This is a genomic window from Sorangium sp. So ce406, from assembly GCF_051474675.1.
Taxonomy (GTDB): Bacteria; Myxococcota_A; Polyangia; order Polyangiales; family Polyangiaceae; genus Sorangium; species Sorangium cellulosum_G.
The window spans coordinates 3,417,501-3,532,843 of record NZ_CP150340.1 but is presented as its reverse complement, the minus strand read 5'-3'; the positions used below and the strand labels follow the sequence as shown (position 1 = coordinate 3,532,843).

The following is a 115,343-nucleotide window of genomic DNA, read 5'->3' as shown; positions in this document are numbered from 1 at the left end:
TGGGCGGCGCTCGGGTGCGCGCCGGAGCTCAGCCTGCCGGCTCCCGAGGGCGCCGGCGGCGCGGGGGGCGGCGCGCCGCCGTCGGGCGGTGAGGTGCAGTGGGCGCGCGCGCTCGGGGGCGACGGGGAGCTGGCGGGGGCGAGCGTGGCCGTGGCCGACGACCGCGCCGCGGCGCTCCTCGGCAGGCTCACGGCGGCGGAGGGCGTGGCGCTCGACGACCGGAGCGTGACCCCGATCGGCGTGGAGAACGTCTTCTGGGCGCGGCTCGCGGCCGACGACGGGGCGGGGCTCGATCTGAAGCGGTTCGGGGCGTTCGACCCGCAGATCGTGAACGCGCTGGCGACGGACGGGAACGAGGGTCTCCTCGTCGCAGGGGAGTTCTCCGGGACGCTGGAGTTCGGCGGCGCGCCGCGGACGAGCGCCGGCGGGCGGGACGGCTACGTCGCGCGGCTCGACGCCGAGGGGCGGGAGCTGTGGCTGCAGCCGCTCGGCGGCCGCGGCTTCCAGGCGGCGACGGGGGTGGCGGCGACCGCGACGGGGCGCATCGTCGTGGCGGGTCGCTTCTCGGGCGTGCTGACGATCGGCGGGGACCGGCTCGAGAGCGCCGGCGGCAGCGACGTGTTCGTGGCGAGCTTCGACGCCGACGGGGCGCCGCTCTGGAGCCGGCGCTTCGGCGACGGCTTCGATCAGCAGGCGCGCGCCGTGGCGGTGGACGAGAACGGCAACGCGGTCGTTGTCGGCGACTTCGGCGGGACGCTCGACCTCGGCGGCGAGCCGCTGGAGAGCGCCGGGGATCTCGACGTGTTCGTGGCGAGCCTCGACGCGCTCGGCGAGCACCGCTGGAGCCAGCGCTTCGGCGACGCGGGGCTGCAGCGGGCGCGGGCCGTGGCGGTGGACGGGGCGGGCGACGTGATCGTGGGCGGCGAGTTCGGCGGCACGATCGATCTCGGCGGGGGCCCCCGGACGGCCGAGGCGCGGGAGGCGGTGTTCGTGGCCAAGCTCGGTCCGCGGGGCGAGCACCGCTACAGCCGGGTCATCGGCGAGCGGGGCGCGTCGCTGGGGCAGCTCCTCGTCGACGGGACGGGCGACGTGCTCGTTGTCGGCGGGTTCCGCGGGGAGGCCGCGCTCGCGGGCGGGCCGGTGGAGAGCGCGGGCGACGACGACGTGTTCGTGGCCAAGCTCGATCCCGAGGGCGGCTACCGGTGGAGCCACCGCTTCGGCGGGTCGGGCGCGGACCGCGCGACCGGCGTGGCGGTCGACCGGGAGCGGCAGGTGTTCGTGACCGGCGCGTTCACCGGGAACGTGCGGTTCGGCGAGAAGCAGCTCGAGGGCGGCGAGGGCACGGACGTGTTCGTGACGAAGCTGTCGCCATGAAGGACGGAGGCGCGATGAAGCGTGCGGGGACATGGGGCGTGGGGTCGCGCGGTCGGCGGTGGCGGGTGGGGCTCACGGCCGGCCTGATGGCGCTGCTCGTGCCGGCGGCGGTATGGGCGGAGGACGACACCGATCTCGACGGGGTCGCCGATCCGAACGACAACTGCCCCTCTGTACAGAATCCGGATCAGGCGAACCTCGATGGCGACGCGCTCGGGGACGCCTGCGACGACGACTTCGACGGCGACGGCGTCCTCAACGATGACGACAACTGCGAGAGCCTCGTCAACCCGGACCAGACGGACTCCGATGGAGATGGCATCGGCGATCCTTGCGACGACAACGCGACCGGAGCGGACGACGACAACGACGGGCTCGCCAACGACGTCGACAACTGCCCCGCTGCGGCGAACCCGCTCCAGGAGGACGCGGACGACGACAAGCACGGTGACGCCTGCGACAACTGCCCCACGACGCGCAATCCGAACCAGGAGGACGCGGACGGCGACGGCGTCGGCGACTACTGCGAGCCGGACATCGACGCGGACGGGGACGGGCTGCTCAACGCGGAGGACAACTGCCCGGCGGATCCGAACCCGGACCAGGAGGACACGGACGGGGACGGCATCGGGACCGCCTGCGATCCGGACAGCGACGACGACGGCCTGGTCGACTGGGAAGACAACTGCGCGCTCGTGCCCAACCTGTTCCAGGAGAACACGGACGGCGACGAGCTCGGCGACGCCTGCGACGACGACGACGACGACGACGGCGTGCCGGACACGGAGGACAACTGCCAGCATGTGTCGAACCAGGACCAGGCCGACGGCGACGACGACGGCCGCGGCGACGTGTGCGACCTCGCCGCCGACGTCGACCGCGACGGCGACGGCATCGCGGACGAGGCGGACAACTGCCCGGACGCGCCGAACCCCGATCAGACGGACTCCGATGACGACCAGGTGGGGAATGCCTGCGACGACGCGGACGGCGACGGCCTGACCGACGCGGCGGACAACTGCGACGAGGAGCCCAACCCCGATCAGGCCGACAGCGACGGCGACGGTCAGGGGGACGCGTGCGACGACGACGACGACGGCGACGGCGTGCTGGACGCGTCGGACAACTGCGCCGCGGTCGCGAACCCCGATCAGGCCGACGGCGACGACGACGATCAGGGGGACGCGTGCGACGTCGATGACGAGGACGACGACGACGACGGCGTGCCGGACGGCGACGACAACTGCCCGCGCGTCGCCAACGCGGATCAGGCCGACGGCGACGCCGACGGGACGGGCGACGCCTGCGACGGGAGCGGCGCGGGCGGCGCCGATCCGACGGAGCCGGAGGTCTCATCCGGCCTCGTGTGCGCGTTCCAGCGCGGCGGCGGCGGCGGCGCGCCCGTCGGCCTCGCGGCGCTCCTCGCGGCCGCGCTGGGCCTCATCCGGCGTTCCGGGTGGGCGTCCCGACGAAGGTGAATGGAACCGCCACGACACCAGAGACGACAGGGGAGAGGGAAAGCTAGAGAGGCAGCCCTCTCGGTGGCGCCCTGAAACACAAGGTGGGTTGTCGCCCCACGGCCAGCTCCGGATGCGGGCGGGCTCTGCCGACTCACTGTCATGCATTTTCGTGAGCCGTGGCGTTGCGGCGGTGTAACTGCTCTGGCTGAACGCGCCGGAACACCGCTCCGCAGCCCGCGCTGGGGATGGGAGCGCCGGCGCCACATCCGGAGACATCATGCGCCCTGTTCTGCCGCTCTCTTTTTCACTCCTGACCACCCTGTTCGGATTCACCCTCGGCGCCGGCTGCAGCGACAGCGCCGTCGACGGCGCCGCCCCGTCCGGCGGCGCGGGCGCCGGGGACAGCGCGAGCGGCGGCGGCAGCGCGAGCGGCGGCGGCAGCGCGAGCGGCGGCGGCAGCGCGAGCGGCGGCGGCAGCGCGAGCGGCGGTGGGGGGGCTGGAGCCGGCACCGGCACGGCGGGCGGGGGCGTGATCCCGACCCCGACGACCATCGTGACGTGCCAGGGCAAGACGTACCAGTGCGGGGATCTCATCGACAACGACGACGACGGGCTCCTCGACTCGCAGGATCCGGACTGCCTCGGCCCGTGCGACAACACCGAGGACAGCTACTACGGCGGGATCCCCGGCCAGGCCGGGCCGGCGTGCACCGTCGACTGCTACTTCGATCAGGACTCCGGATCGGGCAACGACGACTGTCACTGGAACCACCAGTGCGATCCGAACGAGGTCGCGCCCGGCTATCACCCCGAGTCCATCAACGGGACGATGTGCGCCTACAACCCGGCGGCCTCGACGCCCGGCGCCCAGGGCAGGAGCTGTAGCGAGCTCAACATGGAGCAGTCGGACCTCTGCCACGACACCTGCGGCCCGCTCACGCCGAACGGCTGCGACTGCTTCGGTTGCTGCGAGCTGCCCGCCGGCAGCGGCCTCTATGTCTGGCTCGGTTCGGACGCCGACGGTACAGGCCAAGGCTCGTGCTCACGCGACGGCATCTCCGACCCGAGCCGCTGCGAGCCCTGCACCCCCGTCGACGCCTGCCTCAACCACTGCGGCCGCTGCGAGCTGTGCCTCGGCAAGGACACGCTCCCCGCCGACTGCTTCGAGACGGGCACCGGCACGGGCGGCAGCGGCGCCGGCGGCGACGGCGCCGGCGGCGGCGAAGCCGGCGGCGCGCCCGGGACCGGCGGCAGCGGGTCCGGCGGCGACTCCGGGGGCCAGTGCGCGCCGGGGGTCCAGCCGTGCGGGCTCGCTGGCCAGGATCCCTGTGCGTCGGACCACTACTGTATCACCGGCTGCTGCCAGCCCGTTGTGAACTGACGTTTCATCCGTCGTTTTCTCCCTGGATTCGGGGGCGGGGAGCGAACCACGAGGAACGCAGGATACATGAGGAGCTGTGATGGCGCTCCTCTGTGCTCGCTGTGTACCTGTGGTGTATTGCCTCCGTGCGAGTCGGGGGTGAGCCGGGGCCGCGGCGCCGATAGCCCGCGAGCCGACGAGCTGACCTGCGACGAAAGAGAGTTTGAAAGGAGACCAGTCCATGGTGATGCGCTCGATGGCTGCTGGGGTGCTTTGCGCCTTGATCGGGGTGGGGTGTGGCGGAGACGACGAGGATCAGCCGAAGAGCTGCTCGGTGTCCGAACAGACAGGGTGCGCCGCGCCTCAGGTGTGCGAGGAGGTGGAGGGGGCCGAGCCCGCGTGCTTCGCGCCGGTGACGCTGAAGGGTCGTGTCTACAACTCGCTCGACGACAAGGCGATCGCGGGCGCGCGGGTGCTGGCGCGCGACGCGAACGACGCCGTGATCTCCCGGGTGGCGGTCACGAAGGAAGACGGGACCTACGAGCTCGCCGTGCCGGCCCGGCGCGACGCGAACGGCGCTCCGGTCAAGACCGATGTCACGCTGCGCGCCGACGCGCTCGCGTACGAGACCTTCCCGAAGGCGCCGCGGGTGGCGCTGCCGATCGATCTCTCGACCGCGGCGGGGACGCCGCTCTCCGTCGCGTCGGCGGCCACCGAGATCGCGCTGTTGCCGCTCGCGGACAGCGATGGGCTCGGCTCGGTCTCCGGCGTCGTCCACGCCGACGAGCCGGGCGGGACGCTGCTCGTCGCGGGCGGCGCCACGGGCGCGGCCGATCTCGACGGCAGCTACACGATCTTCAACGTGGCCGCGGGCGAGGTCACGGTGAGGGGCTATGGCGCCGGGCTCGCGCTCGACACGGCGAGCGCGACCGTCAGCGCGGGCAAGGAGACGACGGGCGTGGACCTGCATGCGACCGGCGAGGCCACGGCGGTCGTGAGCGGCAAGGTCGCGATCGTGAATGCGACAGGGGGGAGCGCGACCTCGGTCATCCTCGTCGTGGCCGATACGTTCGACGAGGCGACCGCGCGCGGCGAGACCCCGAGGGGGCTCCGGCAAGGCAACGTCACCGGGGAGTTCTCGATCGCCGGGGTGCCGGACGGCGAGTACGTGATCCTCGCCGCGTTCGAGAACGACGCGCTCGTGCGGGATCCGGACACGTCGATCGGCGGCACCGAGATCGTGCGCATCACGGTCGCGGGCGGCGATCAGGCTGTCCAGGAGTCGTTCAAGGTGACGGGCGCGCTCGCCGTCGTCTCGCCGGGCGCGAGCAGGATGGACGAGGTCAGCGGGACACCGACGTTCGTCTTCGAGGACGACTCCAGCGAGGACATGTACGAGGTGAGCCTCTTCGACGCGCTCGGGGAGAAGATCTGGGAGGACCTGGAGGTGCCCAGGGTGTCCGGGAGCGAGAACGTCACCGTCGAGTATGGCGGTCCAGAGCTGGTCTCGGGGATGATCTATCAGTTCCGGGCCACATCGAAGAAGGACGGCACACCCATCTCGCAGACCGAGGACCTGAAGGGGGTTTTCCTCTACAAGTGATCTCGGGGGACGGCGCGCGCGGACGCGGCCGTCAGCGCTGGCGGCGGCGGGCGCGACGCGCGATGCCGAGCGCGAGGAGGAGGCCGAGCAGCGCGGGGTTGCGGGCCGCGCCCGGCGCGTGGCCGGTCGCGCCGCCCATCGCGGCGTAGCTGCAGCGGAAGCTGAGGCAGCAGCACGGCCCGGGGGGCGCGCCGCCCTCGGCGTGGCCCGCCTCCCCTTCCCCACCCGCCGCATCTCCGCCGGCGCCGCCGCTGCCGCCGGCACCGCCGCTGCCGTCGGCGCCGCCGCTGCCGTCGGCGCCGCACTCCCCGCCGGCGCCCGGGGCCGATCCTCCCGCGCCCGGGGCCGATCCTCCCGCGCCCGGGGCCGATCCTCCCGCGCCCGGGGCCGATCCTCCCGCATTGCCGCCGCTCGTGTCGCGGCCGCCCCCGGCGCCGCCGCCGCCTTCCGCCGTCCCTCCCGCGGCGCCATCCCCTGCGCCGCCGCCGCCGGCCGGATCTTCCGCGGGCCCTCCTCCGTGGGCGCTGCCCGCGCTGCCCCCGGCACCTTCATCGGGCGCGGAGGTCGGCGTGTTGCGGCAGCCGAAGAAATAATGACATTCGTCGGTGGTCGTCGGATCCCCGTCATCGCAGTCGAGAGGGGCGTCGCTCACACAAGAGCCCTCGAAGCATCGCTCGATACCATTACAGATGTCGAAGTCACCGCAGAACGCGCCGTCCGGCAGGAGCACGTTGTCCGCGCAGCGCCCTGCGCCATCGCAGTACTCCCCCGGATCGCAGAGCGAGCCCGAGGGGCGGCAGAGCACCGTCGGCGGCTCCGCGGCGCACAGCGCCGAGCAGCAATCGCCGTTCATCGCGTTCCCGTCGTCGCACTCCTCGCCCCGCCCGAGCACGCCGTCTCCGCAGATCGCAGGCAACACGGTGAACACCGTCGGATCGGCGGAGCCGGCGAACAGCGGCTCGTCCGTGGATACGCTGGATTCGTTGATGCCATCCGAGTCAGCGTCAAAGGAGAGGGTGCCTTGGTTCACCACGTCGAGCCCCTCGGTGAGCGGCCAGATCCTCGCGTCGATCGTGATGAGCACCCATTCCCCGGGCTCGACCGTCCCGTTCCATCCGACGGTGTTGGTGGCGGGGTCGGACGAGACCGCGCCCTTCTCCGCGAACGCGCCGTTCAGCCCGAGCTCCGGCGGGAGCACGTCGACGAACTCGAACCCCGCGTTGTCGGGTTGCTGCCGCCCCCCCGCGTTGTGGATGAGCACGGAATACACCGCGTTGTCCCTGGCCTCGCGGTCGGTGAGGACGGTCATGAACCCGGTCAGACGGGCCGGTATCGAGACGACGGTCTCCTCCTTGTCCTCGTTGTCCGCCGGGTCGGAATCGTGCTCGCGCGCGGTGACCTCCGCCGTGGTCTCGACCTCGGCGGCGAGCGCGGGCGCAACCACGGTGACCGCGATCGACGCGCTCGCCCCGGCGGCGAGCGACGCGCGCCGGCACACGAGCCCGTCCTCACCCAGGTTGCACGTCCAGTCGGCCCCGGAGGCGCTGACGAAGCTCGCCCCTTCCGGCAGGACGGACGTGACCTCAACGTCGGTCGCGTCGCCGGGCCCCTCGTTGGCGACGGTGATCGTCGTGGTGAGCTGCGCGCCGGGCGACACCGGATCCGGCGCGTCCGTCAGCGTGACGGCCAGATCCGCCCCGCAGGCCCCGGAAGCGACCGGCACCGCCGCGAGCACGACGTTGTCGATCGCGACACCGCAAGGGCCGCTGCGCCCGACGTCCGTGCAGATCTGGCTGTCGTCCTGCGTGTAGTCGAAGCGGAGCTGGACGGTCCGCCCGCGCATCCCCTCGCCGGGGAAGCGGATCGACACCCGCTTGCTCCCGCCGGAGCTGCCGGACCAGACCGACTGATCCGAGAGGTAGTCGGGGTCGTCCCGGGCCGGGAGGTGCTTGGGAAAGTGGTGGCGCGCGCCCGTCACGATCTGCTCGGCGAACGCCTCCGCGAGGACCGCCCGCGGCGCGGCGCCGGCCGTGAGGTCCTCGACGCGCAACGTCAGTCCGTCGAACGCCTGGACGAGCTTCTGCGGGTCGTCCTCCAGCTCGTAGGTGAGGTCGAAATCGAGCGTGACACTGGAATTTCCGGACCCCTCCGGGATCGTCACGGCGGGCGACACGAGGGCGACGTGCGCCGTGGTTGGCTCTTCGTCGTGGAAGGCCGCGTTGTTGCCGGGCGTCAGCGTCTGCGAAACGACCCAGGTTGAGGTGGAGGCCGGCCCGCCGGCGCGCTCCGACTGCCAGCCGGGGGGCAGCGCGGGCGCGCTCGCGGCGTCGAAATCCTCGCGGAGGAGGACGTCCGGGGTCCCCGGGCCGCCGGTCTCGAGCTGGATGGACAGCGCGATCGTGCCCTGATCGGAGCTCACCGTGAGCGTCAGGTCGATCGGGGCTCCGGGGGTGAAATCCCGGTCCGTGCGGAGGAGGAAGGGCGCGTCGCTCGCGGCGACGCGGAGCGGCTCGATCGCGGGGTAGGTCGCGCTCGGCCGCACGACGGTCACGGAGGGCGTTTCGGTGGCGAGGGTGGCCGCGACCCCGGAGACGGTCGTCCTGCCGGAGACCGGGTTGGCGAGGTAATTCTCCAGGTAGACGCCGACCTCGACGAGCTCCCCCGGGTCGATGCGCTCGTTCGCGAGGGCGCCGCAAGCCGGGTCCGCGATCCGGGTGCCGGCGGCGCGCAGCGGGGGGACGCGCACGAACTCGTCGAGGGTGTCGAGATAGACGTTCGGCGCAATCAGGGAGGCCGACGCCGGCTGCCCCTCATCGAACCTGGGTGCGTCGCCCGCCCTGCTGAAGACGGTGTAGAGCTCGCCGGCGAGCGCGACGCCTCCGATGCGCTCTCCCAGGTTCGGCCGGCTGGCGTCGTTGCCGTGGCCCGCGTGGAAGGGGCGGTCCGAGATCGGCGCGGGCGGGCTCCAGGTGGCGCCTTGATCGACCGACGCCGTGTGCACAACCTCGGTCAGGTCGCCGGAGGTCGCGACCCCCTGGTCGTAGAAGACGACGTGCGCGGTGCCGGTCGACCGATCGACGGCGACGAAGGGGAAGAGCTGGGCCCGATCGCGCCCTGGATCGCTGTTGAGGAGGACGGGGGGGCCGGAGGCGCACTGGCCCGTGAACGTGCGCAGGGCGATGTCCCCCGTGCCCTGGTCGCCGGACCGCTGGTAGACGACGTAGACCTGCTGCGTGGCGGCGTCGACGTCGATCGACGGGGAGCTCCTGACGTGGTCGACGCCGGGGATCAGGTCTTCGGGGGGGTAGCCGGTGTCGTCGAGGAGCACGGTCGGTCCCCAGGTGACGCCACCGTCGGTCGAGCGGCGGCAGCCGATGTTGCGGAGGGCGGTGCCGGGCTCGATGGCGCGCCAGACGGCGTAGACGATCGCGTCGTCGTCGGTCGTCCCCGGGAGGACGCGCGCGCTCGGGCCGTCGAGATCGCCGCCGGCCGGCGCCTGCGCGAGCGCCGCGGCGGCCGACCAGGTCTGGCCGAGGTCGTCGGAGTGGCTGTAGAGGATCCGGGGAGCGCCCGCGCCGCGCTGGACCCAGGTTGCGGAGAGCCGCCCGGTCGCCGCGTCGACGTCGATGGAGGCCTGCTCGGCGCTCTCCCCCGCGACGAACGCGGGCGTCACCTCGACGGGCGCGGACCAGGAGGTCCCGGCGGCGCTGCCGGTGCTGGAGGCGTGGAGGCAGAGGCCCTGCAGGCCGTCGGCGGGGCGAACGTAGGTGGACGAGCTGACGAACACGTCGCGGCGCGCATCGTGGACGACGCGGGGCGCGCCGAGCACCTGGCCGCCGGCGGCCGAGGGCAGCGCGGCCTCGCCGTTCGGGCCGAGCACCTCGGAGAAGGTCCGTCCTCCGTCGGCGGAGCGCGCGACGCCGGACAGGCTGATCGGGCTGGCGAGCGCGCCGCGCGGATCGGTGTACGCGGCGACGAGGATGCTGGCGTCGGCGTTGGCGGCGATGGCCGCGTCGTGCTGGGGTCCGAGCGCGTCGGGCGCGTGCACGGCGCGGTCCGCGCCAGCGGCGACCGCAAGGCGAGCGGCGCCGAGCACCTCCGGTTCGTCGCTGGCACACCCCGCGCCGGCGGTGAGCAGCCCCCCGCTGAGCAACCAAGCGACCCTGCGTCGCGCGCGCATAAGCACCTCCGAACAGAGATAGATGCCGCGAGCTCGCAGGACGTGCCGATTTCCCCCACATCCACGAGGCCCGTACAGCGGCTAGCCGCGATGCGCTGCGGTCGTTTTGCGGGCGATTTCGGCGCACGGCGCGCTTCAGCGGGAGATGCGCCCGGCGTGGAGGCTCCGCCTCGACAGGGTTTCCCGTTCTTCCGGGCAGCGGACCGGGCGCCGTGTTCGTCGGGCGCGGATGGGCTGGAGGAGGGGCCGACTCAGGTGCGGCGCCGTCGAGGAGGCGGCTCACGGCGACGGGCGGGGAGCACGAGATCGGCGAGGCGGCGCGCAGCGGCGAAGGCAGCTGCCTCGGCGGCGAGGGCCTCACCCGCGAGGGCCTCACCCGGGTTGGCTCCGGCGGCGGCGAGGGCCTCACCCGCGAGGGCCTCACCCGGGTTGGCGTCAACGGCGAGGATCTCCCCCGCGGGGCCCTCACCCAGGTTGCGGTCCTCGGGGACTTCACCCAGGTTGCGGTCCTCGGGGGCCTCACCCGCGGGATCCTCGCCCAGGGTGGGGTCCTCGCCCAGGTTGGCGCGTCCGCTGAGGGTGAGCATCGCGATACCGTGGAGGCCCGCGAAGAGGACGTGCGTGTCTTCCGCCGGCCGCGCGCTGCCGTAACGGCCCAACAGCCCCACGAAGCTGCTCCACAGAGGGCGCGCGAGCCGCAGGCGCCCCTGCTCCCGCAGGCCGGCCCGGTCGAAGCGGCGCTCGGCCATGAGCCAGTACAGGTCCGGATGGCGCAGCGCAAACTCGACGTAGCCGACAGCAATCGCCCGCGCATCGGCGCCAGCGCGCGCCCGCGCCTCCAGGAGCTCCGCGAGCCGCCGCCATCCGGCGCCATCGACGCGGATGAGGAACCCATCGAGCGAGCCGAAGTGGTGGTACAGCACCATCGTCGTCTGGCCCAGAAACGACGCGATCCTGCGCGCGGTCAGGTCGTCCCGCGTCAGCCGGCCCTCCCAGAGCGCCTGGAACACGCGCTCGACCGGCTCATCGGCGTCCCTCACACCCATGCCCACAATCCTGCCACATCCATCGCTCCCCTGTTGATTCCCGCAGGATAACACTGTTATCATCTGCTGGTATGAGCTTGCTTCGCGATGATTCGATGGGGCCGGCGGCCCACCGCGCAGGAGGCCGCCGGCTGGTGTGCCTGGCGCTCGCGGCGGTCGCGCTCGCGGGAGCGTGCACGTCGCGGCGGCCTGCGGCGGACGACGCCCCGCTGGGCCCTTATGAGGTGGTGGACGGATGGCCGCGCGTCCCGGAGGGCATGGTGTTCGGCCCGACGCTCGACGTCGCGGTCGACGCGCGCGGGCGGGTGCTGGTCAGCCATGCGGCGGGTCGCGCCTCAGGGAACGACGCGCTGATCACGGAGCCGACCATCCTGGTCTTCGATCCCGAGTCGGGGGAGCTGCTCGACGCATGGGGGGAAGGGCTGTTCATGTATCCGCACGGCATCGAGGTCGATCGGAACAACTTCGTGTGGGTGACGGACTCCGAGCAGAACCGTGTCTTCAAGCTGACCGCGCAGGGGGGGCTGGTCATGAGCCTCGGCGAGGCGCCATGATGCGCGCGGGCGCGTGGATCCTCGTGCCGCTCGTGGGGCTCGGGTGCGCGACGAGCCCGGAGCAGCTCGACCGGCCCACGAACGTGGCCTTCGGCCTGAACGGCGATGTCTACGTGGCGGACGGCTACAACCATGCGCGCATCGCCCGCTTCTCCGAGAGCGGCGAGTTCCTGTCGGAGTGGGGCGAGAAGGGGTTCGGTCGCGGACAGTTCGATACGCCCCACGGCATCGTCACGGACGACGAGGGAAGGGTCTACGTCGCGGACCGAGAGAACGCGCGAGTTCAGATCTTCAGCGCGGACGGCCGTTACCTTGCGCAATGGAAGAGCGCCGCGCTGGGGCGGCCTTGGGCGATCGCCTTCGGGCCAGACCGGCATATCTACGTGGTTGACGGGGGCGACCAGGACCCGGAGCGGCCTCGAGGGCATGTGCTGCGGCTCAACCTGGGTGGAGAGACCGTGGACCGGTGGGGCACGTCGGGAGACGGTCCCGGGGAGATCGACTGGGGGCACGGCATTGCAGTGGGGCAGGACGGCAGCGTCTATGTCACGAGCTTGAGGGGCCGCGGCGTGCAGAAGTTCCGGAGGATGAGGTGAGCCGGAGAGGGCGCGCGCTCGCGGTCACCGTGGTTGCCGTGGGTGGAGCCCTTGCCCCGACCCCGAGCTGGGCCCAGGGGACGGGCGACATGCCGATGCGGCCTGCCGACCGGGGCTATGTTGCGTTGTACAGTACTTTTACTGCTTCGCCGCAGAACAGCGAGCTGGCGACGGTCCATGTCGCGCCGCAGGTAGGGGCGGGCGTTCGCCTGAACCGTTGGCTGACCGCAACCACGGACGTGACCTCGGCCTGGACTACGTTCCAGGTGGAAGGCGAGGCGCGGCGCTCGTCGTTTCGCTTCGGGAATCCATTCGTGACGGTGCAGGCGACGCTGCTCGAGGAGGGAAAGCGCTCGATTCACGCCGGGCTCGGGGTTGCTCCGCTGGTGACGACGTTTCCCGGCACAATCCCGGAAAACACGGAGGCTGAGTACAACTATGCGGTCGCGGCGGCCGCGCGCGGCTTCGCGGATTACTGGATATGGGCGCCGAACGTGATCCCGATCGCGCTGTTGCTTCGCAGCAGGACGGAGCTGTCGCGGTCAGTGTTCGTCGGCGCCGAGTTGAATCCCGCGATGCTCGTTTCCGTGAATTCGAATCCGTCGCGGCTGGCGCTCGTGGCCGCCGCACATGCGGCCGTCAGGGTGGGCCCGCTGACACCCGGGCTGCGGGTGCAGATGCTCGCGCAATCAGAGACGATCGCTGGGCGAGACTTCTCGCAATGGTCGGCGATTTTCTTTGTGAACGCGGAATTCGATGCGGTGTTCGTTCGGTCCCAGGTTGCTGTCAACCTCGACGCACCGTTCGGCCTCGCGGGACAACGCGGGGCGACCGTATGGGGGGCATTGCTAGGGGGCGGAGTCCGCCTGTAGCAGCAAGCCAACCCAGGTTGCGCCTCGGCCGAGGCAGCGGCCGCGGCCGAGGCAGCTACCCAGCCACGTTTCGGTAATCACCAACCGCTGGGCATGGCGGCAATCCGACCCATGTTGCGGGATCGACGATACGGAATCGACAGCGAACGGGCAATCGCGGCCGCCCGATGACACACCCGGCCTGCGCGACCCGTCTTGGGTGGCGAAAGTGGCGGAGAGGGTGGCGGCCGCCACCCGTGCGGACGCTGTGCGGACGTCAACATCTTCGAAAATCAGCCTCTTTTCGAATCTGGCACGGCGCTTGATATCTCCCAGCCGACCATGAGCCAGCCCCGCGCAATCGTCCCCGGCGCTACCTATCTCCTCACGCGCCGCGTCCTACGAAGACACTTCCTCTTGCGTCCCGATTCAGCCATTAATCAGCTCGTCATTTACACCCTGACCATAACAGCTCGCCACTATGGGATTCTCGTACACGCGCTTTGCGTGATGTCCACACACCTTCATCTCGTTGTTACCGATACCCGTGGTGAGCTCCCCCGCTTTCTTCAACAGTTCCATCGCCTTGTTGCGCTCGGAACCAAGGTCCTGCGCGCGTGGGATGGCCCGGTATGGGACCATGGGGCGACGAGCGTGGTACACTTAGCAACACGGGATGCGCTTGTGGACAAGATAGCTTATACCCTCGCAAATCCAGTAACCGCTGGCCTCGTGCAGCACGCACACGAATGGCCAGGAGCAAAGGTGCTCGTAGGCGAGATCGGCTGCGGCATACTTCACGCGAAACGCCCCGAGGCTTATTTCAACCCGAAGAACCCACAGTGGCCCGAAGAGGCCGCACTTCCGATCACGCTTCCGCCGTCTGTACAAGCTGGCGATGTCGACCGGTTTCGCCGCGAGATCACACACAGGCTGGAGCAGCATGAGAAGCAGGCTCGTACAGCCGCGCAACGGAAGGAACTTGACTTCCTCGGCGCCGCTCGCGCGTGCGAGGTTTCACCCTACGAACGCGCGATGAGCCTCGAGCCGCTTCGAGAGCTCAATCCGACGTTTGCGGTGGGCCGGGGGCGTAAGCATGCACGAGATGCAGCTATTGCTGCGATGCGGGCATTTCGCGCCGCCTACCGCCGTTCGCTGGAGCATTGGCGAGCAGGCATACGCACCGCGGTTTTCCCTGTGGGAACATGGTGGATGCGTGTGTTTCACGGGGTTGCGGTCAACGATGGGGAGCTCGCAGCAGCGTAGGCACCTCGCGCGAGGCGGTTGCTCTCAAATCGGGGTCGACGCAACCACGGTCGGGCTCCTCCACTGCGGCCCTGTACGCGCACACGGACTTCAGGGCGGTCCTCGTGCTCGCGCAGGGGCACCTCCTGCGGACGGCTCTTCGCTTCGGCGCAACCGCGGCCAGCTCGGCATGGGCCGGGTTGCAACCACGGTAGGCTCTGGGTGGGGGGGCCGGGTGGCCGCTTGAGGGCCGGTCGCAACCGCGGTCGGGTCGGCCGGCCGGTCGGCCGGCGGCCGGGCCGGGTTGCAACCACGGTCGGGTCGGGTCGCGGTCGGGTCGGGTCGGGTCGGGGCCGCGTCCACGTCCCCCGCCCAGCACGTTCGGCTCACGCGTCACGGCTCACCCGCCCCATGCTAGACCGCGCTGCGCCGATGCCCCCCGAGCGCCCCCTCCTCGCCGCCTCGAGCTCCCCGCTGACCGCCACCATGGGCGAGCTCGCCCGCAACCTCGACGACCTCGCCTCGAATGACACCGCCGCGAGCGGCGCGCCTGCGTCCGCACCGGCCGATCACGAGCCGCTCCCGTCGTTCGACCTCCCCACGGACCGCCGCGTCGTCACGCCCCGTTACGTCGCCGCAGAGCTCGCCGCCGCACCGCCTGGCGCGCTCCATGTGACGGGCGCCGCCGGCTCGGCCGGCGCCCTCGTCGTCCGGCGCCTCATCGCCGCCGCCGGTGGCCGCCGCGTCGTCGCCCTCACCGCCGACGTCGACAGCGCCCGCGCCCTCGCAGCCGACGCCTCGTTCCTGCTCGCCGACCGGGACGCCGACGACGCCGAGGCAGCCGGCGCCACCGCCTCCGGCCGCGTGCTGCTCTACGTGCCGAACGAGGCCAGCCCCTACGCCGACGTCAACCCGGACCGCCGCGGCGCCCAGACCCGCCTCGCCACGCTCTTCCACCTCGGCATGGACCTGCCTTGGTCGGTCCTCGTCTGCCCCATCAGCGCGCTCGCCCGCAAGGTCGTGCCCAGGGACGAGGTAACCGAGCACGCCGAGCTCGTCATCGCCGAGCAGGAGATGGACCGCGACGCGCTCTCCGCCCGCCTCGGCGCCTCCGGCTACGTCCGTAGCCCCCTCGTCGAGGATCCCGGGTCGTTCGCCGTCCGCGGCGCCCTCCTCGACGTCTGGGCGCCATCCGCCGAGCTGCCAGTGCGCATCGACTTCTACGGGGACATCATCGCGTCCATCAAGACCTTCAACCCCGACGACCAGCGCACGGTCGCCGACGTCAGGGAGGTCTGGCTCCCGCCGGCGCGCGAGGCGATCCTCACCCCGGACAACGTCGAGCGGGCCCGCCAGCGCGTCCGCGCCGTCTGCGACGCCATCGACTTCCCCTCGTCGAAGGCGCGCGCGCTGGTCGACGACGTCGCCAGCGGCCGCGCCTTCTTCGGGGCCGAGGGCTACCTGCCAGCCTACGTCGACCTCGCATCCTTCACGGCGTACCTGCCCGACGACGCGCTTGTCCTCCTCGAGGACCCGGCCTCCCTCACCGCCGCCCTGCGGGACGAGCTCGGCCGCGCCGCCGCCGACCGGAACCACAAAGACCGCGAGCCGCACTTTGCGCTCGACGCCTTCTACGACGAGGAGGCGCGCGTCGCCTCGTGGCTCGGAGCCCGCACCGTGGTTGCGCTGCATCGCACCGGGGTTGAGGGCGCCGTGGAAAACCAGGACTCGCTGGAGCGCTTCGAGGTCGCCCCGGAGGGCGCTCCCTCGCTGGCCACGCGCGACCAGTCGGACCTCGAGCGCGCCATCAAGGCCGCCCGCTCCTCGCGCGGCAAGCACGGTGCCCTTGACCCGTTGGTGCGCCGCGTCGTCGCCTGGCAAGAAGCGGGCCTGCGCGTGCTCATCGCGGCGCGTGCACAGACCCAGGTTGAGCGCCTCGTCACCCTGCTCCGCCACCGCGACGTGCGGGTGAAGGCCCACCTCGGCCCGTTCGATCCTGCCTTCCTCGACGGCACGAGCCCGGCCGCCCCGCGCGACACCGCGCTCGTCGTCACCGGCTCGCTCGCGCGCGGCGTCATCGCCCCGGCCGAGGGGCTCGCGCTCGTCACCGAGGAGGAGATCTTCGGCGCCCGCGCCCACCGCCGCGCCGCCCGCGCCGCAGCCTCCTCCGCGAAGCCCTCGCAGGCGTTCCTCGAGGACCTCCGCAACCTGGGCGTCGGAGACTACGTCGTCCACGTCGACCACGGCATCGGCCGCTACCTCGGCCTCGTCCACAAACAGGTCGGGTCAACCACGGTCGATCTCATCGCCGTCGAGTACGCCGGCGGCGACAAGCTCTACCTCCCCGTCTACCGCCTCAACCAGATTCAAAAATTCAGCGGCGGTGAGGGCGCCCCCAAGCTCGACCGGCTCGGCGGGCAGACGTTCGCCAAGACGAAGGCGCGGGTCGAGAAGAGCGTCCGCAAGATGGCCGACGAGCTCCTGCGCCTCTACGCCGAGCGCCGCGCCGCCACCGCCGAGCCCGTCGAGCCGCCCGACGACGACTACCGCGCCTTCGAGGCCACCTTCCCCTTCGACGAGACGCCCGACCAGGCCCGGGCGATCGCCGAGGTCGCGGCCGACCTCGAGTCCGGCCGCCCCATGGACCGCCTCGTCTGCGGCGACGTCGGGTTCGGAAAGACCGAGGTTGCCATCCGCGCCGCCTTCCGCGCCGCCAACGCCGGTCGGCAGGTCGCCGTCCTCTGCCCAACCACGGTGCTCGCGCAGCAGCACTACCTCAGCTTCAAGACCCGCATGGCCTCCTACCCCATCGAGGTCCGCGCCATGTCCCGCTTCCAGACCAAGCAGGAGCAGGACGAGGTCTCCCGCGGCCTCCGGGACGGCAGCGTCGACGTCGTGATCGGCACCCACCGCCTCCTCTCCAAGGACATCCACTTCAAGCGCCTCGGCCTCCTCGTCGTCGACGAGGAGCAGCGCTTCGGCGTCACCCACAAGGAGCGCATCAAGGCCCTCAAGACCAACGTCGACGTCCTCACGCTCTCGGCCACCCCCATCCCCCGCACCCTCCAGATGGCGGTCTCCGGCCTGCGCGACATGTCGATCATCACCACCCCCCCGGTCGACCGCCGCGCCATCCGCACCGTGGTTACCCGCCACGACGAGGCCGTCGTCCGCGAGGCCGTCCTCCGCGAGCTCGGCCGCGGCGGCCAGGTCTTCTACGTCTACAACCGCGTCGAGGGCCTCTACGAGCGCGCCGCCCGCCTCGCCGAGCTCGTCCCGACCGCCCGCATCTGCGTCGCCCACGGCCAGATGAGCGAGCAGAACCTCGAGCAGGCCATGCTCGACTTCGTCGAGGGGCGCTACGACGTCCTCTGCGCCACCGCCATCATCGAGAGCGGCCTCGACATCCCCCGCGCCAACACGATCCTCATCGACCGCGCCGACATGTTCGGCCTCTCACAGCTCTACCAGCTCCGCGGGCGCGTCGGCCGCTCCAAGGAGCGCGCCTACTGCTACCTCATCGTCCCGCCCCCGAACGCCATGACCGACGAGGCCCGCGCCCGCATCGAGGCCCTCGAGCGGCACACCGAGCTCGGCTCCGGCTTCCAGATCGCCTCGCTCGACCTGGAGCTGCGCGGCTCCGGCGACCTCCTCGGCGCCGAGCAGAGCGGCACCGTCGCCCAGGTCGGCTTCGAGCTCTTCTGCCAGATGCTCGACGAGGCCGTCCACGAGCTCCGCGGCGAGCCCGTGGTCCACGACGTCGATCCCGAGCTCTCGTTCGACACCGACGCCCTTCTGCCAGAGGAGTACATTTCCGACGTCGGCGTACGCCTCTCCCTCTACAAGCGGCTCGCCAGCGCCGGCGGGGCCGAGGACGTCCAGGACCTCGCCGTCGAGATGGAGGACCGCTTCGGCCCGCCGCCGATCGAAGCGCGCCGGTTCGTGCACCTCATGCGGCTCAAGACCGAGCTGCGCCGGCTGAAGGCGCTCGCGTGCGAGGCGAGCGCCAAGGGGGTCACGCTGCACCTGCGCGAGGACACCCCGCTCGATCACGCCAAGGTGCTCCGGCTGGTGCAGCCGAAGGGCTCGCCGTACCGGCTCTCGCCCGACATGCGGCTCTCCCGCCGCGCCAGGGACGGCGAGGTCTTCACGAGCGGGCTGGAGGCGACCGACAAGCTCCTCAGCGAGCTCGCCGGCTGCCTCAAGGACGGCGCCTGAGCGCCGCGCCGGAGCGCTCACCCCGCCCGCGCCGCCGTCCCCTGCATCCCCCGGTTCTCGGCGCGCTCGCGCAGGTGCGCCGGCGTGAAGCGCGCGGCGCGCCCGCCCGAGCGCGGCCCCCTCAGGATCCGGCCGTGATCACGACCGATGCCGCCGAGCGCTGCGACGGCCCGTGGTGGACGGCCTCGATGTTGTTCCCGTCGGGATCGAGCACGAAGGCCCCGTAATACCCCGGGTGGTACTGCCGCTCCCCGGGAGCGCCGTTGTCGCGGCCCCCCGCGGCGAGCGCCGCCTTGTAAAAGCGGTGCACCTGCTCCCGGTCCGCCGTCTGGAAGGCGAGGTGCACGCGCGACACAGGCCCGCCGTCGCTCGGCGAGACGAACAGCTCGTCCGCGGAGAAATAGCCCGGCGCGTCCTGCACCAGGTCGCGCCCGAGCACCTGCAGCACCGCGCGGTAGAAGCGCTTGCTCCGCTCCAGGTCGGCGACGCGGAGATGCACATGGTCGATCAACCTACCCAGGTGAAATTGCATGGCGAGAGTGCCTACTACGGCGCCTCGCAGGGTGGAAGTCCGCGGGGCCGAGGCGACGCGACGCCCGGACGGTGATAACCTCTCGTGACGGGAGGGAATGAATGACCGATCGCCCGGCTCGCGAGCGGCTCGAGGCGCTCCAGCGGACCATCATGACGTGCTGGTACAGCCCGTTCCAGCTCGCCCGCTCCGCGCTCGACATGACCGTCTCCCGCCTGATGGGCGCGCGCGGCGACTTCCGTCTCCTCGAGGCGATCGCCGGGCCCCAGCCGCCGTTCGACTTCGCCGTCCGCAGCGGCGCCGCGCGCGACGAGCTCTGGCTCGACTACGTGGCGGACACCGGCGACGGCTTCAACCCGACGTACGCGATCGCGAGCGTGCTCGCCCGGCCGGCGCTCTCGCTCGGCGGGCGGGAGACGCGGCGCGGAGAGGTGCTGATCATGGGCGGGGACCAGGTGTACCCCTCGGCCACGCGGCAGGCGTACTGGACGCGCCTCGTCGAGCCCTACGCGGCCGCGCTCCCGAAGGCCGAGGTGAACGAGGCGCCGTACCTGTTCGCGATCCCGGGCAACCACGACTGGTACGACGGGCTGACGAGCTTCATGCGCCTGTTCGGCCAGAAGCGCACGCTCGGCGCGTGGAAGACGCTCCAGTCGCGGAGCTACTTCGCGCTGAAGCTCCCCCACGGCTTCTGGCTGCTCGGCGTGGACATCCACCTCGAGGCCGACATCGACCAGCCGCAGATCGAGTATTTCTGCCGGCTGACGAGGCAGGAGATGCGCGACGGCGATCGCGTGGTGATCTGCACCGCCGAGCCGGACTGGGTGAAGGGCGCCATCTACAACCCCGATCTCCAGAGCAACCTCGCGTTCTTCGAGAAGCAGCTCGCCGACGCGCGGCCCGGGGTCGAGGTCGTCGCGCGCGTCGCCGGCGATCTTCACCACTACCGGCGCCACGAGTCCGCGGACGGCCGGCAGAACATCACCGCGGGCGGCGGGGGCGCGTTCCTGCACCCGACCCACGGCGAGTCGGTCGCGGAGGTCCGCTCCGGGGCGGGCGCGGACCAGCGTCGCTACGCCCTGAAGGCGTCGTTCCCGTCGGAGTCGGAGTCGCGCCGGCTCGCCTGGCGCAACCTCCTGTTCGCCCGGTACAACCTCGGTTTCTGGCCCGTGGCCGCCTTCGTCTACATGCTCTCTTCCCTGACGTTGCCGAAGCCCGGATCGGGCGCGGTGGCGTGGGTGCTCGTCGTCCTGCTCCTGTTCATCTTCTTCACCGACACGAGCCGGGCCTGGTATCGCCGCCTCGCCGGCTCGCTCCACGCCGTCGCGCACCTCGGGGCCGCGCTCGGGCTCACCTACCTCGGCGGCGCGCTGCTCGGCGTCGACGTCCGGCACCACGCTTCGCTGTGGAGCCTCCTCGGCGTGACGCTGTTCGTCGGCGTGACCGGCGCCGTGGTCGGGTCGACGCTCATGGGCGTCTATCTCCTGCTCTCGCTCAACGCCGCGCGGCGGCACGGCAACGAGGCGTTCTCGGCGCTCCGGATCGAGGACTACAAGAACTTCCTGCGCATCCACGTCCACCCCGGGGGGCTCACCGTCTACCCCGTCGGGCTGAGAAAGGTGCCGCGCGCGTGGAAGGTGGCCGAGGATCGCAAGCCCGGCGAGCCGTGGTTCGTCCCCGCCTGCGGCGCGCTCGAGCCGGAGCTCATCGAGGAGCCGATCACGATCCCGGTCGCGCCGCAGCACCGCCGGCGCGACCAGCCCACGACCGACGCGCCGGTCGCCGGCGCGTGCGAGCGCTCGGCCAGCGAGCCGCGCGAGCCGCAGCAACTGAGCGAGCCGCACGAACCGCGCGAGCCGCAGCAACTGAGCGAGCCGCAGGAGCCGCGCGTGATGCACGAGCCGCGGAGCCGCCCCCCGGTGGCAGGCGCGACCGCGGACGCCGGCGCGCCCGACCCGTAGAGGTCGGGATCGCCGGGCGAACGCCCCTGTTGCATGAGGCAGATCGCCTCACGCCGGGACATTCTGCCTTCCTCGCGCTGGGCACATCCGAGCGCGTGAGGAAGCCACCGCAGAGGGCGGCACGACTGGCCTGCTCGCGAGGCGCTCGTGCGCGATCTGTCGCGCGCGTGTCCACGGCGCTCCCGGGGAGCCGCGCTGTCAGGGCGAGGCGGCGAAGTTGGGCATCGTCGGCGCTGGCGGGCGCGGGCAGATGGCGCGCTGCTCCCCGGGGGGCGCCAGCGGATCCTGGCCTTCGCGCGGGCACGAGCCCGGACCGTTGGCGATGGCGTCCTGCTCGCGGTCCTCCGGGGTCCAATCGCGGTTGATGCTGGGCGCGTTCGCGAGCCCCTCGGCGCACCCCGTGGAGGCGGCGACGAGGAGCAGCGCGAGGGCGGCGCGGATCGAGGAGCGAAGAGATCGTCTCATGGGCACATCCCATCTCCACCGTGGCGCCGGCGCTGCTCGCGCCGGTGCACGGAAGCCGTCAGGGTTTCCCGACGACTGTTCACGGTCCGTGCCAGGTCGAGGTTGTCGGTCCGTTCGGCCACCGGTCCGCCCGTCGCGGCCGCCGGACTCGGCCCTGCGAGGCGGTCGAGCCGAGCGCGGCGAGGGCGGCCGCTGTCGCGGCGTGATGCGTCGCGCATGGCTTGCGTCCGTGCGCAAAGGCCCAAGGTGGTCGGCGGGGGGGTCTGTGCCCAGCGCGACCCCGGAAGGAGTGTCGATATGGCGAGGGACGTCATCGAGGTCCTCAACGACCTCATCCAGCTCGATCGGGACGCGATCGCGTCGTACGACCAGGCCATCGAGGCGTGCGAGCGCGCTCCGATCAGGGGGATGCTCGCGAGGTTCAGGGACGACCACGCGCGCCACGTCGTGGATCTGAGCGCGCACGTGGCGTCGCTCGGCGGCGCGCCGGCGCAGACCCGCGACCTCAAGGGCAAGATCATCGAGGGGTTCACGGCGATCACGAGCATGGGAGACCAGAGCGCGCTCCTCGCGATGCGCGGCAACGAGGAGCTCACGAACCGGCAGTACGCGGCGGCGCTGAATGAAGGGCTCACGACCGAGGCGCGGGCGATCGTCGAGCGCAACTACGATGATGAGAAGCGGCACCTCGCGTGGATCAAGGACGCGCTGTCGAGGAAAGTCTGGGAGCAGGCCGCGTAGGCGGGCGCTCGGCCCGCGACGGTGGCGAACACGAACTCAAGCAGGTTGCATGGTGGGGGTAGTATGAAATCGAATCGGTACATCCATGTCGCGCTCACCGTGGGCGCACTCGCGGCCGCGCCGGCGCTGGCGACCGCTCAGACGGGCAGCACGGGCCAGCCGCACCAGCGTGAGTCGGGCACCCCGGGAGCGGCGCAGGGCGGCGCGCAGCAGGGCGGCAGCGCGCATCAAGGGGGCAGCGCGCAGGGCGGCAGCGCGCAGCAGGGCGGAAGCGCGAAGCCGCAGGGCGACCAGGCCGGCGCGAGCGGCGGCCAGCGCGCGCAGCAACAGGGGCAAGGCCAGAAGAAGCAGGCCATGAAGCCCATGAAGCTTCACGAGCAGATCTCGTTTCAGGTCGAGGAGGGGTGCACGTACACGGCCTCCGTGAACGGCCGGATCGAGCAGGCAGCGGCGGGCAAATCGCAGCAGCCCTCGGGCAGCCAGCCCGGCGGCGGCAGCCAGGGACGGGGCGGCACGGGCGCGCAGGGGCAGACGGGCGGCGCCGCGCAGGCGCCCGGCAGCGGCGCCCACGCCCACGCCGGCGCCGCTCAGGGGCGCGACCAGGACACCGGCGGCGTCCAGGCTCCGGCCGGCGGCGCTCAGGCGGGCGGCGCTCAGGGCGGCAGCCAGGCGCAGGCCGGAAGGGCTCAGGGTGGCAATCAAGACCAGGCCGGCAGGGCCCACGGCGGCAGCCAGGATCAGGCAGGCAGGGCGCAGGGCGGCAGCCAGGATCAGGCAGGCAGGGCGCAGGGTGAGCGCCAGGCCCAGGCCGGCGGGGCTCAGAGCGGCAGCCAGCCCGGGTCACGGGCCGGCGACCAGGAGAAGGTGAAGCCCGACCTGACGGTCTCCGCATCGATGAGCTGCCCGAACACGCCCGAGCTCCGGGTCACAGACACGCTGAAGACGGACGCCGCGGTGTCCCGCTCGGAGCTCGAGGAGATGATCTCGCGCCGGGCGAGCATCGCGACCCAGAAGAGCGGGCGCTTCTGCATGTACGTGCCGCAGTTCGAGCTGACGCGCGAGAAGCTGAGCGGAAAGGGCATCGCCCAGCTCTGCCGCGTGCCGGCGCCGGATCAGAAGCAGGGAATGCGGTAGGCAGCGGGGTTGAGAGTGAGAGACGGCAGGCCTGGAGGCGCGTGCCGCCAGGACAGGCCAGCGGTCGAGCCGCCGCGCGCGTGGGCGCGGCGGCTCAGGCTGCGGAGGAGAGGCTCAGATCAGAGGGGAGGACAGGGGGCGAGCCTGCCGATCTTGAAGGGCCGCGGCGCGCCCACGCCCGGGTCCGGGACCGGGGTCACAATCGGGAAATAATTGCTAAGCGAGGCCGCGGAGACGCTCCAGGTGTGGCCCACCGGGACTCCCGAGGCATTTGTATAGATGCGCATGAAGGCCGTCCCCTCCCCCGGGGTGAACACGTTGCCGACGCACCGGCTGTCGGGATAGCTCGCGCTGCAGCCGTGCTTCGAGGAGGTAGAGTCGGCGATCGGCACCGCCCACTGCAGCGTATTCGTGACGCTCGGGCCCAGCCCGCTCGGGGCCGGCGTCGCCGGGCCCGTGATGATCGCGGTGTGCCCGGAGTACGTCATCGTCGCGTCGATGATGAGGACGTCGCCCTCGTCGACGTTTGCGATGTTATCGATCTCCTCGAAATGGGGCTGCGCGGCGGAGAAGTTGTCGTAGTACTGCGACGAGTTCGGGCTGGTCGAGCCCCAGAGGACGGCGATATCCGTGTTCGTGTACCCGAACGCGGCCTTCTGGACCGCCGTCAAGAACACAGCGCCGCTCGCCACCGGTGTGGAATCACCGATGAGATCGAACGCGGCATCAGAGAGATCGACGCACGCGTCGGCGGCCTCGGCGGGGGCAGAGCCGAGCGCAATGAGAGAAGCCGCAGCAGACACCATCAGGAAACGAGCCGCATTGCTGAGCATGAAGTACCTCGGTTGACGGTTACCACGTTGCCGTTCCGCAGGCCGAGCAGATTCGGTTGAGAAGGTGGTTCGGGTACAGCCAGAGAATCGCACCTGGTCGGGTCGAGCCTAGCATCCAATGTTTACTTCCTATACACGCCTTTCGTCAACACACTTCGAACACCACGCGAGCAAAGGAATCATTTTGATAGGCTCATGTGGGACACAAGAGCTCTTCTGACGGCACTGCCGGACAGTGTCCACCGCTCGATGGTGGCCGCGACTCATCGACTCGACCATCACGCGGCTGACGCCGTGCGCCAATATCGCCGAGAGAGAGCAGCTCATCGATCGGACGATCCAGGAGACTGACTCTGCTGGAATCCAGCAACACTCCACGCTGAAGGCCGGATCCGAGCTGCGCGGCGACGGCCTTGGCGGCCAGGGCGCGACAGCGATCGGTCGGGGTTGTCGCGGTTGACGACGGCGCGCGGGGCTCCAGGTGACGAAGCGATCGACCGGAGGTTCACGATGACGAAGCGACCGAGCAGCCCTTATGACAAAGATTCACGCTGCTGGCCCGGCTACGAGCCGGTCCCCGGCAAGCGACCGAACGAGCAGGGAAGCTGCCGCAAGAAGCCCGCGAGCAGGAACGGAGGGGTCGAGGTCGACCGAGAGGAGGCCCGGCGCAAGGCCGAGCAGGCGGCCCGGAGTCCGGAGGAGCGCGCCGCGGTCAAGAAGAAGAGCAGCTCACCCGAGGTGCGCGCCGAAGGACGGAGGACTGCGAGGCGCGCGGGCAGCGCGACCACGCGCACGAAGAGCGTGGCCACCAAGAGAACGCCCAGGAAAAGCGCGGCTCCGAGGAATTCACCCAGGAAGAACGCGGCCACCACGAGCGCACCCAGGGGCGGCGCGCGATCCCGGTCCTCGGCGCGCTCCGGCTGAGCGGCAGCGGGGGACGGGCGCGCCCGCCCGGGCTGGTGATGGAGCGGCGATCACTCCGAGAACGGCGTGCAGGACGTCAGCTTGCCGATGGCGTAGGGACGCGTGGAGGGCGAATAGTAGGTTGCGCCCGAGGTGACGCTCCAGGTGTAGCCCAGCAGGTCTCCCGAGAGATTCGTGTAGAGGCGCATCGACGCCGTACCCGTACCCCCGGCGAACGTGCCTGCCTTGCAATCACCCGACCAGCGGCTGTCCGGGTAGCTGACGCTGCAACCGTGGACCGACGAGGTCGCGTCGGCGATCGGCAACGCCCACTGCCTCGTGCTCGCGTAGATCGGGCTCAGGGCCGTCGAGAGCTCCGTCGCCGGACCCGTGATGATCGCGGCGTGGCCGCTGTACGTGACGGTGCCCGACGCGTTGACCACATGGTTGATGGCCAGGAGGTCGCCCGCCCCGATATCGGCGACGTTGGTGACGCGATCGAAGTAATTCTCTGCGACGATGTTGTCGTAGTAGAGATGAGAGTTCGGGCTGGTCGAGCCCCAGAGCACGGCGATGTCGGTGCTCGTGTACCCCGACTGGTTCTTCATGGCGAGCGTGAAGAACGGCGCACCGTTCGAGACCGTTGTCCCAGCCGCGATGATGTTGAGCGCCTCATCCGCTATATCGCTGCACGCCTCAGCCGGAGCGGAGCTGAGCGCCACGAGAGAAGCAGCAGCAGAGACCATCAGAATACGAGCCGCATTGCTGAGCATGAGTTTACCTCGGTTGACGGTTGCAACGTTGCCGTTCCGCACGGTCGAACAGATTCGGTCTAGGATGTCGATCAGTCACAGCCAGAAAGTGGCACCTGGTCGGGTCGAGCCTAGCATCCAACATCTACCGCCTATACCAGGTCACCGTCAACCTGCTTCGATGCCGTTATTCAGTCGAGGCATCGTTTTTCTAGGTTCATGTAGTACATATCAGCTCCCCGGTCGCATTGCCGCATAGCGTCGACCAATGCATGAACGCCACACTCGACTCATCCGAGCGTCCATGCGGCAGCGCCTCGCACGGACGCTTTGCGAGACGCGCCTGCGAGGAAGCTCGGCTCTGGAGACTGGTCCTGCTGGATTCCAGCGATCCCAATTGAATTTTATTAGCCATACTGCAATCTCGCTGCGCCGCCGGGCCGGGACAGGGCGCGGGTGGCGAGGGGACGCGGGGAGAGAACGCTCGCGCGCGGCGTGCCGGGAGGAGGTCGCGCTCCGGATCAGCCCCGTGGTTCGCGAGGGCGAGGAGCGCCGCGGGGCGGCACCAGGCTGCCGCCCCGCTCTCGCTCCCCTCCCCGCCGGAGGGCCTCAGTACGGCAGCTCATCCAGCACAGGGACCTCCGGCGGGCGCCCGCGCGCGCCGTTCTTCCCGAGCCGCGCCGTCCTCGGCACCCCCGCCCCGGGCTGCGTCGCCTCGCCGTCGTCCTCCAGCCCCGGCGGCGGCTGCCCGAGGGCGCGGCGCCCGGTGAAGCGGAGGTCCCGCGCGATCACCTCCGTGCGGTAGCGGCGGATTCCGTCCTTCTCGTAGCTCGACGTGCGCAGCCCGCCCTCGCTCAGCACGCCGTCCACCCTTGGTCAGGACCTTCGCGAGGATACGAGATTGCCCATGAGAATCACCTTGTTCAGTCCTTCGTTCATGATGTGCTCCCCTGGATTGAATGTCGTCTTCTGACGTCGACGGCGGTGGCTCGGATGCTCGGGGTCGGCACGACCACGCTCCGGCGGCTCGAGGGCGCGCTCTTCGACCCGGCCCCTCGTCAAGGGAGCTGCTACGCGTGGGCGAGCGCGCTCGGTGACAGTGGCGACGGCCCGCGGCGTGCGCGTGCGCGAATGCGCTGCCGGCGTACGAAGAAGTGCTCGTGGTCACCTGGGTGAACAGCGGCGTTGGCTCCGGTCGAAGAACGGCGTACGATGCTGCGCTCATGTCAACGTTCGGAACGAGACAGGAGGCCTCGCAGCATCCCTGCAAAGCGTCCGTGAAGGGCGGGCGGCTTTGCGCCGCCGTTCCGCGGCGCGCGGCGAGCTCCTGCGCGATGAGCCGCAGGTTATGACGCGTAGGCGCACGACAATCGCCCTGTTGATCGACAACATGGCGGGCGACTACCAGTCGGACGTGCGGTCCGGCATCGAGCGCGCCGCCGAGGCGCACGACGTCAACCTCCTGATCGCGTTCGCGTTCGGAGAGCAGATCCCCCTGCCCGGGTCGACCGACGCCGCCAGGAGGAGCCTCTACCACATCATCGGTTCGGAGGTCGTCGACGGCATCATCGTCGCTTCGTCGACCCTTTGCCATCTCGTCAGTATCGACGCCGTGCGGGAGTTCTGCCGGTCTTCGTCGTTGCCGCTCTGCAGCATCTGGATGGCGATAGACGAGATCCCGAGCCTCATGGTCGACAACGCCCTCGGGACCGAGATCTCGGTCCTGCACCTGGTCGACGAGCACGCGTGCAGGAGGATCGCGTATATCAGTGGTCCTGCTAATAATGAAGAGGCGCTCCTCCGCGCCGGCGGTTACCGGAGGGCGCTCGCGGCGCGCTCCATTGCTTACGATGAGCGCCTCTTCATGTCCGGCGCGTTCACCGTGGGCAGCGGGCGCGCCGCCGTCCGCGAGCTCCTGGATCGTGGGGTCGATTTCGACGCCATCGTCGCCGCCAACGACTGCATGGCGCTCGGCGCGATCGACCTGCTCAAGGAGCGGGGCGTCGACGTGCCCGGCGACGTCCTGGTGTGCGGCTTCGACGACATCCGCACGGCCCGCTTCACCAAGCCGTCGCTCTCCACCGCTCGCCAGCCCACGAAGGAGCTCGCGGGGCTCGCCGTGGAGACGGTCCTCCAGATGATCGAGGGCGAGCCTGTCCCGGTGCTCCGGCTGGTGGGCGTAGAGCTGACGCGGCGCCAGTCCTGCGGCTGCGGGCGCCAGGCGGGCCCCCTGCTTCTCCCTCCGGGGGCCGCCGCGTGGAGCGGTCCGAGCGCGCTCGCCGGCCAGCGGGCGTCGCTGGAGCGCGCGCTCGCGCAGGCGGTCACGATCTCGGCCCGCTCGCTCGACGGATGGGCGGACAGGCTGCTCTCGGCGCTGGAAGAAGAGCTCGCCGGGGACAGGGGCCGTTTCCTGCGTGGGCTCGAGGAGCTCCTCGACGCGGCCCGGCGCGAGGGGGTGCTCCTCGATCAGTTCCAGTCCGTGATCTCGCTCCTGCGCGCGCGGCTCCAGAGGGCGCCGGAGCAGGGGGGCGACGCCGCTCTGAACGAGACGCTGGAGCCGATCTGGCACGCTGCCCGGATCGCCATCGGAAGCGCGTCCGTGCATGTCGAGGGGGAGCAGCGGCTCAAGGTGGAGCTCGCCGCGATCGACCTCAACTATGGAATGAGGCACTTCTCCACGTGCCTGAGCCTGCCGGTGCTCCGGTCCACGCTGGCGGCGGATCTGCCGAAGCTCCAGTTCTCGCGCGTCGCTGTGTCGCTCTTCGACGATGCGCTGCGCTCCACCATGAGTCTGTTCTTCTGGATGGAGGACGGCCGCGAGGTGGAGGTGCCGCCCATGAGCTTCCCGGCGCACCACCTCGCGCCCCCGGGGTTCCTGAGCCGCGATGAGCGCTGGAGCGTGATCACGTTCCCGGTCGCGTTCGGCGGGGTCGAGAAGTTCGGCCTCGCGGTGGTCGACGGCCAGCCGAACGAGATGATCTACGACGCGTTGCGCCTCCAGCTCGGCTCGGCGGTGAAGGTGGCGACGCTGCACCGGGAGGTGGTGCGGCACGTGGAGCTGCGCGAGCGGATCGAGCAGGAGAAGGTCCGCGAGGAGAGCCGCGTCGCGGCGCGCATCCAGACGACGCTGGTGCCAGCGCAGCTCTCGGTCGAGGGGCTCGAGCTCTGCGCCACGATGAAGCCGGCCGCCGAGGTCGGCGGCGATTACTACGATGTGATCGCGACGCCGGACGGGGGCTGGATCGGGATCGGCGACGTGGCGGGGCACGGGCTCGCGGCGGGGCTCATCATGCTGATGATCCAGAGCATGGTGTCGGTGATGGCGTCGAGCCCCGCCGCGGCGGCGGGCCCGCGCGGGATCGTGTGCGCGGTCAACCGGGCGGTGTACAAGAACGTCCGCGACCGCCTGAAGCGGGACGAGCACGCGACGCTCCTGCTCATGCGGTACACACGCGACGGCCGCGTGACGTTCGCCGGCGCGCACGAGGACATCCTCGTCTGCTCGCCGCGCACGAGGCGCTGCGCGAGGATGCCGACGAGCGGGGTGTTCATCGGCGCGCTGCCCGAGATCGACGCGATGACGCGGGACGCCGAGCTCGTGCTCGAGGACGGAGACGTCCTCGTGCTCTACAGCGACGGCGTGACCGAGGCGCGCAACGAGCATCACGAGCAGTTCGGGCTGGACCGGCTCTGCGCCACCGTCGAAGCGTCCCAGTCCGCGCCCGTGGAGGTGATCCGCGATCGCATCCTCGGGGCGGTCGAGGGCTGGTGCCCGAGCCTGGACGACGACATCACGATCCTGGTGGCGCGGTACCGCAAGCCCGGGTAGCCGGAGGCCGGCCCGGCCGCGCCGGCCGGCGTGCCGACGCGCGGCGAGGCGGCTCCGGGCCGCCGCCTCGCTCGCGCCGGCCTCGCGATCAGTACGGCAATTCATCCAGCGCGGGCACCTCCGGCGGGCGCCCGCGCGCGCCGTTCTTCCCGAGCCGCGCCGTCGTCGGCACCCCCGCCCCGGGCTGCGTCGCCTCGCCGTCGTCCTCCAGCCCCGGCGGCGGCTGTCCCAGGGCGCGGCGCCCGGTGAAGCGGAGGTCCCGCGCGATCACCTCCGTGCGGTAGCGCCGGATTCCATCCTTCTCGTAGCTCGACGTGCGCAGCCCGCCCTCGATCAGCACGCCGTCCCCCTTGGTCAGGACCTTCGCGAGCGCCTCGGCGCGCGGGCCCCAGAACACGATGTTATGCCACTCGGTGCGCTCCTTGGGCTCCTTGTTCTTGTCGACGAACGACTCGTTCGTCGCCATCCGGAGCTGGAGCACCGGCGTGCCGTTGCCGGTGTAGCGCAGCTCCGGATCGGATCCGAGATTGCCCATGAGAATCACCTTGTTCAGTCCTTCGTTCATGATGTGCTCCCTTGGATTGAATGTCGTCTTCTGACGTCGTTTGATGTCGTCTCTACCGTCTGTAGCGTCTGCTGCCGTTCGTGTTCTTCTCTACGTTTTCCTGCCGTGGTGCGTCGCTCCTCGTGAGGCGCCATGACGTCGTGGATGACGAGGAGCGGGTCCGGCGGCGCCCCGTCGCCGGACTCGCCCTCTCACGGGCCTCGCTCAGGAGTCCATCGCCGCGCTGCCCCCGGGCCGCGCCGGCCCCGCCGCGTCGACGGCGGCGCGGAGCGACGTGGCGAGGGTCGGCTTGCCGATCAGCGCCTCGCGGGCGCGCTCCCTCCCCTGCCCTATGTGCTCGCCGCCGAACGACAGGTGCGCGCCGCTCTTCTCCACCACGCCGAGCTGGCAGGCGAAGTCGATGAGATCCGCGGCGCTGTCGATTCCGGCCCCCCAGCGGATGTCGAACTCGGCCTCCTTGAACGGCGGCGCCAGCTTGTTCTTGATCACCTTGACGCGCGTCCTCGACCCTATCGCCTCGTCGCTCACCTTCACCGGCCCCACGCGGCGCACGTCGAGGCGCACGCTCGCGTAGAACTTGAGGGCGTTGCCGCCGGTGGTCACCTCGGGGTTGCCGAAGACGACGCCGATCTTCTGCCGGAGCTGGTTGATGAAGATGAGCGTCGTGTCCGTGCGGTGGCATATGCCTGTGAGCTTGCGGAGCGCCTGGCTCATCAGCCGCGCCTGGAGGCCCATGTGGGAATCGCCCATGTCCCCCTCGATCTCGGCCTTCGGCGTGAGCGCAGCCACCGAGTCGACGACGATCACGTCGACGGCGCTCGAGCGCGCGAGCATCTCGACGATCTCGAGCGCCTGCTCGCCGTTGTCGGGCTGCGAGACGAGCAGCCTGTCGATGTCGACGCCGATCGAGCGCGCGTACGTGACGTCGAACGCGTGCTCGGCGTCGATGAACGCGGCGACGCCGCCGGACCGCTGCGCCTCCCGCATCGCGTGGAGCGTCAGGGTCGTCTTCCCCGACGACTCCGGGCCGTAGATCTCCACGATGCGCCCGCGCGGGTAGCCGCCGATCCCGAGCGCGGCGTCGAGCGACAGCGAGCCGCTCCGGATCAGGCCGATGTCCCTCGTCTCACTCTCGTCGTTCAAGGCCATGATCGCCCCTTTCCCGAACTGCTTCTCGATGGTGCCAACAACGGTCTTCACGGTGCGGAGCTTCTCGGCGATCTCGGTCATCATGTTGGATTCTCCCTTGTCGAACGTGCTTGTTGCCTGCGCGCCCCCGAGCGCGCGAACAGCCGATGCGACGCGGCCGTCGGGGCGGCCGCGATCGCGCCCGCGTCGCTGCGGGCGCAATGGTCCTGGATCGCGCGGCGGGCACACGCGCCCGCCGCGGCGGTGGCGGGCTCAGGCGCCCGCGGCGGCGGCGGGCGGCGGCCCGGAGGCCGCCTCGCGGTCGAAGAGCCGCGCGCCGATCGCCTCGGCCACGTGCGCGGCGCGCACGGCAGGGCTCCCGTCCATGTCGGCGAGCGTCCGGGCGACCCGCAGCACCTTGGTGTACGCCCGCGCCGAGAGGCCGAGCCGCTCCACGGCCGACGCGAGCACGCGCGCGCCCGAGGCGTCCGGCATGGCGACGCGCGCGAGGTCGCGCGGGCCGAGCTCGGCGTTGTGCGTCGCGACGACCTCCCCCGCCTCGAACCGCGCGCGCTGCGCGGCCCGGGCCTCCACCACGCGCGCCCGCACCGCCGCGGAGCTCTCGGGCGCGTGGAGCGACGCGCGGCGGTCGCCCTCTCCCGCACGGAGCGGCGCGCACAGGTGCGCGACGTCGACCGGGGGCAAGGCGATGTGCAGGTCGATGCGATCGAGCAGCGGTCCGCTCAGCCGCGCGCGGTAGGCGCGGACGCGGTCGATGGAGCAGACGCAGCGATTCCCGCGGTCGCCGTGGAAGCCGCACGGACAGGGGTTGATCGCGGCGACGAGGATCGGGCGCGCCGGGAACACGACGCGGGCGCGGGCGCGGCAGAGGGCGACAGTGCCCTCTTCGAGCGGCTCGCGGAGGGCCTCGAGGACGCCGCGGCGGAACTCGAGGAGCTCGTCGAGGAACAGGCAGCCATGGTGGGCCAGCGAGACCTCGCCGGGGCGGATCGGATCGCCGCCGCCCACGAGCCCGGCGGCGCTCACCGTGTGGTGCGGGGCGCGGAAGGGGCGCGTCGCGACGAGGCCCCTGTCCGGCGAGAGCAGGCCCGCGACCGAGTGGATCGCGGTGATGTCGAGCGCCTCTTCATGGGTCAGGGGCGGCAAGATGGTGGGCAGCCGGCGAGCGAGCATCGTCTTTCCGCTGCCCGGAGGGCCCATCATGATGAGGTTGTGTCCCCCGGCGGACGCGATCTCGAGGGCGCGGCGCGCCCCGTGCTGGCCGCGGACCTCGGCGAGGTCCACCGACGCGGCGCCCGCCGGGTCGGCGGCGAGCGAGGCGATCGAGCCGGCGCCCGGAAGGGCCTTGTGGCCGCGGAGGTGGGCGACGACCTGGCTGAGGTGCTCGGCGATGAGGACATCGACGCCGGCCACGCTCGCCGCCTCGCGCGCGTTGCCCTGGGGCACGATCGCGCGCCCGATCCCCTGCTCCGCCGCGCCGCGCAGCGCCGGCAGGACGCCGCGGACCGGGCGCACCGCGCCGCTCAGCGAGAGCTCGCCGAGCAGGCCGATCCGGTCGAGCCCCTCGGAGGGGATCTTGCCGAGCGCGGCGAGCGCGGCGAGCGCGATGGCGAGGTCGTAGGCGCCGCCGCTCTTCTTGAGATCTGCCGGGGCGAGGTTCACGGTGATCACGTATTCGTCGAGCTCGACGCCGAGTTGCTGGAGCGCGGCGCGGACGCGCACGCGGCTCTCGCGGACGCTCGCCTCGGCGAGGCCCACCATCTGGAAGAACGACGGGCCGCGGCCGGAGTCGACCTCCACGCGGATGGGGTGCGCGTCGAGCCCGAGCAGAGAGAAGGTGAGCGCCGTGGCCTGCATGCCGGAGCCCTTTCGCGAACGGCGTGCCAGGCGGGTGCCGCTGTGATTTCAGGGACTTACGAGGCGGCGGGGGGTGGCGGACGCGCGGAGGGGGTGGCGGCCGCCAGGGCTCCGGGACGAGGCGCTCGCCCTGCGAGCCGAGGTGGCGTCTCGGCGCGCCAGCGTGGCCGCTCGCCGGCGTCGGAGGGCCGCCGCCAGCGAGCACCCGTCGGCCCGAGAGGCACAGGAGAACAGAGATGAAGTTCTATTCTTCTCTTCCCGAGGCATCCCCTCGAATTCCTCGGGAATTCAAAGGGAGGCGGGGAGACGGGGAGAAAAAAAAATCTCAAATACTCCCCACCTCCCCGCCTCCCTGTTCAACTTCTCCGCTGAATGGCTACAAAAGAGCGGATTCCTCAGCTTCTGCTCCGCTCTTCTATTCCCCTCGCGTTCCTCGCATGCTCGCGGCCCTCTTCTCTTGCCATGAACAGGTTCTCGCGCGATTCCGACGTGATCGGCGTCCTGGACGCGCTCCCCCGCGCCGTACGTGACAGTGACGCACGCCCCGGGCACCACCGTTGCAATGGAGCCATACGAGGCCGCGAGCGCCGCACGGTGCGGCGCACACGAGGCCTCCGTTGAATCCATCGAAAAGGCAGGTCCCCATGGACGCACTTCGCACAATCCAGACCGGGCTCGCGCTCGCGCTCGTGACCGCGCTCGCCCTCGTGACCGCGTCCGCGTCGGCAGAGAGCCCCGACGCCTCCAGGCAAGCAGGGCTCCAGTGCACCATGTCGTCGGGGTTCAGCCTGACCGGCAGGGAATGGGGCCAGGTGTTCCTGACGCGGACGCCGGGTATCTGCAAGCGGGTGCGCATGGGCGGCTCCGCGCCGGCGGACTTCCCCTCCTGCCATCAGCGCGCCAGGGAGCTCGGATGTTACACGGTCGTCGACTGATCGAGCGCCCAGCGCGGCGCGCGTGACCGGCGCGCGAATGCGCCGTGGCGCCGCGCCAGGTCATGACGGTGTGCCCGGCGCGGCGCCTCGCGGACGCTACCCGGGCGCGCAGTACCGCACCACGACCGCCGCGGTATCGTCGCCCAGCTCGCACACCACGCCTCGAGCGCTCCCAGGAGACGGCCGCAGATCGCGCTGATGGGCGAGAGCTCGACACCTCCGCCGTCGCACCGCAATCCACATCCGTCCACACGCAAATTTTTTACTGTGGACATCAGCACCTCGCCGGCGGTACCACTCAGGGTGATGCCCGGATGGCGCTCCGATCCACGCTGGCAGCGCGCGGCCACGAGGGAAGCGACGCAAGGATGAGAGAGCGGCGCCGCCGATACGATCGGACTCGAAACCAGGGCCGCGCCGGCCATCGCCGGCGCAAGGAAGCCGAGCCGAGCGATCCTTCCGGACTTCGACGTCGGCGCGCCGACCCGCAGCGCTGAAACGATCAGACAAGAGAAACGATGCGCTTCAACAAATTCATATGGTCTCTGTTTTGCAGCTCCAAGGCGGGCCGGGCTGCCATTTCCAGATACGAATCGCTCCTCGCGCGAGACGAGCGATGGGCCGAGCTCGCCCCGAAGGGCTGGATGGATAAGCTCCGGCCGATCGATCCGATGGCCGCGCGGGCGGTGTTCGATCAGGCCGGCGGCGAGCGGGTCGCTTCCCAGGATCATGCCGGCGAGCTCTACGAGCGACTCCTGGACGACGGCTTCACGCTCTCGCTCGAAATCGAGGACGGCGAGACCATCTACACGGTCGTTGGTGGCGACGAGCCCGAAGCCTGGCTCAACATGATCCAGGGCATCTCCCTGGGGCTGTTCAAGGCCCACCCCGACCACTTCGCGCTGTACCTCTTCCTGCGCAAGTTCGACCGATTCAACGAGATCTGTGATGAGTTCGGGATCGCCGTCCCGGTGCTTCCGGGCAAGGCGAGCTGGCGGGATCGGGCGATGTTCTACCTGCGCATCAACGCGTCCCTCCAGGAGTTCCGCCGCATCCATGGCCTGACCCCCGCCGAGCTCTGCGCGTTCCTGTACGACTTCGCGCCGCACCACCTCGCGCAGGAGCAAGGCGAGCTCCCGCCCGCGTCGAAGGTCTGGTTCCTCATGGGCGGCGCGGGAGACAGCAGCGATTTCGAGTTCCTTGACGCCGCCGGCGAAGGCTCCACGAGCTACTGGCAGGGGAACGTCGACACACGCCGGGGAGACATCCTGGTGATGTGGTGCGTCTCCCCGCGCAGCTACATCCACTCCATCTGGCGCGCGGAGACCGACGGCTTCATCGATCCGTTCTTCCACTACCACAGCACGGTGTGGATCGGGTCGCCGGTGAAGGTCCCCGAGATCCCGTTCCGCGAGCTCGCCGCAGATCCGGTCTGGTCCAGGAAGCCTGCCGTGAGAGCGCACTTTCAGGGCGCGAGCGGCAAGCCCGTGACAGCCGAGGAGTACGACGCGCTGCTCCGGATGATCAAGCGGAAGCGCGGCAGGATGTCGGAGCTCCCCCGGCTTCACAGGCCGGACCTGCCGGATCATGACGACGTGGAGAGCGAGCGGGAGGTCGAACAGAGGCTGCTCGAGCCGCTCCTCCGAGAGCTCGGTTATGTGGAACGCGACTGGATCCGGAACATGCCCGTCCGCATGGGCCGCGGCGAGCGGGTGTACCCGGATTACGCGATCGGCGCCGTGCAGAAGCGGGGCGAGGAGACCGCGCGGATCATCGTCGAGGCCAAGCGAGAGCTCGCGACCGAAAAGCAGATCCTCGACGCGTACCAGCAAGCGAAGTCGTACGCGCAACGCCTCCAGTCAGCCGCCTTCGTCCTGGTCGCCCGCGAGGGCATCTGGATCTTCTTGCAGGAGAAAGGAGGATTCTTGAGGAGCCGATACATGCACAAGTCGTGGACAGAGCTCCGCGGCTCGGATGGACTCCACGAGGTGAAGCTGGTGATCGGCAAGGCAAAGTCGCGCGTCTGGACCGCCGCACCGCGAGTGCCTGGCTGACGGGCGCTCAGGAGGGCGCCGGTCCTCGCCGCCGTGGCCACGCACCGGCGGCTCTGCTCCGTGTCGCCCCCCGACGTCGGCTGCCCGGCCCCCCGCCGACCCGCCCTTGAGCGCGCGCCCGCCCCGCTACCCCGGCGCGCGGTACCTCGCCACCACGATCGGGATGCGGCGCCCCTCCGCCTTGGCGTCCGGCGCTTCCTCGTCACGCCGCCCCCTCGCGCATCAGGCGTCGTCGATCGAGACCAGCTCCGGGCACATGCGATCGAGGGGCTTCAGGCTCCGCCGTTGCCACGTCAGCCGCGCGTCCGTGACGAACCGTATCCGGAACTTCATCCCGTTGGCGGCGAGGCCGCAGATGAAGCCGACGAACGCCTTGATGCAGCTCGAGCTCATGAACCGCATGCCGCGCACGTCGAACTCGACGGTGCCGATCGAGAGCCGCGTCACCTCGCCTTCCAGCGCCTTGACATACCGCTTGAGCGGCGCAGCCGCCGCCATGTCGCCCGCCCCGGTGAGCTTGACGGTCAGGGTGTCGTCGCTCAGGGCAGGCTCGATCCGGAGGCCGTCCGCGACCACGGGATCCACGCTCAAGCTGCTCATCTCTCCTCCATCTCTCGACAAGAACGCACGCTCATCGCCAGTTCGACCACCCGCGCTGCTCACCCGGTGGTCGATACCAGCCATCCAGGCTACGGGCTCCTCGGGCCGGATCCAATCCCTTCCTGCACCACGATCATCGTCGGCACGGGGCTCGTGTGGGTGAGCGGTGATCGAACTCACGGTGGGCCCTGATCTGCCCCATGATGGCCAGATACGTGGCGCAGCACACGCGGCGCAGAGCAGCTCCTCGACGCCATCGGCGCCTTGTGGATCGCTCCCGGCGTGATCCGGGCGCGGGGCCACCTGGGTCGCCGCGCGCCTACACGATCGAGCGCCGCTCGCCGCCCTCGATCCATCGATTCCGGTCCTCCGCGCGACGGACGGCCTGATGCGTGGGGCAGCCCACCACGACCACCGCTGGATGATCCGCCGGCGCCCTGTCCTTCTTCATGAGCGCCGGCCGCAGCTCGTGAACCGTGCGACGCGCGCTGGCCAGATGCGATGACGCGTCGTACCGAGCGCCATCGCCGCTCAGCCTACATCCATGACGCAGATGTGGAATCGTGCCTTTACGGAAAATCAGGTCACCCCGCATTGCATGCTTGAACAATCATTTCGTCTGGCCTTACAATCTTGGTTTGTGCGTTGTGTGGCCACGGAGCTACACGGCACCACGGAGGCATCCATGATTCGATTGCCCGGTTCACGGTGGGCGACGTTCGGCGCGCTCGTCGCATCCCTGACTGCAATATCGCTCTCCGGCTCTCCGGCGCAGGCGGCGCCGTCGTTCACCGCCTTCGAGAGCGGGCAGGTCCGCCCGCTGGCCATGTCACCGGACGGGAAGCTCCTCTTCGCCGTCAACACGCCCGATAACCGCCTCGAGGTGTTCCGCATCGGGAGCAGCGGCCTGGAGCACCGCGCGTCGATATCGGTCGGCCTGGAGCCCGTCGCCGTCGCCGCGCGCAGCAACAACGAGGTCTGGGTCGTCAACCACCTGTCGGACAGCGTGAGCGTCGTCCAGCTCGGCCTCGGCGGCAACACCGGGCGCGTCGTGCGCACGCTCCTCGTCGGCGACGAGCCGCGCGACATCGTGTTCGCCGGCCCGGGGCGGGGGCGCGCCTTCATCACGACCGCCCACCGCGGCCAGAACAGCCCCATCGATCCGCAGCTCACGACGCCGGGCGTCGGGCGCGCCGACGTGTGGGTCTTCAACGCGAACCAGCTCGGCAATTCGCTCGGGGGTAATCCGCTCAACATCATCACCCTCTTCAGCGATACGCCGCGCGCCCTGGCCGTGACCCCGGACGGCACCCGCGTGTACGCGGCGGCGTTCCACTCCGGGAACCGCACCGCCACCGTCAACGAGGCGCTGGTCCCCGACGGCTTCGGGGCGAACGGCGTGCCCGGCGTGCCAGGCCCCAGCACCAACTTCGAGGGCGTGCCGGCGCCCGAGACGGCCATCATCGTGAAGTACGACGGCGGACACTGGTATGACGAGCTGGGCAACCTCTGGGACGACAAGATGAGGTTCTCGCTGCCCGACAAGGACGTCTTCGTCATCGACGCCACCGCCAACCCCCCCGCCTGGATCAGCGGAGCGCAGGGCTTCTTCTCCGGCGTCGGGACGATCCTCTTCAACATGGCCGTCAACCCGGTGAACGGGAAGGTCTACGTGGCCAACACCGAGGCCTTCAGCCAGCAGAGCTTCGAGGGGCCAGGCATCTTCTCCGGCGGCGAGACCACGCGCGGCCACCTGCACGAGAGCCGGATCACCGTCCTCAGCCCGGGGAGCGTCGCGCCGCGGCACCTCAACAAGCACATCGATTACAGCACCTGCTGCGCCCCGGTCCCCAACGCGGAGAACGCGAAGAGCCTCGCCTTCCCGCAGGAGATGGCCGTGACCAAGAACGGCGCGACGCTGTACGTCGCCGCGCTCGGGTCGAGCAAGATCGGCGTCTTCAGCACCGCCGCGCTCGAGAACGACACGTTCGTGCCGAGCACCGCGAACCAGATCCCGGTGAGCGGCGGCGGGCCGACCGGGCTCGTGCTCGACGAGAGCCGGAATCGCCTCTACGTGCTGACGCGCTTCGACAACTCCATCTCGATCATCAACACCACGACGAAGACCGAGGTGGGACACGTCCCGATGTTCAACCCCGAGCCGGACAGCATCGTGAACGGCCGCCGCTTCCTCTACGACGCCTCGCTCACGTCGAGCCACGGCGACTCGGCGTGCGCGAGCTGCCACGTCTTCGGCGATCAGGACGACCTCGCCTGGAACCTCGGCAACCCCGACGGCTCCGTCGTGACGGACCCGGGCCCCTTCCCGTTCGGGCTCTACGACGTCATCTTCAACCAGCCCATCACCGACCCGATCTTCCACCCGATGAAGGGCCCGATGATGTCGCAGAGCCTGCGCGGGCTCGCCAACCACGGGCCGATGCACTGGCGCGGCGACCGCACGGGCGGCAACCTCGAGCCGAGCGCCCAGCCGGACGACGGGGCGTTCGACGAGCGGGAGGCCTTCCGGCAGTTCCAGGCGGCGTTCCCCGGCCTGCTCGGGCGCGACCAGCCCATCCCCGCCCAGGACATGGAGGCGTTCGCCGACTTCATGCTCCAGGTCACCTACCCGCCCAACCCGATCAGGAACCTGGACAACTCGCTCACGCCCGATCAGCAGGCAGGAAAGGACTTCTTCAACGGCGATATCGTCAACTCGATCGCGAGCTGCGGCGGATGCCACGTGGTCGACCCCGACGCCAACCCGGGCGACGACTTCCCCGGCTTCTTCGGGACCGACGGCAGCTCCGTCTTCGACTTCCAGACGCAGCTCTTCAAGATACCGCAGCTCCGCAACGTGTACACCAAGGTCGGCGCCTTCGGCCTCGCGGACATCCCGTTCGTCTTCCTGTCGCGCGACAACCAGCACATGGGCGACCAGATCCGCGGGTTCGGTATCCTGAACAACGGCACCGTCGACACGATGTACCGGTTCTTCTCCGCGATCGGGTTCTCCGACCAGTTCCCGAACAACCCCGACGCCATCCCCTTCTCGCCGGCGGGCGACGTGATCCGCCGGCAGCTCGAGTCTTACGTGCTCGCCATCGAGAGCAACATGGCGCCCATCGTGGGCCAGCAGATAACGCTCAACCATTCGAACGGCTCGGTGGTCGCGCCGCGCATCGACCTGCTCATGGATCGCGCCGACGTCGGCGAGTGCGATCTCGTGGCGAAGACCCAGGGGTTCCTGCACGAGATCGGGTTCCTCTACGTGGGAGGCGGCCAGTTCCTCACCGACCGGCAGATCGTCCCGCCGATCAGCGACGCGGTGCTCCGGCTCCTCGCCACCCAGACTCACCACGATCTGACCTACACGTGCACGCCGCCCGGCTCGGGCGTGCGCGTCGGCATCGATCGCGACACCGACGGCTTCCTCGACGGGGATGAGCGGGACGCCGGCAGCGATCCCGCCGACCCGAGCAGCACGCCCTGACCCGGGCCGCGCCCGCGCTGCTGCGCTCCCCGCGCAGCAGCGCGGCGCGCTTCACGCCGGCCGCGCCGGGCTCGCCCGCCGGCCGAACGCCCCCGAGAGGCCGTTCGGCCCGAGCGCATAGGCGATGCTGCTCTGCAGCGTCCCCATCGTCACGATGGATCCCAGATAGACGTTCTGCTCCACGAGCGCGCGCGCCACCTCCGGCCGCATCCCGGAGAGCACCGCCTTGGCCCCGAGGAGCTGCAGCGCCTTCGCCGTCTTGATCAGCGCCTCCGCCACCGCGCTGTCGACCTGCGCCACGCCGGTGATGTCCAGGATCACCACCTTGGCCTGCCGCGCCTGGGAGCCGGCCAGCGCGGTCTCGAGCACCTGCTGCGCCCGCGCCCCGTCCATCTGCCCGACGATCGGCATGACCAGCACGTCGTCGGTGATCGGGATGAGCGGCGTCTGCCGGCGCAGCATCTCGGCCTGGAGCAGCTCCCGCTCGGCCTCGGACGCCACGCGCAGCTCGAGCTCCCGCTGGAGCTGCTCGTTCGAGCGCTGCAGCGCCTCGGTGCCGCCGCGGATGCTCGCGATGAGGAAGGCGTTCTCCAGCGCGATGGCCGCCTGCGAGGCGAGCAGCCCGCACACCTCGACCCGCCCCGGCGTGAACGCCCGCGGCGCCACGTTGTTCTCGAGGTACAGGATGCCCGACGAGCGCCCCTGGTGGGTCATGGCGATGCACAGGATCGAGCGCGGCCGGTGCTCCACGACGTACGGATCGCTCGCGAAGCGGCTGTCCTGCCGCGCGTCGTTCAGCACCACCGGCTCCCGCGTCCGCGCGACGAGCTGGATGACGCTCGTCGCGAGGTCCTCGCTCTCGAGCGCCGGGACCGACAGCCCCGTCTCCACCACGTCGGGATCGACGCGCATGGAGGCCACGATCACGAGCCTCCCGTCGCGCTCGAGGATCAGCGAGCCCCGCTGCGCCCCCGCGTTCGTCACCACGCTGCGCATCAGGCGGTCGAGGAGCCGATCGAGCACGTTCTCGCTCGCGACCGCCTGCATGGCCCGGACGACGGTCGCGGCGTCGAACGACTCGGTGCTCCCGCGGCGCGTGGTCGTCGAGCCCAGCACCCTGACCTGCTGCGTCTCGCCGATGGCCATCGCGTCGAGCAGCCGCTCGTGCTCCTGCGCGAGGTGCTCTGCCTTGGCCGTCGCCCCCCACCGCGTGTACGCCCGGTACGCGTCGGCCAGGTGCCACCGCGCGATCCTCTCCCGCCCGCGCTGCAGGTAGAAACGCGCGCACAGCTCGTTCGCGAGCGCCTCGTGGTGCGTGAACTGCCCCTCCCGCGCCAGCTCGATCGCCTTGTCGTAGAGCTCGGCCGCCTCCGCCTCCTTGCCGAGGACGCGCGCCATCTCCGCCCCGATGAGCTGCTCCTTGTGCGCGTAGTTCTCCGGGGCGTGCTGCGCCCAGCCCGCGATCTTCGCCCGGTGCTCCGCCGCGGCCGCGAGGTGCCGCTCGCGCTCCTCCTCCGTCGCCGTCGCGCACAGCGCGAGGAGCGCGAGGCTCACGTAGAACGGGATGTCGTTCAGGAGGAACAGGCCGAGCGCGCTCGCGCTGTGCCGCTCCGCCCGCGCCGCCATCAGGAGCGCGTCCTCGTGATCGCCGTACAGCACCGCGAGGACGAGCCTGCACACGAAGTACCAGCACCTCGGCAGCTCCTGCGCCGGCACGAGCCCGGCGAGGAACGCGCCCTCGTCGAACGTCCCGTCGCTCAGGCTCTGGCGCCCGTTCGTCCTGCCCTCCAGGCACGCGACCATCTGCTGCGCGACGGAGATCACCGGCAGGCCGAGCGGGTCCTTCGTCCGCTGCAGGAACCGCAGGAAGGTGGTGAGCTCGTCCCGGAGCGGGCCGAGCTCGTGGCCCGACGAGAGCATGATCGTCGCGATGTTCAGGCAGGCGTACGCCCCGAAGCTGAAGTCCCCCGAGCTCAGGCCGGCCTGGTACGCCTTCGCGAGGCACGCGACCGAGGCGCGGGTCGACTCGAAGAAGTGCGACGGCGCGCCGCACACCACGTACGCCTTGCACTGGAGCTCCACGCCGTCGGGCCGCTCGCAGAGCTCCAGCGAGACCTTCTGGAACTGCCGCGCCTCCTCGTACCTGCCCATCCCGCCCGCGAGCAGCAGGCAGTAGATGCCGTAGGCGCACGCCGCCGCGGGCGAGTTGCCGTACTTCAGCGAGAGGTTCACCTGCGTGACGGCGATGAGCGCGAGCAGCGTCGGATCGAGCGTGTACGCGCCCGGGATCATCGCCGCGAGGAGCCGCAGGGCGGCGAGCTGCTCCGCGTCGCCGGCCCACGGCGCGTCCGCGAGCTCGTCGACCTGGCGCCCGGCGAGGTGGACCGGCACCTCGGCGAGCGCGGCCCCGAACGCCGCGCCGATCGCCTCCTGCCCCTCCGGCAGCACGATCCCGAAATGCGCCACGCCCTCGCGGCCGACGCGCAGCACCTCCGCGAACTCCCCGCGCATCGTGTGCACCAGGATCCGGAGGTTGTACACCTCGGCGCGCTCGAGCCGCGATCGCGCGTGCTCGAGGAGCTCGCGGATCGAGGCCTCTGCCTGCGCCTCGTTGCCGCTCAGCCACTCGCACTCGGCCCGCTCCCGGTGGAGCGCGAAGCAGAGGGCGTAGTCCTCCTCCCACCCGCTCGGCCCGAGCAGCGCCATCCCGACCTTGAAGTGCTCGGCCGCCGTCCCGTGGGCCATGGAGGCCTTGGCGCGCTTCCCGACGCTCAGGTTGAGCCGCGCGAGATCGAGCTGCTCCGCGCGATCGTCGATCAGCGCCATGCCGATGTTGCTGTGGCTCACGACCTTGAACAGGTCCTCGTCGCGCGGCTCCCCGCTGAGCTGCGCCCGGATGAGCCGGCCGATCCGGAGGTGCACCTCCTGGCGTTTCGCGTCCTCGATGAGGCTGTACGCCGCCTGCTGCCCCCGGTCGTGCAAGAACCGGTATCTCACCTCGAGGGGCTGCTCCGCCGTCACGCCGCCGGACGTGTGGAGGAGCCGGTAGTCGGCGTCGAGCGGCAGCACGATGCCCTCGCGCAGCGCCTCCCAGAGATCCGCGGCGATGTCCGCGGGCGGCTTCTCGCGCACGGTCGCCAGCGTCTTCAGGTCGAACTGGTGGCCGATGCAGGCGGCGAGCTGCAGCACGTGCTGCGCCGCCGGCGAGAGGCGCTGCATCTTGTCCACGAGCAGATCGTGGACGTTCACGGCGCCCCACCGCTGCCGGATCTGCGCGAGATCCCACGTCCACCGCCCGGCCTCCGGGCTGAAGGCGACGAGCCCCGCCCCGTGGAGCTCCTTGAGGAGCTGGCTCAGGAAGAAGGGGTTGCCCTGGCTCGTCGCGTAGAGCACCTCGGCGAGCGGCTGCACCTGCTCTCCGCGCGCGCCCACAGCGTCCCCGATGAGCTGGCGCACGTCCTCGATCGAGAGCGGCGGGAGCAGGATCTCGCGCCGCTCGACGCCCGCCGCGCGCAGCTCCCCGAGCCAGGTCATGAGCGGCTGCCCGGCGATCGCCTCCTGGTCCCGGTACGCGCCGATGATGAGGAGATAGGCCCCGCTCGGGTCGGTCAGCACGAGGTGCAGCAGCTTCAGCGAGGCCGGGTCGGCCCACTGGAGGTCGTCGAGGAAGAGCACCACCGGGTGCTCGGCCGTCGTGATGACGCGCAGGAAGTCCTGGAACACCAGGTTGAACCGGTTCTGCGACTCGCTCGGGCCGAGCTCCGGAAGCGCCGGCTGCGGCCCGATGATGAGCTCGATCTCCGGGATCAGGTCCACCAGGATCTGCGCGTTCTTCCCCGCGGCCCGGAGCAGCTTGTCCTTCCACTGCTCGAGCGACTCCACGGACTCGGTGAGGAGCTGCCGGACGCGCTGGCGCAGCGCGCTCGCCACGGGGGCGTGCGGCATGTTCCGGCTGAGCTGATCGAACTTCCCCTCGATGAAGTGCCCGCGCCGCTGCGTGACCTCCTTGTGGACCTCGCTCACGAGCGCCGATTTGCCGATCCCCGCGCCGCCGGCGATGAGGAACAGCTCGCATTTGCCCGCGCGCGCCCGGTCGAAGGCCGCGAGCAGCTCTGCCATCTGCGCGTCGCGTCCATACAGCTTCTGCGGGATCCTGAGCTCGCTCGGGACGTCGTGCGCCCCCAGCGCGAACGGCGCGATCCTGCCGGTCGCCTCGAGCGCCGACAGGCACGCATCCAGATCGGCCTTGAGCCCGGTCCCGCTCTGGTATCGGTCCTCGGCGACCTTCGACATCAGCTTTTGCACGATGTCGGACACCACCCTCGGGATCTCCGGCGAGCGCTCGCAGAGCGGCGTCGCGACCCGCGCGATGTGGCTGTGCATCAGGTCGAGCGGGTCGGTCGCCTGGAACGGGAGCACCCCGGAGAAGAGTTCGTACAGCGTGACGCCCAGCGAGTAGAGATCGGTCCGGTAGTCGATGACGCGGTTCATTCGACCGGTCTGCTCCGGGGACATGTAGGCGAGCGTCCCTTCGAGGCGATCCGGGGTCTCTGCCACGAGGGTCTCCTCGGAGAGCCGGGTCGAGCTCCCGAAGTCCGTCAGCTTGACCTGCCTCGTCTCCGGGTTGACGAGGATGTTCTGCGGTTTGACGTCCTTGTGGATGACGTGCTTTCCGTGCACCGACGCCAGCGTCCCGGCCAGCGACGAGGCGATTCGCAGCTTCGCCTTCAGGTCGAGCCGCGCCGTGCGGGCGAGCGCGTCGAGCGTGATGCCACCGAAATCTTCCATCACGAGCGCAGCGCCGCCCGGGATCTTCTCCATCCCGTGGGCCCGGATCACGCCGTCGAGCTGGAGGTGGCGCGTGGTCTCGAGCTCGTGCCGGAGCTGCGCGACGTGCCGCTGATCGAGACGCTCACCCTTCAACACCTTGATCGTCACCGGAGCACCATCGGTATCGCGGTGTGCGCGATACAGGAGGGTGTCCGCGGTCTCGTACATCAGCTCAACCAGTGTGAAAGGGAGATCTCCGATCCTGGTCTTGCGCATGGTTCGTCGATGGTTGCATAGGGCGAATCCTCAGGGCAAGCCCTCAACGCCCAGTGGCATCGTGGGTGATGTGCGCCGTGGTGGGGCCCTGAGAGCGGCGACACGACGACGCCGCCGGGCGGCGCGGAACGGGGCCAGTGCGGTGTTCCGGTGACTCTGCATCTCCACGGGGTGTGACCGGCCGCCAGGCGGGCCCGTCCGTGGAGCGCGATGCGGTCGTCGGCCCGCGCTGGCCCGGGGATCGTGGCCGCCCCGCGAGGCCGGGGTCTGTGCGCGCGATCGAGGATGCTAGGCTGCGCGCGCATGGGAGTCCGGATCATTCCTCTCGGCGGCCTCGGCGAGGTCGGCATGAACGCGATGCTCGTCGAGGAGGATGGCCGCCGCGTGCTCGTGGACTGCGGCGTCATGTTCCCCAACGACCAGGTGCTCGGCGTCGAGGTCGCCATCCCCGACCTCAGCTATGTGCGCGAGGCGGGCGGGGTCGACGCGGTGATCGTGACGCACGGCCACGAGGACCACATCGGCGGGCTGCCGTCGCTCCTGCGCGAGTTCCCCGTCCCCGTGTACGGGACGCGCTTCACCCTCCGGCTCGTCCGCGAGCGGCTCGCCGAGCACAGCATCGACGTGCCGCTGCGCGAGGTCGTGCCGCAGCAGCACTTCACGGCGGGCCCGTTCCGCGCCGAGCCCCTCCGCGTGACCCACTCCATCCCGGATGCGGTCGGCTTCGCGATCGAGACGGGCGAGGGCATCCTCATCCACACAGGCGACTACAAGATCGACCTCACCCCGGTGGGCGGCGAGCGGCTCGACCTCGGTCGCTTCGCCGAGTACGGCCGCGCCGGCGTGGCGGCCCTCCTGTCGGACTCCACGAACTCCGAGCGCGACGGCTGGTCGGTGAGCGAGACGGCGGTGGCCGAGGGGTTCCTCCGGCCGTTCCGCGAGGCGAAGGGGCGCATCCTGGTCGCGCTCTTCGCGTCCAACGTCCACCGGGTCCAGAGCGTGCTCAACATCGCCGCCCAGGTCGGCCGCAAGGTGGTGCTCGCGGGGCGCAGCCTGGCGACCAACACGCGGATCGCCGAGGAGATCGGCATCCTGACCATCCCGCACGGGGTGCTCATCGACGACGCCACGGCCGCCACGCTCCCGCCCGGTCGCCTCATCGTGCTCGCCTCGGGCGCGCAGGGCGAGCCGAACAGCGCGCTCGCGCGCATGGCGGTGGGCGATCACCACCGGCTGCGGGTCGACCCGGGCGACACGGTGATCTTCTCCTCGCGCGCGATCCCCGGCAACGAGATCGCCGTGAGCCAGCTCGCGAACCGCCTGGCGAAGCGCGGCGCGATCGTCCTCGATCGCGGCCTCGATCCGATCCACGCGAGCGGCCACGCGCAGGCCGAGGAGCAGAAGGTCCTGCTCGACGCGGTGCGGCCGGAGCACTTCGTCCCGATCCACGGCGAGTACCGGATGCTGCTCGCCCACGCGCGCACGGCGCTCCGGATGGGCGTGCCGGCGGCGGGGGTCTTCGTGATCGAGGACGGCGACTCGCTGATCATCGAGAACGGGCAGATGCGCCTCGGCGCCCCGGTGAAGAGCGGGCGGGTGTGGCTCGACGCGCGCGGCGGGCTCGACGTCTCCGAGATGGTGCTGCGCGAGCGCGAGCAGATCTCGGATCAGGGCCTCGTGATGGTGCTCGTGGTGGCCGACCGGAAGACGGGGGAGATCCTGCGCGGCCCCGAGCTCCTCGGGCGCGGCGTGGCGCACTTCGAGGAGGGCGGCCCGCTGTTCGAGGCCGCGCTCGGGAGCGCTCGGAGCGCGCTCGCGGCGATGTCGCCGGCGGCGCGCACGCTGGCCCCGGCGCTGGAGGACGCGCTCAGCCGCGGCGTGCGGCGGGTGTTCCACCGCGAGGCCTCGCGCCGCCCCGCCGTGCTGCCGCTGGCGGTGCTGCTCTGACGGCCGAGCGCGGGCGCTGACGAACGGGCGCTGACGAGCGCCGACGGACGAGCGGCCGCTCTGAAAGACGAGCGGCCGCTCTGAAAGACGAGCGGCCGCTCTCACGCACGAGCAAGCGCTCGGAGCTCCGGCTAGAAACGTCCTCGCGTACGCCCCTTTCCTGAGCGCGGCGAGTGATTACGGTGCATAGACGCACCGGCGGAGCCCCTTTGCTCTGCCGTGGCGTGGCCGACGTGGATGGTGGTCCCTGCGCGGGGTTGCCCCCACGGCGCGTGCTCCGGTGAGCACCCGAGCGGATCACCCGCGATGCGGCACCCTGGTGGAGTAACCGAGATGAAGGAGAGGCCCATGAGCTCGCTCCTGGCGGGCGAGGCTGACAGAACACTCATGGATGTGGAGGACGTCCGCGCCGAGGTGCGTCTCGACGCCGACCTCGGCCATGTCGCGCTGCCTCGGCTGGACACGCCTGCTGGCGGCCGAGCTGCGCCGTCGGCGCGGCCGACCGAGGACGTGACCGAGGTCTACCTCCAGGAGATCTCGCGCAGCGCGCCGCTGAGCCGCGACCTCGAGGTGGAGATCGGCCGGCGGATCGAGGCGGCGGAGCGCGCGGCGATCGACACCTGGGTGGCGTCGCCGGTCGCGCTGCGGGAGCTCGCGGCGATCGCGGACGATCTCGAGGCGGGTCGGGTCTCCATCGGCGATCTGCTGCTGAACGCGGACGCGGACGACGCGGCGCGCGACGCGGCGTCTGTCCGGCTCGCGGGGCTGCTCGGGCTCGCGCGGTCGATGCTCGCGTCCGGGAAGACCGATGCGCGCGCGCGGCGCGCCCGGGCCGACCTGTCGGCCGGGCTCACCGACGTGCGCCTCGGGCCCGTGGTCGAGCAGCGGATCGAGCGGGCGCTGGGCGAGGCCGCGGCCGAGGCCAGCGGGCCGGAGCGGCGGGCGATCGAGGCGACGCTCTCTGCGATGCGCGGCGCGCGCGGCGCGGCGGCGGAGGCGCGGGCCGATATCGTGAAGGCGAACCTGCGGCTCGTGGCGTCGGCCGCCCGACCGCTGAAGCACCGCGGCGTGCCGCTGCTCGATCTGATCCAGGAGGGCAACCTCGGGCTGATGCGCGCGGCGGAGAAGTTCGATTACCGGCGCGGATATCGGTTCAGCACGTACGCCACGTGGTGGATCAAGCAGGCGCTGGCGCGCGCGGTGCTGTACCAGGGCCAGGTCATCAAGATGCCGGTCCACCTGGCAGAGACGCGGCGCCGCGCGCTGCAGGCCCGCCGGGAGCTGGAGCAGGAGAACGCGCGCGAGGCGGCGCCCGAGGAGGTCGCGGAGCGGAGCGGCCTCTCGATGGAGAAGATCCAGACGCTGCGGGAGGTGGCGCTCCCGCCGGTGTACCTGGACGCGCCGATCGGGGACGACGACGGCGCGCGCCAGGGCGACTTCTTCGCGAGCGCGGAGGCGGCGCCGGACGAGCTGCTGGTGCATCGCCGCCTGCACACGCAGGTCCGCTCCCTGCTCGAGTCGCTGACGCCGCGCGAGCGCGAGGTGCTCCGACTGCGGTTCGGGCTCGACGGCGAGCAGACGCACACGCTCGCCGAGATCGGGGGGATGTTCTCGGTGAGCCGCGAGCGGGTGCGGCAGATCGAGGAGAACGCGCTGAGCAAGCTCCGGACGCTGTCGCGGCGGCACGCGCTCGAGGTGCCGCTGGAGGGCTGAGGGGCTGCAGAGAGCGGCGTCGAGCGCGGGGATGCGAGCGCCGTCGAGCGCGGGGATGCGAGCGCCCTCGAGCGCGGGGATGAGGCGCGTGGAGCGAGGCGCTGCGAGCGGCATGGAGCGCCGCGCGCCGCAGCGGTGCTCCGCTGCACGAACAGCTTGAACAAGTCCTCGCCGGCGGGCGATGGTAGCGCTTCTTCACCCGAAGGACGCGAAGGACGCGAAGGACGCTCATGAAGGACATCCTCTCTGCTCGCCTGGAATCACGTGCTTTCTCGGCCGATGCGGTCGAGCTCCACGACCTCACCGGGCGCGAGGTCATCTCGCAGCCGTTCGAGTTCCAGCTCCACGTCGTGTGCAAGACCCCTGACGGGCTCGACGAGGAAGCGCTCCTCGCCGAGCCCGCCGCGCTGGTGTTCCTGAGGGGCGACCGCGAGGAGCGCCGGATCTTCGGGGTCATCTCCGTCGTGCGCGACGCGCTCCACACCGAGACGTTGCACATGGCCTACACGCTCACGTTCGTGCCGCGCGCGTTCCGGCTGACGCTCACGGAGACGTCGGAGATCTTCATGGATCTTTCGGTCCCCGAGGTCATCAAGAAGAAGCTCGAGCGCGCCGGGCTCCACGAGGGCGAGGACTTCGAGCTCCGTCTGGTCTCGACGTATCCGCCGCGCGAGTACGTGGTGCAGTACAAGGAGACGGATCTCCAGTTCGTCTCGCGCCTCGCCGAGCACCTCGGCATCTCGTTCTTCTTCGAGCACCGGGACGGCCGCGACGTCGTGGTCTTCTCCGACGCGAACAGCGGCTTTCAGCCGGTCGCCGGCGACGGGCGCGCGCACTTCTATCCGCGGGGCGATCGCATCGGCGTTTACCGGCTGGAGGGCACGACGCGCACGGTCCCGAACCGGTACGTGGTGAAGGACTACAACTACCGCACACCGCACGTGCCCCTGATGGCCGCGGCCACCGTCTCGGAAGCGTCCGGCGGCGATATCGTCGAGTACGGCGCGCACTTCAAGACGCCCGACGAGGGCGAGCGCATCGCGGTCATCCGCGCGGAGGAGCTGCGCGCGGGCCGAAGAGTGTTCGAGGGGGCGAGCGACGTGCAGGTCCTCGGCGCGGGGGCGAAGCTGACGCTCGAGGGGCACCCGCGTGGCGACATCGAGCTGCTGCTCGTCGAGGTGCGCCACCGGCTGCAGCAGGCGACGCTCAACGCAGGGACGGGCGAGGAGCGTGCTTACGAGAACGAGTTCAGGGCCATACCGTACGCGACCACATACCGGCCGCCGCGGGTGACGCCGAAGCCGAAGGTGCACGGGGTCATCACGGGTGTGATCGACGCCGCGGAGAAGGGTCAGTACGCGGAGGTCGACGAGACCGGCCGCTACCGCGTGCGCTTCCTGTTCGACACGAGCAGCGCCGAGGACGGCAAGGCGTCGCGGCTGATCCGCATGGCCCAGCCCCACGCGGGCGCGGGGTACGGGTTCCACTTCCCGCTGAGGAGCGGCGTGGAGGTGATCCTGACCTTCATCGACGGGGATCCGGACCGGCCGATCATCGCCGGCGCGGTGCCGAACCCGCAGACGCCGAGCACCGTGGATGCGAAGAACGCGCGGAGGAACGTCATCCGCACGGGCGGTGGGAACGAGATCAACATCGACGACAACGAGGGGGAGGAGCGGATCAAGCTGTCGACGCCGTACGGCGGCAGCACCTTCCAGCTCGGCTCTCCCAACACGCCGGCAGCAGGAGCCGCGATCACGACCGATGAAGCGTTCACGGCGATCGGCGCCGCAGGCGTCAACACGCTCACATCTGTAAACACGGTCTTCTCTGATCTCTCCGCGCTCATGAGCTCCGGCAACTCGATCATCTTCGCCGGAGCGTCGAACATCGTGGACATGCTCAAAGGAGACAAATTGCCGAAGTTGGTCGACAGCATCCTCGGCGCCGCCAAGAGCGCCCTCGAGTTTCCGGCCAAGTTCGAGAACCACATGCAGGCAGAGCTGAGCGAAGAAGCAGCCAACGCTCGATTGCGTGCCACCGAGATCGAGCAGTCGATGGCAAAGAGATGGCACGAAGAGAGCCTGCGAGGGCTCCCCAAAATCGAGAATCCCGACGGAACGTACCGACCGATAACACGACAAGAATGGCACGCACAGCAACAGCCTGAAGAGGTCAAGAAGGCCGAGAAGGCCGATATCGAGGCAAAACAAGCGGAAGCAGCGGCGGAAGGATACAAAAAGCAGATCACCGAGGGCGAGGATGCGCTCTCTCGACGCAAGTGGCTCAATCAAGTCGAGCTCGCAAAGACTGGCGCCACCGGAGCCAAAGGCCTTCGAGATATCATCACAACAACGGTAAAGACATTTCAAAAAACCGTGGAATCCAGCACTATCGCCGCTGCAAAGTCGATGGCCGCCGTCGCAGGCGGCGTCGCAGGGATGGGCCGCATCCCGGGCCTCGTCCTTCCGCCCGGCGGGCCGATGAACGTGAATGCGGCTGCCACGACTGCATCGATCATAGGGATGAGGGACGCGTTCGTCGGTGGAACGGCAGTTGCAACAGTATCATCTGGTGGGAAGGCCATCGTTGCCGGATATGACGCAGCACTGCTCAAGTCGCCGAACTCCGTCGAGATCGCTGGCATGGCGCGGGCCCTCGTCACGTCCAACGGGCTCGTGGACCTGCTCTCAGACGCAAAACTGAAGTTGAAGAGCACCGGCACCACCAACCTCAAGAGCGGCGGACAGATGAACCTCTTGTCGGACACGCGGCTCACGGCGGTCAGCAAGAGTAAGCTTCTCGTCAAGACAGGTCAGAAACTGGACATAGATTCCGGGGGCACCCTCAACATTCAGAGCCGCGGTGCCATGAAGACCAAATCAGCTGGCGACATGACTCTAACTGCGTCCGGGGGCGCCACGATGACGGGCAAAGAGGTGGCGGTAACCGCCAACGGCTGGGGCATAACAGCAAAGTCCAGTGAAGTATTGGTTGGAAACAACGGAGATGGCCTGGAGGTCTCAGCGGGCAACGCGATTCTCAAAGCAGGCGACTCCACCTGCACGGTGACAAGCGGCGGCATCCGACTGAAGGGAGGCGGAGCAGAGGTCGCCTTCCGCTCTGGCGCAGTGAAGTTCAAGGGGACCCGAATCGACCTGGGCTGATCCTGGACGTGCCTAGGGCGGCGGCACGCGCCGCATGGCGGACAGCAGTTCCGTCAGACCGAACAGGACACCCAGGCCGATGCCCAGGATGATGAGCACCACAATCCCCTTCCTCCTGCGCTCCGCCGCTTCTCGGTCTTCCTGCACCTGATCAGACTCCTGCATCCGGGCGATCGACTCCGCCATGGACTTCTGAAGCCGCCTCTGGAAGGCCCACTGAGACACTTCCGCCATCGTCCACTTCCTGGGTCGTGGCTCCTTATCGCTGGCGAACAGCAGCGCGCCGTCAGCGCCGAACTTCCATGCAGCGCCCTTCGTGCCGAACAGCCAGAACGACCCATCCGGACACACGGCGAGGCTCATCTCCGACCGTGGCAGCTTGTCGCGCTTCTTCGTCAGGACAACGCTCTGCGCGCCTTCTGGACTGACTCGCAAGAGACGATCGCTACACAGAACATAGGCATTGCCGTGAAGATCGGCGCCGAGATTACGATAGAGACTATTCATCTCGCTGCAGAGGAGCGCCACAGCAAAGATCTCTCGACCGCTGGCGTCAAAGCGGGCGATCTCGCGTGAACCCATGAAGAAGATTGACCCGTCCGGCCCACGATGAACGCGCATGCCGACGGCGGACATGTCCACCGCGACGCCGAGGATCTCTCCGGTACACGACCTGGCGTCGTCATCGCCGGTGCCAGGCGTGCCATCGAGCCACACGTCCAGCTCAACTCCGTTCGGGGCGATCCGCCGCAGCATGCTGTCCTTCAGGATCAGCAGGGAGCCATCGCGGTCACAGGTCAGATCATCGCAGTCCAGGAGTTCGCCATCGTTCTTCTGTACGATGCCGCCCGATCCCTCGACGGGCCTGCCGGTCGCGGAGGAGAGCCAGTGACGGTTTGCTCTGCCCCGTTGCGTCACGAGGAGTACGCCCTTCGGGGAGAGCACAAGGCGCACAGCCCTCGAGCCGCCGCGCTGTAGCCAGCGGAGGTTCAGTGAAGGATCGATAGACCAGACGACGTCGTCGAACCGCTGCCTTGTTCCATGATGATCGGGAACCCAGTGCGACTGCCTGGCCGCGCAGTAGAGATTGCCGTGGGCATCGACGGCAGCGTCGGGCGGACTGTCCCAGTCGAACAAGCCCGCGGAGACGGCCTGCCCAACCGGCGCTTGGTCTACGACCGACGGATGAAAGCATAGGAACCAGTTCACCGCCAGCTTTCTCCTCCCTCGGTAGATGAAGTCGTCCGGCACATGCACGCTTGCGCTGCAGAATCGGCACACATACGTTCGCGTCACGCCGTCGAGCGGCACAGGCGAGCCGCACTGCGGGCATGGAAACGTCGCCGCTTCGGCAGCAAGAGGCGCCGCGGCCAGAGGATCGGGATCCTCGCCTACGAGGTGCACGATGTTCGGGAGCACTCCCGCGAACTCCGCGGGGACCGCGCGCACCCAGGTCTGCTCGGCGCAGCGGTCGCAGCGGAGCATGGCGTGGTCTCGCACCTCTCGGATTCGCACGTCAGGGATCTCCTTCTCGCACCCACGACAGGAGGGACCGAACCGTGTGTAGGTGATCCACGGCCTGCCAGCCCCGCCCCGCCGCCCCTCGTTCCGGAGCATTCTCGGCCCCTCATAGACAGGATCGCGGAGCAGCCCTTGCCAGACATCACCGCCAATCGCCGTCGGCCTACCGCAGCTCTGGCACCCCACTTCGCGAGCCAGCGTGTTGACCGGCATCGGCATCCGGCATGTGCCGCACTCCGTCTCGACCCTCACCGCAACGCTGATCATCGCTCTCCTCACCTCCCCCGCTCCCGCGCCATCACCGCGGCATCTCCCGACACCCCGGCGAAAGCATGCCAGCGCGCACGCTACCTCAGTGACACCCGCCGCGCGATGGCCTAGCCTCGCCCGAACCATGCCCGCGGAGCGCAACCACGGATCACCCCCGACTGCAGCCGAGCTCTTGCAGAGGAGCGAGCGCGGCGAGCTCGCCGGCAGCCACATCTCCGGCGCCGTCGCCCCCGGCATCGATCTCCGCGGCGCCGATCTCTCCAAGGCCCTCTGGCAGAACGTCGATCTCCACGGCGCCAACCTCACCGGCGCCACCCTCGCCGGCGTCATCTTCCGCAACGTGAACCTCGAGGGCGCCGACCTCTCCGACGCCGACCTCACCGACGCCCTCCTCGGCGGCCCTCCCGGCGAGGCCTGCCGCCTTGCAGGCGCCGATCTCCGCAACGCCGTCCTCACCAACACCTCGCTCCACCAGGTCGACCTCACCGGCGCCAAGCTCTCCGGCGCGCTCCTCGAGAGAGCCGATCTCCGCGCCGCCCGCCTCCACAAGGCCGAGCTCCTCGACGCCGTGCTCTCCGGCGCGCGCCTCCAGGGCTGCGACGCCCAGGGCGCCCGCCTCGACCGCGCCGACCTCTCCGCCGCCGACCTCTCCGCCGCCAACCTCACCGGCGCCTCGCTCCGCGACGTCGACCTCCGCGCCGCCACGACGACTGGCCTCCTCCTCGGCGGCGCCGATCTCCTGCGCGCCGCCGCCACCGGACTCGACTTCTCCGCCTCGGGCCCCCCGGCCTCCCTCGCCGGCGCCTCGCTCGAGTCCTCCCGCCTCACCGCGGCCGACCTCCGCCGCACCGCCCTCGAGGGCGCCCGCCTCATCGCGTGCGACCTCGCCCAGGCCGACCTCTCCGGCGCCACCTGCGACGGGCTCATCCTCGACGGCTCCTCGCTCCGCGGCGCCCAGCTCCAGCGCTGGCGAGCCCGCGGCGCCTCCCTCGCCGGGGCGGACCTCACCGGCGCCTCCCTCGACGGCGCCGATCTCCGCAACGCCAACCTCGCCGGCGCCACCCTCGACGAGGCCTCCCTCGCCGGCGCGAAGCTCGAGGGCTGCTCCCTCGAGGGCGTCCGCCTCGCGGGCGTCGACCTGCGCGGCCTCGACCTCGCGGGCGTTTCCCTTGGCAAGGCCGCGCTCACCGGCCTCTCGTGGGCCGGCGTGAACCTCGCCGGCGCCGACCTCGCCGAGGCCGACCTGCGCGGCGCCGTGCTCGCGGGCGCCGACCTCTCCGACGCCGACCTCTCCGGCGCCTGCCTCGCCGGCGCGAAGCTCCGCGGCGCCGCCTTCCGCGGGGCGCAGCTCGCCGACGTCGACCTCACCGACGCCGACCTCAGCGACGCCGATCTCTCCGAAGCCTCCCTGTCCACCGCCTCGATCACCGGAGCAGACCTCCGCAGGACACGCCTCTTCGCGGCGGACCTCTCCGGCGCCGATCTCCGCACCATGCAGCTCTCAGGCGCCGTGATCGAGCAATCGCTCCTCTGCGACGCGAACGGCGAGGGCGTCGATCTCCGCGGCTGCGTCCTGACGAACGCCACGCTGTCGGGCGCGAACCTCCGCGGCGCCAACCTCACCTCGGTCGAGGCCGCTCAGGTCAACCTCGAGGGCGCCGATATGAAGGGCGCGAAGCTCACAGGCCTGCAGGCCCCCTCCGCGAACCTCAAGAGAGCGATCCTCGACGGCGCCGACCTCTCCCGCGCCGACCTCTCCGACGCCGCCCTCGACGAGGCCGTCCTGCGCCGCGCCCACCTGCGCGAAACCAGGCTCAGCGCGGCCAGGCTCCCGGGCGCGGACCTGCGCGATGCGGTGATGGCGAACGCCGATCTCTCGCTGGCCGATCTCTCGCACGCGCGCCTCGAGCGCGCCCACCTCATGAACGCCAACCTCGAGGGCGCCGACCTGCACCGGGCGAAGCTCGATGACGCAGAGCTTGTCGGGGCGCGCACCCGCAACGTGAAGAACACCGACCCTGACCGCGCCCGCGCGGAAGATTTCCGGACGGAGACCCGATGAACGCGAACGACGCTGTCGCCCTGGAACACGAGCCCTCCCCGGGAGGCGTGCTCGAGGCCACCCTCGTCGACATGGAAGACGCCGCGCGCGCCGTCGTGCGCCTCGTCCGCCCCGGCGCCCCCGGCGCCGAGGGCGCCACCGCGCGCGCCCGGCTCGCCGTGCCCGGCTACCAGGGCACCGCCGGCGACCGGGTGCTCGTGTCGAAACACGCAACCACATCAGATTTTTACATCGTAGGCGTCCTGCTCGCCGCCCGGGGGCCGGTGATCCAGACGGCCGAGGGGGCCACGGCGTCGGCCGAGGGGAGCACGATCGCGATCCGGGACGCGTCCGGGGCCGTCGCCGTCACGTACGACGCCGCGACGGGCGCGGCGCGCGTCGCCGCCCCCGCGGGGGACCTGACGCTGGCGGCGCCGCGGGGGAAGGTCGTCGTGGAGGCGGCCACCGACGTCGAGCTCCGCGCCAGGCGCGACGTGCGGCACCGGGCGGGGCGGCGCGTGGCGAGCGAGGCCGGCGAGGGCGGCGAGCCGGGGCTCGTCGTCGAGCGGGCGGCCGTGCGCGTGGCCGCGGCGGCGGTCGACGTCACCTCGGAGCGGGCGTCGCTCCACGCGACCGAGGCGACCGTGCTCGCCGAGCGGATCGCGACGACGGCCGCGCATATGGCCGCCACCGCCGGCCGGATGGAGATCCAGGCCGAGCGGCTGATCGAGCGGGCCAGGGACGCGTACCGCGAGGTCGACGGGCTCCTCCAGACCCGGGCGAGGCGCGCGCGCTGGCTCATCCGCGAGGCGTATCAGCTCGTCAGCGAGCGAACATCGATGGTCTCGAAGAAGGAGACATCGATCGACGGCGAGCGCGTCCTGCTCGGATGATCCAGCGTGCGCGTGCCAGTGGAGGGTACCTGAGATGAAGATGCCCGCAGCGACGAAGGCCGGCGGCATGTGCTTCGCGATGCCCGACGTGTGCAAGGTGCCAGCTCCGCCGGCGCCCCCCGTGCCGACGCCGTTCCCGAACATCGGCACGCTGAACGGCTGCGAGTCGACAGTCTCCAAGGTGCTCGTCCAGAAGAAGGAGACAGTGACCGAGGCGTCGAAGATGCCAAGCAGCAAGGGCGACGAGGCCGGCACGCTCGGCGGGATGGTCTCCAACGTGAACCGCGGGCAGGTGACCTTCAAGCGCGCGAGCTCGAAGGTCTACGCCAAGGGGAAGAAGATCGTCTATCACACCGCCATGTCGGCCCATAACGGGTCGAACGCGAACATGCCCGCCGGCGCGCACGTCGCGCCGTCGCAGGTGAAGGTGTTCGTGGCGGTGTGAGCGCTGGCTCGGCGGGAGCGCAGGCTCGACAGGAGCGCAGGCTCGACGGGAGCGCACGCTCGACGGGAGCGCAGGCTCAGCGCGTCGCGTCGCCGCGGCGGTACTCGGCGGTCGCCTCGTCGAGCCGGGCCTTGAGCTGCGGATCGAGCGCCAGGTTGCCCGCGGCGAGCGTGGCGTCGAGCTGATCGGGCCGGCTCGCGCCGATGATCGCCGACGTGATCGCCGGGTTGGCGAGCACCCACGCGACGGCGACCGTCGTGAGCGACTGGCCCGCTTCGGCGACGATGCCCTGGAGCTTCTCCACGGTCGCGAACTCGCGCTCGTGCCAGTAGCGCTGCTGGTAGTTCGTGGCCGCCGCGCCCAGCGTGAAGCGCGTGCCCGGCGTGGGCTCGCCGCGGCGGTGCTTGCCGGTGAGGAGGCCGCCGGCGAGCGGGTTGTACGGGATCACGCCGAGGCCCTCCTCCTGCGCGAGCGGGAGCAGCTCGCGCTCGATCTCGCGGAACAGCAGCGCATAGCGCGGCTGCACGGAGACGAACCGCGCGAGCCCGCGCACGTCGGCGCGGCCGAGCGCGCGCGCCAGGCGATAGGCCAGGTAGTTGGAGACGCCGATGTACCGGGCCTTGCCGGAGCGAACCACGATGTCGAGCGCCTCCAGCGTCTCGTCGATCGGCGTGTCGCGATCGTCGGCGTGGAGCTGATAGAGATCCACGTAGTCGGTGCCGAGCCGGCGCAGCGAGGCGTCGATGGCGTCCAGGATGTGCTTGCGCGAGGCGCCCTGGTCCCAGTCGTTCGGGCCGACGCGGCCGACGCACTTCGTGGCAACGATAAAGCGGTCGCGCTTGCCCTTGAGCCAGCGGCCGACGATCTCCTCGGTGCGGCCGGCCGTCTGCAGGCCGCCGCCCAGCGGGTACACGTCGGCCGTGTCGAGGAAGTTGACGCCGGCGTCCGCGGCCTTGTCGAGGATGACGCGGGACGTCTCCTCGTCCGTCTGGAAGCCGAACGTCATCGTGCCGAGGCACAGGCGGGAAACGGTGAGGCCGGTACGGCCGAGGCGGGTGGTCGGGAGGGTCATGGTCTTCTCTTGGGTTCAGCGCGAGATGGATCAATAGTAGATCGGGCCGACGCTGCCACCGCCCGCGACGACCGAATCGCCGTTGATCGCGACGCTCCTCGGCGACGCAAGGAACGTGACCACCCACGCGACCTCCCGGGCGTCCACGATGCGGCCGATGCTCACCGAGGCGGCCAGGTCCTTCTCGGACTCGGCGCGGACGCGCTCGGTCCGCGTCGCGCCGGGGTGCACGACCGTGACGTTGATCCCCTTCGGGCCGAGCTCGTCGGCGAGGTTCTTCGTGATCGCCGCCACGCCGACGTTGCGCAGGGTGGCGACCGGGCGGCCGGTCTTGCGCACGGCGAGCCCGCCGATGTTGATGATGCGGCCCCAGCCGTTCGCGATGAGGTGCGGCGCCACGGCGCGCGCGGTGCGCAGGTAGCCAACGACCTTGATGTTGATGTCCTCGATCACCTGCTCGTCGACGATCTGGTCGAGGCGGGTGGCCGGCGAGATCCCGCCCGGCAAGGCGGCGTTGTTGACCAGGATGTCCACGCCCCCCAGCGCGTCGACGGCGCGCTCGACCAGCGCGTTGACCGAGGTCTCGTTGCCCGTGTCGACCACCAGCGGGACGACGCGGCGGCCGGTCTCGGCCGAGAGCTCGGCGGCGGTCGCCTCGAGCTTGTCCTTGCCGCGCGCGGCGATCACGACGTCGGCGCCCTCGCGCGCCAGCTCCCGCGCGATGGCCTTGCCGATACCGCGGCTGCCGCCGGTGACGATGGCGCGCTTTCCAGTGAGCTCGAGGTCCAAGAGAGGCTCCCTTCCATCAGCAGACACGAGGCCTGCGTTTCTTGCGTCGAGGCGCGACAGAGGCTCGTTCGATCACGCCGAACAGCCCTCCTCACGGCGGCCGCGCGCGGCAAGCGCGGTGACGAGAGCGGACACGGCCACTTCCCGTGCTGATGAGCGGAATCGGACGGCGCGACGTGCCACGCCACGTCACAGCACGTTCACAGCACGTTCCGTTCCAGCCCGCCCTCACCCTGCGTGGTTCGTGACATGGCGCGCGCCGGCGCGCGGCGCCGCCCTGTCGTGCGCCCGACGCGCGCCCTCCGGCAGCGTCGCGCTGCGACGGCGCGCCGGCGGCTCGCATGTTGCGCTGGCAGCAACCTGCTGGCGCTGTGCTGCGGGCGAGGCAGTCGGCGCGCTCCAGCGCGTCACGAGGCCGGATCCGCGGGCGGGCGCGGCGCGGGTCGCCTCGATCGGAGCCGGTCGATGGCCGCGAGCACGCCCGCCGCGAGCGCGAGGATCGGCGCGGCGATCACGGCGCCGAACCACGCGATCGCGTAAACGACGCCGAGCGAGGGGTCGCCCCCGCTGCCGGGTGGGGCCGTACCGCTCAGCACCGAGACGTGCTCGCGCAGGCCGAGCAGGTGACAGACGATGAAGGCCGACGCGAGCAGCGCGGCGCCGAGGGCGAGCAGGCGGGTCACGGGGCACCTCCCGCCGCGGCGATCCGCTGCCAGAGCGGGCCGGAGCTCAGCGCGTGGAGCAGCGCCGCGTCGCCGACCTGGTTGCTCGCGGCGTAGCGCAGCCGGTCGCCCTCGCGGATCGGGAACGCGGCGAAGTCGAGCGAGGTGAGCAGCGCCCCGAGATAAGGCGCGTCGCCGAAGGCCGCGGCGCCGAGCAGCGCGAGGCCGCTCGAGCCGGCGCTCGCGCCCACGACGGGCACGATCGGGCCCGAGTCCACGTCTTCCGGACCGGACCAGGAGCGCGGCCACTCGCGCGCCCAGCCGAAGCCGACGAGATCCGCGCCGAGCTCGCGGCGCGCCCGCGCGTACTGATCGCGCGCGAAATCAGGGTCGATCAGGAGCAGCGCGTGCGCGACGAGCCAGAGGGACGACCCCTCCGGGCCGTCCAGGATCCTGCCGCCATGCGTGTAGCTCGACACGAGCAGCCCTGTCCTCGGGTCCACCAGCCTGGCGCGCGCTACGGCGAGCCAGCGGCGGCCGAGCTCCAGCCCGCGGCGCTCGCCGCGCAGCGCGTCGGACATGCGCATGGCGCCGAGGGCGAGCGTGTTGCAGAAGGTCCAGCACTCGTCGGGGTAGCTCTCGGCCGACAGCACAGGGCTCCGCTCCATGCGGGCCCGCATCTCGGCGACGCGGGCGTCGAGCTCGGCCTCGTGATCGGCGCGGCGAGAGACAAGCGCGCGGGCGCCCAGCATGAGCGCGATCTCGCCGTCCACGAAGAGGCTGCGGGCAGGCTGCTGCACGAACGGCCTCCCCGCGGCGTAGGGCATCATGAAGTGCAGCATCCCGCGCTCGCGCTCGAGCGCGAGGGTCTCGTCGATGACCCGATCCATCACGGCGAGGTGGCGCGCCTCGGCCCCCGGATCCCGCAGCGCGGCGTTGGCGAGGCCGAGGACGAGGAAGGTCCGGCCCATGAAGTCCCACTCGGCGTTCGTGGCCCGCATCCGCGCCAGCGTCGCGTCCTTCGCGGCCGGGTCCTCCCACAGGGAGAGATGATGCGCGAGCAGCGCCCGGCCGCGCGGCGAGAGCGCGCCGGAGGGGCGGTGCTCGGCGGGCTCGCGCCGGAAGAAGAGGTGGAGGCACGGAAGCCAGACGGCCGCGGCGATCAGCAGGGACAGCGCGACGTCGCCGAGCCGGCGAAGGCGCCGAGCGGACCGGGGGCGGAGCGCGGCGCCGGGGGAAGAGAGATCCGTCATGGGATGGAACGTGGCGCGGCGCCGTGGCCGGGCCGCGCGCGAGGTGTGGCGTTTCGGAGGAAGGCCCGGGGATTTTATCGCCGGATCGCCCATCCCGGAAATGGCCACGCCGGCGGCGGCGGGCATCGCTCGCGCCCCTCACGGGCGCGGACCAGGAGATCCCCTGCCCGGGTGCTCATTCTCGGCGTGGCGCCTGACAGAGAGGCCGCGTGACGGGGTGTTCTCCCGAGATCTTGCTTCTCGCCCGCCTCCAGGGCCGATCACAGGACACATGGATTCACCACGTCGTCCGGGCCAGACAGAGTTTTCAGGACAGAACTACGAGTCTCCTCCTCGTCACACGACGTCAGGAAGTTGCTCTCGCAGACGTGGCATGTTCGCCCATGGCAGGATGTCACCTTCTCGACAGGGAGATTGTCCATCTATGTATTACCAGATACCCAGGGCAGGGTTCGCTGCCTGGATCATCGTGTCGGCGATCGCGAGCAGCGCGCTCGTCGCGTGCGGCGACGACGGCGAGCAGACACCGGGCTCGACGGCTACAGGGACCGGCGGTGACGGCGGCGGTGGAGACGGCGGCGACGGCGGCGGCGGTGGAGACGGCGGCGGCGGCGACGACGCGAGCGGCACCGGGGGCGCGGGGGGCACCGGGGGCGCCACGGGGACCGGGGGCGCCACGGGGACCGGCGGGGAAGACCCGTATACGTGGCTGGAAGACGCCACCTCCGAGGAGTCGCTCGAGTGGGTGAGGGAGACCAACCAGGCGACGCTCGACGCCCTCGCCGAGGGGGAGCCGTTCACCTCGCTCTACGACGATCACTACCGCGAGCGGACGAAGGAGCCGCCGCTCCGGTGCATCCCCGAGCCGGACGGCTTCGTCTACCAGTTCAAGCAGGACGCGACGAACCCGCGCGGGGTGTGGCGCCGGACGCCGGTGAAGGCCTGCCTGGCCGGCGAGCCCACGTGGGACGTGCTGCTCGACGTCGACAAGGTCGCGGCCGCGGAGGACGAGGACTGGGTCTACGCGGGAGCGGACTGCTACTACAACGACACCGACATGTGCCTGATCTCGCTCTCACGGGGCGGCAAGGACGCCACCGTGATCCGCGAGTTCGACAAGACAACGAAGGCGTTCGTCGCGGGCGGCTTCACCCTGCCCGAGGCGAAGTCCTATGCCGCGTGGAGCGACAAGGATACCCTCCTCATCGCGCACGGCGCCGACGAGGACTCGCTCACGACGTCGGGCTACCCGCGGCGCGTGAAGATCTGGCGCCGGGGCACCCCGCTCGCCGAGGCGAAGCTCGTCTTCGAGTCGGCGAAGGACACGGTCCTCTCCGCCGGCGGGAGCGTCCACGACGTCGACGGGTCGAGCCTCATGATCATCACGAGCTACGTCGACTTCTATCACGCCGACAACTACGTGCTGGGGACCGACGATGTCCCGGTGAAGATCGAGGTGCCCCAGGACGCCACGATCTGGGATCTCTTCCAGGGCAAGCTGCTTGTCCGGCTCGCCTCGGACTGGACCGTCTCCGGGACGACGCTGAAGTCCGGCTCGCTGGCGTCCGTCGCGCCGGACGACGCCGAGGCGACAGCGGAGCTCGTGTACGCGCCCGACGCGCGGAGCGCCTTCGTCGGGCTCGCGAAATCGAGGGAAGGCATTCTCGTCACCCAGCTCCACGACGTCGCCTCCGAGATCCTCTCGTTCACGTACGCGGAGGGCGCGTGGACCTCGAAGACGATCCCGATCCCGCCGCTCGGGACCGCCGAGGTCACCGCGGATCCGCGCATGGATGACGCGTATGTCACGTTCCGGAGCTTCCTCCAGCCCACCACGGTGTACCAGGTGAGGCCCGAGGGCGACTCGTACGACGTGACGGAGATCAGCGCGTCTCCCGCGCTGTTCGACGCGTCGGCGTTCGAGGTCTCGCAGGACACGGCGACGAGCAAGGACGGCACCAAGGTGCCGTATTTCATCGTCAAGCCCAGGGCGGCGGCCGAAGACGGCAAGAACCCCACGCTCCTCTACGGCTATGGCGGGTTCGAGTACACCCTGTCGCCGTTTTACCTGGGGCTCACGGGCAAGCACTGGCTCGAGAAGGGCGGCGTCTACGTGGCCGCCAACATCCGCGGCGGCGGGGAGTTCGGGCCGGCGTGGCACCAGGCCGCGCTCCTCGAGAACAAGCAGCGGTCGTACGACGACTTCATCGCGATCGCCGAGGACCTGATCGAGAAGGGCGTCACCTCCCCCGCGCACCTGGCGATCCAGGGCGGGAGCAACGGCGGCCTCCTGGTCGGCGCCGTCACGATGCAGCGGCCCGATCTCTTCGGCGCCGTCTCGTGCCAGGTCCCGCTGCTCGACATGCTGCGCTATCACGAGATCGGCGCAGGGGCGAGCTGGATGGGCGAGTACGGCAACCCCGCAGATCCCGAGATGGCCGAGATCATCCGTGCCTACTCGCCGTACCACAACATCGAGGCGGGCGTGGCGTATCCGCCGATCCTGTTCACGACGACCACCACCGACGATCGCGTCCACCCCGCCCACGCGCGCAAGATGGCCGCGCGCCTGAAGGAGATGAACATCCCCTTCTACTTCTACGAGGGTGAGAAGGGCGGACACGCGGGCTCCGCCGATCCCGAGACGTATTCGTTCCTCCAGGCGCTGAACACGACCTACCTTTACCGCGTCTTCGAGAGCCAGTAGCAAACCAGGGTCCTGACGCCTCGAGGGCGGCGCTCGAGGCGTCAGGACGGCTCGAACAGGACGTGGAGCGCGTCGGGGCCGCGGAACGCGAAGCCCTTGATCTCCGGCGCCGGCGCGCCCGGGTCGAGGCGCAGGTGCGGGAGCCGATCGAAGATCGCGTTGAGCCCGACGCGCATCTCGAGGCGCGCGAGGTGCAGGCCGAGGCACTGGTGCGGGCCGGTGCCGAACGCGAGGTGCGGCTGCGGCGGCCTGTCGAGGCGGAAGGCGTCGGCCGCCTCGTAGCGGGCCTCGTCGCGGCCGGCCGAGCCCGTGACGACGCGGAGGGCCGCGCCGGCGGGGATGGGGCACCCCGCGATCTCGGTGTCTCGCGTGGCCACGCGGGAGACCAGGGTGACGCTCGTCTCCCAGCGCAGCGTCTCCTCGACGACGGCGGGGACCAGCGACCGGTCGGCGACCACCTGCGCCATCATGGCCGGGCGGGTGAGCAGCGCGGCGAGCGCGTTGCCGAGCGCCCGGAACGTCGTCTCCGCGCCGGCGGGCAGCAGCAGGAGGAGCAGGCCGTAGATCTTCTCCTCGGTGAGGCGCTGTCCGTCGATCTCGGCGGCCAGGAGCTCGCTGATGAGATCGCCCGCGGGCTCGCGCCGGCGGGCCTCGAGGATGTCGGCGAGGTAGCGCCGCATCGCCTGCGACGACGCGAGGCCCCGCGGCGGGTCGAGCGGGCCCTGCGCGACGTCCTCGGACCACCGCGCGAACTGCGCCTGATCCTGGAGCGGCACGCCGACGATACCGCAGATGACCTGAACAGGATACTTGAGGACGACATCGCGCATGAGCTCGGCGCGCCCGGCGGGCGCGATGCCGTCGAGGAGCGCGTGGAGGGTGGGCCGTACCAGCGCGTCGTCCCACCGCTCGAGCACGGAGGCTCGGAACGCGTGCGCCACCAGGTTGCGGTACTGGCGGTGCTCCTTGCCGTCCATGCCCAGCATGAACTCGCCCATGTACTTGCCGACGACCTCGTTGTTGATCGCGCTCGAGAACGTCCCGGCGTCGCGCAGCACCCGCTCGGCGTCCTCGTACCGGGACACGACGAACGTGGGCGCGGGGCTGATCGACGAGGCGTCGAAGCGCTGGACCGGGGTCTCCGCCCTGGCCCTCGCCCACTGCGGATACGGCTGAGTCACGGAGAGATCGAGGATGGAGAGAGGCTCGCTGTCGTCCATCGTGAGACGCTATCGACGCGCCGGCGGCGGATCAACGGGCGGCGGCCGCGCGGAATTGCCTCGTCACGATCGCGCGGGTCAGGGCGAGGAGGTTGTCGCGCGTGAAGCGGAACCAGAAGCCGGCGTAACAGCCGTTCGCGCGGAAGCCGGGGTTGACCGCGGCGTAGCGCTTCGCGGCCGGACGGTCGAAGTAGCGCGGCGGATAGCGGCGCAGCGTGTCCTCGGTCATGAAGATGTTGACGAAGAAGAGGCCCGTCTCCTCGTCGACGCGAAAGTCGCTCTCGCCGGCGAGCTGGAGGAACGCCGCGCGCACCGCCTCGTCCTCCTCCGTGTCCCGGCGCCCCGGGTCGAAGATCTGGTAGTGCGCGAGCGCCTCGGTGATCGCGACGAACCCGAACAGGCTGGCAATGGAGAGCCGGTACAGGCGGGTCCGCGGCGCGCGGCGCTTCGTGTCGATCAGGAACAGGAGACCCGAGACGAGGTGCAGCCCGCGGGTGCGGAAGTCGGGCGCGATCCGCAGCTTGCCGCCGACGATGGCCAGGCTGCGGGGCAAGGCCAGCGGCGCGGTCTTCCAGAACTGGAATCCGACGATCGCGCCCGTGTCGGCGCGGCGAAAGACGTGGACGACGTCGTTGGTGTGGGCGTGGACGCGGAAATGGTCGAAGTCCTCGGCCATCAGCGCGTTCGAGAGGGCGTGGAGCTCGCGCAGGCGCGGGTCGGTGAAGTCGCTCCGCCGGAGGACCTCGACGCGGACGGAGGGGCGGAGCGGGGAGAGGCGGAGGAGGAGGTTCAGCATGTCGGCTCCGATCATCGCTCCTCCAGCTTCGTCCCCGCCGTGAACGCCTCCGCGAGGCGCGCCTCGGCGGTGCGCGCCTTCCATGTCTCGGCCTGGTACAGGTTGGCGCCGCGCAGGTCGGCCCCCTCGAGGTCGGCGCCGTCGAAGGCAGCGCGCATCAGGTTGGCCTGGCGCAGGCGCGCGCCGCGGAGCCGCGCCTTGCGGAAGCGGCCGTCGACGAGGTCGGCGGCGTCGAAGGAGGCCCCGTCGAGCGTCGCCCGGGTGAAGCTCGCCTCCCGGAGCGCCGCGCCCGCGAAGACGGCCTCGGTGAGGTCGGCGCCCTCCCACACGGAGCCCGGGCCGCTCACGCGGCGGAACGAGCCGTTCCGGAGCACCACGTCGTCGGCGCGGAGGTCGGCGAGCGAGGCCCCGTCGAGGGTGACGCGCGTTCCCGTCGCACCGTAAATCTTCACGTCGTCGAGCGTCGCGTCGCGGAAGCTCGCCCCGTCGATGACGGCCTGCATCATCTCGGCGCCGGTGAGGTCCGCGCGGTCGAAGCTGGCGCCCGTGAGCGTGGCCCCAGCGAAGCTGGCGCCGGGCGCCCGGATGCCCTCGAAGGCGGCGCCCTCGCAGCGCGCCGCCCCCGCCGCCGCGAGCTCCAGGACGGCGCCGGCGAGGCGCGCGGCCTCGAGGTTGGCGCCGGTGAGGTCGGCCCGGGTGAGGTCGGCGCCCTCGAAGCGCGCGCCCCCGCCGTCGACCTCGGCGAGGACGGCCTCGACGAGCCGCGCGCCGTCCAGGCGGGCGCCCCGGAGGTTCGCCCGCTTCAGGATAACGCCGCTCAGGTCGGCCCCGGCGAGGTCCGCGCCGGAGAGGTCGATGCCGGTCAGGTCCACGCCGGCGAGCGGCTCGCCGAGGCGGAGGAGCTCGAGGACCGCGTCGCGGCCGGCAGGCGGCGGCGCCTCCACGGGATCGCCGGGCGCTGCCTCGGGATCGCCGGGCGCTGCCTCGCGCGGCGGGGCGTCGCCTTGCGCCTGCGCTGCCGCCGCCGCCGGCTCCGCGGCGGCCTCCGCCGCGGCCGCCCCGGCCACCGCCGCCGCCGCGGCCGCGCCGCCACCGACCGCGGTGCGCCGCCGCGCGCGCGCCTGGGCGAGCGCCTCGGCGATGCGCGCATCGAGCGCCGAGTCGCCCTCCTCGGCCGCGGTGTCGTTCGCCGCCGCCTCCTCGCCCGCCGCCGGCGCCTCGGCCGCCTCGCGCGCCGCCAGCTCCGCGAAGAAGCGCGCCCGCGCGTCGCGCTTCGCCGTCGGCTCGCTCTTCGCCCCGTCCTTCGCCATCGGCTCGCTCAGGACGAACAGCGACGCGATCTCGGAGGCGTCCTCGTCGGCGACGTCGAGCAGGCCTCTCCAGACCAGCACGAGCCGGAGCGCGTCGGCGTCGAACCACACGGTGTCGAGCCGCATCGGCACCTCGGAGAACCCGCCGCCGGCCTTCTCCGTGGCCTGCTTGAACACGCGCACGCGCAGCTCGGGCAATCGTCCGCGGACGACCTCCCCCTCCGGGCGCACGGACCAGAGCTCGAAGGGCTCGTCTCCCCGCGGATAGGCGATCTGCTGCTCGGCGGGGGCCGCGTTGAAGAACGTCCAGTCGAAGTCGTCGGGAAAGAACGGCCATCGCGTCTTCCTCCAGCGATCACCGTACGAGCCCATCTTCTTGAGTCGATCGCTCCACGTCGCCGCGATCGGCGCGAAGCACGCGGGCGAGGGCCTGTCGCCCGACGAGCGGATCAGCCTGTCCGGCTGCTCGAGCGACGGCAGCGCGCCGCCCGCCCGCGCGCCGTGCCCGGTCCCCACGGGGTTCGCGCCATACCCGGCGCCGCCGAAGGCGCTCTCGAAGCGGAGCGGGATGCGGTCCCACGGCTCGGGCGCGGTGGGCGCGCCGAGCGCGTCCCAGCGGCGCGGGCCGATGGCCGCGACGGAGCGGTCGAGCGCGTCGCCGAGGCGCAGCCGGACGAGCGCCGCGGCGTCGCCGGCGCTCGCGCGGTGCGCGTGCCCGACCAGCAGGACGTCGGCCTTCGGCTTGAAGATCGCGAAATCGGACGGGTAGCGGAGGCTCTTCTCGGGGTCGTCGTCGACGTGGACGTCGCCGCCGGGGAGCTCCTGGTCGGCCGCGATCGCCGCCGGCGCCCCGGGCACGAGGTCGAAGGTGCCCTTGACCACGACGGTGAGCGAGTCCCGCGGCGGCCGGGCCTGCCACGGGACGGTGAACGCGGCGAACGGGGTGAGGTTCAGGATCGGGACGTGCTCGGTCGTCCTCGCGGGCGGCGGCAGGTCGGGCGAGCCGGCGAGATCCTCGCTTGTCGGCTTCGACGGCTCCGGCTCCGGCAGCGGGAGCGTGGCCGTGGGCAGCGGCGCGCCGCCGTGCGCCGCGATGTGCGCGGCCATCGCGGGGAACGCCTGCCGGAGGGCCTCGAGCGAGACCTCGGCCGGGGCCCGCGCGCCCTCGGCCTGCGCCGCGGGCGGCGCGAGCGGGAACGGCGCGTCCTCCTGGCGGGCGCCGCGCAGCACGTCCTGCAGGTTGAACTCGCGCGTGTCGACGAGCACCGCCGGCTGCCCGGGCGCCCGCGACGCCGGCGGGCCGCCCGCGCCGCCGGCCGCCTCCGCGGCGCCGGGCCTCGCCCCGGCGGCCGCGCCCGCGCCTCCGGGTGCCTCCGTCGCGCCGGGTCTCGCCCCGGCGGCCTCCGGGGCGACGGCGCCGGGCGGCGCCGGATCGAACGCCTGGAGCGCCTCGGCGAACGCGGCGGGATCGAGGGGGCGCGTCTGCGTCAGGTCGATCGCCGGACGACCCGCCTCCGCGCCCGCGCCGCGCGCGGCCCACTCCTCGGCGCTCATGCCGCGGGCAGCCGACGGATCCGGCTCGGGGATCGGGAGCGACGGCCGCGCGACGGCAGGCGGCCTCACGCCCTCCGGCAGCGGCGCTGTCGTCGCGCCCACCGGCGGCGCCGCGGCGGCTGGCTCGGGCGCGGGCCACGCCACGCGCTCGCCGGGGAGCGCGAGCGTCACCAGGAGGCTACCGCGCTCGACGATCTCCAGGGCGCGCTCGGCGACGGCCAGGGACGCGCGCCACGTCAGGGTGCACCGGAGCGCGTCGGCGTCGATCCAGAGCGTGTCGCAGCGGACGGTGAGCTCGACGCCGGCGGGGTCGACGAGGCGCGGCGCGCGGAGGAGCACGCGCGCCCTCAGCCCGGGCAGGCGAGAGCGCACCTGAGCGGCCGTGGGGTGGAGGCCTTCGAGCAGGATCCACTCGTCCCCTCGGAGATAGGGTATCTGCTGGTCGCGCGGGGCAGCGTTGAAGTAGCCCCAGTCCATGGCGGTCGGCAGCTCTGGCACGGGCAGCACGAGCTTCGCGGGATCCCACGCGCCGAGCGCGCGCCGCCGCTGGGGCCAGGCGCTCGAGAGGGGCCCGAAGCCGTCGGGGGTGTCCGGCGCGGCGGGGTTCAGGAGGCTCGGCAGCCGGAGGTCGGCGGGGTCGGCCCCCCTGCCGACGGGGTTCTCGGGGCAGCGGGCGCCGCCGAAGGCGAGCTCGTAGCGCACGGGCAGCCGGGAGAACGGGATCGGCGTCGTCGCCTGGCCGGTCGCCGGATCGCGCTGCCGCTCGCCCACGACCTGGAGCCGCTTGTCGACCGCGGGCACCTGCCCTTGCGCGTCGAAGACCGCGAGGCGCACCCACCGGTGGCTCACGTGCTGGCCCAGCGGGGCGTACGCGCTGCCGGTGAGCAGGACGTCCGCGCGCGGCTTGTGCGGCACGGCGTCCGAGGCGACATAGAGGCTCCGCCCCGCGTTCTGCTCGTGGAAGACGTCGTGGAAGAGCGGCAGCGGCGCGGCCAGCGCGGCGACGTCGTCGGGCGAGAGCTGGAACGTCGCCTTCACGGCGACGGTGACACACGGGCCGTTCGCCGTTCGCCAGAGCAACGTCGACGCTGCCAGGGGGCACAGGGAGATGAGCTGCATGGGCGGCGCGCCACCCTAGCCGAGGCTGGTTCCTTGATGGGAGAAGAATTTGAACCACAGAGGCACAGAGGGCACAGAGGGAGAGAGAAGAGCGAGACAGAGAAGAGAGAATATTTTATCTTCCTCTCTTCTCTTCCTCTGTGCCCTCTGTGCCTCTGTGGTTCGTTCTTTCTCTCTTCTCTTCCTCTGTGCCCTCTGTGCCTCTGTGGTTCATTCTCTCATGAACAAGAGAAGAACCTGGGCGACCCGGCACGAGGCCCCTCGCCGTCACGCCACGGCGAAACCGGCGCTCACCAGGTCCTGCGGTCGGGACGACGCGCCGATGTGGACGCGGAAATCCCCCGGCTCCACCACGCGGCGCCCCTCGGCGTCGAGCAGGGAGAGCTCCGAGGCGGGGACGTCGAAGCGCACCGTGCGCGCCTCGCCCGGGGCGAGCGTCAGGCGACGGAACGCCTTGAGCTCCTTCATCGCCCACGTGGACGAGGTCACGAGATCCTCGATGTAGAGCTGGACGATCTCGACGCCCTCGCGCGCGCCAGTATTGGTGACCGTCACCTCGAAGGAGGCCGTGCCGTCCCGCGCCACGCTGGGTGTCAGCACCTTCAGGTCGGCATACGCGAAGCGCGTGTAGCTCAGGCCGAAGCCGAAGGCGAACGCCGGCTCCTGCGTGAGGTCGGCGTAACGGCTCCCGTGCTGGCCGCGGGCCTGGTTGTAGAACACCGGCTGCTGGCCCACGTGGTAGGGAAACGAGATCGTCAGCTTGCCAGAGGGGTTGAGCTGCCCGAAGATCGCCTCGGCCACCGCCCGCCCGCCCATCATCCCCGGGTTGAACGCCTCGAAGATGGCCGCCGCGCCGAGCACCGAGCGCGGCAGGACCAGCGGCTTGCTGTTGACCAGGACCACCACCGTGGGCACCCCCGTCCGGGCGATCGCGTCCGCCAGGGCCCGCTGCCCGCCCATCAGCTCGAGCGTCGCCGTGCTCTTCGTCTCGCCGATGAACTCGATGCGATCGCCGACGACGAGGACCACCACGTCGGCGCCCCGCGCCAGCTCGACCGCCGCCGCGATGCCCGACTCGTCCTCGCTGACCACCGAACAGCCCGCGGCGTGGACCACCTCGCACCCCGCGGGCGCGAGCTCCCGTATCCCGTCCACGATCGTCACGATGCTCGAGCGCGGGTGCTGAGGGCCGTTGCCGCCGCTCATCTGGCCCGACCCGAGCGACCAGTCGCCGAGCTGCGCGATCGGGTCGTCCGCGTTGGGGCCGATCACCGCGATGCGCCGGAGCGGCGCCGCGCCGGCCGCGAGCGGCAAGAGGCCGTCGTTCCTGAGCAGCACCAGCGACGCCCGCGCCACCTCCAGGTTGAGATCCCGGTGGGCCGCGCACCCGATGACCTCCTTGATCCGCCGCTCGCTGCTGTACCCGGGGTCCTCGAAGAGCCCCAGCGAGAACTTGAGCGAGAGGATGCGCCGCACCACCGCGTCGATCTCCGGCTCGGCCAGGAGCCCGCGGCGCACCGCCTCCTGGGCCCCCTCGTAGAACTGCGGGGTCGCCATCATCAGATCGTTGCCGCTGCGGACCGCCACCGCGGCCGCCTCGGCCATGTCCTTGCAGACCTTCTGATCGAGCACGAGGTTGGCCACGTTGTTCCAGTCGGTCACGACGATGCCCTTGAAGCCCCACTCCTCCTTGAGCACCTCGGTGAGGAGCCAGCGGTTCGCGGTGGCCGGGATGCCGTCCATCGACTGATACCCCGTCATGAACGCCATGCAGCCGCTCTGCGCGGCCCGCTCGAAGGGCGGCAAGAAATACGAGCGCAGGTAACGACGCGAGATGTTCGCCTCCGAGGCGTCGCGGCCGCCCAGCGTCTCCGAATACCCCGCGTAATGCTTGGCCGTGGCCAGCACCGCGTCCGGATCGTCGAGGCCCTTGCCCTGATAGCCCTTGACCATCGCGCACGCGAGCTCGCCGATCAGGTAAGGATCCTCGCCGAAGGTCTCCCCCACCCTGCCCCAGCGGAGATCGCGCGTGAGGCACAGGACCGGAGAGAACGTCCACTTGAGCCCGGTCGCACGCATCTCGACGGCGGTCACCCGCGCGACCTGCTCCAGGAGCCCCGGGTCCCAGCTGCACGCCATGCCGAGCTGCGTGGGGAAGATCGTGGCGCCCGCCCAGAAGGAATGGCCGTGAATCCCGTCGTCGGCCATCAGCACCGGAATGCCGAGCCGCGTGCCGAGCGCGCGCCGTATCGCCGCGTCCGCGTCCTTGCCGTTGCAGTGCAGCAGACTGCCGACCTTCATGCGGCCGATCGCGTCCTCGAGATCTCCCTGGGCGTCGAGCTGCATGAGCTGTCCCACCTTCTCGTCCAGGGTCATCCGACTCAGGAGGTCTTCCACCCGCCTGTCCACGGGCTGCCTGGCATCTTTGTAGAGGGGAGCGTCGTTCATGAGTTCTCCTGAGCGGAATGAGGCGCGCACGATAACAGGTCCGTCCACCGGAGCAAGACCGGGCCTCCTGCCGCGTTGGCTCGGGAGACGCCGCTCACGCGCGATGAACCGACAGGCGATCTGCGCGCCACGCGCGCTCGACTCCCCCTCACACGGACGCGAGCTTGATCGCCGCCTCGCCCATCTTCGCCTCGGCCGCGGCGAGCTCGCTCCACCCGCGCCCCTCGGGGAACCCGCGGAGCGCGCGCGCCAGCGCGTCGTGGATCTCGCCGTACCGCCCCTCGCCCTCGAGCAGCCGCGCGAGGTGGAGCGACGCGCGCAGCTCGGGCGACCGCGCGCCCTGGCCCCGCGCGAGCTCGACCGCCTCGCGGTAGCTGCGCTCGGCCGCGCGCTCGTCCCCCAGCCCGCGGAGGCAGTCGCCCTTCAGGCGGTGGAGCTCCGCGACGCAGCGGCGCTCCTGGACCACCCCCGCCGCGGCGAGGCACCTGTCGATCCGCGCCAGCGCCGCGTCGAAGCGGCCGAGATCCATCTCCGACTCCGCGGCGAGCGAGCCCCAGCGCGGATAGGGCTGCCCCATGCCGGCCGCGCGCATGTCCGCGAGCAGCCGATCCGCGCCCTCCACGTCCCGCTCGAGCCACGCCCGCAGCAGCCCGCCGAACGTCAGCCACTGCGTCAGCCCGAGGGGCTCCGCGAGCCCGAGGAGCCGCTCTGCCGCGCTCGCGATCGCGTCGCGGTCTCGCCGGCAGTGATGCACCATGGCCGCGTGGACGAGCTGGTGGCAGGTGGTGCCCACGTCCTGCAGCGCCCCGGCGGCCTCGTCGGCGCTCCTCAGCCACGCCGCCGAGCGCTCCAGGTACCCCCTCGACCAGAGGACCGCCCCGAGCGCGACCTGGGCGCCGACCGCGAGATCGACGCCGAACACGCGCGCGGACCCGCGGTGCTGCGCCGGGTCGTACAGCGCGACGGCCCGCTCCAGGGCGGCCTGCGCCTCGTCGAGCCGCGCGGCGATCAGGAGCGACCGCCCCAGCGCCAGGTGCGCCGCGATCGCGTGCTGCGCGTCGCCGGCGCGCTCGCTCAGGGCGACATACTGCTGCGCCAGCGCGTGCGCCTGCTCGGCGTCGCCCCGCTTCCAGCGGTGGTTGAACCGCGCCCACAGCATCGCGAGGGCGTGCGACCCGTCGCCGACGCGCTCGATGAGCTGCTGAGAGCGCCGCACCGCCGAGTCGACCTCCTCCGCCGCGAAGCTCCGGATCGACGCCACGGCGGCGATCGTGATCTGGTTGAGATCGAGCTCCACCTCGGCGCGCTCGCGCGGCTCGTCGAGGGCGTCCAGCCAGGACATCGCCTGGAACGCCGCCGCGAGCGCCTCCGCGTTCATCGATCGGTGGAGCGCGCGGCGCGCCGCCGCCCGGCCGTAGGCGATCGCCTCCCGCTTCTGCTCCGCCCTCGCGTGGTGCATCGCGAGGAGCCCCGGCCGCTCCGCGGCGATCTCGGGGAAGCGCTCCTCCAGCGCCCGCGCGATGCGCGCGTGCGCCCGCTGGCGCGCCCGCCTCGGCAGCGACTCGTACGCCGCGTCCCGGAGCAGGACGTGCCGGAAGACGTAGGTCGACTGCCGCGCCCGACGCCTCAGGAACAGGATGTCCGCGGCGACGAGCCGGTCGAGATCCTCCTGGACCGCGACCTCGTCGAGCGCGCTGATCTCGGCCAGCAGCTTCGCGCTGAACTCGCGCCCCAGCGCCGAGGCGAGCTGCGCCGTCTCCCGCGCGCGCCCCAGCCGGTCCAGGCGCGCCGTGAGCGACGCCCGGAGCGGCGTCGGGATCGACAGCTCGCACGACGGGCGCTCGGCCATCAGCGGCCCCAGCGCCGCGCGCTCGTCCACCGACGCGCCCGACTCGATCACCGCGCGCGTGAGCTCCTCGACGAAGAGCGGCACGCCCTCGGCCTGCTCGATCACCCGCTCGACGACCCGGGGCGGGAGCTCCTTCCCCGCGGCGATGCTGGCGATCAGCGCCGCGACCTGGCCGCTCTCCAGGGCGCAGAGCTGGATCTGCAGCGTGCCCGCCAGCGGCCACGGCGGTGAGAACTCGGGCCGCGCCGTGAGCAGCACGCAGATGCGGGCCGCCGCCACCTCGGGCAGGAGCCGCGTCAGGAGCTCGAGCGTCGTCGGGTCGGCCCACTGGAGATCCTCGAGCAGGAACAGCACCGGCCGCCGCTCCGCCATCTCGATCAGCAGCGAGACGAGCGCGCCCAGCGTCAGCTTCTTCCGGCGCCGCGGGCCCAGGTCGAGCGGCGCGGGGTCGTCGCCCGCCGGGATCGAGAGCAGCGACGCGAGCAGCGGCATCGTGTCGCCCAGCCGGAAGCCGTACGCCGTGAGCAGCGCCCGCAGCTTGCCGGCCTTCTCCTCGGGCGTCTGGCGCTCGTCGATGTCGGCGAGCTGCTCGAGCGCCTCGATGATCGGCCGGAGCGCGCTGCTGCGGTTCTCGGGCGCGCAGCGGCACTCGATCCAGAAGTGCGGCTCCCCGCGGATCTCGCGGTAGAGCTCCGCCGCAAGGCGCGACTTGCCGATCCCCGGCTGCCCGGTGATGAGCACGCTCTGCCCGGAGCCCTCCCGGGCGCGGCGCCAGCGCTGCGAGAGCAGCGCGAGCTCGTGCGTCCGCCCGATCATCGGCAGCGCCGCGACGCGCGGCTCGATCGACGGGCGCTCGGCCGCGACGCGGTGGACCTCGACCTGCCCGGCGCCGCCGCCGAGCTGGCAGGACCCCAGCGGCTCCGTCACGAACCGGTCGCGGAGCAGGCGGCGCGTGTCCCCGCTGAGGAGGACGGCCCCCGGCTGCGCAAGCCCGCTCAGGTGCGCGGCGACGCTCGCCGTCGTCCCCACGCAGGCCCCCGAGCCGCCGGCGCTCGTCTCTCCGCCCTCGGGGACGATCACGAGCCCCGTGTGCGCGCCGATCCTGACCTGCGGGCCGAGCCGCCGCCCGGCCTCCATGAGGTGGCCCAGCTCGCCGATCCTCGCCGCGATCTCCAGCGCCGCGCGCGCCGCGCGCTCGGCGTCGTCCTCGCCCGTGACCGGGTGGCCGAAGCCGAGGAGCACCCGCTCGCCGAGCACGCCGGCGACGGTCCCCTGGAAGCGCCGGGCGACCTCGAAGCAGATCTCCTGCTGCGCGCGGAGCAGCTCGTCCCGCTCCTCGACGTCGCAGCAGTCCCGCTCGGGCGCCGACACCTGCAGCGAGCAGCACACCGCCGTGAGCAGCCGGCGCTGCCCCGATCCTTCGCCCGGGAGGCGCGGCGGCGCGGGCGGCGCGGGGCGGTCATCGTACGCCGTCGCCGCCTCCGGAGCCGGGCGGGCCGCGGCGCCCGGCCCGGGCTCCGGCCCGGCGCGCAGCCCCCGCGGGAGGTCGCTCAGGTCGCACGCCTCGAGCTCCCTCAGCAGGCCCTCGGCGGTCACCTGGCGCGCCTCGACCTTCTTGGTGAGCGCGCGCGACAGGAGCCGGCCGACGGGGTGGCGGAGCAGCGCGGCGGGCACCGGGATCGGCGCGGGGTCGAGCTGCATGGACACCACCTCGGCCACCCGCCGCCCGGAGAAGACCGGCTGTCCCGTGATGCACTCCAGGAAGACGAGCCCCCACGAGAAGAGGTCGGCGCGCGGCGTGGCGACGCCCCCCTGGAGCTGCTCGGGCGCCGCGTACGCCGGGGTCCCCAGCAGCTCGTCGTCGCCCGTCAGGGTGACCTCGCCCCCGGCCTCGACGTCCTCGGCGATCGCGCCGATCCCGAAGTCGAGCACGAGCGCGTTCCGCCGCGCCCCCGTGGGCATGATCATGATGTTGGACGGCTTCAGGTCCCGGTGCGTGATCCCCTGGGCGTGCGCGGCCGCGAGCGCGTCGAGGACCTGCAGCATGAGGTGGCGCGCCTCCTGCGGATCGAGCGCCCCCTCCTCGCGCAGGACCTCCCTGAGGTTCTTTCCGGGGACGAACTCGAACACAAGGTAGATCTGCCCATCGTCCGTGCGCCCGGAGTCGACGAGACCGACGATGTTCGTGTGGTGCAGGCGCGCGCACAGCCGCATCTCCCGCTGGAAGCGCGCGACGCGCTTCGAGGCCGCCCCCTCGCGGGCGCCGGGCTTCAGGACCTTGACCGCAACCATCTGGCCCGTCGCGACCTGGCGCGCCTGGAACACGGTGCCGAACCCCCCGGCGCCGATCCTGGACAGGATCTCGTAATGCCCCTGGAGGCGGGCGCCTCGGATCAGCTTGTCCTCACCGCGGCTGCTCATGGCGCACTCCGGTGGCTGGAGCTGGCGACGCCGCGCCGGCGCGCGCCTCGGCCTTCAGGCGACCATCCGGAAGCTCGAGAGCGGCATTCCGTACACCCGCTGCGACCCCTGCACGTCGAGCTCGGTGATGTTGAGATCGCGGCTCCCCACGTCGCCGCAGTAATAGTGCATGACCGACCGGGGATCATAGGCCGTCAGATCGAGCGTCTGCGACGCGTCCTCCCTCGGGCAGACGGGCGGGGCGCCGCTCCGGATGTGCTCGTGGCGGAAGCCGAGGACGTGGCCCAGCTCGTGCCGGAGCACGCCGACGGGGTCGAACCCGAGCGAGGGAGAGAAATACGAAGGATCGATGAGGACCTGCCGCCTCGAGGCCGGCTCGTGCGGGAAGAAGGCAGCAGCGATGAACCTCCCGCCGGCGTTGAAGAGCCGCACCGGGAACACGACCTCCGCCGGGCGGCCGTCGCGCCCGTCGAGCTCGGCGACGTGGCGGAACGAGACGCCGCACGTCGCCTCCCAGTCGCGCGTGGCCGCGAGCATGTTGGCGCGCGCTGTCGCGTACTCGCCCTCGCCCCGGAAGGTCGACCGGAGCACGCAATACGTGATCACGAACCCGGGAGGCCAGCGCACCAGCTTGCCGTCTTGCAGGACGCCGATCAGCCCCTCTCCCTCGGGGCCGGCGGGCACGTTCGGCGGCTCCACGTTGGCGGCGCGAGGCAGGTAGTCGGCGAGCTGCCCCTCGTCCAGCAGGAGGTCGCCCTCCGCGACATAGATCTGCTTCCCATCGAGCTCGAACGTCGGGAGCCTCGTCTTGAGCTCCTCGACCTTCTGTGCGGTGACCGGATCGGTGATGGCCATGGCGATGTCTCCTCGGCCAGGAGCGCCGGGGCCCCTGGGTGGTTGTCGTGGATCGGACCGCGTCGCGCCGCGGATCACCTCCTGGAGGCGCCCGGGCAGTTCAAGGAAGAGCGCGCGGCTGAGCGGGTCGGCGCCCTCGGGCGCGGCGCCGCGGGCGAGCGCGTCGACGAGCAGATCCTCGCGCGAGCCGAGCGTGTCTCCCCGCACCAGGTAGTGCGTCCGGCCGTCGAGCTCGATGCGATACAGCTCCTCGACGCGGCGGAAAGCCGCGGACCGGTCGAGGAGCGCCAGCAGCTCCGGGTGCGCCTCGAGCAGCGGTGGCCGAGGGTCCTCCGGCCTGGTCATTCCCCTGTCGACCTCTGCATTGCGCGGACTCATGGCAAAGGCACCACGATGGTATTATTCCATCCACACAAGAACAGCTTCGGGTCGGACGCGAGGGCGTCAACCCGTAGTTCGTAGGCTGCGGGGAACACGCCGGGCAGCGTCAGATCGGCCTCGAACAGCGGGCCAGCGCCGAGCGTCACCGGCTCCCCGGCGGGGCTGGACGCGAAGAACCGCACCTCGCCAGGCTGATCGAGCGCGAAGTACGCGCGCAGCCCGGCGGCCTTGAGCGCAGCCCCCGGCCGGGCGGCGCGCGGCGCGATCGCCTCGGCGAACGACAGGCGGCCTTCCAGGCGCGACACGGTGAGCGAGCCCACGTGCTGCACGGACACCTGCACGGTGTCGCCGGGCTTCGCCTCGACCCGCGTGGGCCACACCAGGGAGGCGCCCCGCTGCCGCCGGCGGTCGAGGAACGCCGACTCCACGGTGTCGAGCAGGAAGCTCGAGAACTGCCGGGTCTCCGGGGGCAGCGAGGCGGGCAGCTCGCTCAGCTTCTTCCAGACCTTCTCGCGGAGCTCCTGATCGTGCTCGTCGAGCGGGTCGTAGGTGGTCGGCGCGGTGCACAGGAAGTCGAACAGCGGCTCCATGCCGGCCGCGCGGAAGAGGACGGGCGCCGACCAGCTCGGCGGATAGGGCTTCTGCGCGAACATCTCCTCGCGGCCCGCCCGCACGGCCCGCTCGACGTCGCCCGGGCTCTGTTTGAGCAGGCTGAGGACGAACGCCTGGAGGAAGCGCTCGGCGTCCGACGTCTCCAGCCGGTGGCGCATCCCGATCGCGCACTGCACGCCGGACTCGCCGTGGATGAGCGCGTGCGCCACGCTCTGGCTGCCGCGCATCCACTGCGGGAGCCGCTCGCGCACCACCTCGCTCCCCGCCGTCAGGCAGCCCGCGAGCACCACGACCGGCACCGGGCGGTTCATGAACTCGCTCCGGATCTGGTCGGCGCGGATCGGGTTGGCGAACTCGCTGCCGTCGAGCTCGAACAGGAGGACGCCGATGGGGGGGAACCCCTCGAACGCGACGTCCTGCAGGTCGCCGTGGCCGAGGTAAACGAGGAGGTTATAGCTCGCGTTGCGCAGCTCGGCGCGGAGGGCGTCGTAGGTGACGGGCCTGCCCGCGCCGCCCTCGCTGGTCAGCACGGCGACCTCCACCACCTCGGCGAGCCCGCACGCGCGCGCGATCGAGAGGACGCGATCGCGCAGGGGCAGCGCGGGCGGCACGCACCCGCCGAGGTCCTTCGGGTTGGTGCGGACGATCAGCACGCGGAACGGCCACCCCCAGCGCATCGTCGGCGGCGTGGCCGCCGCGCGGTTGCGCTTCTGCGTGTGGACGATCCCCCGCACCCAGGGGTGCAGCGCCAGCGGGTCGGCGCCGAGCTTGAGCAGCTCGAAGGGCACGTCGCTCAGGTGCGGGAGCACCGCCGGGTGCGGCCGGAAGACGATCCGGAACGGCTGGGTCGCCGCGTTCACCGCCGTACCCAGGTGGCCGCGGAGGTCGTTCTGGAGGAGCCAGCCGGTGACCAGATCGGCCAGGGACTCGGTCATCTGCTCCGACCCGTAGCCGCTCCGCAGCTCGTCGAGCTCCGCGGGCGGGAGGCTCGGAAAGGGCCGCTCCAGCTCGTCCTCGATCGGCGCGAGGTTGCGCGCGTGGACGCACAGCCGCAGGCGCGAGCCCCCGCCGGGCTCGATGTCGACGACGAACTCGGGGTTCCTCATGTTTCCTCGGCCAGCGATTGATCGAGCGCCTCGTCGAGGCCGGCCTGCCGCTGGCTCTCGCGCTCGATGAGCGCCTTGCCCGGGAACTCGAGCCCGAGCGACGCGTAGCGCGCCTCCAGCGTCCTCGCCGCGTCGAGCAGATCGCGGGAGCACGAGAGATCGGCGGTCACCTGCGCGGGCGTGAGCGGCACGTCCCCCGCGGGGGTCTGGCCCGCGCCGGACGTCGGCCACGCGGGGGAGCGGCGCGTGTCGTCGTCTTGCCGGGTGAACTGCCGGCCGAAGCGGTGCCGGAGGAACAGGACGACGGGCGTCATCAGGGGCCGCTCCGATGCGCTCATCATCGCGTCCTCCACGTCGAGCGCCGCCGCGAGCCGCTGGTAGAACGCGCGCCAGAACTCGCGGGAGACGCGGGGGTGCATGGGGCCGAGCTGCGCGGCGATCGTGGGGCAGCCGGCGCTGTCGTGGCAGAAGCGCGCGAAGGCGTGGTGCACGGTGGGCATGCCGCCGTGGCCGACGCGGGGGATCTCCGGGGGGGAGAGCGAGAGGATCGTGACGTTCGACCCGCGCAGCATGGCGGAGAGCTCCAGGGGCGAGAGCGTGTCCTCCTCGTCCCCCGAGAACTCGAGCAGGCCCTCGAGGCCGAGCGGCGCCGCGCCGTCGGCCACCACGTGGAGCACCTCGAAGCCCGCGCGGATCGACGCGGAGAGCGCCTTGCGCGCGTCGTCCTCCTCGATCCAGGCGACCTCGATCCCGGGGCCGAGGTCCTCCAGCGCGTCGGCGAGCGCGGCCGGCGCGCCGCCGGTCGGGTCGATCACGGCGACGCGCAGCGGCTGCTCTGGCCGCAGCGGGAGCGGCGGCACGACCCTCCCCGGATCGCCCCGCACGATCGAGAGGCAGGGCGGGCGGCGCTCGCCGAGGAAGAGGATCTCCCAGGGCAGGTCCTCGAGCTCGGGCGACTCGGGCGACCACCAGATGCGCAGCCGCTGGGGCGCGCGCGGCCGGAGCCGCAAGAGCGCCCGGAGGCCGCGGGAGATCGACCCGGCGACGCGGCGCCGCAGCTCGAGCAGGGCCTCCTCGCCGCCGTAGAAGCTGCTCAGGTACTCGGCGTAGCTCAGCCAGTGGACGGCGATCTCCTCGTGCCCGATGAGCGGCAGCCCCCCCACCTCCGGCGCCGGCGGCGGCGCGACGCCCAGCTCGGCCGCGCCGGGGTCGCCGAGCTCCAGGGAGGCGAGCGCGAGCTTCGTGTAGATCCACGCGTGGTAGCGCCGGCACACGCGGCCGCCGGTCGCCCGCGGCGCGGGCCTCCCCGCGGGGCAGAGCGGCGCGACGCGGACGAGGATCTCGTGGTACCGGGAGGGCGGCGCGGCCGTTGACGGGGTCATGCGCCGTCTCCGGTGAAGTCGACCGATCGCGCGAGCCGCGCGTAGGACGACGCGCGCTGCGGGGACAGCGACGCCGCGCCCGCGAGCAGCGGCGGCCGCGGGATCGCCGCGAAGAACTCCATCGCCCGCCGCTGGACGGCGCCGAGATCGGCAGGCGGCGGCTCCGAGGCGACCGCGAGCTGCGCCGCGACCGGCACGAGGCGGTAGGGGAAATACGACGGCCTGTCCGGCGCGGGGCGGAGCGCGCCGCTCGCGAGGAAGCGCGCGAGCGGGGCCGCGCGCCGCACGTCGGCCGCGGCGTCCGGGTGGAGCTCGGCGAGCGGGCGGCCGCCGAGCGCGTCGAGCTTCGTCTCCAGGAACGTCCCCGTGATCGCGCCGAGATCGTCGAGGAACGGCGCGACCCACGCCGGCGCGCGCAGCGCACGCCAGTCCCGATCCAGCCGGTCGGCCGCCTCGTCGAGCGGCGCGACCCCGAGCCGCCGCAGGAGCGCGGCGAGCAGCGGCACGCGGACCATCGGGTGCGGGTGCGGATCGAGCCTGTCGAGCTCCCCTTGCTGGCTCCCGGGCGCGACCACGAGGAGGAACGACGCGAGCGCCAGCGCGAGGCCGGCGTTGCCGAGCAGCACGCCGATCGCGTCGGCGAGGATCTCCCGGGTCCAGCCGAACCAGATCGCCTGTCGCTCCGACGGGATCTTCCCGTCCGTGCCGAGGAGCAGCGCTCGGGCCAGCTCGCTCGAGAGCGCGAGGTCCTGATCGACGTTGTGGCCGACCTCGTGGCAGAGCGTGGACAGGAGCCAGGCGCACTCGGTCTGATCGGCCGGCAGGAGCACGATCGGGATGGGCAGCCGGAGATCGCGGTAGCTCCGGAGCGAGCTACGGAGGACGCGCAGCGGGTTCTGGCGGCTCACGGCGACGGGCCCGTAGTGCGCCTCCAGGCAGACCAGCGGCGGCTCGCGCATCGCCTCGCGGGGGATGAGCCCCCAGTTGCGCGCCCGGTTCATGCACGTCTGGTAACAGTCGGCGGCCACGAGATCGGCCGCGTCGAGCGAGGGGGCGAGCGCCGGCAGCTCCCGCTGCGCGAGCGTCTGCGAGAAGACGCTCCACACCCCGTGCGCGCCCGCGATCTCGACGAGGAGCTTGCCGAAGCCGTCCGCGTAGTCGGTGTCGGACAGATCCGCGCCGAGCTGCTCGACGATCCAGCGCTGGCGCTGGATCAGCTCGTCCATGAGGATCTTCAGCGCGAGCACCTGGGTCGCGTGGATCCCGAAGCCGCGCGCGTTCTCCGCGGCGGCCGCCTCGAACCGGTCGACGTCGCGCGGGAGCACGTCGATGCGGCGCTGGAGCTCGGCGGTCGCCCTTGCACGCAGCGTGGACACGGCCCCTCCCCTCCCGATCTGCTTAACGGCGCGGGGCTCGATGTAAAGCCTGCGCCGCCGCGCAGCCGATCGCGCACGAGCCCGGCGGCGCCGCCGCGAGGATGAGCGCGCTCGACGCGGGCGGCGCCCGCGCGGGCAGGCCGAAGAGGCCAGCGAAGAGCGAGGGGCCCGCGTAGGCGATCAGGAACCCGACGGCGACGCCGCCCCAGAAGTCCTCGATCGCGAGGACGGGCTGCACGTCCTTCTTCCGCGCGAGCAGGACGACCGCCATGGCGACCAGGACGAGCGACACGGCCAGGCTGACGCCGGCCTCGGCGTCGAGCGGCGCGGCGCTGCCCCGCGCGGCGAACCAGCCCCCGACGCCGCCGGCGACGGCGCCGCAGATCATGCTCCCGAGCGACGCGCTCACCCTGAGGACGTGCTCGATCGTGTCGAGGTTGCTCGCGCCGTCGATCTCGTACTCGACCTCGATGAGCAGCCGGTACGAGGCGGCGCGGAACCACAGCGCGCGCCGCGACCGCACGGTGAAGCTCCGCGCCGTCGAGTTCCCGGCCTGGAGCACCGCAGGCGGGTCCGGCGACCGCAGCGACCGGATGGCGCTGCGGAAGGCGCCGGCGTCGTCGCCGAGGAGCCCCGGGCTCGCGGCGCTCGGATCGACCTCGTCGTCGCCGCCATCCCACGCGCGAGCCGCCTGCGCGGGGTCGCGGAAGCCGGCGCTGCCGTCGGCGGGCCTCTCGAGCGCCGCGAGGGCCGCCGCGCCCCCCGCGCCCCGGAGATCGCGCGCGATCGCGGGCGCGCCCGGCGCGGCGGCGCGCCCGGGCGAGCGCCGTCGCAGCAGCCGCCCGACGGCGCGGCGCAGGCGGGCGCCGAGGGAGGCGCGGCCCGGCGCGAACGCGTGCGCGGCGTCCTCGAGGCCGGCGAGCCGGTCCTCGAGCTGGTGGATCCGCCGCTCCGTCCAGCGGCGGTCGACGTCGACGAGCTCGGCGGGCAGCGCGGTGCTCACGCGGCGCAGCGCGAGCGGCGCCTCGAAGGGGTTCTGCACCGTGACGAAGATGGAGAAGTCCTGCCCGGCGACGAGCCCGTCCGTCGACGTCGACACCGAGGTCCGGATGGCTCCTCTGAACGGCTTTGCTGGCTCTGGTGCCGCCATGGAGTCGTTGGATGAGCGCACCTCGGACGGCGTCTTGCGCGCCGCGATCGGCGCGACGCTGGACCACCTCACCTCGTCGGGCCGCGGCGCGCGCTCGCGGCGGCGAGCGCACGGCCGCAAGCGCAGCACGGCCGCGAGCGCACGGCCGCAAGCGCACTCCGGCCGGGCGCGCCGGTCCAGGGCAGCCGCGGCGCGGCCCTCGGATCCGCGTGCTAGAACGCCCCCGCGGGGGGTCGTTCATGGGGGAGAGGTGCCTCGCGATAAAGCACCACCTGCGCGTCGAGCCCGCCGACGAGGAGACGGTCTTCCTCGTCGGCGAGCGGGAGCGGTTCATGCTCCGCGGTCGGCTCTACCGCCTCCTCGGGCCGCTGCTCGACGGGCGCCGGAGCGAGGCCGAGCTCGTCGCGGCGCTCTCCGGCGCGGCGTCCGCCGCCGAGGTCCGCTATGCGCTGGGCCGGCTGGAGGAGCGCGGCTACCTCGACGAGCCCGCGCCCGCGCCGGAGCGCGCGGGGTTCTGGCAGGCGCTCGGCGAGCGCGCCGGGCGCGCGGCCGAGCGGCTGGCCGCGACGCCGGTCTCGGTGATCGCGGTCGGCGGAGACGATCCGCGCGCCCCCGGCGCGCTCGCCGGCGCGCTCTGCGACGCGCTGTCGGCGGCAGGCGTCGCGGTGGGGGACGAGCCCGCGCTGGTCGTCGTGCTGACCAGCGATTACCTGGCCGTCGAGCTCGACGCGTGGAACCGGCGCGCGCTCCGCGAGGCGGTGCGCTGGGTGCCGGTCAAGCCCGGCGGGGTGGAGCCCTGGATCGGGCCCGTGTTCCGGCCCGGCGCGGGGCCTTGCTGGGCGTGCCTGGCGCACCGCCTGCGGCACAACCGCCCCGTCGAGGCCTACCTGGAGCGGCGCCGCGGCCTCGCCGGGCCGCTGCTGCCGCCCCTCGTGGGCCTGCCCGCCGCCCGCGCCGCGGCGCTCGATCTGGCGGCCGTCCTCGTGGCCCGGTGGATCGCCGCCGGCGGCGCCGGCCTGCTCGACGACCGGCTGATCTCGCTCGACCTCGCCGCCGCGCGGACCGCGGAGCACGTCGTCGCGCGGCGCCCCCAGTGCCCCGCCTGCGGCGATCCGGAGGGCGCGCGCGCGCGCGCGGTCGCGCCGGTGCGGCTCGAGCGGCGTCCGAAGCGGTTCACGGACGACGGCGGGCACCGGATCGCCTCTCCCGAGGAGACCCTGGCGCGCGCCCTGCACCTGGTCAGCCCGATCAGCGGTATCGTCGCCAGCCTGGGGCCCGTCGACGGGCGCGATCACCCGCTCCGGCCGGTGTACGGCGCCACGTACCGCGCCTGTCCCGCGGCGGGCTCACCGTCGTTCGACGACTTCCACCGCGCGAGCGGCGGCAAGGGCAAGACGCCCGCGCAGGCGCGCGCCGCCGCGCTGAGCGAGGCGGTCGAGCGTCACAGCGCCGTCTTCCAGGGCGACGAGCCGCTGATCCGCGCGCGGCGCGCCGAGCTCGGGGCCGCCGCGATCCATCCGCACGATCTCCAGAACTTCAGCGAGGCGCAGTACCGCGGCCGGCGGGCCGCGAGCGCCGCCGCGGACGACCCGCGCCGCGCCGTCCCGCTCCCCTTCCACGAGGACGCGGCGATCGACTGGGCGCCGGCGTGGTCGCTGACGCGCGACGAGCGGCGCTTCCTGCCGGCCGCGTACTGTTATCTCCACGTCCCGGTGCCCCCGGAAGAGCGGTTTGCCTGGCCGAGCCCGAGCGGCCACGCGGCGGGCAACTGCCTCGAGGAGGCGATCTTGCAAGGCTTCCTGGAGCTCGTGGAGCGGGATGCGGTCGCGCTCTGGTGGTACAACCGCGCGGCGCGGCCCGCGGTCGATCTGCGCAGCTTCGAGGAGCCTTATTTCGAGGCGCTGGCGGCGCATTATCGCTCGCTCGGCCGGCGCCTCTGGGTGCTGGACGCCACGACCGACCTGCGCATCCCGGCGTTCGTCGCGGTGGCGCGGGCGGCCGACACGGGCCGGCTCACGCTGGGCTTCGGCTGCCATCTCGAGGCCCGTCTCGGGGTGCAGCGGGCGCTGACCGAGCTGAACCAGCTCTTCGACCCGCGCGATCGCGCGCGCGCCGCGTGGCAGGAGGTCGTCTCCGGCGACGTGCCGTATGTGCAGCCGGCCGAGGGGGCCTCGCCGCGGCGGTGCGGCGATTACGAGGGCGCGCCGAGCGACGATCTCCGCGACGATGTCCGCGCGTGCGTCGAGCGCGCCGCCCGCGCCGGGCTCGAGACGGTGGTGCTCGACCAGACGCGCCCTGACACCGGGCTCTCGGCGGTGAAGGTGGTAGTCCCCGGGCTGCGGCACATCTGGCCTCGCTTCGGCCCAGGGCGCCTGTACGACGTCCCCGTCCGCCTGGGCTGGCTGCCCCGGCCGACGCGGGAGGAGGATCTCAACCCGGTGCCCCTCGTCATGTGACGAGGGAGAAAGGAGCGCGCATGCGCGACGGGTACCGCATTCTCGACGCCGATCGCCATGTGATCGAGCCGCTCGATCTCTGGCGCACCTACATGGCTCCGGAGCTCCGGTCGCACGCGCCTCGTTACGACTACACGTACGTGCGCGAGGGCGCCGTGGCCGACTGCGCGGCGCGCCCTTCCCCGGGCGGACTCCTGCCGCTGCCGCCGCAACCGGTGGTGGACGGGCGTCCGCTCCATCATCGCATGAGCGCGCGGACCTCGCGCGAGCTCGCCCTGTCGGCGTGCCGGCGTTCCAGGCGGAGCGGCCCGATAGAGCTGCCCGAGACGCAGCTGGAGGACATGGACCGGGAGGGCATCGACGTGGCCTTTCTGTATCCCACCATCGGCCTCCTCCTGCTGGGCCTGGCCCCGCTGGATCCGCCGCTCGCGATCGCCTACACGCGCGCTTACAACGCGTGGCTGCGAGACTTCTGCGCTCGCGATCCCGCCCGGCTCCGGGGCGTTGGCCTGATGAGCCCTCATGACCCAGGGGCGATGGTGGTCGAACTCGCGCGGACGGCGGCGCTCGGCTTCGGGGCTGTCGTGATCCGGCCCAACCCGGTCGGCGGCCGGACGCTGGGCGATCCCGCCTACGAGCCTTTCTGGGCGGAGTGCGAGCGGCGCTCGATCGCGGTCGCCGTGCACGAGGGTACCCACGCCTACCTGCCGGCGGCGGGCGCGGATCGCTTCCACACCCGCTTCGCCCTGCACGCGTGCTCGCACCCCATGGAGCAGATGATGGCGCTCCTCGCCTTGATCGAGGGCGGCGTGCTCGAGCGCCACCCGGGCTTGCGGGTCGCCTTTCTGGAGGCCGGCTGCGGGTGGCTGCCTTACTGGCTCTGGCGCCTGGACGAGGTCGAGTATCGCCACCTGGCCGGCGAGGTCGCGCCTCATGTACGGCAAGCGCCGTCCGCGTATTTCCGCCGCCAGTGCTTCGTCGGTCTCGAGCCGGACGAGCCTTACCTCACGGAGGTCATCCCGCGCATCGGAGAGGACCGGCTGCTCTTCGGCACCGATTACCCCCACCCGGATCACGACGAAGGTCTCGTGGGGCAGGCGCTCGCGCTCCGCGACAGGCTGCCCGGCGAGGTCCTCCGCAAGATACTCTGGGACAACCCTGCTCGCTTTTATGGAATCGAGCGTGGAACCGTTCGCTGAACAGACGGTTGGCTCAACAGCAGACAGGCGGTGTCTTGCCAGGGTCGCCGAGCTCTGCCAGCGCGACGGCCTGCTCGGCCAGCGCCGGCGGCGGCGGCACGTACAGGGTGACCTGGGCGCCCGGCAAGCACCACGCGCCGCGCCGCGCATCCCAGGCCCAGGGGTGATCCTCCTCCGACGGCGCCTCCTGCGCCTCGCGGATGGTGAGCTCGAGCTCCCGCGGCAAATCGTAGTCACAATGGTTCCGCAGGAAGCGCCTGGGGTCCCTCTTCAGCAGCTCCAGCTTGCCCGGATCGCGCCACGCGAGCGCGACCGCGCGCAGCCAGGCGGCCTGGAAGGCACGAAGCACCTCCGTTGCCTGCTCCCGAGATGGCTGCTGGTCTCCACGCCTGACGGACGAGGATCCATACGCCCCCTCGCGGAGGCTGTCAGCCTCGGACACCTGGTGCGCGCGCTCGACAGATTCATTCTTGAACATCGCTCGCCTCCGCTCGTTCTCACCCCGGAAACGGCACGGGCAAGATCGATCCTAGGGCCGCGGATGTGCACCGTAAGCTCCCCTGGACCGCGCGGGCGCAGCGGCGTTTACCGAGAGATCTCTCGAAGCAGCGCCCGGGCCGCGCCGATCTCGGGCATGGCGCCGTGCTCGGGATCCCAGCCGTCGATGGCGCTCAGCAGCAGGCGGGCCTCGTCGCGCCTGCCGTGCGCCACGAGGAGGCGGCCGAGCGCGAGCGACGACCGGATCTCGGGCAACCTCGCGGCCTGCTCGCGGGCGATCGCGATCGCGCGGCGAAGGCACTCCTCGCCTTCGGGCGCACGGGCGTCGTCGGCCAGCAACGCAGCCGCCCTGAGACGGTACAGCTCGGGGACATAGTACGTCTCCCCCGTCCTCTCGGCGGTGCGCAAGCAGTCATCGAGCCGATCCATCGCTGCGTCGCGCTCCCCGCGCTCGACCATCAGCTCCGCCAGGAGCGACGGATAGTATGTCATCCCGAGCTGGACGCCGGAGCCGCGGAGCCCCTCGATGTGCTCTGCCAGCCGCTCCAGATCGCCCTCGACCCAGCCACAAAGACACCCGGAATAGCCCTCGAACCAGAGCCTCTCCCGGTCCACCAGCGAGACGAGCTCACGGCTCTCGGCGGTCATGCGCCGCGGCGCCCGGCACAGGTGATGGACCATGATGAGGAAGAGCAGCGCCATCCCTATACTGTTCCAGTGCTCCAGCGCGCGAGCCGACGCCACGGCGGCCTCCCCGTGCGCGATCCCCTCGTCCGGGTAGCCCATCAGGCAGAGCACGACCGACAGCGTGACCTCCGCATAGACCCTCGCGTCGAGGCCGTAGATGAACGCCTGTCCGCCGTGCGCCTCGGGGTCATAGAGCGCGAGGACGCGCTCGAGGTGCACGCGAGCCTCCGGGAGCTTCCCCTCGATCCAGAGGCACTGCCCGAGCAGCGGCAGCGACCAGACGAGCTGACCGGTGTCTCCGGCGCGCTCCGCCGTGAAGACGAGCCGCTCCGCCACGGCCCGCGCCTCGCGGCGCTCGCTTCGAAGGTGGTAGTAGATGAACATCGCCCACAGCGTGGGCGCGGTGAGCGGGCTGTCGCCGAGCATCTCGCTCAGCTCCTGGCAGCGCCGGACCGCCGCTTCGACGTCGGGGGCCGTGTACCCCCGCAGATCCAGCAGCGCCAGGATGAGCAGGTTGTTGAGCCGCAGCTCGGTCATGGCGCGCTCCCGGTCGTCCGGGAGCGCCGACAGCCAGCCCAGCGCGCTGTGGACGTGCGTCACGGCCTCCGTCTCGTCGGCGCGCGCGGCTGGCCGCTGGAGCGCGCGCTCGGCCGCGCGCTCCGCGTACGCGATCGCCTGCCGCATCTGCCCCGCGGACGCGTGATGCCACGCCAGCAGCTCCGGACGCGCCTCGGCGATCTCCGGAAAGCGCTCCTCGATGGCCCTCGCGCTCCGCGCGTGCGCCTGCTTCCGCGTGCGCCGCGGCAGCGACTCGTACGCCGCGTCCCGGAGCAGCGCGTGCCTGAACATGTACACCACGCTCCGCGCCCGGTGCCTGGTGTGGAGCAGATCCGCCGCGATCAGCCGCTCGAGATCCTCCCTCACCGCCTCCTCGCCGAGCGGGCTCACCGCGCCGAGCACCTCCTCGCTGAACTCCCGGCCGAGCACCGCCGCGACCTGCGCGGTCTCCTTGGCCCGCCCCAGCCGGTCGAGGCGGGCCATGAGCAGCCCGCGCAGCGTCGTGGGAATGGCGATCTCCGGGAGCGGCGCTGCCGCGACGTAGCGATCGCCCTCCCCCCGCAGCGCCCCCGACTCCAGCACCATCCGCGTCAGCTCCTCGACGAAGAGCGGCACGCCGTCGGCCCGGCGCACGATCTGCTCCACCACCGCGCCGGGCAGCGCCCGCCCGCCCGCGATCCCCGCGGCCATCCCCTCCACGTGCGCGCGCTCCAGGCGGCCGAGCTGGATCTGGAGCATCCCCGACGTCGGCCACGGCGGCACGAACTCCGGCCGCGCCGTCATCAGCGCCAGCACCCTGGCCGACGCGATCTCCGAGACGAGCGCGCCCAGCCACTCGATCGTCACCGGATCGGCCCAGTGCAGATCCTCCACCACGAGCAGCACCGGACGCTTCTCCGCCTTCTCGAAGAGCAGGGACAGCAACGTCGCAAATGTCCGCTCCTTCTGTCGCTGCGGCGGGTCCGCGAGCGGGGCGTAGCGCTCCCCGAGCGGGATGGATAACAGCGCCGCGAGCACCGGCACCGCGTCCGCCAGATCGAACGGGTATTTCGAGAGGAGCCCCTCGAGCCGATCCAGCCTGCTCCGGGAGGTGTCGCCCTCGTCCGGCTCCAGGTGCCGCTCGAGCAGATCGACGATCGGATGGAGCGCGCTGTGCCGGCGGTCGTGCACGCAGCGGCACTCCAGCCAGTCGCGCGGCTGCGGGCCCAGCCTGCGGAAGAGCTCCAGCGCGAGCCGCGACTTGCCGATCCCCGGCCCGCCCGTCACGAGCACGCTCTGCCCCGCTCCCTTGCGGATCTGCCCCCAGCGCTGGATCAAGAGGTCGAGCTCCTGCTCCCTGCCGAACATCGGCGCCGCCGCGTCGCCAGGGCCGGGCCGCTCCGGCGCGTCGCGGGGGAGCTCCTCGCGCACCCGGTAGACGGGGACGGGGCGCGCGCTCCCCAGGCTCACCCGCAGCTCGGTCTCCTCGAGCGCGAAGCCGCCGCGGAGGAGCTGGTGCGTATCGCCGCTGGCCACGACGGCGCCCGGGGCCGCGAGCGCGCCGAGCCGCGCCGCGGTCTGCAGCGTCATCCCGAGGTGCTGGATGCGCTGCTGCCCCTCGCGCGCGACAACGACGCCGGTGTGGATGCCCGCGCGGACGTCGAGCGCGATCCCGCGCTCCGCCTGCAGGCGAGCGCTCCGCGCGCGCATCCTCGCCGCGATCTCCAGCGCCGCGCGGGCGGCGCGCCGGGCGTCGTCCTCCTGGGCCACCGGAAAGCCGAAGTGCAGCAGCACCTGGTCGCCGAGCGCGCCCGCGAGGCGCCCGCGGTGCCGGCGCGCGACGTCGGCGCAGAGCTCCTGCATCTCTCCGAAGAGCTCGTCGACCTCCTCGACATCCATCGCCGCGATCCCCGGCCCCGTGGCGCTCACGACGCAGCACACCGCCGTCAGCGGCCGCCGCTCTGCCTCCATCGGGCGCGCCGCCGCCGTCGCGTCGAGCTCCGCCGGCGGCACGAGCGTCCCGGGCCACGCCGCGTCCTCGCGCGTCGCGCCCGCGAGCGACGATCCGGGCACCCGCGGCGCCGCGGCCCACGACGACCACGGCACCTCCGCGGTCGCCTCGCTCGCGCTCCGCGCCGGCTCCGTCTCCGCTCCTGCGTCGCCCGGGCGGAGCGGCGCGGCGGGCCGGGTCAGGTCCTCGCGGCGCAGCCCGTCGGCGCTGCAGGCCTCGAGCTCGCGCAGCAGGCTCTCGGCCGTCACCGCGCGCGCCCCGAGGTCCTCGAGGATCGTCCGCCGGAGGAGCACCCCGAGCGGGTGCCCGAGGAGCGCGGGCGGGATCCGGACCGGCGGGGGGTGCTCCGGCTGCCGCGCCCCGACCGGCGCCGCGGGCCTGCCGGTGAGGCACTCGAGGAACACGAGCCCCCAGACATACAGATCCGATCGCGCCGTCGGCGGGAACCCGCGGCGCTGCTCTGGCGCCGCGTAGAGCGCCTCCACCCCGGCGGGCGTCTCGTCCCCGCCCCCCCGCGCGCCCGCGACGGCCGCGCCGATCCCGAAGTCGAGCACCAGCGCGTTCCGCCGCGCCCCCGTGGGGACGATCATGACGGCGCCCGGCCGCAGATCCCCGTGCACCACGCCCTGGCCGTGCGCGCAGCTCAGCGCGTCGAGGACCTGCAGCATGAGGTGCCGCGCCTCGCGCGGCTCCAGCGCGCCCTCGGCCGCCAGCAGCTCGGCCAGGCTCTGCCCCGGCACGAACTCGAAGACGGTGTAGAGCTGCCCCGCGTCCGTCTGCCCCGAGTCGATGAGCCGCACGATGTTGGGGTGGTGGAGCTGCGCGCAGAAGCGCATCTCCCGCCGGAACCGCGCGCCGCGCCGCCGCGCCGCGTCCGCAGAGCCGCCGTCCCGGCCCGGGCGCAGGACCTTGATGGTGACCAGCTGCCCGGTGGCGAGCTGTCGTCCCTTGTAGAGCGTGGCGAGGTCTTCCTTGCACAGCAGGGAGACGATCTCGTAGCGGCCCTGGAACACGCTCTCCGGAGCGACGGCCTCGACGCTCATCATGCCCCCCAGCGCCGGCGCCGCGACCTGCGGCGCCTCCGAGCGGCCGGTCGCCTCGCCGCGGAGCTCGACCCGGGCTCCAGGGCCGACCCGACGCGCCTGCGGCGAAGCGCACGGCTCATCGTCGCTTTGTAATGTCGTCGCGCGCCCGTGATGAGCCGGCGGCGCGCCGCCGGCTCACACGCGGACGACCGCGCTGCCCCAGGTGAGGCCGGCGCCGAGCGCGCACAGCAGCACGCGGTGCCCGGGCTGGATACGGCCGTCGCGGAGCCCCTCGTCGAGCGCCATGGCGACCGACCCGGCGCTGGCGCCCGCCGCGTTGCCCCCGTCGAGCGCGCCGAGCACGCGCTGCCTCGGGCACCCGAGGTGCTCGGCGAGGAGCCCGGCGAGGTGGGCGTCGGCGTGGTGCGGGATCACCCAGTCGAGGTCCGCCGGCGTGAGCCCCGCGGCCACGAGCGCCGCGAGCGCCTGCCCGCCGAGGCGCTCCTCGACGGCGCGCCGCAGCTCGGCGTGGTTCACGCGCACGGCGTGCCGCAGGTCGGCGAGCCGCTCCTGGGTGAGCGGCTCCGCGGAGCCGCCGCCGGGCACCTGGACCACGTCGGCCTTGTTCCCGTCGGCGCGGAGGCTGACGCTCAGGATCCCGCGCCCGTCGCCGGCCGCCGGCCCGACCACGACCGCGCCCGCGCCGTCGCCGAAGAGCGCGGCCGCGGCGCGGTCGCGCGGATCCAGGCGGCGCGAGAGCAGGTCGGCGCCGATCACGAGGACGTGCCGCAGGGTCCCCGCCGTGACGAACTGGTTCGCCACCGAGAGCCCGTAGAGGAAGCCCGTGAGCGAGGCGGAGAGGTCGAACGACGGGATGAGCTCCGCGCCGAGCTTCTGCTGCACGTACACGGCCGTCGCCGGCATCGGCGCGTCGCCGCTCGAGGTGGCGAGGATGATCATCCCGAGGTCGCGCGGCCCGAGGCCGGCGGCGTCGAGGGCCGCCCTGGCCGCCCTCGCCGCCAGGTCGCTCGTCGTCTCGCCGGCCGCGGCGCGGCGCCGCTCGGGGCCCGCGCTCGCCTGGCTCGGGGCGCCGTCCGCCGGCGGCGCGTCGCTCGGCGCTGCGCGCTCCTGGGCGGCGGGCAGGGCGCGGCCTGTCCCGAGGATGCACGCGCGGGGATTTCTGGCATCGGACGTCATTGGGAGCGCAGCCTACAACAAGGGCTGCGCGTTGAGACGGTCGATCTCCCGCCGCCGTTCGGTCCACGGAATGCTTGAGTCGGGGGCGCGCTCCGGTACATAAAGCGCCGCGATGGCTACGAGCTCCGAAGACAAGGACCGCCTCGACGACGACGCGCCGGCCGACGAGGCTGGCGCGCAGGACACCACGACGGAGGAGGACGGCGGGAGCCGGGCCGCTTCCCGTGCGGACGCAGCGGCGCCCGCCAGGGCTTCGCGGCCAGCGAAGCAGGCCGGAGCCGCCAGGCGCCCGGCGGGCAAGAAGGGCGGCGCGCGGCCCCGCGCGGCCGCGCAGCCGCAGGGCGGGTCGCTCGGCAAGAGCATGATCCTGTTCCTGATCATCATTGGCGGCCTGGCCGCGGCGTTCGCCTATTTCGGGCGCGAGCCCACGCCCGGCACCGCCGGCCCCAAGTGGAAGCCCGGGGACAAGTCCCAGGTCGAGGTCACCCTCGTGTCCTCGGACATCAAGGATCTCGCCTGCTGGTCGTCCGAGGAGATCAACGGGCGCCACTGCGCGTTCGAGTCGCCGACCAAGGGCTGGTCCAAGGGCGATGCGGACGACAAGAAGCTGCTCCGCCCTTACACCACGACCGATCGCGTGCAGTTCCTCGCCGCCGGCCTGTGGAGCGAGCCCGCCCTCACTGCCAAGCTGCCGTCCGCGCGGTTCGCGGTGAAGTGCACCTACACCGTCGAAGGCAAGATGAAGAGGCCGGGCATCCGCTGGTCCAGCGAGGGCGCATGGCTCGACAGGGCGGATGACTGGTACACGGGGGTCTTGTCCGACTGCAAGCTCATCACACCCTGATGTCGCATGCGCCGCGCGACCGTGCTGGCGCGGGCCGTCGCGTTGCGCGCAGCGGACTCTGCGATGACGCCCGCTGCACGCGGCGCGTCGTGCTCCATGCCCCTCGTGTGGCCGTGACCCTCCGTGGTAGTGTCATTCTTGGTTTGGAGGTGCTCATGCCCTGTCATCGGGTGATCGCGTTGGTGTCGCTGGCTGCATGGTTCGCCGTCGCTGGATGTGAAGCTGACCCGGGCACCGTGGACCTTCTGCCGACGTACGTCACCGCATCGAGCGCCTCCGGCGGCGGCGCGGAGCCCGGGACGACGACCACGAGCGTCGTCACGACCACCAGCTCCAGCGGCGAGGGGGGCGCGGGCGGCGTGGCGTGCACGTGCGAGGAAGGGCTCTCGTGCTGCGGCCCGACCTGCGTGAACCTGGTCAACGATCCGCACAACTGCGGCGAGTGCGGCACGACCTGCGCTCCGGAACAGGCCTGTATCCAGGGCGAGTGCAAGGACCCGTGCGCCCCCGGGTTCGGCTGCGAAGAGGGCACCTGCTGCGGCGAGACGTGCTGCGTCGGCGGCACGCTCTGCTGCGACTACGGCACCAGCGCGGACGCGCCGAGCGTGAGCTGCCAGGATCCGGTGAACGGGACCTGCCCCGTCGCCTGCAGCGGCTGCTAGCACCCACGCCCCTCGAGAGCGCGCGCCGTCCGCTGCGCGCCGCGCGATCGGGACGACGCGCGGCGCGGGCCTTTCGCGCGTACGACGCGCCCGCGTGTCGCGCGCGCGGAAGGCCCGCGCGCGGAAGGCTCACGGCGCCTGGAAGGTCTTGCCCGGGTACTTCCGCTCGAAGTGCCCCACGACGCCGTGGCCGATCGCCTCGATGGTGAGCCCGGCGATCGTCATCTTGATGGCCGGCCCGATCACGGGGACGAAGCCGACCGCCCGCGTGGCGAGGAATTTGAGGCCCTGCCCGAGGATCGCGAAGCTCCCGCCGGCGGCGGTCGTCGCCACGGATCCCACGGTCTCGCCGTAGATCTGGCCGACCATCGACATCATGTGGGTCTCGATCGCGACGAGCCCGGCGGAGGTGGAGATCGGGAGCGGAAGCGCGGCGAACGCGGCCCCGCCGATCGCATAGCGGTGAACCCAGCGGAGAGCTTCATCCCTGCACGTCGTCATGCTCCGAGGTTGCCGCAAGTCACGCCGTCCGTCCATCGAGCAACGCGCGGGCGCGACGAGCAGCCTGGGCGCACCCCGCGCCTTCTGTGCGCTGCCTTCCCGCTCGGCGGGAACCGCGCGTGCATGGGCCTCGCTCGGCTCGACCTCCGCGCTCACGCCGGAGGGCGGCGCCCGAGGCAAAGCGACCCCGCGAGGGGATGTTGGACCGTCGGAGCTCACGCTTCCGAGCTCCAGCGAGGTGCCCATGACAGCTCGACCCGCGCTCTTCACCCTGCCCCTTCTCTGGTCCTGCGCCGCCCTCGCCGCGTGCGGCGCGGAGCCACGCCCCCCCTCGCCCGGAGCGGAGCCGCCTCCCGGCGTGGAGACCCCGGGGGCGCCCGACGCCGACGGCGTCCCCCTGTTCGGGGACATCGGCTCTCTGCATCACCCCGTGACGACCTCATCGCAGATCGCGCAACGCTACTTCGATCAGGGGCTGAGGCTCGTCTACGCGTTCAACCACGACGAGGCGAAGAGGGCGTTTCAGGAGGCCGCGCGCCTCGATCCCGGCCTCGCCATGGCCCGCTGGGGCGTCGCGCTCACGCTCGGCCCCAACATCAACCAGCCGGCCGATCCCGCGCGGGAGCGGGCCGCCTTCGAGGCCATCGAGGAGGCGCGCGCGCTCGCCGCGTCCGCGAGCGAGCCCGAGCGCGCGTACATCGAGGCGCTGGCGACGCGCCACGCCGCCGCGCCGGGCGGCGACCGAGGCGCCCTCGACCGCGCGTATGCGAACGCGATGCGCGAGCTCGCCCGCCGCTACCCCGACGACCTCGACGCCAGCGTCCTCTTCGCCGAGGCGCTCATGGACCTGCGCCCGTGGGATCTCTGGACGCTCGACGGCCGGCCGCAGCCCGGGACCGAGGAGATTGCCCTCACGCTCGAGCGCGTGCTCCAGCGCGATCCCGAGCACACGGGCGCGAATCACTACCTCATCCACGCGATCGAGGCGTCGCCCGCGCCCGAGCGGGCGCTGCCGAGCGCCGAGCGGCTCGCCGGCCTCGCGCCGGGCGCCGGGCACCTCGTGCACATGCCGTCGCACATCTTCTTTCGCGTCGGTCGCTACGCGGACGCCTCCGACGCGAACGAGCGCGCCGCCGAGGTCGATCGCCGGTACATCCGCGAGCAGCGCCCGGAGGGCATCTATCCGATGATGTACTTCCCTCACAACCTGCACTTCCTCTCGGTCTCCGCGGGCATGGAAGGGCGCGGCGCCGTCGCGCTGCGCGCCGCCCGAGAGCTCGTCGCCGAGGTGCCCGACCAGCACGTGCAGCACATGCCGACGCTCGAGATGTTCCGGCCTGCGCCGCTGTTCGCGCTCGTCCGGTTCGGCCGGTGGGACGACCTCCTCGCGGAGCCGGCGCCGCCGCCCGAGCAGCGTTACACGACGGGAATATGGCGCTATGCGCGCGGCCGCGCGCTCGCGTCCAGGGGGCGCCCCGACGACGCCGCGCGCGAGGCGGCGGCGCTCCGGGCGATGTCGTCCGGGGGCGCCGGCGACGCGACGATCGGCATGAACAGCGCGAAGGACCTGCTCGAGATCGCCGCGCTCGTGCTGGAGAGCCAGATCGCGTCGGAGCGCGGCGAGACCGGCGCCGCCATCGGCATGCTGGAGGCGGCCGCGCGCGTCGAGGACACATTGCGCTATTTCGAGCCGCCGGACTGGCCCGAGCCGGTCCGGCACACGCTCGGCGCGGCGCTCCTCAAGGCCGGCCGCCCGCGCGACGCCGAGGCGGTCTACCGGGAGGACCTGCGGCGGAACCCCGACAACGGCTGGTCGCTCTGCGGGCTCGAGCAGAGCCTGCGCGCACAGGGCAGGGAAGAGGAGGCAGACGCCGCACACGCGCGCTTCGAGCGCGCCTTCGCGCGCGCCGACGTGCGGCTGTCCGGGTCACGCCTCTGAATGTCCGGCCTCGAGCGGCGATGAAGGACGAGGAAAAGCGCGCGTTGCCGGCATGCGCGAGGAGCGATCTGCTACGTTCCTGAGGTGTCGCGCGCGAAGCTTGGACTCTCGACGCTCCGGCGTCTCTTCTCTTCTCCCCCTGCCTGCCTGTGCGCCGCCTCCCTCCTCGGCTGCGAGAGCACCGAGCTCCCGCCGTACAGCGCCCCTCGGGACGAGGGCGGACTCACGTGTCTTCCGGGGGAGCTCCTCGGCCCGAACGGCTGTATCACGGTGGGAATCCAGGGCTGCGTCGGCGACTTCATCGGGGACGACGGCCTCTGTCGTCCCGCGCCCGAGCGTTGCGCGCCCGGGACGATCCCGCAGCACGATCACGGCTGCATCGAAGTCGGGATCCCCGGCTGTGCGGCGGAGTTCGTGGAGGACGGGGGTTGTCATCCGACGATGGCCCGATGCCCGGAAGGGACATTCGCGCTTCCGCAAGAGGGATGTGTCTCCATCGACGGACCGGACGGCTGCGGCGAGGGGGCGTGGGGCCAGGTCGTCGAGATACCCGGCGATATTCATGTCGATCCCGGGTACGGCGGAGGGGACGGCGCCGGGTCGCGGGAGCGGCCGTTCGCGACGATCGCCGAGGCGCTGGGGGCGGTGGAGGCGGGCGGGCGCGTCGTCCTGGCCGAGGGCGAGTACGATGAGCCGATCGAGGTCACGCAGCCGATCGAGATCGTCGGGCGGTGCGCCACCAGGGTCACGCTCCGGGGCGAGCAGAGCGACGCGAGCGGCAACGTCAGCGCGGTCTGGTTCCACGACGTCGAGGGCGCCGGCGTCCGCGGCGTGAGCGTGATCAGCCCCTCGATCGGGCTGCTCGTCCAGGCGGCGACGGTGGCGGTGCGCGACGTGCGCGTCACGGGCGCGAGCGGCAGCGGCGTCGTGGTCACAGAGCCGGGCGCGAGCCTCGACATGTCCCGCAGCCTCGTCGCACGGGCGGGCGGGGTCGACGGCGACACCTGGACGAACGTACTCGTCCTCTCGGGGGCGCGGGCGCAGCTCGCCGACAACGCGCTGATCGGCGGCACGGTCAACCTGCGGATCAGCTCCGAGGCGCAGGAGGTGGTCGCGGAGGGCAACCTGCTGGAGGCCGTGGCCCCGCAGGAGGGGACGGGCGACGGCGTCGGCGTGCTCCTCGAGGAGGGCCTGCTCACGCTCGATGCCAGCGCCCTTATCGATCACCGCACTGGCCTGCTGGTGACGGGCGCCGGCGCGTCGCTCGTGGCGGCGCACAGCCTCATCGCGGCCCCCGCGGCGGCGGTCCAGGATTCCGGCGCCGTGATCGTGGAGCATGGCGCCCTCGCGTCGCTCGCCGCCAGCGTGCTGTCGGGCGCGTGCGACGCGCAGCTCCTCATCACCGACGCGGGCACGAAGGTCGACGCCCACAACAACCTCTTCCAGGGCGCGGCCGCGGAGCACGACCGCCTCGGGATCGCGGTCGAGCAGCGGGGCGGAGCGCTCTCGCTGTCGTCGAGCGTCGTGCGCGGGGCCGGCGACGTCGGCGTGCTCGTCTCGGGCGGGGAGCTCTCGGCCTCGGGCGTGGTGGTCGAGGGCACGCGCGCGAGCCCGATCCATCGGGATCGCGCCGCCGGCGTGCTCGTGCAGGGCGCGCGCGCCACGCTGGCGTCGACCTATGTGCTCGAGGCCCACGTCGCCGGGGTCGCGGCCTCCCAGGGCGCCGATCTCGAGCTCGAGGGCAGCCTCATCGAGCGCACGCGGCCGGAGGAGCGCGACGGCATGGGCGGCGTCGGCCTGCTGAGCGGTGGGGCAGCGGGCATCGTCATCCAGCGGTCGGCGGTCCTGGAGAGCCGCGCGTCAGGCGTGCTGCTGCTGTCCTCGCCGGGCCGGGTGGAGGAGACGCTCGTCCGGGGCGTCGACGGCGGAACGTTCGCCACCCTGAGCGACGAGGGACGGCTGGAGTCGGTGCCGGACATGGCGGACGGCCTCCTGGTCCTGCGCTCGACGACGCAGGTGAGCTCGGTGCAGGTGGAGGGCTGCGCGCGCGCCGGGCTGCTCTTCGACGACAGCGACGGCGCGCTCGCGAGCTCCCGCTCCACGGGCAACCGGTTCGGCCTGGTCGTGCAGGGCGCGCACGCGCCGACGGTGGCTCAGGACAACACCTTCGAGGACAACGAGGAAAGCGACCACGTCAACGCGGGCGACCTCCCCGTCCCCGGGAGCGCTGCGCCCGCGCCGTAGCGAGCCCCCACCACCACAGACGCCCGGCGCGTCACGCGATGGACGCGAGTCCCGGAGGGCCGCGCATGGCGCCGTCGGGAGGGCGCCAGTCGCCCTGTCATGAGCGCGTCGCGCGCGCGGCCTCGAGGCGTCACAGGCGTCACAGCGCGTCTCCGTGCCGCCCAGGGAGGACGGGTGTCCGGTCGCGATTTTCAGCGTGTGGCCGCGCCTCAAGGCGCCTCTCGGAGGGGCGGATCGCGTCGCCGAGAGCTTGCGTCGATGTCGCGGGAACGACGTGGGTCGCATGTCACGATGATGTGGATGACAACGATCGCGCACCTCACGGATTTTCATCTCCTCGAGGCGGATCACGACCGGCGCCGCGGCGCCGAGCGGTGGCGGCTTCGCTACCTGAGCTTCGGCCGCCCGATCGACGCTGCGCAACGCCGCCGTCGCGCGCTGACCGCGCTGGTCGAGGCGAGGCGGAGCGGGGCGGACCACCTGGTGCTCACCGGCGACCTCACGGAGGACGGGACTTCCGCGCAGTTCGAGGTGCTCGCCGCGGTGCTGGCGGAGAGCGGATGGGATCCGTCGCGCGTCACGCTGGTACCTGGCAATCACGACGCGTATACGGGAGACGACGCCTGGGGGCGCGCCCTCCTCGGCTGTCTCCGTTCCTTCGCGGCGACGAGCGGGCCAGGGACGACCGTCGCCCTCCCGGGGGCCGTCGTGGCCGCGGTGTCGACGGCCATGGCGCAGCCGGTGACCCGCTCGGCGGGCGCGATCGCGGCGCACGAGCTCTCGCAAGTCGCCTCGCTGGCCGCCGAGACGCGGCGCTCGGGCAACGCGCTCGTGCTCGCCCAGCACCACCCGCCGCTCCGCCATCCCATCGGCGCGATGCAATGGCTGGACGGGCTCATCAACAGCGCGGAGCTCATGGCGCTCCTCCGCGAGCACGACCACCTCCACGTGATCCACGGCCATACACACCGTGAAAGTGACGCGCCCGTGCGCTCCGGCGCGCCTCCTCGCATCTTCTGCGCTCAGGCGCTCGTGGACGGCCCCTCCCCGCTGCGCCTCTACCGAGCGCGCCACGGGCGCCTGCTCTCGGAGCGGACCAGCGTCTGGAGCGGCGCGTCGGCGCTGGCGATGGCGTAGAATCTCTCACAGGCACTGGACAGGCGCGCGCCCCGCAGCGCCCTCTTTTCGCCGAAGACGAGGCTCGTATAGAGTCGCCGTCGGATCATGAAATTCACTCGCTTCCTCAGGGGCTCCCTCACCCTCGTTGTTGTCTCGTCGCTCGCGTCCGTTCTGGGCTGTGGCGGCGCCGAGCCCGCGCCCGCGACGCCGGAGATGCTCGACGCCGAGCCTGTCACCGAGTCGCGCCCGTCGATGAACTCGCGGTCCGAGATCGGCGGGATGAACGAGGAGAAGGTGCAGGCGGCGTTCCAGCGCGTCTCGCCTCGGCTCTCGCGCTGCTACGAGAAGGGCGTCGAGCGCATCCCTTATCTCGGCGGCGAGATCCGCTTCAAGGTCCGGGTGACCGAGGAGGGCACCGCGCGCTGGGCGTTCGTGAAGGACTCGACGCTGGGCGACCGTGAGACCGAGGCGTGCATGCTCAAGATCCTGAAGTCGACGCGGTGGCCGAAGCCGGTCGGCGGGGAGGGCCTGGCGGAGAACAGCTTCACCTTCGAGCCGAGCAGCGACGAGCGCCCGCCCGTCGCGTGGACGCCCGACCAGCTCGGGACGCCGTACAAGAAGGCGCGGCCGGCGCTCGAGTCCTGCCGCAGCCAGGCGGGCGCGAGCCAGCTCAAGGCCACGCTCTACATCGACACCGACGGCAAGCCGCTGAGCGTGGGCGTCTCCAGCGCCGACGAACGCGGCGAGGAGGCGGCCGAGTGTGTCGCCGGCGCGCTCCGCGAGATCACCTTCCCCTCCCCTGGCAGCTACGCCTCGAAGGTGAGCGTGGACATCGACTGACGCGCGCTGGGGGCGCGGGTCGCGGGACTGCGCTACGCTCTCGGCGTGGGCAAGGTACTCCGGCAGATCCTGGTGCTCTTGTGGAAGGTGGCTCGCCTCGTCCTGTGGAGGTGGCTGAAGCCGCGGCTGACGAGGCTCATGATGATCACCGCGGCGGTCGTCGGGGTCATCCTGCTCGTGGTGGCTGTGCTCGGCAGGCTGTAAAGCGCGAGCAGGGCGTCCGCCCCGGCGCCGTTCGCTTGTCCGCGGTGGGTCCTGGCAAGTAGTCTCCCCTGCTTGCATGGGTAGCTCACCGTCCTCCTTGCTCCTCGCGACCCTGGCGTGCGCGATCGTGTCGGGGGGCGCCGCCGCTTGCTCCGAAGAGAGCCCCGCCGCCGGCTCGCCGCAGCCGCTCGAGGCGGACGCCCCCCAGCAGCCCGCCGCGTCGAGCGCTCCGCGCACGCCCTCGGAAGCAGAGGCGCCACGCGCGGCATCCGAAGCGGACGCTCCGCGCGCCGAAGCGGTCGAGCCCGCCGCGCACGTCGACAAGGCGCCCGCGGAGGCCGAGGCGGCGCCCGCGGAGGCCGAGGCGGCGCCGTCTGCGGTCGAGAAGGGGGGCGCGCGCATCTACTCGAAGGCGCGGTTCGCCTGGATCAACCCCGGCCCGTACCCGACGCGGGGCTGGAGCGGTTACCTGGGGCTCGGCGGCTCCGTCGCGCTGCGCGGCGGCAGCGTCGAGGCCGCGCGGACGCCGGGCGAGGGGTGCGACGCGTGGTACGCCGTCGAGCCGCGGGGCTACGTCTGCGCGGGCGCCGCCGCGACGGTCGATCCGAACGACCCGGTCGTGGCCGCGCTGCGGCCGCACGCGCCGCGGACCGACTCCCCGTGGCCGTACAACTACGCCGAGTCGACCGGCGCCCCACGCTACCGCGCCCTCCCGGGCGCGAAGGAGCAGCGGCGCGCCGAGTGGGATCTCGCGGAGCACCTCGCGAACATCGCGAAGGTGCGCGCGGCCGAGGGCTCGAGCGATGACGCCATCCGGGAGGTCGACGAGGCCCTCGTGGGGGTCGATCTGAAGCCGGCGGGCGTCGCGGCCCCCGCGCTCTTTCCGTTCGGCGACCTCGTGCGCGAGGGGCGCGACCGCATCGTGAACGGCTCGACGGTGGCGTTCACCCAGGTGTTCGACGCGCAGGATCGGACCTGGGTGGTGACCTCGGATCAGGCATACATGCCGAAGGATCGGCTGAAGCCCTACCCGCGCTCGGGCTTCCAGGGCGTATGGCTGAAGGACGGGCGCTCGCTCCCGCTCGCGTTCTTCCGCAAGGTCGATCGACCGAAGTACCAGCGGGGCGCCGGCGGCCGCTTCGAGCCGACCGGCGCGTCCTTCGCGCGCCTCGCCACAGTCGGGCTCACCGGTCGCGCCGAGGTCGAGGACGGCGAGCGGTACCTGGAGACGCAGGAGCCCGGCATCTACGTGCTCGAGGACGACGCCGTGGTGATCGAGGCGGCGAAGCGCTCCCCGCTCGAGGGCGAGAACGATCCTTCCACGCCGCCGCGCAAGTGGATCGAGGTGAGCGTGCTCGGCGGCTGGTTCGTCGCCTACGAGGAGCTCACCCCGGTCTTCGCGACGCTCATCTCGCCGGGCCGCGGCGGCGTCCCGAGGAAGGGCATCCCTGCCATCGAGACCGCGGCGACGCCGACGGGGCGCTTCCGCATCGACGGGAAGTTCGTGACGGCGACGATGGTGTCGAGCTCGAACGACAACATCGTCCACTCCGAGGTGCAGTTCGTGCAGAACTTCCACGGCCCCCACGCGCTGCACGGCGCGTACTGGCACGACGCCTGGGGCGAGCTGAAGAGCGGCGGCTGCGTGAACCTCTCCCCGATCGACGCGAAGCAGATGTTCGCCTGGACCGACCCGCCGGTGCCCGACGGCTGGCATGGCCTGCGGGCCTCGCGCGACGCCGGCCGCTCCACGGTGGTCCTCATCCACCGCTGATCGCGCGCGCGATCCGGTCCACGAGCCGCAGCGCGGCCTCCGCGAACGCGGCCGGATCGAGCAGCAGGCTGGCCACGAGGAAGCCGTCGCGCGGCATGTCGAAGAAGTAGCCGGGGTGGACGATGATCCCCTCGTCGCGGACGAGCAGCTCGACCCAGCCGTCCTCGTCGTGGACGCGCGGGACCTCCAGCGTCGCGTACCAGCCGCCGTCGATCGGGAGCCGCCGGACCGCGCCCCCGGCGCGGGCTGCGATCGCGGCGTCGAGCGCCGCGAGGTTCGCCTGCACGCGCGACCCGATCGCGCGCTGCACGGACGCGCGCGCGGCGAGGATCTCCGGCAGCGCGAGCTGCACCGGCGTGCCGACCGACAGGTACGTGTCGGCGATCATCTCGAGCCGCTCCACCGCCGCCGCGGCGAGCTCCGGCGGCCCCGAGACCGCGATCCAGCCGAGCTTGAGCTGCGGCAGCGCCATCACCTTGGAGAGCCCGCTCAAAACGAACGTCAGCGCCTGCCGCCGGCCTGCGAAGCTCGGCAGGCGGTCCGGGGCGAGCTCTCCGTGCGCGTAGTCGCCGAAGACCTCGTCGACGATCAGGGCGAGGCCGCGCTCGCTGGCGATCGCCTCGAGCGCCGCGGCGTCGTCGCGGCGCACGAACGAGCCGGTGGGGTTGTTCGGGTGGACGAGCACCACCGCGCGCGTCCGTTCGCCGGCGGCGCGCTCCAGCGCGCCGAGGTCGATGCGCCACCCTTCTTCCCTGACGAGCGGGTACGGCGTGAGGGCGACGTCCTCGAGGCAGGCGAGGTACTCGAGCAACGGGTAGGACGGCACCGGAACGAGCACGTCGTCGCCGCGCTCCGCGAGCAGCTTGAGCAGCCAGCCGTACGCCTCGCTGGTGCTGGCCGTGAGCACGACGCTGGCCGGCTCCACGTCGAGGCCCCGCTCCTTGTAGTAGCGCGACACCGCGGCGCGCGCGGCGGGGTCGCCGAGCGGCAGCGGTGCGTACCTCGCGCCGCGCGGCTCGCCCAGACGCGCGATGAGGGGAGCCGTCTCGATGATCCCGCAGCGCGTCGGGTTCGACTCGGTGAAGTCGACGAGGCCGCGCCCGGCTCGGCGGGCCTCGGCGAGCGCGGACGCGAGGCGGTTCTCCGAGAGATCCCAGCCGGTGCGCGCCGCGAACCGGAGCGGCCTCGGCGCGCTGGCGCGCCTCGCGTCCGTCTCTGCCGTGGGAGGTCGATCTGAGGTCACCCGTTTCTCCATCGCGTCCTGATCCATCGCTGTCGTGGTCTACCCTGCTCCGCCGCCCGGCCACGGTGACACGGACGGCGCCGCAGGGCAGCCGGACGTGATGCCGCGACGACGGCCTCGAGCGCCGGGCCCCGGCGTGGCTCGCCCGCCGCAGCGCTCCACGCGGTCGCGCTCAGCGGTGCCGGCGCCGGCGCGCGGCGACGGCCATCGCCAGGGCGCCCGCGAGGCCGCACGCCACGCGGCTCGACGGGAGCCCGCGATCCGAGCCGGCCGCGGCGCAGGAGCACGCGCCGCTCGCCGCCCCGAGCTCCCCGTTCGCCATCCACACGTCGCTCCCGATCGGGAGCTCGCGCGCGCCGAGCGAGACGCCGTCGTAGAGCACGTCGACCGTCAGCGTGGATCCGCCGGAGCCGCGGGGCGCGGCCACCGCGAACTGCCACAGCCCGCGGCGCACCTGCCGCAGCGGCGTGTGCACCACCCCGCCGCTGAGCGCGACCGTGAGCTTCTCCTCGCCGCCCCCCAGCGGCGAGCCGTCAGGGCGCCGCATCTCGATCGTCCCCCAGACCGGCCATGATGGGTCGGGTCTGGCGTAGGCGCTCGACAGCACGTACCAGCTCCGGTCGAGCGCCGGCTCGTTTCCCCTCGCCTCGGCCTCCTGCAGCGCGAGGCGCGCGCCCTCGAGATCGAGCACGCCAGGACCGAGCTGCGCGTCGAGCGGCACGTCGCCCTTCGGGTACCGCGCGCCCGCCTGGAGCACCTCCGTGACCTCGGCCTGGCTCAGGTTCGGGTCGATCTGGAAGAGGAGCGCGATCGCGCCGGCGACCTGCGGCGCGGACATCGAGGAGCCCGAGGCAATCGCGTGGCGGTCGTCGACGACGAAGCAGGGCACGTCGTCGGGGCACCCGGGCATGTCGAACAGCCCTCCGTGCCCGTCGCGCGGGTCCACCCCGCTCGCCATGGCCGCCGCGACGAGGCCGCCGGGCGCGCTGATCTCGGGCTTGGCGACGCCGAACGGCGTGGGGCCGGCCGCGCTGAAATAGCAGGCGCTGTCCTCGTGGATCGCCTCGCCGTCGAGGTTCAGGAGGAGCACGCTGTCCTTGCTCCCCTGCGGCTTCCAGCGGACGCGGTTGATGGTGCACCCCACGGCGAGCAGGCCAGGGTGGCTCGCGGGCACGTTGATCGTGCCCTGCTTGATGCCGCGCGTGAACTGGAGCCCGAGGTCGTGCGACGGCGAGACGTCGCCGAGCCCCGTCACCCAGAGCTGCGCGTCCCCGCGGCCCTTCAGACGGACGGCGAACTCGCCGGCCTCCCACGCCCCGCTGAACGCCACGACCGCGCTGTTCGTGTCCGCGGTGATGGGCGACTTCCCGTTCGCGAGCCGGTTGATCACGGCGCCGGTCGTCTCGCCGTCGTCGCCCGTGTAGCCCGCGTCATGCCCGGGATCGACCAGGCCGATCCACGCCTCGCCGCCGGGTCCCTCGAGGCCGACAGACACCTCGTCTCCAGGCCGGAAGGTGATCCACACGTATCCTTGCCCGCTCGACGCGCTCGGCGTGCGGATGGGCACCCGCGTCTCCGCGTGCGGCGAGACGTGCGCCTCCGTGTGGATCCCCATCGGTCCTACGCCGTCGACCTCGTACAGCGCGCCGCTGTTGCCGGCCGCGACAACGATCGCCCGTCCGGGGTGCGCGCTGCCGACCATCGCGGCGAGCCCGGCCTCGAGCGGGCTCGTCCCGTCGTGGGGCCCGAAGTCGCTCCCCACGCTCAGGTTGACGACCGCCGGCATGTTCAGCTCGTCGGCGCGGTCGAAGATGAACTGCACCGCCTTGAGGATGTCCGGATCGTCGAAGCCCTCGCCGGGCCTCGACGGCGCCGCGACGATCAGCGTGGCCGCGGGCGCTACCCCGACGTACCGCGGCCGCTCCGACGCCATCGGCCCGCCGTTGCCCGCCGCGATGGAGGCGACGTGCGTACCGTGCCCCGTGATGTCGCGGGGGAGTCCCGGCTCGCCCTTCGCGAGCATGGCGTCGATCTCCGCGTCGGAGAAGATCGCGCACGACGACTGGGCCGGGTCATCGCACCCGTAGGTCTGCTCGAGCGACGGGTGCAGCCCTCTCGGGCTTCCGGCCTGCAGCATCCATCGGATCCGCGTTTTGCCGTTCTCGTCCCGGAAATCCGGGTGGGTCACGTCGATACCGGTGTCGACGACGCCGACGACCACCCCCTTGCCGTCGGCGCCGGTGGCCCGCCGGTACTGCTCGACCCGGATCCACACCTTGGACCGATCCAGCAGCGGTCGCCGCGGCGGCCCCGTGAGCAACGCGAGCCCCGGATGGGCGGCGGAGAAGGCGTCGACGTCGCCGGGCGCGAGCCGGACCGCCCCGAAGCCCGGCGCGACCGGGAGCAGCCCGAGCGACCGCGCGTCGGCGCCCGCAGGGAGCGGCACCAGCACGGGGATGCGCCCGCGCGGATCGGCGAGCGGATGCCGCCCCGCGCGCGGTCGAAGCAGGCGTGCCATCGCCGGGGCCGGGGCGTCGGCGCGCGCTTCACCCGCCGCGAGAGCGAGGCCGAGCAGCGCGAGGGAGAGCGGAAATCTGCGGGCAAGCACGGGGCGAGTCTACATCACCTTCGCGCGCGGCCGCGCGGCCGCGCCGCCGAGCACGCCGCCCTCGCCGCCCGTCCTCGCTGCCCTCGCGCTCGCCGCGCCCGCGACGCCGCCTGCCAGCGCGCTGCGCGCCGCTCACACCGGCGGCACGAGGTGCTTCTTGCGCGGCCGTTCCTCGACCTTGCCGGCGTACCGCTCGAAGCGGCGCGCCACCTCGCGGCGGAGGTTCGCGGTCGGGATGACCGCGTCGATCACGAGCTCGCTCGCGAGCTTCTCCAGGTCGACGTCGGCCCGGTACTCGTCGCGCAGCTTCTGGACGAGCGCCTCGCGCTCTGGCCCCGCCGGGATCGCCTGGATCTTGTTGTAGTAAACGGCGTTCACCGCGGCGCTCGGCCCCATGACGGCGATGGACGCCGACGGCAGGGCGACGCACTCGTCCGGCGCGAACGCCGGTCCGCACATCGCGTAGAGGCCGGCGCCGTACGCCTTGCGCACGATGACGGACAGCTTCGGCACGCTCGCCTCGCTCACCGCGGCGATCATCTTCGCGCCGGCCCGGATGATCCCCTGCCGCTCCACGACGGTCCCGATCATGAAGCCGGGCACGTCCGCGAGGTACAGGAGCGGGATGTTGAAGGCGTCGCAGAGCCAGATGAACCGCGCTGCCTTGTCGGCCGAGTCCACGAACAGCACGCCGCCCTTGTATTTCGGCTGGTTCGCGACGATCCCGACCGCGCGCCCCTCGATCCGCGCGAGCCCCGTGATGATCTCCCTCGCGTAGAGCTTCTTGATCTCGACGAAGCTGCCCTCGTCGATGATGGCATCGACGACGGCCATGATGTCGAACGGCTTGTTCTCGTCGGTGGGGATGACGTCCTCGAGCGGCCGCTGCCCCGCCTTCTCCGGCCGCGGCTCGGCGCGGGGCGGCGCCTCCGCGGAGCTCTGGGGCATGAGCGCGAGGTAGCGCTTCGCGAACGCGATCGCCTCCTCCTCGGTCTTCACGAGCACGTCCCCGCACCCCGAGACCGAGCAGTGCATGCGCGCGCCGCCGAGCTCCTCGAGCGTGACCTTCTCGCCGATCACCATCTCCGCCATGCGCGGCGAGCCCAGGTACATGCTCGCGTTGCTCTCGACCATGCACACGACGTCGCAGAACGCCGGGATGTACGCGCCGCCCGCGGCCGACGGGCCGAACAGCAGGCAGATCTGCGGCACCAGGCCGCTCAGCTCGACCTGGTTGTAGAAGATCCGGCCTGCGCCGCGCCGCCCTGGGAACATCTCGATCTGGTCGGTGATCCGCGCGCCCGCCGAGTCGACGAGGTAGAGCAGCGGGCACCTGAGGCGCCGCGCGGTCTCCTGCACGCGCAGGATCTTCTCGACGGTACGGCGCCCCCACGATCCGGCCTTCACGGTCGAGTCGTTCGCCATCACGCACACGGGGCGCCCGCCCATCGTCCCGGTGCCCGTGATGACGCCGTCGGCCGGCAGCTCGGGATCGACCGCGTTGGCGAGCGCCGCGTCCTCGATGAAGCTCCCTTCGTCGAGGAGCAGCGCGACGCGCTGCCGCGCGAACAGCTTGCCCTGCTCCGCGTTCTTGTCGTGGTACTTCTGCGCGCCCCCCTTCTCGATGCGCGCCGTGAGCTCCCGCAGCTTCTGATCGAGCGACATGGCGCGACCCATAGCCCTAAGCGCGCCGGGCGACCACCTCCCGCGCCGCCGTTTCGAGCTCCCGCGCGGTCCGGGCCACCAGCACCTTGGTCGACGCCGCGGCGTAGCGCAGCATCGCGCTGTCCCCCGTCCCCCAGGCGCCGGGCCCCTCGGGGCAGATCCAGAGCAGCGCCCGCGCCCGGTCCCGGAGCCTCCTGAGGACCTCCGCCTGGTCCGCGAAGTAGTTCGTGCGGCCGTCGCCCAGAATCACGAGCGTCACCCGCCTGTCGACCTCACGTCCGTGGCGCTCCTCGAAGGCGCTGAGGACGCGCCCGTAGTTCGAGTTGTGCGCGCGGCTCACCACCTCACCGCGCTGGATTCGCTCGAGCGCCGAGCTCGTCGGCAGCGCCGCGAAGAGCTGGGTCGTCTCCGCGAGCTCGCTCACGAAGACGAACGACCGTGTCCGGTCGAAGAGCTCCTGCGCCGCGCAGACGAACTCGAGCATGAACCGCGCGGCGATGCGGACCGAGTCCGACACGTCGCACAGGACCATGAGGCGCGGCTTGTCGCGCCGGCGCGCCCGCCGCGCCGGGTGGAACGGCACCCCGCCCGTCTGGAGGCTGCGCCGCAGGGTCCGGTGAGGGTCGATCCTGCCCCGCCGCGCACGGCGCCGCCTGACCCGCTCGGCGCCGCGGAGCCGCTCGGACAGCGCACGAACGGCGCGGCGCACCTCCTCCATCTCGCCTTCGCCGAGCGAGGCGAACGGCACATCCATGCGGCCCAGGGTCGCCCGCTCGTCGCCCTCGAAGCGCCGCAGCGCCAGCGTCACGTGCTCGCGCACGCGGTGCCGCATCCGCTCCATCTCCGCGCCGAGCGCCTCTGCGAGCGCCCTTCCCCGCTCTTCGCCGAGCGCCTCCTCGAGCGCGCTCCGGATCCGCCGCAGCGCGCTCGCGACGGCCGGCACCCCGAGCTGGTCCATCACCCTCTGCGCGAAGAACCCGACCTGGAGCGAGCTCGTCATCGGCGCGAGCACGCGCGCGATCCCGGCCGACTGGAGCGCGCGGTCGAGCTCCCCGGCGGTCCCCGCGAGCGCCTGGAAGCCGATGGCGTCGCCGGAGACGCCGCTGCGCTCCGCCGCGGCGTTCAGCAGATCGCGGAGGGCCGAGAGCTCTCCCTCCGAGAACCCGCGCTCCCGCAGGCGCGCCCAGAGGTCCCCGACATGCGCGCCCTCGGGCGAGAAGAAGCGGTCGAAGGAGGCGTTGTACCGGCGGAGGTCGGCCGCGCGATCGACGACCACCGCGCCGATGGCGTCCCGCAGCGCCGCCCGGCTGCCGAACCCGACCAGCTCGCAGGCGCGCGCGACGTCGATCGCCTGCGCCGTCGACACGGCGAAGCCGTCGCGCCGCAGCGCCCACAGGAACTCGTCGATGGAGAGCAGCATGGCGGGCTACCCGGCGGGCGAGCGCGGCCTCGTGGCCGTCACAGCGCCGGAGCGGGCTCGGCGAGCAGCGCCTGAAGGAGCTTCTCGACCTCGGCGTGCCGCGACGGGTCGTACCCGACCAGCACCTCGCGAATGACGCCCTTCTTGTCGATCACGAACATCGTGGGGAGCGCCTTGACGCCGTACGCCGCCGAGGTCGACTCCGAGGCGTCCGACGCGACCGCGTAGCGCATCGAGAGGGCCTGCGCGGTCTTCGTCGCGACGCCGACGTTGTCGCTCGTCACGCCGACGACCCGCAGCCCCTGCGCGGCGTACGTCGCGTGCCACTTCGAGAGCTGCGGGGCCATCAAGCGGCACGGCGCGCACCAGGTGGCCCAGAAATCGAGCAGCACCACGTTTCCACGCAGGGCCCCGACGTTGGCCGGAACGGTCCCCGCGACGGTGGCGAGCGACTTCCACGCCGGCGCGAAGGTGCCGAGCTTGTCGAGGCGCAGGATCTGATCGTGCCCGGGGAACGGCACGAGCGTCGGCGCGACCTCCCGCTCTCGGCCGCCGCGCCGGATCCGGAGGTTCACCACGTTGCCCGGTCCCGCGAGGGCGACCCGCGCGACGAGCTGCTTCGGATCCTCGAGCGGGACGCCATCCGCCGCGACGACCTGGTCCCCGTCCACGATGCCCGCCTTGGCCGCCGGCGAGCTGGTGATCACGTGCTTCGCGACCACCCCTCCAGCCGGACCGGGCTCCAGCTCCACGCCCAGCCAGGCGCGGCGAGACGCTTCCTCCGCCGCCGCGTGTGAGGCTCCTCCCATCAGCGCGGCGCCTGACAGCGCGACCAGCGTTGCAGCGAAGAGGGCGCGCCACGCGCGGCCTCGCCTGGAAGAGGCCAGGTGCATCCCGGGCAGTGTAGCATCTCGACCGGTGCGGTCCCGGTCCCGACCCTGGCTCTCTGCGTGCTGCGCGCTCGCTGCCGTGTCCCTGGCGTCGGCGGTGGTCGCGACCGAGGCGCGGTCCCCCTCGGGGTGGGCCCCCTTGCCGCTCGGCTGTGCGCCGCCGCCTCGCCCGCGAGGGGACGCCGCGGAGACGACGGCGTGGATCGAGGGCGGCTCGAGCCCCATCGCGGAGCCGCGTGCGCCGGCTGCATCGCCCGCTGCATCCCCCGCCCCGGAGCCCGCCGCCTGGGAGCTCGCCCCGCAACTCGCGAGCTTCAAGTCCGCCACCGGCCGAGCTCGCTCCCAGCACTTCACTGGCGAGCTGGAAGGGGAAGTGCGGATCAACGCGGCCGCCACGCCCTACCCGGTGCTCGGCCCGGCTCGCGTCCTCCCGCCCGGCGCCGCTGTGGTCGAACTTCATTACCCGGCGGGCTCGACAGAGCCCGTGACGCTCCTGGCCATGGTGAAGCGGCCAGCCGGCTACGACCCCGACGGCGGCGACTGGGAGTACGTCATCCTGACGGCTCAAGGCACGTCCACGCACCGCGGCGCCCTGACGCTCTGCAAGCGTTGCCATGCTGACGCGCCGCACGATCACCTCTTTGGCGGACCGCGCTAGCGCAACGCGTCATCAGCCACCACCCGTCGTCGCGGCCCGAGTCTGCAAATATTGCGAAGCACGGATTCCGGCGCGACATCGTTGCCCGAGCCTGGGCCGCTCGGGAGCCCGTCCCCTCGGAGAAACCGTTGCGAAACGTGATGATTCCGCCTGAGGTCACGCGCTGGAAGCGCGCCGCGGACGACGCGCCGAGATGGCACAGAGGCTGCTCAAGGCGGAATTGACCGCGCTCTTCGCTGTGGGCTGCAGCGTCTCGCGGCCTTCCTCACCTCGTGAGGGCCTCGTTGGCTTGTGCTTGGTCGTTCGCTGGCGCTTATCTCGCCTCGTCGATAGCTCGGCTGCTGCTTGGCTTACGATTGCTTCCGTTCCTTCAGCTTGGCCTGCGCTCCGCTTCTCGCCTCATTCGAGCTTCGCCTTGCCGTTCGAGAGCGTTCGAAAGCGCGCGGCCATTCCCTGATGGAATCGCCGCGCGCCATGTTTTTGTCCGGCGCTGCCCCGGCAGTCGGCTCGATGGGCGGCGGATCGGCGCAATGCGCAGTTCGCTCGCCCGTCCTCTGCGGGTCAAGTCAGCGGGCGAGCTCTCGGAAGACAGGCTCGTCCTCGTGCCCCGGACCTCACGTCCCCGGAGGCGGGGTGCCCGATACGGCAGCGAGAACGGAGCCGCGTTCGTCCCCGAAAGCCGCACGTCGGAGTGAGCCCGCTCAGGCCTATCACTTTTCCTTTGACAGCTGGCTCGGGGGCGTATAAACGCCGGCACTCACTTCGCGCAACTGAGCGCGACGCGAGAGTGCAGTGGCGTAGCCACGTCTTGTTGCTTGCCTTCACCAGAGCGCCCATAGCTCAGCTGGATAGAGCATCGGCCTACGAAGCCGGGGGTCGGAAGTTCGAATCTTCCTGGGCGCGCCTGATCGGTTGTGTGACAGTTCCCGAGACCTGCAATGGATGATGGAGCAGAGGTGCTCCTCTCCTCCGCCGCGCGGGCGGAGGATGCGGTCGACGTGCTGCGGATGCGCGAGGCGATCGCGGAGGCCGAAGCCGCGGCAGCATCCGGTGACGTCCCTGTCGGGGCGCTGATCGTCGATGCGGACGGGGCCGTGCTGGCGCGCGGCCGAAACCGGCGAGAGATCGATCAGGATCCGACCGGGCATGCCGAGGTGGACGCGCTCCGGGCAGCGGCGAGGCAGCTTGGCCGGTGGCGGCTCGAGGGCGCCACGGTCTACGCGACGCTGGAGCCGTGCCCCATGTGCGCGGGCGCGCTCGTGAATGCCAGGATTGCGCGGCTTGTCTACGGTTGTCCGGATCCGAAGGCGGGGGCGGTGGATACGCTCTTCACGATCGGCCGTGACCCTCGGCTCAACCATCGCTTCGCGGTCACGTCGGGCGTGCTCGCGGACGAGTGCGCCGCCCTGCTTCGCGCCTTCTTCGCGAAGCTCCGGACCGCTGCGCTCAAGCGCTGACCGCCCGGTCCGCGCGGGCCAGAGGCAGAGGGCTGGCCGTCGGGCGTCGCCCATTCCAAGGGCGGCTCGTCGCGTGCCCGGCACGGCAGCTCGCCGCGCGCCTGGAGATTCACCGGGCCCGTTCCGCGCGTGCGCGGGTCATGGCGCTGTCCAGACGTCGCCCAGCTCCTCTTCCGGCCTCTCCTCGCCGCCTTCCCCGGCGGGCTGCCGCGGCGCCAGGTGAGGCGCTGGCGAGCCTCGCACGACGGTCTCCTGCAGCCCCTTCTCGAGCTCCTCGTCGGAGATCCGACGGCGCCTGTGCGCGATCTGCATGAGCTTGCGCAGGTACCCGCTCCACGCAGGCGTCACCTCGCCGTTCGCGTCGAAGTGCTGCACGCTCGGGTTTGGCAGGATCGACGCGATGTAGAGCGCCTGTCCGAGCGAGAGCTGCGCGGCCGACGCGTTGAAGTAGTGCCGCGCGGCAGCGCCGATGCCGTAGACCAGCGGCCCGAACTCCACCACGTTCAGGTAGAGCTCCATGATCTGCTCCTTGGTCAGCTCCTGCTCGAGGTACATCGTGAGCAGGGTTTCCTGGAGCTTGCGCGCCACGCTCTTGGTCCGCTCGAGGTAGAGGTTCTTGGCGAGCTGCATGCTGACCGTGCTCGCCCCCCGCACGAACCTCCTCTTGCGGAGGTTCTCGCGGATCGAGTTCTTGATCGCCTCGTCGTCGAACCCGTGGTGTCGATGGAAGCCGCCGTCCTCTGTGGTCAGCACGGCGACTTCCATGAAGCGAGAGATGTCTTCGTAAGGGACCCACTCGGCGGTCCCCGGCCCGGACTCGATCTCCACGCGCTGGCGACCGGGCCCGTGGACCATGCGCTTGAACGCACGTTTGAAGCGGTCGACACTCAGCTCCGGCGGCATCTCTGTCACGCGGCAGGTGTTGGAGATGCCCCAGTCGAGCGAGAATGTCCTGTCCAGGCTGCCGGTATCGAAGCGGAGCTTCCCTTCGATCCCGAACGAGCCCGCGAGCCGCATTCCGTGGAGCTTCGCCACGACCCCTTTGGGCGCCGAGTCCAGCATCGACTGGCAGGCCGTGAGGGGAACCTCGAAGCTGCCGCGGACCCGATGTGACGCCCCGGCGCGCTCGTACTCGCCCCGCGCGATCAACCTCAGCGCGCCGAGGTCGACCTCGGCGTCCTCTGCGGTGATCTTGGACCCATCCAGCCTGCCGTTTGCCTTTGCCCGCCACGCCAGATCCAGGCCAGCGATGGGCTCGTCGGCCAGGGCCGTGCTCCGCAGAGACAGGTTCTTCAACCTCCCCTCACCGTCGATGCCCAGCGTCTGGCCGTCCGCCGACAGGACGACCCGCGCGCGGCTGACAATCGAGGTGCGCGCCACGTCGAACAGCCCCATGTCGCCCTCGTGGACGCCGAGGGTCGACAGCCAGATGGGTCCTCCCTGCACGTCCGCGACGATCTCCTGCGGGACCTCCTTCGCATCGCTGATCGGCACGCGGAGCCGGAACGTGAGCGCCTGCTGGGCGTCAGCGCCGACCGACGCGATCGCCGCCTCTCCAGGCGATAGCTCCACCACGAGAGAACCTGCCTCGCGCCGCACCGCGAGGCTTCCGGGCCCCAGGTTGAGCATGTCGACGTCGCGCTTGAGCCGCGCGGTCACGCCTGCCACGTCCACCTTGGCCCCGTCACCGAGCGCCAGGTCGACCCCGCGGGCCGTTCGCAGGAGGGCTTCTCGGATCGCAGCCCCCCGGTTCTGGCCCGCCTCGTCCCCGCCGGCGTCTTCCGCTGCTCTCTTGACCTGTGCCGGCCGGGTGCTGCCGCCGCGCTCGGGCGCCTCCTGCTTTTCAGGCTCTATTTCCGGGAGCGCGATCTCGGCGTCGATGGCCGCAGCCGACAGTTCGTTCACCTGGTACCGCGCCTGCTCTCGGACGATCACCAGCCGGCCCTCTCGCACCGAAACCGCCGCGCGTCCGAGGGACAGCATCGCTTCCCGGGCGGAGATGGCCGTCCGCCCTTCGGCGCGCGACAGGCGCACGCCGGCCGCCGACAGGCTCTCGGTTGGCGCGTCGCCCCTGTCGCTCCAGACGAGCCTCAGCCCCTCCAGTTCGGTGCTCCCGCCGCCTGTCGACGCCGTGCCGGGGCGACCCGCGGGCTGCCCAGCGCGCCACGTCTCCAGCTCGTGCAGGATCGCGTCGCGCGGACCGACGGCCGAAACCGTTCCACCGCGCATTGCCACGCGACGCCCCGAGAAGCCGAGGGAGACGTCCACCT

At 71.9% G+C, this 115,343-nt stretch carries 74 protein-coding genes and 1 tRNA gene (2 of these 75 cut by a window edge); 36 read left to right on the top strand and 39 right to left on the bottom strand.

The features are described from left to right. The 4 genes from WME96_RS13220 to WME96_RS13205 form a co-directional block, all read left to right on the top strand. Positions 1 to 1,374, top strand: the 3' portion of a protein-coding gene (locus WME96_RS13220) for a hypothetical protein (protein WP_437290489.1). 48 nt of this gene lie to the left of the window's left edge; 1,374 of the gene's 1,422 nt are visible here — the last part of the coding sequence; the start codon falls outside the window, past its left edge; the stop codon is at positions 1,372 to 1,374. A 14-nt stretch (positions 1,375 to 1,388) separates the two neighbouring features. Beyond that, complete coding sequence (locus WME96_RS13215; RefSeq protein WP_437290488.1) at positions 1,389 to 2,852, top strand: thrombospondin type 3 repeat-containing protein; 1,464 nt, start codon at positions 1,389 to 1,391, stop codon at positions 2,850 to 2,852. 259 nt (positions 2,853 to 3,111) lie between these two features. Beyond that, on the top strand, positions 3,112 to 4,215 hold the full coding sequence (locus WME96_RS13210) for a hypothetical protein (RefSeq protein ID WP_437290487.1): 1,104 nt from the start codon (positions 3,112 to 3,114) through the stop codon (positions 4,213 to 4,215). Between the two features lie 313 nt (positions 4,216 to 4,528). Continuing rightward, the gene (locus WME96_RS13205; protein ID WP_437290486.1) at positions 4,529 to 5,797 is read left to right on the top strand and encodes a hypothetical protein; all 1,269 of its coding nucleotides are present in this window, start codon (positions 4,529 to 4,531) and stop codon (positions 5,795 to 5,797) included. Positions 5,798 to 5,828: 31 nt separating this feature from the next. Here WME96_RS13205 and WME96_RS13200 read toward each other — a convergent pair whose 3' ends face one another. Together WME96_RS13200 and WME96_RS13195 are read right to left on the bottom strand one after the other, a co-directional pair. Further along, positions 5,829 to 9,950, bottom strand: coding sequence for a CARDB domain-containing protein (locus tag WME96_RS13200; RefSeq protein ID WP_437290485.1), 4,122 nt, complete (start codon positions 9,948 to 9,950; stop codon positions 5,829 to 5,831). 278 nt (positions 9,951 to 10,228) lie between these two features. Further along, on the bottom strand, positions 10,229 to 10,987 hold the full coding sequence (locus tag WME96_RS13195; RefSeq protein ID WP_437290484.1) for a TetR-like C-terminal domain-containing protein: 759 nt from the start codon (positions 10,985 to 10,987) through the stop codon (positions 10,229 to 10,231). A gap of 107 nt (positions 10,988 to 11,094) precedes the next feature. Here WME96_RS13195 and WME96_RS13190 point away from each other — a divergent pair, with 107 nt between their 5' ends. The 5 genes from WME96_RS13190 to mfd all read left to right on the top strand — a co-directional run bounded on the left by WME96_RS13190 (position 11,095) and on the right by mfd (position 18,487). Then, on the top strand, positions 11,095 to 11,577 hold the full coding sequence (locus tag WME96_RS13190) for a hypothetical protein (protein WP_437290483.1): 483 nt from the start codon (positions 11,095 to 11,097) through the stop codon (positions 11,575 to 11,577). Then, positions 11,574 to 12,173, top strand: a complete 600-nt coding sequence (locus WME96_RS13185) for a hypothetical protein (RefSeq protein WP_437290482.1) — start codon at positions 11,574 to 11,576, stop codon at positions 12,171 to 12,173. The genes WME96_RS13190 and WME96_RS13185 overlap by 4 nt, the downstream gene beginning before the upstream one ends. 89 nt (positions 12,174 to 12,262) lie before the next feature. Then, the gene (locus WME96_RS13180) at positions 12,263 to 13,045 is read left to right on the top strand and encodes a hypothetical protein (RefSeq protein ID WP_437290481.1); all 783 of its coding nucleotides are present in this window, start codon (positions 12,263 to 12,265) and stop codon (positions 13,043 to 13,045) included. A 321-nt stretch (positions 13,046 to 13,366) separates the two neighbouring features. Next, complete coding sequence (locus tag WME96_RS13175) at positions 13,367 to 14,290, top strand: transposase (RefSeq protein ID WP_437290480.1); 924 nt, start codon at positions 13,367 to 13,369, stop codon at positions 14,288 to 14,290. Between the two features lie 411 nt (positions 14,291 to 14,701). Next, positions 14,702 to 18,487 carry a transcription-repair coupling factor gene (gene mfd / locus WME96_RS13170; RefSeq protein ID WP_437290479.1) on the top strand — a complete coding sequence of 1,262 codons (3,786 nt, stop codon included), beginning with the start codon at positions 14,702 to 14,704 and terminating at the stop codon, positions 18,485 to 18,487. Between the two features lie 121 nt (positions 18,488 to 18,608). Here mfd and WME96_RS13165 read toward each other — a convergent pair whose 3' ends face one another. After that, complete coding sequence (locus WME96_RS13165; RefSeq protein ID WP_437290478.1) at positions 18,609 to 19,019, bottom strand: VOC family protein; 411 nt, start codon at positions 19,017 to 19,019, stop codon at positions 18,609 to 18,611. Between the two features lie 101 nt (positions 19,020 to 19,120). On the opposite strand from WME96_RS13165, the gene WME96_RS13160 reads away from it, so the two are divergent. Further along, positions 19,121 to 20,980: a metallophosphoesterase gene (locus tag WME96_RS13160; RefSeq protein ID WP_437290477.1), complete on the top strand. Its 1,860-nt coding sequence runs from the start codon at positions 19,121 to 19,123 to the stop codon at positions 20,978 to 20,980. Positions 20,981 to 21,178: 198 nt separating this feature from the next. Here WME96_RS13160 and WME96_RS13155 read toward each other — a convergent pair whose 3' ends face one another. Beyond that, positions 21,179 to 21,445, bottom strand: a complete 267-nt coding sequence (locus WME96_RS13155; RefSeq protein WP_437290476.1) for a hypothetical protein — start codon at positions 21,443 to 21,445, stop codon at positions 21,179 to 21,181. Between the two features lie 297 nt (positions 21,446 to 21,742). Here WME96_RS13155 and WME96_RS13150 point away from each other — a divergent pair, with 297 nt between their 5' ends. After that, positions 21,743 to 22,186 carry a PA2169 family four-helix-bundle protein gene (locus WME96_RS13150; protein ID WP_437290475.1) on the top strand — a complete coding sequence of 148 codons (444 nt, stop codon included), beginning with the start codon at positions 21,743 to 21,745 and terminating at the stop codon, positions 22,184 to 22,186. Between the two features lie 63 nt (positions 22,187 to 22,249). Beyond that, on the top strand, positions 22,250 to 23,320 hold the full coding sequence (locus WME96_RS13145; protein WP_437290474.1) for a hypothetical protein: 1,071 nt from the start codon (positions 22,250 to 22,252) through the stop codon (positions 23,318 to 23,320). A gap of 119 nt (positions 23,321 to 23,439) precedes the next feature. On the opposite strand, the gene WME96_RS13140 is transcribed toward WME96_RS13145, so the two are convergent. From WME96_RS13140 to WME96_RS13125, 4 genes are all read right to left on the bottom strand, one after another. Continuing rightward, a complete protein-coding gene (locus tag WME96_RS13140; protein WP_437290473.1) occupies positions 23,440 to 24,153 on the bottom strand; it encodes a hypothetical protein in 714 nt (237 codons plus the stop codon). A gap of 563 nt (positions 24,154 to 24,716) precedes the next feature. Then, positions 24,717 to 25,025, bottom strand: coding sequence for a hypothetical protein (locus tag WME96_RS13135; RefSeq protein WP_437290472.1), 309 nt, complete (start codon positions 25,023 to 25,025; stop codon positions 24,717 to 24,719). A gap of 102 nt (positions 25,026 to 25,127) precedes the next feature. Continuing rightward, a complete protein-coding gene (locus WME96_RS13130; RefSeq protein WP_437290471.1) occupies positions 25,128 to 25,778 on the bottom strand; it encodes a hypothetical protein in 651 nt (216 codons plus the stop codon). 639 nt (positions 25,779 to 26,417) lie between these two features. Continuing rightward, complete coding sequence (locus tag WME96_RS13125; RefSeq protein WP_437290470.1) at positions 26,418 to 26,669, bottom strand: single-stranded DNA-binding protein; 252 nt, start codon at positions 26,667 to 26,669, stop codon at positions 26,418 to 26,420. 487 nt (positions 26,670 to 27,156) lie between these two features. Here WME96_RS13125 and WME96_RS13120 point away from each other — a divergent pair, with 487 nt between their 5' ends. Beyond that, positions 27,157 to 29,637 carry a SpoIIE family protein phosphatase gene (locus tag WME96_RS13120; protein ID WP_437290469.1) on the top strand — a complete coding sequence of 827 codons (2,481 nt, stop codon included), beginning with the start codon at positions 27,157 to 27,159 and terminating at the stop codon, positions 29,635 to 29,637. An 88-nt stretch (positions 29,638 to 29,725) separates the two neighbouring features. Here the strand turns inward: WME96_RS13120 and WME96_RS13115 are convergent, their stop codons facing one another. The 3 genes from WME96_RS13115 to WME96_RS13105 form a co-directional block, all read right to left on the bottom strand. Further along, a complete protein-coding gene (locus tag WME96_RS13115; protein ID WP_061607328.1) occupies positions 29,726 to 30,202 on the bottom strand; it encodes a single-stranded DNA-binding protein in 477 nt (158 codons plus the stop codon). A gap of 204 nt (positions 30,203 to 30,406) precedes the next feature. Continuing rightward, complete coding sequence (gene recA, locus WME96_RS13110) at positions 30,407 to 31,435, bottom strand: recombinase RecA (protein WP_437290468.1); 1,029 nt, start codon at positions 31,433 to 31,435, stop codon at positions 30,407 to 30,409. A 168-nt stretch (positions 31,436 to 31,603) separates the two neighbouring features. Further along, entirely contained in the window at positions 31,604 to 33,208 is a 1,605-nt protein-coding gene (locus WME96_RS13105; RefSeq protein WP_437290467.1) for a YifB family Mg chelatase-like AAA ATPase, read from the bottom strand. Between the two features lie 644 nt (positions 33,209 to 33,852). Between WME96_RS13105 and WME96_RS13100 the strand changes: the two genes are divergently transcribed. Together WME96_RS13100 and WME96_RS13095 are read left to right on the top strand one after the other, a co-directional pair. Continuing rightward, positions 33,853 to 34,143 carry a hypothetical protein gene (locus WME96_RS13100; protein WP_437290466.1) on the top strand — a complete coding sequence of 97 codons (291 nt, stop codon included), beginning with the start codon at positions 33,853 to 33,855 and terminating at the stop codon, positions 34,141 to 34,143. Positions 34,144 to 34,787: 644 nt separating this feature from the next. After that, entirely contained in the window at positions 34,788 to 36,197 is a 1,410-nt protein-coding gene (locus WME96_RS13095) for a hypothetical protein (RefSeq protein WP_437290465.1), read from the top strand. Between the two features lie 222 nt (positions 36,198 to 36,419). On the opposite strand, the gene WME96_RS13090 is transcribed toward WME96_RS13095, so the two are convergent. Together WME96_RS13090 and WME96_RS13085 are read right to left on the bottom strand one after the other, a co-directional pair. Beyond that, positions 36,420 to 36,797, bottom strand: a complete 378-nt coding sequence (locus WME96_RS13090) for a hypothetical protein (protein ID WP_433935791.1) — start codon at positions 36,795 to 36,797, stop codon at positions 36,420 to 36,422. Positions 36,798 to 37,116: 319 nt separating this feature from the next. Beyond that, positions 37,117 to 37,248 (bottom strand): hypothetical protein, encoded by a 132-nt coding sequence (locus WME96_RS13085; RefSeq protein ID WP_437290464.1) that lies wholly within the window; start codon positions 37,246 to 37,248, stop codon positions 37,117 to 37,119. 234 nt (positions 37,249 to 37,482) lie between these two features. On the opposite strand from WME96_RS13085, the gene WME96_RS13080 reads away from it, so the two are divergent. Then, complete coding sequence (locus WME96_RS13080; protein ID WP_437290463.1) at positions 37,483 to 40,290, top strand: beta-propeller fold lactonase family protein; 2,808 nt, start codon at positions 37,483 to 37,485, stop codon at positions 40,288 to 40,290. Between the two features lie 51 nt (positions 40,291 to 40,341). On the opposite strand, the gene WME96_RS13075 is transcribed toward WME96_RS13080, so the two are convergent. Then, complete coding sequence (locus tag WME96_RS13075) at positions 40,342 to 45,288, bottom strand: AAA family ATPase (RefSeq protein WP_437290462.1); 4,947 nt, start codon at positions 45,286 to 45,288, stop codon at positions 40,342 to 40,344. Positions 45,289 to 45,639: 351 nt separating this feature from the next. On the opposite strand from WME96_RS13075, the gene WME96_RS13070 reads away from it, so the two are divergent. The 3 genes from WME96_RS13070 (at position 45,640) to WME96_RS13060 (ending at position 52,163) form a co-directional block, all read left to right on the top strand. Beyond that, positions 45,640 to 47,283: a ribonuclease J gene (locus WME96_RS13070; RefSeq protein ID WP_437290461.1), complete on the top strand. Its 1,644-nt coding sequence runs from the start codon at positions 45,640 to 45,642 to the stop codon at positions 47,281 to 47,283. A gap of 348 nt (positions 47,284 to 47,631) precedes the next feature. Beyond that, positions 47,632 to 48,996 carry an RNA polymerase sigma factor RpoD/SigA gene (locus tag WME96_RS13065; RefSeq protein WP_437290460.1) on the top strand — a complete coding sequence of 455 codons (1,365 nt, stop codon included), beginning with the start codon at positions 47,632 to 47,634 and terminating at the stop codon, positions 48,994 to 48,996. A 230-nt stretch (positions 48,997 to 49,226) separates the two neighbouring features. Further along, positions 49,227 to 52,163 carry a type VI secretion system Vgr family protein gene (locus tag WME96_RS13060; RefSeq protein WP_437290459.1) on the top strand — a complete coding sequence of 979 codons (2,937 nt, stop codon included), beginning with the start codon at positions 49,227 to 49,229 and terminating at the stop codon, positions 52,161 to 52,163. 12 nt (positions 52,164 to 52,175) lie between these two features. Here WME96_RS13060 and WME96_RS13055 read toward each other — a convergent pair whose 3' ends face one another. Continuing rightward, positions 52,176 to 53,648, bottom strand: coding sequence for a hypothetical protein (locus WME96_RS13055; protein WP_437290458.1), 1,473 nt, complete (start codon positions 53,646 to 53,648; stop codon positions 52,176 to 52,178). 430 nt (positions 53,649 to 54,078) lie between these two features. Here WME96_RS13055 and WME96_RS13050 point away from each other — a divergent pair, with 430 nt between their 5' ends. From WME96_RS13050 to WME96_RS13040, 3 genes are read left to right on the top strand one after another with little or no spacing between them, the layout of a single operon-like run. Beyond that, positions 54,079 to 56,016, top strand: a complete 1,938-nt coding sequence (locus WME96_RS13050) for a pentapeptide repeat-containing protein (RefSeq protein WP_437290457.1) — start codon at positions 54,079 to 54,081, stop codon at positions 56,014 to 56,016. Further along, complete coding sequence (locus tag WME96_RS13045) at positions 56,013 to 56,888, top strand: DUF3540 domain-containing protein (RefSeq protein ID WP_437290456.1); 876 nt, start codon at positions 56,013 to 56,015, stop codon at positions 56,886 to 56,888. The genes WME96_RS13050 and WME96_RS13045 overlap by 4 nt, the downstream gene beginning before the upstream one ends. 34 nt (positions 56,889 to 56,922) lie before the next feature. After that, a complete protein-coding gene (locus WME96_RS13040; protein ID WP_437290455.1) occupies positions 56,923 to 57,333 on the top strand; it encodes a PAAR-like domain-containing protein in 411 nt (136 codons plus the stop codon). A 76-nt stretch (positions 57,334 to 57,409) separates the two neighbouring features. Here the strand turns inward: WME96_RS13040 and WME96_RS13035 are convergent, their stop codons facing one another. The 4 genes from WME96_RS13035 to WME96_RS13020 all read right to left on the bottom strand — a co-directional run bounded on the left by WME96_RS13035 (position 57,410) and on the right by WME96_RS13020 (position 61,109). Next, positions 57,410 to 58,405 (bottom strand): aldo/keto reductase, encoded by a 996-nt coding sequence (locus tag WME96_RS13035; RefSeq protein WP_433935782.1) that lies wholly within the window; start codon positions 58,403 to 58,405, stop codon positions 57,410 to 57,412. Positions 58,406 to 58,435: 30 nt separating this feature from the next. Continuing rightward, positions 58,436 to 59,194 (bottom strand): SDR family NAD(P)-dependent oxidoreductase, encoded by a 759-nt coding sequence (locus WME96_RS13030; protein ID WP_437290454.1) that lies wholly within the window; start codon positions 59,192 to 59,194, stop codon positions 58,436 to 58,438. A 407-nt stretch (positions 59,195 to 59,601) separates the two neighbouring features. Beyond that, positions 59,602 to 59,877: a hypothetical protein gene (locus tag WME96_RS13025; protein ID WP_437290453.1), complete on the bottom strand. Its 276-nt coding sequence runs from the start codon at positions 59,875 to 59,877 to the stop codon at positions 59,602 to 59,604. Continuing rightward, complete coding sequence (locus WME96_RS13020; RefSeq protein WP_437290452.1) at positions 59,874 to 61,109, bottom strand: hypothetical protein; 1,236 nt, start codon at positions 61,107 to 61,109, stop codon at positions 59,874 to 59,876. The genes WME96_RS13025 and WME96_RS13020 overlap by 4 nt, the downstream gene beginning before the upstream one ends. 424 nt (positions 61,110 to 61,533) lie before the next feature. On the opposite strand from WME96_RS13020, the gene WME96_RS13015 reads away from it, so the two are divergent. Beyond that, the gene (locus tag WME96_RS13015) at positions 61,534 to 63,816 is read left to right on the top strand and encodes a prolyl oligopeptidase family serine peptidase (RefSeq protein WP_437290451.1); all 2,283 of its coding nucleotides are present in this window, start codon (positions 61,534 to 61,536) and stop codon (positions 63,814 to 63,816) included. Positions 63,817 to 63,857: 41 nt separating this feature from the next. On the opposite strand, the gene WME96_RS13010 is transcribed toward WME96_RS13015, so the two are convergent. From WME96_RS13010 to WME96_RS12965, 10 genes are all read right to left on the bottom strand, one after another. Continuing rightward, entirely contained in the window at positions 63,858 to 65,036 is a 1,179-nt protein-coding gene (locus WME96_RS13010) for a cytochrome P450 (protein ID WP_437290450.1), read from the bottom strand. Positions 65,037 to 65,067: 31 nt separating this feature from the next. Continuing rightward, positions 65,068 to 65,847, bottom strand: a complete 780-nt coding sequence (locus WME96_RS13005; protein WP_437290449.1) for a hypothetical protein — start codon at positions 65,845 to 65,847, stop codon at positions 65,068 to 65,070. Further along, entirely contained in the window at positions 65,844 to 69,815 is a 3,972-nt protein-coding gene (locus tag WME96_RS13000; protein WP_437290448.1) for a DUF2169 domain-containing protein, read from the bottom strand. The genes WME96_RS13005 and WME96_RS13000 overlap by 4 nt, the downstream gene beginning before the upstream one ends. Before the next feature lie 267 nt (positions 69,816 to 70,082). After that, complete coding sequence (locus tag WME96_RS12995; RefSeq protein WP_437290447.1) at positions 70,083 to 72,263, bottom strand: glycoside hydrolase family 3 N-terminal domain-containing protein; 2,181 nt, start codon at positions 72,261 to 72,263, stop codon at positions 70,083 to 70,085. A gap of 148 nt (positions 72,264 to 72,411) precedes the next feature. Next, the gene (locus tag WME96_RS12990; protein WP_437290446.1) at positions 72,412 to 76,533 is read right to left on the bottom strand and encodes a TOMM system kinase/cyclase fusion protein; all 4,122 of its coding nucleotides are present in this window, start codon (positions 76,531 to 76,533) and stop codon (positions 72,412 to 72,414) included. Between the two features lie 54 nt (positions 76,534 to 76,587). Further along, entirely contained in the window at positions 76,588 to 77,766 is a 1,179-nt protein-coding gene (locus WME96_RS12985; RefSeq protein WP_437290445.1) for a hypothetical protein, read from the bottom strand. Further along, a complete protein-coding gene (locus tag WME96_RS12980) occupies positions 77,763 to 79,487 on the bottom strand; it encodes a CHAT domain-containing protein (protein WP_437290444.1) in 1,725 nt (574 codons plus the stop codon). The genes WME96_RS12985 and WME96_RS12980 overlap by 4 nt, the downstream gene beginning before the upstream one ends. After that, positions 79,484 to 80,869 carry a hypothetical protein gene (locus WME96_RS12975; RefSeq protein WP_437290443.1) on the bottom strand — a complete coding sequence of 462 codons (1,386 nt, stop codon included), beginning with the start codon at positions 80,867 to 80,869 and terminating at the stop codon, positions 79,484 to 79,486. Before WME96_RS12975 ends, WME96_RS12980 begins: the two co-directional genes overlap by 4 nt. Continuing rightward, on the bottom strand, positions 80,866 to 82,245 hold the full coding sequence (locus tag WME96_RS12970; RefSeq protein WP_437290442.1) for a hypothetical protein: 1,380 nt from the start codon (positions 82,243 to 82,245) through the stop codon (positions 80,866 to 80,868). The genes WME96_RS12975 and WME96_RS12970 overlap by 4 nt, the downstream gene beginning before the upstream one ends. 22 nt (positions 82,246 to 82,267) lie before the next feature. Then, complete coding sequence (locus WME96_RS12965) at positions 82,268 to 83,524, bottom strand: hypothetical protein (protein ID WP_437290441.1); 1,257 nt, start codon at positions 83,522 to 83,524, stop codon at positions 82,268 to 82,270. A 110-nt stretch (positions 83,525 to 83,634) separates the two neighbouring features. Here WME96_RS12965 and WME96_RS12960 point away from each other — a divergent pair, with 110 nt between their 5' ends. Continuing rightward, positions 83,635 to 85,851, top strand: coding sequence for a TOMM precursor leader peptide-binding protein (locus WME96_RS12960; RefSeq protein WP_437290440.1), 2,217 nt, complete (start codon positions 83,635 to 83,637; stop codon positions 85,849 to 85,851). 20 nt (positions 85,852 to 85,871) lie between these two features. Further along, a complete protein-coding gene (locus WME96_RS12955; RefSeq protein WP_437290439.1) occupies positions 85,872 to 87,050 on the top strand; it encodes an amidohydrolase family protein in 1,179 nt (392 codons plus the stop codon). 13 nt (positions 87,051 to 87,063) lie between these two features. On the opposite strand, the gene WME96_RS12950 is transcribed toward WME96_RS12955, so the two are convergent. From WME96_RS12950 to WME96_RS12940, 3 genes are all read right to left on the bottom strand, one after another. After that, entirely contained in the window at positions 87,064 to 87,399 is a 336-nt protein-coding gene (locus WME96_RS12950; protein ID WP_437290438.1) for a BMA_0021/BMA_0022 family TOMM bacteriocin, read from the bottom strand. Positions 87,400 to 87,635: 236 nt separating this feature from the next. Further along, the gene (locus WME96_RS12945) at positions 87,636 to 91,829 is read right to left on the bottom strand and encodes a TOMM system kinase/cyclase fusion protein (protein ID WP_437290437.1); all 4,194 of its coding nucleotides are present in this window, start codon (positions 91,827 to 91,829) and stop codon (positions 87,636 to 87,638) included. A 174-nt stretch (positions 91,830 to 92,003) separates the two neighbouring features. Then, complete coding sequence (locus WME96_RS12940) at positions 92,004 to 93,005, bottom strand: beta-ketoacyl-ACP synthase 3 (protein WP_437290436.1); 1,002 nt, start codon at positions 93,003 to 93,005, stop codon at positions 92,004 to 92,006. A gap of 112 nt (positions 93,006 to 93,117) precedes the next feature. On the opposite strand from WME96_RS12940, the gene WME96_RS12935 reads away from it, so the two are divergent. Both WME96_RS12935 and WME96_RS12930 read left to right on the top strand, forming a co-directional pair. Continuing rightward, positions 93,118 to 93,849, top strand: a complete 732-nt coding sequence (locus tag WME96_RS12935) for a hypothetical protein (protein WP_437290435.1) — start codon at positions 93,118 to 93,120, stop codon at positions 93,847 to 93,849. Between the two features lie 236 nt (positions 93,850 to 94,085). After that, positions 94,086 to 94,511, top strand: a complete 426-nt coding sequence (locus WME96_RS12930; RefSeq protein ID WP_437290434.1) for a hypothetical protein — start codon at positions 94,086 to 94,088, stop codon at positions 94,509 to 94,511. Positions 94,512 to 94,640: 129 nt separating this feature from the next. Here WME96_RS12930 and WME96_RS12925 read toward each other — a convergent pair whose 3' ends face one another. After that, entirely contained in the window at positions 94,641 to 95,012 is a 372-nt protein-coding gene (locus WME96_RS12925; protein ID WP_437290433.1) for a hypothetical protein, read from the bottom strand. Positions 95,013 to 95,256: 244 nt separating this feature from the next. Here WME96_RS12925 and WME96_RS12920 point away from each other — a divergent pair, with 244 nt between their 5' ends. The 6 genes from WME96_RS12920 to WME96_RS12895 all read left to right on the top strand — a co-directional run bounded on the left by WME96_RS12920 (position 95,257) and on the right by WME96_RS12895 (position 103,132). After that, positions 95,257 to 96,951, top strand: coding sequence for a hypothetical protein (locus WME96_RS12920; RefSeq protein WP_437290432.1), 1,695 nt, complete (start codon positions 95,257 to 95,259; stop codon positions 96,949 to 96,951). Positions 96,952 to 97,035: 84 nt separating this feature from the next. Continuing rightward, positions 97,036 to 99,195 (top strand): DUF1565 domain-containing protein, encoded by a 2,160-nt coding sequence (locus WME96_RS12915; protein ID WP_437290431.1) that lies wholly within the window; start codon positions 97,036 to 97,038, stop codon positions 99,193 to 99,195. Between the two features lie 300 nt (positions 99,196 to 99,495). After that, a complete protein-coding gene (locus WME96_RS12910; protein WP_437290430.1) occupies positions 99,496 to 100,332 on the top strand; it encodes a metallophosphoesterase family protein in 837 nt (278 codons plus the stop codon). A gap of 87 nt (positions 100,333 to 100,419) precedes the next feature. Continuing rightward, entirely contained in the window at positions 100,420 to 101,154 is a 735-nt protein-coding gene (locus WME96_RS12905; protein WP_437290429.1) for an AgmX/PglI C-terminal domain-containing protein, read from the top strand. 45 nt (positions 101,155 to 101,199) lie between these two features. After that, positions 101,200 to 101,358 (top strand): hypothetical protein, encoded by a 159-nt coding sequence (locus WME96_RS12900; RefSeq protein WP_437290428.1) that lies wholly within the window; start codon positions 101,200 to 101,202, stop codon positions 101,356 to 101,358. Between the two features lie 76 nt (positions 101,359 to 101,434). Continuing rightward, positions 101,435 to 103,132 (top strand): L,D-transpeptidase family protein, encoded by a 1,698-nt coding sequence (locus WME96_RS12895; RefSeq protein ID WP_437290427.1) that lies wholly within the window; start codon positions 101,435 to 101,437, stop codon positions 103,130 to 103,132. On the opposite strand, the gene WME96_RS12890 is transcribed toward WME96_RS12895, so the two are convergent. The 5 genes from WME96_RS12890 to WME96_RS12870 form a co-directional block, all read right to left on the bottom strand. Next, positions 103,119 to 104,375 (bottom strand): pyridoxal phosphate-dependent aminotransferase, encoded by a 1,257-nt coding sequence (locus WME96_RS12890; protein ID WP_437290426.1) that lies wholly within the window; start codon positions 104,373 to 104,375, stop codon positions 103,119 to 103,121. The genes WME96_RS12895 and WME96_RS12890 overlap by 14 nt on opposite strands. Before the next feature lie 172 nt (positions 104,376 to 104,547). Next, positions 104,548 to 106,983, bottom strand: coding sequence for a S8 family serine peptidase (locus WME96_RS12885; RefSeq protein ID WP_437290425.1), 2,436 nt, complete (start codon positions 106,981 to 106,983; stop codon positions 104,548 to 104,550). A gap of 132 nt (positions 106,984 to 107,115) precedes the next feature. Continuing rightward, the gene (locus tag WME96_RS12880; RefSeq protein WP_437290424.1) at positions 107,116 to 108,648 is read right to left on the bottom strand and encodes an acyl-CoA carboxylase subunit beta; all 1,533 of its coding nucleotides are present in this window, start codon (positions 108,646 to 108,648) and stop codon (positions 107,116 to 107,118) included. Between the two features lie 16 nt (positions 108,649 to 108,664). Next, positions 108,665 to 110,068, bottom strand: a complete 1,404-nt coding sequence (locus tag WME96_RS12875; protein WP_437290423.1) for a VWA domain-containing protein — start codon at positions 110,066 to 110,068, stop codon at positions 108,665 to 108,667. A 38-nt stretch (positions 110,069 to 110,106) separates the two neighbouring features. Beyond that, on the bottom strand, positions 110,107 to 110,877 hold the full coding sequence (locus WME96_RS12870; protein ID WP_437290422.1) for a redoxin domain-containing protein: 771 nt from the start codon (positions 110,875 to 110,877) through the stop codon (positions 110,107 to 110,109). A gap of 160 nt (positions 110,878 to 111,037) precedes the next feature. Between WME96_RS12870 and WME96_RS12865 the strand changes: the two genes are divergently transcribed. The 3 genes from WME96_RS12865 to tadA all read left to right on the top strand — a co-directional run bounded on the left by WME96_RS12865 (position 111,038) and on the right by tadA (position 113,073). After that, positions 111,038 to 111,616: a hypothetical protein gene (locus tag WME96_RS12865; protein WP_437290421.1), complete on the top strand. Its 579-nt coding sequence runs from the start codon at positions 111,038 to 111,040 to the stop codon at positions 111,614 to 111,616. An 829-nt stretch (positions 111,617 to 112,445) separates the two neighbouring features. Next, positions 112,446 to 112,519, top strand: a tRNA-Arg gene (locus WME96_RS12860). 104 nt (positions 112,520 to 112,623) lie between these two features. After that, on the top strand, positions 112,624 to 113,073 hold the full coding sequence (gene tadA, locus WME96_RS12855) for a tRNA adenosine(34) deaminase TadA (RefSeq protein WP_437290420.1): 450 nt from the start codon (positions 112,624 to 112,626) through the stop codon (positions 113,071 to 113,073). Positions 113,074 to 113,211: 138 nt separating this feature from the next. Here the strand turns inward: tadA and WME96_RS12850 are convergent, their stop codons facing one another. Then, on the bottom strand, positions 113,212 to 115,343 hold the 3' portion of the coding sequence (locus WME96_RS12850; protein ID WP_437290419.1) for a biosynthetic peptidoglycan transglycosylase. 226 nt of this gene lie beyond the right edge of the window; 2,132 of the gene's 2,358 nt are visible here — the last part of the coding sequence; its start codon lies off the right edge, out of view — the gene reads right to left on this strand; the stop codon is at positions 113,212 to 113,214.

What these genes read in the sequence shown, in the direction of transcription:
- WME96_RS12995 (WP_437290447.1), bottom strand. Translation starts at nt 72,263, where the DNA reads ATGAACGACGCTCCCCTCTACAAAGATGCCAGGCAGCCCGTGGACAGG.
- WME96_RS13120 (WP_437290469.1), top strand. Translation starts at nt 27,157, where the DNA reads ATGACGCGTAGGCGCACGACAATCGCCCTGTTGATCGACAACATGGCG.
- WME96_RS13190 (WP_437290483.1), top strand. Translation starts at nt 11,095, where the DNA reads ATGAGCTTGCTTCGCGATGATTCGATGGGGCCGGCGGCCCACCGCGCA.
- WME96_RS12975 (WP_437290443.1), bottom strand. Translation starts at nt 80,869, where the DNA reads ATGACCCCGTCAACGGCCGCGCCGCCCTCCCGGTACCACGAGATCCTC.
- WME96_RS12910 (WP_437290430.1), top strand. Translation starts at nt 99,496, where the DNA reads ATGACAACGATCGCGCACCTCACGGATTTTCATCTCCTCGAGGCGGAT.
- WME96_RS13010 (WP_437290450.1), bottom strand. Translation starts at nt 65,036, where the DNA reads ATGGACGACAGCGAGCCTCTCTCCATCCTCGATCTCTCCGTGACTCAG.
- WME96_RS13080 (WP_437290463.1), top strand. Translation starts at nt 37,483, where the DNA reads ATGATTCGATTGCCCGGTTCACGGTGGGCGACGTTCGGCGCGCTCGTC.
- WME96_RS13160 (WP_437290477.1), top strand. Translation starts at nt 19,121, where the DNA reads ATGACCGATCGCCCGGCTCGCGAGCGGCTCGAGGCGCTCCAGCGGACC.
- WME96_RS13150 (WP_437290475.1), top strand. Translation starts at nt 21,743, where the DNA reads ATGGCGAGGGACGTCATCGAGGTCCTCAACGACCTCATCCAGCTCGAT.
- WME96_RS13050 (WP_437290457.1), top strand. Translation starts at nt 54,079, where the DNA reads ATGCCCGCGGAGCGCAACCACGGATCACCCCCGACTGCAGCCGAGCTC.
- WME96_RS13065 (WP_437290460.1), top strand. Translation starts at nt 47,632, where the DNA reads ATGAGCTCGCTCCTGGCGGGCGAGGCTGACAGAACACTCATGGATGTG.
- WME96_RS13020 (WP_437290452.1), bottom strand. Translation starts at nt 61,109, where the DNA reads ATGACGGATCTCTCTTCCCCCGGCGCCGCGCTCCGCCCCCGGTCCGCT.
- WME96_RS13015 (WP_437290451.1), top strand. Translation starts at nt 61,534, where the DNA reads ATGTATTACCAGATACCCAGGGCAGGGTTCGCTGCCTGGATCATCGTG.
- WME96_RS13040 (WP_437290455.1), top strand. Translation starts at nt 56,923, where the DNA reads ATGAAGATGCCCGCAGCGACGAAGGCCGGCGGCATGTGCTTCGCGATG.
- WME96_RS13100 (WP_437290466.1), top strand. Translation starts at nt 33,853, where the DNA reads ATGGACGCACTTCGCACAATCCAGACCGGGCTCGCGCTCGCGCTCGTG.
- WME96_RS12980 (WP_437290444.1), bottom strand. Translation starts at nt 79,487, where the DNA reads ATGAGGAACCCCGAGTTCGTCGTCGACATCGAGCCCGGCGGGGGCTCG.
- WME96_RS13155 (WP_437290476.1), bottom strand. Translation starts at nt 21,445, where the DNA reads ATGAGACGATCTCTTCGCTCCTCGATCCGCGCCGCCCTCGCGCTGCTC.
- WME96_RS12990 (WP_437290446.1), bottom strand. Translation starts at nt 76,533, where the DNA reads ATGAGCAGCCGCGGTGAGGACAAGCTGATCCGAGGCGCCCGCCTCCAG.
- WME96_RS12935 (WP_437290435.1), top strand. Translation starts at nt 93,118, where the DNA reads ATGGCTACGAGCTCCGAAGACAAGGACCGCCTCGACGACGACGCGCCG.
- WME96_RS13000 (WP_437290448.1), bottom strand. Translation starts at nt 69,815, where the DNA reads ATGCAGCTCATCTCCCTGTGCCCCCTGGCAGCGTCGACGTTGCTCTGG.
- WME96_RS12880 (WP_437290424.1), bottom strand. Translation starts at nt 108,648, where the DNA reads ATGTCGCTCGATCAGAAGCTGCGGGAGCTCACGGCGCGCATCGAGAAG.
- WME96_RS13115 (WP_061607328.1), bottom strand. Translation starts at nt 30,202, where the DNA reads ATGAACGAAGGACTGAACAAGGTGATTCTCATGGGCAATCTCGGATCC.
- mfd (WP_437290479.1), top strand. Translation starts at nt 14,702, where the DNA reads ATGCCCCCCGAGCGCCCCCTCCTCGCCGCCTCGAGCTCCCCGCTGACC.
- WME96_RS13055 (WP_437290458.1), bottom strand. Translation starts at nt 53,648, where the DNA reads ATGCTCCGCTGCGACCGCTGCGCCGAGCAGACCTGGGTGCGCGCGGTC.
- WME96_RS12955 (WP_437290439.1), top strand. Translation starts at nt 85,872, where the DNA reads ATGCGCGACGGGTACCGCATTCTCGACGCCGATCGCCATGTGATCGAG.
- WME96_RS12945 (WP_437290437.1), bottom strand. Translation starts at nt 91,829, where the DNA reads ATGATGAGCGTCGAGGCCGTCGCTCCGGAGAGCGTGTTCCAGGGCCGC.
- WME96_RS13145 (WP_437290474.1), top strand. Translation starts at nt 22,250, where the DNA reads ATGAAATCGAATCGGTACATCCATGTCGCGCTCACCGTGGGCGCACTC.
- WME96_RS12940 (WP_437290436.1), bottom strand. Translation starts at nt 93,005, where the DNA reads ATGACGTCCGATGCCAGAAATCCCCGCGCGTGCATCCTCGGGACAGGC.
- WME96_RS12960 (WP_437290440.1), top strand. Translation starts at nt 83,635, where the DNA reads ATGGGGGAGAGGTGCCTCGCGATAAAGCACCACCTGCGCGTCGAGCCC.
- WME96_RS13180 (WP_437290481.1), top strand. Translation starts at nt 12,263, where the DNA reads ATGCCGATGCGGCCTGCCGACCGGGGCTATGTTGCGTTGTACAGTACT.
- WME96_RS13070 (WP_437290461.1), top strand. Translation starts at nt 45,640, where the DNA reads ATGGGAGTCCGGATCATTCCTCTCGGCGGCCTCGGCGAGGTCGGCATG.
- recA (WP_437290468.1), bottom strand. Translation starts at nt 31,435, where the DNA reads ATGATGACCGAGATCGCCGAGAAGCTCCGCACCGTGAAGACCGTTGTT.
- WME96_RS13140 (WP_437290473.1), bottom strand. Translation starts at nt 24,153, where the DNA reads ATGCTCAGCAATGCGGCTCGTTTCCTGATGGTGTCTGCTGCGGCTTCT.
- WME96_RS12895 (WP_437290427.1), top strand. Translation starts at nt 101,435, where the DNA reads ATGGGTAGCTCACCGTCCTCCTTGCTCCTCGCGACCCTGGCGTGCGCG.
- WME96_RS12920 (WP_437290432.1), top strand. Translation starts at nt 95,257, where the DNA reads ATGACAGCTCGACCCGCGCTCTTCACCCTGCCCCTTCTCTGGTCCTGC.
- WME96_RS13060 (WP_437290459.1), top strand. Translation starts at nt 49,227, where the DNA reads ATGAAGGACATCCTCTCTGCTCGCCTGGAATCACGTGCTTTCTCGGCC.
- WME96_RS13005 (WP_437290449.1), bottom strand. Translation starts at nt 65,847, where the DNA reads ATGATCGGAGCCGACATGCTGAACCTCCTCCTCCGCCTCTCCCCGCTC.
- WME96_RS13090 (WP_433935791.1), bottom strand. Translation starts at nt 36,797, where the DNA reads ATGAGCAGCTTGAGCGTGGATCCCGTGGTCGCGGACGGCCTCCGGATC.
- WME96_RS13215 (WP_437290488.1), top strand. Translation starts at nt 1,389, where the DNA reads ATGAAGCGTGCGGGGACATGGGGCGTGGGGTCGCGCGGTCGGCGGTGG.
- WME96_RS13210 (WP_437290487.1), top strand. Translation starts at nt 3,112, where the DNA reads ATGCGCCCTGTTCTGCCGCTCTCTTTTTCACTCCTGACCACCCTGTTC.
- WME96_RS13165 (WP_437290478.1), bottom strand. Translation starts at nt 19,019, where the DNA reads ATGCAATTTCACCTGGGTAGGTTGATCGACCATGTGCATCTCCGCGTC.
- WME96_RS13045 (WP_437290456.1), top strand. Translation starts at nt 56,013, where the DNA reads ATGAACGCGAACGACGCTGTCGCCCTGGAACACGAGCCCTCCCCGGGA.
- WME96_RS13075 (WP_437290462.1), bottom strand. Translation starts at nt 45,288, where the DNA reads ATGTACGAGACCGCGGACACCCTCCTGTATCGCGCACACCGCGATACC.
- WME96_RS12985 (WP_437290445.1), bottom strand. Translation starts at nt 77,766, where the DNA reads ATGAGTCCGCGCAATGCAGAGGTCGACAGGGGAATGACCAGGCCGGAG.
- WME96_RS12870 (WP_437290422.1), bottom strand. Translation starts at nt 110,877, where the DNA reads ATGGGAGGAGCCTCACACGCGGCGGCGGAGGAAGCGTCTCGCCGCGCC.
- WME96_RS12875 (WP_437290423.1), bottom strand. Translation starts at nt 110,068, where the DNA reads ATGCTGCTCTCCATCGACGAGTTCCTGTGGGCGCTGCGGCGCGACGGC.
- WME96_RS12925 (WP_437290433.1), bottom strand. Translation starts at nt 95,012, where the DNA reads ATGACGACGTGCAGGGATGAAGCTCTCCGCTGGGTTCACCGCTATGCG.
- WME96_RS13095 (WP_437290465.1), top strand. Translation starts at nt 34,788, where the DNA reads ATGGATAAGCTCCGGCCGATCGATCCGATGGCCGCGCGGGCGGTGTTC.
- WME96_RS13175 (WP_437290480.1), top strand. Translation starts at nt 13,367, where the DNA reads ATGAGCCAGCCCCGCGCAATCGTCCCCGGCGCTACCTATCTCCTCACG.
- WME96_RS13185 (WP_437290482.1), top strand. Translation starts at nt 11,574, where the DNA reads ATGATGCGCGCGGGCGCGTGGATCCTCGTGCCGCTCGTGGGGCTCGGG.
- WME96_RS13105 (WP_437290467.1), bottom strand. Translation starts at nt 33,208, where the DNA reads ATGCAGGCCACGGCGCTCACCTTCTCTCTGCTCGGGCTCGACGCGCAC.
- WME96_RS13085 (WP_437290464.1), bottom strand. Translation starts at nt 37,248, where the DNA reads ATGAAGAAGGACAGGGCGCCGGCGGATCATCCAGCGGTGGTCGTGGTG.
- WME96_RS12905 (WP_437290429.1), top strand. Translation starts at nt 100,420, where the DNA reads ATGAAATTCACTCGCTTCCTCAGGGGCTCCCTCACCCTCGTTGTTGTC.
- tadA (WP_437290420.1), top strand. Translation starts at nt 112,624, where the DNA reads ATGCGCGAGGCGATCGCGGAGGCCGAAGCCGCGGCAGCATCCGGTGAC.
- WME96_RS13035 (WP_433935782.1), bottom strand. Translation starts at nt 58,405, where the DNA reads ATGACCCTCCCGACCACCCGCCTCGGCCGTACCGGCCTCACCGTTTCC.